Annotated in this window: 134 protein-coding genes and 2 tRNA genes (2 of these 136 cut by a window edge); 36 read left to right on the top strand and 100 right to left on the bottom strand. The window is 55.5% G+C overall.

Annotated elements, in window-relative coordinates; translation table 11 throughout:
* The 7 genes from QMG27_RS01190 to QMG27_RS01160 all read right to left on the bottom strand — a co-directional run.
* Positions 1-721 carry the 5' portion of an AMP-binding protein gene (locus tag QMG27_RS01190; RefSeq protein WP_281812321.1) on the bottom strand. The gene continues 524 nt to the left of window position 1, outside the view, so the window shows 721 of its 1,245 coding nt (coding positions 1-721); its start codon is at positions 719-721; its stop codon lies beyond the left edge, outside the window.
* A gap of 12 nt (positions 722-733) precedes the next feature.
* Entirely contained in the window at positions 734-1,543 is an 810-nt protein-coding gene (locus tag QMG27_RS01185) for an ABC transporter ATP-binding protein (protein ID WP_281812319.1), read from the bottom strand.
* A gap of 129 nt (positions 1,544-1,672) precedes the next feature.
* Positions 1,673-2,995 carry an ABC transporter substrate-binding protein gene (locus QMG27_RS01180; RefSeq protein ID WP_281812317.1) on the bottom strand — a complete coding sequence of 441 codons (1,323 nt, stop codon included), beginning with the start codon at positions 2,993-2,995 and terminating at the stop codon, positions 1,673-1,675.
* Positions 2,996-3,038: 43 nt separating this feature from the next.
* Entirely contained in the window at positions 3,039-4,115 is a 1,077-nt protein-coding gene (locus QMG27_RS01175; RefSeq protein ID WP_281812315.1) for a branched-chain amino acid ABC transporter permease, read from the bottom strand.
* Positions 4,116-4,126: 11 nt separating this feature from the next.
* Positions 4,127-5,056, bottom strand: coding sequence for a branched-chain amino acid ABC transporter permease (locus tag QMG27_RS01170; protein WP_281812313.1), 930 nt, complete (start codon positions 5,054-5,056; stop codon positions 4,127-4,129).
* A 10-nt stretch (positions 5,057-5,066) separates the two neighbouring features.
* Positions 5,067-5,849, bottom strand: a complete 783-nt coding sequence (locus tag QMG27_RS01165) for an ABC transporter ATP-binding protein (RefSeq protein ID WP_281812311.1) — start codon at positions 5,847-5,849, stop codon at positions 5,067-5,069.
* Positions 5,846-7,792 carry an AMP-binding protein gene (locus tag QMG27_RS01160; protein WP_281812309.1) on the bottom strand — a complete coding sequence of 649 codons (1,947 nt, stop codon included), beginning with the start codon at positions 7,790-7,792 and terminating at the stop codon, positions 5,846-5,848. The genes QMG27_RS01165 and QMG27_RS01160 overlap by 4 nt, the downstream gene beginning before the upstream one ends.
* Before the next feature lie 173 nt (positions 7,793-7,965).
* Between QMG27_RS01160 and QMG27_RS01155 the strand changes: the two genes are divergently transcribed.
* The 4 genes from QMG27_RS01155 (at position 7,966) to QMG27_RS01140 (ending at position 12,326) form a co-directional block, all read left to right on the top strand.
* On the top strand, positions 7,966-8,673 hold the full coding sequence (locus QMG27_RS01155) for a Crp/Fnr family transcriptional regulator (RefSeq protein WP_281812307.1): 708 nt from the start codon (positions 7,966-7,968) through the stop codon (positions 8,671-8,673).
* Positions 8,674-8,685: 12 nt separating this feature from the next.
* The gene (locus QMG27_RS01150; protein WP_281812305.1) at positions 8,686-9,543 is read left to right on the top strand and encodes a pseudouridine synthase; all 858 of its coding nucleotides are present in this window, start codon (positions 8,686-8,688) and stop codon (positions 9,541-9,543) included.
* A 70-nt stretch (positions 9,544-9,613) separates the two neighbouring features.
* Complete coding sequence (gene htpG, locus QMG27_RS01145; protein WP_281812303.1) at positions 9,614-11,575, top strand: molecular chaperone HtpG; 1,962 nt, start codon at positions 9,614-9,616, stop codon at positions 11,573-11,575.
* Positions 11,576-11,594: 19 nt separating this feature from the next.
* Entirely contained in the window at positions 11,595-12,326 is a 732-nt protein-coding gene (locus QMG27_RS01140; RefSeq protein WP_281812301.1) for a haloacid dehalogenase type II, read from the top strand.
* Here QMG27_RS01140 and QMG27_RS01135 read toward each other — a convergent pair.
* The 21 genes from QMG27_RS01135 to rplN all read right to left on the bottom strand — a co-directional run bounded on the left by QMG27_RS01135 (position 12,323) and on the right by rplN (position 23,385).
* Positions 12,323-13,327: a serine/threonine protein kinase gene (locus QMG27_RS01135; protein ID WP_281812298.1), complete on the bottom strand. Its 1,005-nt coding sequence runs from the start codon at positions 13,325-13,327 to the stop codon at positions 12,323-12,325. The two genes, QMG27_RS01140 and QMG27_RS01135, sit on opposite strands and share 4 nt — an antisense overlap.
* On the bottom strand, positions 13,320-13,655 hold the full coding sequence (locus QMG27_RS01130) for a DUF1840 domain-containing protein (RefSeq protein WP_281812296.1): 336 nt from the start codon (positions 13,653-13,655) through the stop codon (positions 13,320-13,322). The genes QMG27_RS01135 and QMG27_RS01130 overlap by 8 nt, the downstream gene beginning before the upstream one ends.
* A 4-nt stretch (positions 13,656-13,659) precedes the next feature.
* A complete protein-coding gene (locus QMG27_RS01125) occupies positions 13,660-14,526 on the bottom strand; it encodes an alpha/beta hydrolase (RefSeq protein WP_281812294.1) in 867 nt (288 codons plus the stop codon).
* 55 nt (positions 14,527-14,581) lie between these two features.
* A tRNA-Met gene (locus QMG27_RS01120) sits at positions 14,582-14,658 on the bottom strand.
* 22 nt (positions 14,659-14,680) lie between these two features.
* Positions 14,681-15,076 carry a 50S ribosomal protein L17 gene (gene rplQ / locus QMG27_RS01115; protein ID WP_281812292.1) on the bottom strand — a complete coding sequence of 132 codons (396 nt, stop codon included), beginning with the start codon at positions 15,074-15,076 and terminating at the stop codon, positions 14,681-14,683.
* Positions 15,077-15,151: 75 nt separating this feature from the next.
* Positions 15,152-16,141: a DNA-directed RNA polymerase subunit alpha gene (gene rpoA / locus QMG27_RS01110; RefSeq protein ID WP_281812290.1), complete on the bottom strand. Its 990-nt coding sequence runs from the start codon at positions 16,139-16,141 to the stop codon at positions 15,152-15,154.
* 112 nt (positions 16,142-16,253) lie between these two features.
* Complete coding sequence (gene rpsD / locus QMG27_RS01105) at positions 16,254-16,877, bottom strand: 30S ribosomal protein S4 (protein ID WP_281812288.1); 624 nt, start codon at positions 16,875-16,877, stop codon at positions 16,254-16,256.
* Between the two features lie 101 nt (positions 16,878-16,978).
* Entirely contained in the window at positions 16,979-17,380 is a 402-nt protein-coding gene (rpsK, locus tag QMG27_RS01100; protein WP_100133809.1) for a 30S ribosomal protein S11, read from the bottom strand.
* A gap of 12 nt (positions 17,381-17,392) precedes the next feature.
* Entirely contained in the window at positions 17,393-17,758 is a 366-nt protein-coding gene (gene rpsM / locus QMG27_RS01095) for a 30S ribosomal protein S13 (protein ID WP_281812286.1), read from the bottom strand.
* A 25-nt stretch (positions 17,759-17,783) separates the two neighbouring features.
* Entirely contained in the window at positions 17,784-17,897 is a 114-nt protein-coding gene (rpmJ, locus tag QMG27_RS01090; protein WP_011481465.1) for a 50S ribosomal protein L36, read from the bottom strand.
* 69 nt (positions 17,898-17,966) lie between these two features.
* Complete coding sequence (gene secY / locus QMG27_RS01085; RefSeq protein WP_281812284.1) at positions 17,967-19,280, bottom strand: preprotein translocase subunit SecY; 1,314 nt, start codon at positions 19,278-19,280, stop codon at positions 17,967-17,969.
* 28 nt (positions 19,281-19,308) lie between these two features.
* Positions 19,309-19,740 (bottom strand): 50S ribosomal protein L15, encoded by a 432-nt coding sequence (gene rplO, locus QMG27_RS01080; RefSeq protein ID WP_281812282.1) that lies wholly within the window; start codon positions 19,738-19,740, stop codon positions 19,309-19,311.
* Between the two features lie 9 nt (positions 19,741-19,749).
* A complete protein-coding gene (rpmD, locus tag QMG27_RS01075; RefSeq protein ID WP_281812280.1) occupies positions 19,750-19,932 on the bottom strand; it encodes a 50S ribosomal protein L30 in 183 nt (60 codons plus the stop codon).
* Positions 19,933-19,946: 14 nt separating this feature from the next.
* Entirely contained in the window at positions 19,947-20,465 is a 519-nt protein-coding gene (gene rpsE, locus QMG27_RS01070) for a 30S ribosomal protein S5 (RefSeq protein ID WP_108283425.1), read from the bottom strand.
* A gap of 18 nt (positions 20,466-20,483) precedes the next feature.
* Positions 20,484-20,849, bottom strand: coding sequence for a 50S ribosomal protein L18 (gene rplR, locus QMG27_RS01065; protein WP_281812277.1), 366 nt, complete (start codon positions 20,847-20,849; stop codon positions 20,484-20,486).
* A gap of 11 nt (positions 20,850-20,860) precedes the next feature.
* Positions 20,861-21,394: a 50S ribosomal protein L6 gene (gene rplF / locus QMG27_RS01060; RefSeq protein WP_281812275.1), complete on the bottom strand. Its 534-nt coding sequence runs from the start codon at positions 21,392-21,394 to the stop codon at positions 20,861-20,863.
* A gap of 24 nt (positions 21,395-21,418) precedes the next feature.
* A complete protein-coding gene (rpsH, locus tag QMG27_RS01055; RefSeq protein ID WP_281812273.1) occupies positions 21,419-21,814 on the bottom strand; it encodes a 30S ribosomal protein S8 in 396 nt (131 codons plus the stop codon).
* 17 nt (positions 21,815-21,831) lie between these two features.
* Positions 21,832-22,137, bottom strand: coding sequence for a 30S ribosomal protein S14 (gene rpsN / locus QMG27_RS01050; RefSeq protein WP_281812271.1), 306 nt, complete (start codon positions 22,135-22,137; stop codon positions 21,832-21,834).
* Positions 22,130-22,684, bottom strand: a complete 555-nt coding sequence (gene rplE / locus QMG27_RS01045) for a 50S ribosomal protein L5 (RefSeq protein ID WP_281812269.1) — start codon at positions 22,682-22,684, stop codon at positions 22,130-22,132. The genes rpsN and rplE overlap by 8 nt, the downstream gene beginning before the upstream one ends.
* A gap of 2 nt (positions 22,685-22,686) precedes the next feature.
* Positions 22,687-23,007 carry a 50S ribosomal protein L24 gene (rplX, locus tag QMG27_RS01040; protein ID WP_281812267.1) on the bottom strand — a complete coding sequence of 107 codons (321 nt, stop codon included), beginning with the start codon at positions 23,005-23,007 and terminating at the stop codon, positions 22,687-22,689.
* 9 nt (positions 23,008-23,016) lie between these two features.
* A complete protein-coding gene (gene rplN / locus QMG27_RS01035; RefSeq protein ID WP_281812265.1) occupies positions 23,017-23,385 on the bottom strand; it encodes a 50S ribosomal protein L14 in 369 nt (122 codons plus the stop codon).
* A gap of 219 nt (positions 23,386-23,604) precedes the next feature.
* On the opposite strand from rplN, the gene proC reads away from it, so the two are divergent.
* A complete protein-coding gene (proC, locus tag QMG27_RS01030; RefSeq protein WP_281812263.1) occupies positions 23,605-24,435 on the top strand; it encodes a pyrroline-5-carboxylate reductase in 831 nt (276 codons plus the stop codon).
* Between the two features lie 54 nt (positions 24,436-24,489).
* Positions 24,490-24,723, top strand: a complete 234-nt coding sequence (locus tag QMG27_RS01025) for a hypothetical protein (protein ID WP_281812261.1) — start codon at positions 24,490-24,492, stop codon at positions 24,721-24,723.
* 82 nt (positions 24,724-24,805) lie between these two features.
* On the opposite strand, the gene QMG27_RS01020 is transcribed toward QMG27_RS01025, so the two are convergent.
* From QMG27_RS01020 to recG, 3 genes are read right to left on the bottom strand one after another with little or no spacing between them, the layout of a single operon-like run.
* Positions 24,806-25,708, bottom strand: a complete 903-nt coding sequence (locus QMG27_RS01020; protein WP_281812259.1) for a UbiA family prenyltransferase — start codon at positions 25,706-25,708, stop codon at positions 24,806-24,808.
* Positions 25,709-25,719: 11 nt separating this feature from the next.
* Positions 25,720-26,685 (bottom strand): LysR substrate-binding domain-containing protein, encoded by a 966-nt coding sequence (locus tag QMG27_RS01015; RefSeq protein WP_281812257.1) that lies wholly within the window; start codon positions 26,683-26,685, stop codon positions 25,720-25,722.
* Between the two features lie 3 nt (positions 26,686-26,688).
* Entirely contained in the window at positions 26,689-28,869 is a 2,181-nt protein-coding gene (gene recG / locus QMG27_RS01010) for an ATP-dependent DNA helicase RecG (protein ID WP_281812255.1), read from the bottom strand.
* Between the two features lie 103 nt (positions 28,870-28,972).
* On the opposite strand from recG, the gene queA reads away from it, so the two are divergent.
* Together queA and tgt are read left to right on the top strand one after the other, a co-directional pair.
* Positions 28,973-30,058 (top strand): tRNA preQ1(34) S-adenosylmethionine ribosyltransferase-isomerase QueA, encoded by a 1,086-nt coding sequence (gene queA, locus QMG27_RS01005; RefSeq protein WP_281812253.1) that lies wholly within the window; start codon positions 28,973-28,975, stop codon positions 30,056-30,058.
* 11 nt (positions 30,059-30,069) lie between these two features.
* Positions 30,070-31,236, top strand: a complete 1,167-nt coding sequence (gene tgt, locus QMG27_RS01000; RefSeq protein WP_281812251.1) for a tRNA guanosine(34) transglycosylase Tgt — start codon at positions 30,070-30,072, stop codon at positions 31,234-31,236.
* Positions 31,237-31,253: 17 nt separating this feature from the next.
* Here the strand turns inward: tgt and QMG27_RS00995 are convergent, their stop codons facing one another.
* From QMG27_RS00995 to QMG27_RS00965, 7 genes are all read right to left on the bottom strand, one after another.
* Complete coding sequence (locus tag QMG27_RS00995) at positions 31,254-32,534, bottom strand: FIST N-terminal domain-containing protein (RefSeq protein ID WP_281812249.1); 1,281 nt, start codon at positions 32,532-32,534, stop codon at positions 31,254-31,256.
* Positions 32,531-33,193 carry a PhaM family polyhydroxyalkanoate granule multifunctional regulatory protein gene (locus QMG27_RS00990; RefSeq protein ID WP_281812247.1) on the bottom strand — a complete coding sequence of 221 codons (663 nt, stop codon included), beginning with the start codon at positions 33,191-33,193 and terminating at the stop codon, positions 32,531-32,533. Before QMG27_RS00990 ends, QMG27_RS00995 begins: the two co-directional genes overlap by 4 nt.
* 62 nt (positions 33,194-33,255) lie before the next feature.
* Complete coding sequence (locus QMG27_RS00985; protein WP_281812246.1) at positions 33,256-33,765, bottom strand: copper chaperone PCu(A)C; 510 nt, start codon at positions 33,763-33,765, stop codon at positions 33,256-33,258.
* 17 nt (positions 33,766-33,782) lie between these two features.
* Positions 33,783-34,328, bottom strand: coding sequence for a YcnI family protein (locus QMG27_RS00980; protein WP_281812244.1), 546 nt, complete (start codon positions 34,326-34,328; stop codon positions 33,783-33,785).
* Between the two features lie 23 nt (positions 34,329-34,351).
* Positions 34,352-36,499, bottom strand: coding sequence for a TonB-dependent receptor (locus QMG27_RS00975; RefSeq protein ID WP_281812242.1), 2,148 nt, complete (start codon positions 36,497-36,499; stop codon positions 34,352-34,354).
* Positions 36,500-36,522: 23 nt separating this feature from the next.
* Complete coding sequence (locus QMG27_RS00970; RefSeq protein WP_281812240.1) at positions 36,523-37,071, bottom strand: Crp/Fnr family transcriptional regulator; 549 nt, start codon at positions 37,069-37,071, stop codon at positions 36,523-36,525.
* Between the two features lie 109 nt (positions 37,072-37,180).
* On the bottom strand, positions 37,181-37,540 hold the full coding sequence (locus tag QMG27_RS00965; protein WP_281812238.1) for a DUF2946 family protein: 360 nt from the start codon (positions 37,538-37,540) through the stop codon (positions 37,181-37,183).
* 166 nt (positions 37,541-37,706) lie between these two features.
* Here QMG27_RS00965 and QMG27_RS00960 point away from each other — a divergent pair, with 166 nt between their 5' ends.
* Positions 37,707-38,072, top strand: a complete 366-nt coding sequence (locus QMG27_RS00960; RefSeq protein ID WP_281812236.1) for a TraR/DksA family transcriptional regulator — start codon at positions 37,707-37,709, stop codon at positions 38,070-38,072.
* 19 nt (positions 38,073-38,091) lie between these two features.
* Complete coding sequence (locus tag QMG27_RS00955) at positions 38,092-38,463, top strand: hypothetical protein (protein ID WP_281812234.1); 372 nt, start codon at positions 38,092-38,094, stop codon at positions 38,461-38,463.
* Positions 38,464-38,528: 65 nt separating this feature from the next.
* Here QMG27_RS00955 and QMG27_RS00950 read toward each other — a convergent pair whose 3' ends face one another.
* A complete protein-coding gene (locus QMG27_RS00950; protein WP_281812232.1) occupies positions 38,529-39,488 on the bottom strand; it encodes a fumarylacetoacetate hydrolase family protein in 960 nt (319 codons plus the stop codon).
* A gap of 11 nt (positions 39,489-39,499) precedes the next feature.
* Between QMG27_RS00950 and QMG27_RS00945 the strand changes: the two genes are divergently transcribed.
* The 5 genes from QMG27_RS00945 (at position 39,500) to QMG27_RS00925 (ending at position 44,298) form a co-directional block, all read left to right on the top strand.
* Positions 39,500-40,588: a DUF3108 domain-containing protein gene (locus QMG27_RS00945; protein ID WP_281812230.1), complete on the top strand. Its 1,089-nt coding sequence runs from the start codon at positions 39,500-39,502 to the stop codon at positions 40,586-40,588.
* Between the two features lie 59 nt (positions 40,589-40,647).
* Positions 40,648-40,926: a DUF3567 domain-containing protein gene (locus QMG27_RS00940; RefSeq protein ID WP_281814694.1), complete on the top strand. Its 279-nt coding sequence runs from the start codon at positions 40,648-40,650 to the stop codon at positions 40,924-40,926.
* 73 nt (positions 40,927-40,999) lie between these two features.
* Positions 41,000-41,845: a formyltetrahydrofolate deformylase gene (purU, locus tag QMG27_RS00935; protein ID WP_281812228.1), complete on the top strand. Its 846-nt coding sequence runs from the start codon at positions 41,000-41,002 to the stop codon at positions 41,843-41,845.
* A gap of 6 nt (positions 41,846-41,851) precedes the next feature.
* A complete protein-coding gene (locus QMG27_RS00930; RefSeq protein WP_281812226.1) occupies positions 41,852-42,727 on the top strand; it encodes a LysR substrate-binding domain-containing protein in 876 nt (291 codons plus the stop codon).
* A gap of 68 nt (positions 42,728-42,795) precedes the next feature.
* Entirely contained in the window at positions 42,796-44,298 is a 1,503-nt protein-coding gene (locus QMG27_RS00925; RefSeq protein ID WP_281812224.1) for an FAD-linked oxidase C-terminal domain-containing protein, read from the top strand.
* Here the strand turns inward: QMG27_RS00925 and QMG27_RS00920 are convergent.
* The 3 genes from QMG27_RS00920 to QMG27_RS00910 all read right to left on the bottom strand — a co-directional run bounded on the left by QMG27_RS00920 (position 44,295) and on the right by QMG27_RS00910 (position 46,080).
* A complete protein-coding gene (locus QMG27_RS00920) occupies positions 44,295-44,747 on the bottom strand; it encodes a nucleotidyltransferase (RefSeq protein WP_281812223.1) in 453 nt (150 codons plus the stop codon). The two genes, QMG27_RS00925 and QMG27_RS00920, sit on opposite strands and share 4 nt — an antisense overlap.
* 11 nt (positions 44,748-44,758) lie before the next feature.
* The gene (locus tag QMG27_RS00915; protein ID WP_281812221.1) at positions 44,759-45,274 is read right to left on the bottom strand and encodes a hypothetical protein; all 516 of its coding nucleotides are present in this window, start codon (positions 45,272-45,274) and stop codon (positions 44,759-44,761) included.
* 89 nt (positions 45,275-45,363) lie between these two features.
* Positions 45,364-46,080, bottom strand: coding sequence for a YggS family pyridoxal phosphate-dependent enzyme (locus QMG27_RS00910; protein WP_281812219.1), 717 nt, complete (start codon positions 46,078-46,080; stop codon positions 45,364-45,366).
* A 107-nt stretch (positions 46,081-46,187) separates the two neighbouring features.
* On the opposite strand from QMG27_RS00910, the gene QMG27_RS00905 reads away from it, so the two are divergent.
* Positions 46,188-47,102 carry an NAD(P)-dependent oxidoreductase gene (locus tag QMG27_RS00905; protein ID WP_281812217.1) on the top strand — a complete coding sequence of 305 codons (915 nt, stop codon included), beginning with the start codon at positions 46,188-46,190 and terminating at the stop codon, positions 47,100-47,102.
* Between the two features lie 57 nt (positions 47,103-47,159).
* Here QMG27_RS00905 and QMG27_RS00900 read toward each other — a convergent pair whose 3' ends face one another.
* Genes QMG27_RS00900 through QMG27_RS00890 form a run of 3 tightly spaced genes read right to left on the bottom strand, consistent with a single transcriptional unit; the run spans position 47,160 to position 48,866 of the window.
* Positions 47,160-47,855 carry a BON domain-containing protein gene (locus tag QMG27_RS00900; RefSeq protein WP_281812215.1) on the bottom strand — a complete coding sequence of 232 codons (696 nt, stop codon included), beginning with the start codon at positions 47,853-47,855 and terminating at the stop codon, positions 47,160-47,162.
* Positions 47,852-48,451 carry a phosphoheptose isomerase gene (locus QMG27_RS00895; RefSeq protein WP_281812213.1) on the bottom strand — a complete coding sequence of 200 codons (600 nt, stop codon included), beginning with the start codon at positions 48,449-48,451 and terminating at the stop codon, positions 47,852-47,854. Before QMG27_RS00895 ends, QMG27_RS00900 begins: the two co-directional genes overlap by 4 nt.
* Positions 48,452-48,491: 40 nt before the next feature.
* Positions 48,492-48,866, bottom strand: coding sequence for a YraN family protein (locus QMG27_RS00890; RefSeq protein WP_281812211.1), 375 nt, complete (start codon positions 48,864-48,866; stop codon positions 48,492-48,494).
* A gap of 39 nt (positions 48,867-48,905) precedes the next feature.
* On the opposite strand from QMG27_RS00890, the gene rsmI reads away from it, so the two are divergent.
* Complete coding sequence (rsmI, locus tag QMG27_RS00885; protein WP_281812209.1) at positions 48,906-49,823, top strand: 16S rRNA (cytidine(1402)-2'-O)-methyltransferase; 918 nt, start codon at positions 48,906-48,908, stop codon at positions 49,821-49,823.
* A gap of 6 nt (positions 49,824-49,829) precedes the next feature.
* On the opposite strand, the gene QMG27_RS00880 is transcribed toward rsmI, so the two are convergent.
* Positions 49,830-49,905: transfer RNA gene (locus QMG27_RS00880), tRNA-Arg, on the bottom strand.
* A 74-nt stretch (positions 49,906-49,979) separates the two neighbouring features.
* Between QMG27_RS00880 and QMG27_RS00875 the strand changes: the two genes are divergently transcribed.
* Positions 49,980-50,474 carry a c-type cytochrome gene (locus QMG27_RS00875; RefSeq protein ID WP_281812207.1) on the top strand — a complete coding sequence of 165 codons (495 nt, stop codon included), beginning with the start codon at positions 49,980-49,982 and terminating at the stop codon, positions 50,472-50,474.
* A gap of 47 nt (positions 50,475-50,521) precedes the next feature.
* Here QMG27_RS00875 and QMG27_RS00870 read toward each other — a convergent pair whose 3' ends face one another.
* The 12 genes from QMG27_RS00870 to QMG27_RS00815 all read right to left on the bottom strand — a co-directional run bounded on the left by QMG27_RS00870 (position 50,522) and on the right by QMG27_RS00815 (position 59,571).
* On the bottom strand, positions 50,522-51,049 hold the full coding sequence (locus tag QMG27_RS00870) for a DUF2946 family protein (RefSeq protein WP_281812205.1): 528 nt from the start codon (positions 51,047-51,049) through the stop codon (positions 50,522-50,524).
* Entirely contained in the window at positions 51,042-52,022 is a 981-nt protein-coding gene (locus QMG27_RS00865; RefSeq protein ID WP_281812203.1) for an alpha/beta fold hydrolase, read from the bottom strand. Before QMG27_RS00865 ends, QMG27_RS00870 begins: the two co-directional genes overlap by 8 nt.
* Positions 52,019-52,468 (bottom strand): nuclear transport factor 2 family protein, encoded by a 450-nt coding sequence (locus tag QMG27_RS00860; RefSeq protein ID WP_281812201.1) that lies wholly within the window; start codon positions 52,466-52,468, stop codon positions 52,019-52,021. The genes QMG27_RS00865 and QMG27_RS00860 overlap by 4 nt, the downstream gene beginning before the upstream one ends.
* An 83-nt stretch (positions 52,469-52,551) precedes the next feature.
* Positions 52,552-52,968: a F0F1 ATP synthase subunit epsilon gene (locus QMG27_RS00855; protein ID WP_281812198.1), complete on the bottom strand. Its 417-nt coding sequence runs from the start codon at positions 52,966-52,968 to the stop codon at positions 52,552-52,554.
* Between the two features lie 8 nt (positions 52,969-52,976).
* Positions 52,977-54,380 (bottom strand): F0F1 ATP synthase subunit beta, encoded by a 1,404-nt coding sequence (gene atpD / locus QMG27_RS00850; protein WP_281812196.1) that lies wholly within the window; start codon positions 54,378-54,380, stop codon positions 52,977-52,979.
* Between the two features lie 21 nt (positions 54,381-54,401).
* Positions 54,402-55,268 carry a F0F1 ATP synthase subunit gamma gene (atpG, locus tag QMG27_RS00845; RefSeq protein WP_281812194.1) on the bottom strand — a complete coding sequence of 289 codons (867 nt, stop codon included), beginning with the start codon at positions 55,266-55,268 and terminating at the stop codon, positions 54,402-54,404.
* Between the two features lie 26 nt (positions 55,269-55,294).
* Entirely contained in the window at positions 55,295-56,833 is a 1,539-nt protein-coding gene (atpA, locus tag QMG27_RS00840) for a F0F1 ATP synthase subunit alpha (protein WP_281812192.1), read from the bottom strand.
* Between the two features lie 36 nt (positions 56,834-56,869).
* Positions 56,870-57,400, bottom strand: a complete 531-nt coding sequence (locus QMG27_RS00835) for a F0F1 ATP synthase subunit delta (RefSeq protein WP_281812190.1) — start codon at positions 57,398-57,400, stop codon at positions 56,870-56,872.
* Between the two features lie 9 nt (positions 57,401-57,409).
* On the bottom strand, positions 57,410-57,880 hold the full coding sequence (locus QMG27_RS00830) for a F0F1 ATP synthase subunit B (RefSeq protein WP_281812188.1): 471 nt from the start codon (positions 57,878-57,880) through the stop codon (positions 57,410-57,412).
* A 31-nt stretch (positions 57,881-57,911) separates the two neighbouring features.
* Positions 57,912-58,160 carry a F0F1 ATP synthase subunit C gene (gene atpE, locus QMG27_RS00825; protein WP_281812186.1) on the bottom strand — a complete coding sequence of 83 codons (249 nt, stop codon included), beginning with the start codon at positions 58,158-58,160 and terminating at the stop codon, positions 57,912-57,914.
* A gap of 62 nt (positions 58,161-58,222) precedes the next feature.
* A complete protein-coding gene (gene atpB / locus QMG27_RS00820; protein WP_281812184.1) occupies positions 58,223-59,080 on the bottom strand; it encodes a F0F1 ATP synthase subunit A in 858 nt (285 codons plus the stop codon).
* 14 nt (positions 59,081-59,094) lie between these two features.
* The gene (locus tag QMG27_RS00815) at positions 59,095-59,571 is read right to left on the bottom strand and encodes an ATP synthase subunit I (protein ID WP_281812182.1); all 477 of its coding nucleotides are present in this window, start codon (positions 59,569-59,571) and stop codon (positions 59,095-59,097) included.
* Positions 59,572-59,681: 110 nt separating this feature from the next.
* Here QMG27_RS00815 and QMG27_RS00810 point away from each other — a divergent pair, with 110 nt between their 5' ends.
* From QMG27_RS00810 to lipA, 3 genes are read left to right on the top strand one after another with little or no spacing between them, the layout of a single operon-like run.
* Entirely contained in the window at positions 59,682-59,975 is a 294-nt protein-coding gene (locus QMG27_RS00810) for a DUF493 family protein (RefSeq protein ID WP_281812180.1), read from the top strand.
* A gap of 44 nt (positions 59,976-60,019) precedes the next feature.
* The gene (gene lipB / locus QMG27_RS00805) at positions 60,020-60,649 is read left to right on the top strand and encodes a lipoyl(octanoyl) transferase LipB (protein ID WP_281814691.1); all 630 of its coding nucleotides are present in this window, start codon (positions 60,020-60,022) and stop codon (positions 60,647-60,649) included.
* Positions 60,650-60,679: 30 nt separating this feature from the next.
* Positions 60,680-61,669, top strand: coding sequence for a lipoyl synthase (gene lipA, locus QMG27_RS00800; protein WP_281812178.1), 990 nt, complete (start codon positions 60,680-60,682; stop codon positions 61,667-61,669).
* Here lipA and ptsP read toward each other — a convergent pair.
* The 5 genes from ptsP to QMG27_RS00775 form a co-directional block, all read right to left on the bottom strand.
* Positions 61,659-63,425, bottom strand: a complete 1,767-nt coding sequence (ptsP, locus tag QMG27_RS00795; RefSeq protein WP_281812176.1) for a phosphoenolpyruvate--protein phosphotransferase — start codon at positions 63,423-63,425, stop codon at positions 61,659-61,661. The genes lipA and ptsP overlap by 11 nt on opposite strands.
* A gap of 6 nt (positions 63,426-63,431) precedes the next feature.
* Positions 63,432-63,701: an HPr family phosphocarrier protein gene (locus tag QMG27_RS00790; protein ID WP_281812174.1), complete on the bottom strand. Its 270-nt coding sequence runs from the start codon at positions 63,699-63,701 to the stop codon at positions 63,432-63,434.
* Entirely contained in the window at positions 63,670-64,116 is a 447-nt protein-coding gene (locus QMG27_RS00785) for a PTS fructose transporter subunit IIA (RefSeq protein ID WP_281812172.1), read from the bottom strand. Before QMG27_RS00785 ends, QMG27_RS00790 begins: the two co-directional genes overlap by 32 nt.
* Positions 64,117-64,142: 26 nt before the next feature.
* Positions 64,143-65,381, bottom strand: coding sequence for an MFS transporter (locus tag QMG27_RS00780; protein ID WP_281812170.1), 1,239 nt, complete (start codon positions 65,379-65,381; stop codon positions 64,143-64,145).
* Between the two features lie 122 nt (positions 65,382-65,503).
* Positions 65,504-65,956, bottom strand: coding sequence for a cytochrome c (locus tag QMG27_RS00775; protein WP_281812168.1), 453 nt, complete (start codon positions 65,954-65,956; stop codon positions 65,504-65,506).
* A gap of 92 nt (positions 65,957-66,048) precedes the next feature.
* Here QMG27_RS00775 and QMG27_RS00770 point away from each other — a divergent pair, with 92 nt between their 5' ends.
* A complete protein-coding gene (locus tag QMG27_RS00770; RefSeq protein ID WP_281812166.1) occupies positions 66,049-66,726 on the top strand; it encodes a cytochrome b/b6 domain-containing protein in 678 nt (225 codons plus the stop codon).
* Between the two features lie 59 nt (positions 66,727-66,785).
* Here QMG27_RS00770 and QMG27_RS00765 read toward each other — a convergent pair whose 3' ends face one another.
* The 21 genes from QMG27_RS00765 to QMG27_RS00665 form a co-directional block, all read right to left on the bottom strand.
* Positions 66,786-67,292: a peroxiredoxin gene (locus QMG27_RS00765; RefSeq protein WP_281812164.1), complete on the bottom strand. Its 507-nt coding sequence runs from the start codon at positions 67,290-67,292 to the stop codon at positions 66,786-66,788.
* 90 nt (positions 67,293-67,382) lie between these two features.
* A complete protein-coding gene (gene rpsQ / locus QMG27_RS00760) occupies positions 67,383-67,652 on the bottom strand; it encodes a 30S ribosomal protein S17 (RefSeq protein ID WP_281812161.1) in 270 nt (89 codons plus the stop codon).
* A 9-nt stretch (positions 67,653-67,661) separates the two neighbouring features.
* Positions 67,662-67,856 (bottom strand): 50S ribosomal protein L29, encoded by a 195-nt coding sequence (rpmC, locus tag QMG27_RS00755; protein WP_281812159.1) that lies wholly within the window; start codon positions 67,854-67,856, stop codon positions 67,662-67,664.
* 16 nt (positions 67,857-67,872) lie between these two features.
* A complete protein-coding gene (gene rplP / locus QMG27_RS00750) occupies positions 67,873-68,289 on the bottom strand; it encodes a 50S ribosomal protein L16 (RefSeq protein ID WP_281812157.1) in 417 nt (138 codons plus the stop codon).
* 2 nt (positions 68,290-68,291) lie between these two features.
* Positions 68,292-69,176, bottom strand: a complete 885-nt coding sequence (gene rpsC / locus QMG27_RS00745; protein WP_281812155.1) for a 30S ribosomal protein S3 — start codon at positions 69,174-69,176, stop codon at positions 68,292-68,294.
* 15 nt (positions 69,177-69,191) lie between these two features.
* Positions 69,192-69,521, bottom strand: a complete 330-nt coding sequence (rplV, locus tag QMG27_RS00740; protein WP_100133886.1) for a 50S ribosomal protein L22 — start codon at positions 69,519-69,521, stop codon at positions 69,192-69,194.
* Positions 69,522-69,530: 9 nt separating this feature from the next.
* Complete coding sequence (rpsS, locus tag QMG27_RS00735; RefSeq protein WP_108283480.1) at positions 69,531-69,809, bottom strand: 30S ribosomal protein S19; 279 nt, start codon at positions 69,807-69,809, stop codon at positions 69,531-69,533.
* Between the two features lie 10 nt (positions 69,810-69,819).
* Positions 69,820-70,644: a 50S ribosomal protein L2 gene (gene rplB / locus QMG27_RS00730; RefSeq protein WP_281812153.1), complete on the bottom strand. Its 825-nt coding sequence runs from the start codon at positions 70,642-70,644 to the stop codon at positions 69,820-69,822.
* A gap of 2 nt (positions 70,645-70,646) precedes the next feature.
* On the bottom strand, positions 70,647-70,961 hold the full coding sequence (gene rplW / locus QMG27_RS00725) for a 50S ribosomal protein L23 (RefSeq protein WP_281812151.1): 315 nt from the start codon (positions 70,959-70,961) through the stop codon (positions 70,647-70,649).
* Positions 70,958-71,578, bottom strand: a complete 621-nt coding sequence (gene rplD, locus QMG27_RS00720) for a 50S ribosomal protein L4 (RefSeq protein WP_281812149.1) — start codon at positions 71,576-71,578, stop codon at positions 70,958-70,960. The genes rplW and rplD overlap by 4 nt, the downstream gene beginning before the upstream one ends.
* Entirely contained in the window at positions 71,578-72,243 is a 666-nt protein-coding gene (rplC, locus tag QMG27_RS00715) for a 50S ribosomal protein L3 (RefSeq protein WP_281812147.1), read from the bottom strand. The genes rplD and rplC overlap by 1 nt, the downstream gene beginning before the upstream one ends.
* Before the next feature lie 193 nt (positions 72,244-72,436).
* On the bottom strand, positions 72,437-72,751 hold the full coding sequence (rpsJ, locus tag QMG27_RS00710; protein WP_191818402.1) for a 30S ribosomal protein S10: 315 nt from the start codon (positions 72,749-72,751) through the stop codon (positions 72,437-72,439).
* A 13-nt stretch (positions 72,752-72,764) separates the two neighbouring features.
* On the bottom strand, positions 72,765-73,955 hold the full coding sequence (gene tuf, locus QMG27_RS00705; protein WP_281811530.1) for an elongation factor Tu: 1,191 nt from the start codon (positions 73,953-73,955) through the stop codon (positions 72,765-72,767).
* A 171-nt stretch (positions 73,956-74,126) separates the two neighbouring features.
* A complete protein-coding gene (fusA, locus tag QMG27_RS00700) occupies positions 74,127-76,229 on the bottom strand; it encodes an elongation factor G (RefSeq protein ID WP_281812142.1) in 2,103 nt (700 codons plus the stop codon).
* Positions 76,230-76,244: 15 nt separating this feature from the next.
* Positions 76,245-76,715 (bottom strand): 30S ribosomal protein S7, encoded by a 471-nt coding sequence (gene rpsG / locus QMG27_RS00695; RefSeq protein ID WP_108283540.1) that lies wholly within the window; start codon positions 76,713-76,715, stop codon positions 76,245-76,247.
* 178 nt (positions 76,716-76,893) lie between these two features.
* Positions 76,894-77,271: a 30S ribosomal protein S12 gene (gene rpsL / locus QMG27_RS00690; RefSeq protein WP_057674148.1), complete on the bottom strand. Its 378-nt coding sequence runs from the start codon at positions 77,269-77,271 to the stop codon at positions 76,894-76,896.
* A 129-nt stretch (positions 77,272-77,400) separates the two neighbouring features.
* Complete coding sequence (locus QMG27_RS00685; RefSeq protein ID WP_281814689.1) at positions 77,401-78,528, bottom strand: D-alanyl-D-alanine carboxypeptidase family protein; 1,128 nt, start codon at positions 78,526-78,528, stop codon at positions 77,401-77,403.
* 91 nt (positions 78,529-78,619) lie between these two features.
* The gene (locus QMG27_RS00680; RefSeq protein ID WP_281812135.1) at positions 78,620-79,243 is read right to left on the bottom strand and encodes an alpha/beta fold hydrolase; all 624 of its coding nucleotides are present in this window, start codon (positions 79,241-79,243) and stop codon (positions 78,620-78,622) included.
* Positions 79,244-79,246: 3 nt separating this feature from the next.
* Entirely contained in the window at positions 79,247-79,582 is a 336-nt protein-coding gene (locus QMG27_RS00675; RefSeq protein WP_281812133.1) for a (2Fe-2S) ferredoxin domain-containing protein, read from the bottom strand.
* Between the two features lie 10 nt (positions 79,583-79,592).
* On the bottom strand, positions 79,593-80,690 hold the full coding sequence (locus QMG27_RS00670; protein WP_281812131.1) for a VanZ family protein: 1,098 nt from the start codon (positions 80,688-80,690) through the stop codon (positions 79,593-79,595).
* Between the two features lie 15 nt (positions 80,691-80,705).
* Positions 80,706-81,137 carry a CopD family protein gene (locus tag QMG27_RS00665; protein ID WP_281812129.1) on the bottom strand — a complete coding sequence of 144 codons (432 nt, stop codon included), beginning with the start codon at positions 81,135-81,137 and terminating at the stop codon, positions 80,706-80,708.
* 212 nt (positions 81,138-81,349) lie between these two features.
* Between QMG27_RS00665 and hemB the strand changes: the two genes are divergently transcribed.
* Positions 81,350-82,360 carry a porphobilinogen synthase gene (hemB, locus tag QMG27_RS00660; protein ID WP_281812127.1) on the top strand — a complete coding sequence of 337 codons (1,011 nt, stop codon included), beginning with the start codon at positions 81,350-81,352 and terminating at the stop codon, positions 82,358-82,360.
* Positions 82,360-82,935: a hypothetical protein gene (locus tag QMG27_RS00655; RefSeq protein ID WP_281812125.1), complete on the top strand. Its 576-nt coding sequence runs from the start codon at positions 82,360-82,362 to the stop codon at positions 82,933-82,935. The genes hemB and QMG27_RS00655 overlap by 1 nt, the downstream gene beginning before the upstream one ends.
* Positions 82,936-82,938: 3 nt before the next feature.
* Here the strand turns inward: QMG27_RS00655 and QMG27_RS00650 are convergent, their stop codons facing one another.
* Positions 82,939-83,622 carry a dienelactone hydrolase family protein gene (locus tag QMG27_RS00650; protein WP_281812123.1) on the bottom strand — a complete coding sequence of 228 codons (684 nt, stop codon included), beginning with the start codon at positions 83,620-83,622 and terminating at the stop codon, positions 82,939-82,941.
* A 115-nt stretch (positions 83,623-83,737) separates the two neighbouring features.
* On the opposite strand from QMG27_RS00650, the gene QMG27_RS00645 reads away from it, so the two are divergent.
* Positions 83,738-84,484, top strand: a complete 747-nt coding sequence (locus tag QMG27_RS00645) for an SDR family oxidoreductase (protein ID WP_281812121.1) — start codon at positions 83,738-83,740, stop codon at positions 84,482-84,484.
* A gap of 18 nt (positions 84,485-84,502) precedes the next feature.
* Here QMG27_RS00645 and QMG27_RS00640 read toward each other — a convergent pair whose 3' ends face one another.
* Complete coding sequence (locus QMG27_RS00640) at positions 84,503-85,441, bottom strand: LysR family transcriptional regulator (protein ID WP_281812119.1); 939 nt, start codon at positions 85,439-85,441, stop codon at positions 84,503-84,505.
* Between the two features lie 106 nt (positions 85,442-85,547).
* On the opposite strand from QMG27_RS00640, the gene QMG27_RS00635 reads away from it, so the two are divergent.
* The 3 genes from QMG27_RS00635 to QMG27_RS00625 all read left to right on the top strand — a co-directional run bounded on the left by QMG27_RS00635 (position 85,548) and on the right by QMG27_RS00625 (position 89,779).
* Complete coding sequence (locus tag QMG27_RS00635) at positions 85,548-87,056, top strand: CoA-acylating methylmalonate-semialdehyde dehydrogenase (protein ID WP_281812117.1); 1,509 nt, start codon at positions 85,548-85,550, stop codon at positions 87,054-87,056.
* An 18-nt stretch (positions 87,057-87,074) separates the two neighbouring features.
* Entirely contained in the window at positions 87,075-88,796 is a 1,722-nt protein-coding gene (locus QMG27_RS00630) for a GMC family oxidoreductase N-terminal domain-containing protein (RefSeq protein ID WP_281812115.1), read from the top strand.
* A 224-nt stretch (positions 88,797-89,020) separates the two neighbouring features.
* Positions 89,021-89,779, top strand: coding sequence for a TSUP family transporter (locus tag QMG27_RS00625; protein ID WP_281812113.1), 759 nt, complete (start codon positions 89,021-89,023; stop codon positions 89,777-89,779).
* On the opposite strand, the gene mrdA is transcribed toward QMG27_RS00625, so the two are convergent.
* From mrdA to QMG27_RS00605, 4 genes are read right to left on the bottom strand one after another with little or no spacing between them, the layout of a single operon-like run.
* On the bottom strand, positions 89,776-91,833 hold the full coding sequence (mrdA, locus tag QMG27_RS00620; protein WP_281812111.1) for a penicillin-binding protein 2: 2,058 nt from the start codon (positions 91,831-91,833) through the stop codon (positions 89,776-89,778). The genes QMG27_RS00625 and mrdA overlap by 4 nt on opposite strands.
* A complete protein-coding gene (mreD, locus tag QMG27_RS00615) occupies positions 91,830-92,360 on the bottom strand; it encodes a rod shape-determining protein MreD (RefSeq protein ID WP_281812109.1) in 531 nt (176 codons plus the stop codon). Before mreD ends, mrdA begins: the two co-directional genes overlap by 4 nt.
* Positions 92,357-93,277 carry a rod shape-determining protein MreC gene (gene mreC / locus QMG27_RS00610; RefSeq protein ID WP_281812107.1) on the bottom strand — a complete coding sequence of 307 codons (921 nt, stop codon included), beginning with the start codon at positions 93,275-93,277 and terminating at the stop codon, positions 92,357-92,359. Before mreC ends, mreD begins: the two co-directional genes overlap by 4 nt.
* A 4-nt stretch (positions 93,278-93,281) precedes the next feature.
* Positions 93,282-94,325, bottom strand: coding sequence for a rod shape-determining protein (locus QMG27_RS00605; protein WP_108283556.1), 1,044 nt, complete (start codon positions 94,323-94,325; stop codon positions 93,282-93,284).
* A 91-nt stretch (positions 94,326-94,416) separates the two neighbouring features.
* On the opposite strand from QMG27_RS00605, the gene gatC reads away from it, so the two are divergent.
* The 5 genes from gatC (at position 94,417) to QMG27_RS00580 (ending at position 99,606) form a co-directional block, all read left to right on the top strand.
* Positions 94,417-94,725, top strand: coding sequence for an Asp-tRNA(Asn)/Glu-tRNA(Gln) amidotransferase subunit GatC (gatC, locus tag QMG27_RS00600; protein WP_281812104.1), 309 nt, complete (start codon positions 94,417-94,419; stop codon positions 94,723-94,725).
* A gap of 10 nt (positions 94,726-94,735) precedes the next feature.
* On the top strand, positions 94,736-96,220 hold the full coding sequence (gene gatA / locus QMG27_RS00595; RefSeq protein ID WP_281812103.1) for an Asp-tRNA(Asn)/Glu-tRNA(Gln) amidotransferase subunit GatA: 1,485 nt from the start codon (positions 94,736-94,738) through the stop codon (positions 96,218-96,220).
* 1 nt (position 96,221) lies between these two features.
* Positions 96,222-97,676 (top strand): Asp-tRNA(Asn)/Glu-tRNA(Gln) amidotransferase subunit GatB, encoded by a 1,455-nt coding sequence (gatB, locus tag QMG27_RS00590; RefSeq protein ID WP_281812102.1) that lies wholly within the window; start codon positions 96,222-96,224, stop codon positions 97,674-97,676.
* Positions 97,677-97,724: 48 nt separating this feature from the next.
* Positions 97,725-98,300 (top strand): YitT family protein, encoded by a 576-nt coding sequence (locus QMG27_RS00585; RefSeq protein ID WP_281812101.1) that lies wholly within the window; start codon positions 97,725-97,727, stop codon positions 98,298-98,300.
* Positions 98,301-98,376: 76 nt separating this feature from the next.
* Positions 98,377-99,606 carry a serpin family protein gene (locus QMG27_RS00580; RefSeq protein WP_281812099.1) on the top strand — a complete coding sequence of 410 codons (1,230 nt, stop codon included), beginning with the start codon at positions 98,377-98,379 and terminating at the stop codon, positions 99,604-99,606.
* On the opposite strand, the gene QMG27_RS00575 is transcribed toward QMG27_RS00580, so the two are convergent.
* Both QMG27_RS00575 and pyrE read right to left on the bottom strand, forming a co-directional pair.
* Positions 99,603-100,943, bottom strand: a complete 1,341-nt coding sequence (locus QMG27_RS00575) for a hypothetical protein (RefSeq protein ID WP_281812097.1) — start codon at positions 100,941-100,943, stop codon at positions 99,603-99,605. The genes QMG27_RS00580 and QMG27_RS00575 overlap by 4 nt on opposite strands.
* A 74-nt stretch (positions 100,944-101,017) precedes the next feature.
* Positions 101,018-101,713 carry an orotate phosphoribosyltransferase gene (pyrE, locus tag QMG27_RS00570; protein WP_281812095.1) on the bottom strand — a complete coding sequence of 232 codons (696 nt, stop codon included), beginning with the start codon at positions 101,711-101,713 and terminating at the stop codon, positions 101,018-101,020.
* Positions 101,714-101,724: 11 nt separating this feature from the next.
* Here pyrE and QMG27_RS00565 point away from each other — a divergent pair, with 11 nt between their 5' ends.
* Entirely contained in the window at positions 101,725-102,525 is an 801-nt protein-coding gene (locus QMG27_RS00565) for an exodeoxyribonuclease III (RefSeq protein WP_281812093.1), read from the top strand.
* Positions 102,526-102,527: 2 nt separating this feature from the next.
* On the opposite strand, the gene QMG27_RS00560 is transcribed toward QMG27_RS00565, so the two are convergent.
* Genes QMG27_RS00560 through QMG27_RS00525 form a run of 8 tightly spaced genes read right to left on the bottom strand, consistent with a single transcriptional unit; the run spans position 102,528 to position 107,457 of the window.
* The gene (locus QMG27_RS00560; protein WP_281812091.1) at positions 102,528-102,923 is read right to left on the bottom strand and encodes an MAPEG family protein; all 396 of its coding nucleotides are present in this window, start codon (positions 102,921-102,923) and stop codon (positions 102,528-102,530) included.
* A 43-nt stretch (positions 102,924-102,966) separates the two neighbouring features.
* Positions 102,967-103,623 carry an urease accessory protein UreG gene (ureG, locus tag QMG27_RS00555; RefSeq protein ID WP_281812089.1) on the bottom strand — a complete coding sequence of 219 codons (657 nt, stop codon included), beginning with the start codon at positions 103,621-103,623 and terminating at the stop codon, positions 102,967-102,969.
* The gene (locus QMG27_RS00550; protein ID WP_281812087.1) at positions 103,620-104,327 is read right to left on the bottom strand and encodes an urease accessory protein UreF; all 708 of its coding nucleotides are present in this window, start codon (positions 104,325-104,327) and stop codon (positions 103,620-103,622) included. The genes ureG and QMG27_RS00550 overlap by 4 nt, the downstream gene beginning before the upstream one ends.
* The gene (gene ureE / locus QMG27_RS00545) at positions 104,317-104,883 is read right to left on the bottom strand and encodes an urease accessory protein UreE (RefSeq protein ID WP_281812085.1); all 567 of its coding nucleotides are present in this window, start codon (positions 104,881-104,883) and stop codon (positions 104,317-104,319) included. Before ureE ends, QMG27_RS00550 begins: the two co-directional genes overlap by 11 nt.
* 9 nt (positions 104,884-104,892) lie before the next feature.
* Entirely contained in the window at positions 104,893-106,635 is a 1,743-nt protein-coding gene (gene ureC, locus QMG27_RS00540; protein WP_281812083.1) for an urease subunit alpha, read from the bottom strand.
* Positions 106,635-106,955 (bottom strand): urease subunit beta, encoded by a 321-nt coding sequence (locus QMG27_RS00535; RefSeq protein WP_281812081.1) that lies wholly within the window; start codon positions 106,953-106,955, stop codon positions 106,635-106,637. The genes ureC and QMG27_RS00535 overlap by 1 nt, the downstream gene beginning before the upstream one ends.
* A gap of 12 nt (positions 106,956-106,967) precedes the next feature.
* Complete coding sequence (locus tag QMG27_RS00530) at positions 106,968-107,132, bottom strand: hypothetical protein (RefSeq protein ID WP_281812079.1); 165 nt, start codon at positions 107,130-107,132, stop codon at positions 106,968-106,970.
* Positions 107,133-107,154: 22 nt separating this feature from the next.
* The gene (locus tag QMG27_RS00525; protein WP_108283572.1) at positions 107,155-107,457 is read right to left on the bottom strand and encodes an urease subunit gamma; all 303 of its coding nucleotides are present in this window, start codon (positions 107,455-107,457) and stop codon (positions 107,155-107,157) included.
* A gap of 308 nt (positions 107,458-107,765) precedes the next feature.
* Here QMG27_RS00525 and urtA point away from each other — a divergent pair, with 308 nt between their 5' ends.
* Together urtA and urtB are read left to right on the top strand one after the other, a co-directional pair.
* Positions 107,766-109,037: an urea ABC transporter substrate-binding protein gene (urtA, locus tag QMG27_RS00520; RefSeq protein ID WP_281814688.1), complete on the top strand. Its 1,272-nt coding sequence runs from the start codon at positions 107,766-107,768 to the stop codon at positions 109,035-109,037.
* Between the two features lie 63 nt (positions 109,038-109,100).
* Positions 109,101-109,271: the 5' portion of an urea ABC transporter permease subunit UrtB gene (gene urtB / locus QMG27_RS00515; protein WP_281812076.1), read on the top strand. Its footprint extends 1,473 nt past the window's final position; 171 of the gene's 1,644 nt are visible here — the first part of the coding sequence; the start codon lies at positions 109,101-109,103; its stop codon lies beyond the right edge, outside the window.

The raw sequence follows: 109,271 nt of genomic DNA, 5'->3' as shown, positions 1-109,271 counted from the left end.
CAATCAAGCCAAGATCGGCGGTGGCATAGCACTGATATCCAGCAATGCCATGACCCGCCAGCCAATCGCGCAAGCTCGGCGGAAAGGCTTCGCCAGACACCAAGGCTTTGGTGACGCTGGGCAACTTCACCCCCATCTCGGCGGCTTTTTCCACAATGATTTTCAAAAAGCTCGGTGTGCCAATGTAGCCAGCAGGCTTGAGTTCTGCCATCGCACCGACTTGCTGTTCGGTCTGCCCCGTACCACCGGCAAACACGGTGCAGCCAATGGCGTGCGCACCGGTTTCCATCATCGAGCCGGCAGGCGTGAAGTGGTAGCTGAAGCAGTTGTGCGCGAGCTCGCCCGCACGGAAACCTGCGGCGTAAATGGCACGGGCCATGCGCCAGTAGTCGGCGCGTGCGCCTTCAGGCTCGTAAATGGTGCCAGGGCTGGCAAACACGCGGGGCATGGCCTTGCCAAACCCAATCGCGGCAAAGCCACCAAACACATTGGTGGCGCGTTGTTCTTGTTGCTGCGCCAACAACTCGTACTTACGAATCACGGGCAGCTTGGACAACGCCTCACGGTTGTTGATACTGGCTGCATTCACACCCGCCAATGACTTGGCAAATGCGGGCGAGTTTTTTTGCGCATGCGCAACTTGTGCAGGCAGTGCAGCCATGAGCGCTGCTTCGCGCTCAGCAGGGTTACGAGTTTCGAGCGCGTCGTAATGCTTAGACATACAACGCCCCTCTTAAGCCAACCAACGCTTGCGACGCTTGTAGCTCTTGACGTCTTTGAAGCTCTTGCGTTCGTTGCCACCCACGCCAAGGTAAAACTCTTTCACGTCAGCGTTGTTGGCCAAGTCGTTGGCAGCACCGTCCATCACGATGCGGCCCGACTCCATGATGTAGCCATAGTCGGCGTACTTCAAAGCCATGTTGGTGTTTTGCTCGGCGATGAGGAAGGTGACTTTTTCTTTCTCGTTCAAATCTTTGACGATGTTGAACACTTCTTCCACGATTTGCGGCGCCAAGCCCATCGAGGGTTCGTCGAGCAACACCATGTTGGGGTTGGCCATCAACGCGCGGCCAATCGCGCACATTTGTTGCTCACCACCGGATGTGTACGCAGCCTGCGAAGTGCGGCGAGTTTTCAAGCGTGGGAAGTAGTTGTAGACCTTCTCCAAGTTGGCATCAATCTCGCCCTTGCTGGTGCGGGTGTAGCTGCCAGTGAGCAGGTTCTCTTCGATGGTCAAGTGAGCAAAGCAGTGACGACCTTCCATCACTTGCACCACACCGCGTTTGACCAGCTCAGCGGGTGAGAGGTTTTCAATGCGTTCACCACGGAACTCAATACTGCCCTTGGTCACATCGCCACGCTCACCTTTGAGCAGGTTGGAGATGGCACGCAAGGTCGTTGTTTTACCTGCGCCGTTGCCACCCAGCAATGACACGATGCTGCCTTCTGGCACGCTGAGCGAAACGCCCTTGAGCACCAAGATGACGTGGTTGTAAATGACTTCAATGCCATTGACGTTGAGAACGATGTTGTTGGCGCTCATAACTTACCTTGCTAAAAAAACGTTGTTGGACTGGACCAAACCTCAAACCCATCGCGGTGTTGTGTCTGAGGTTTGGCGGCTCGTGAGAGCCGCCAAATCATCAGCCCCGAAGGACTGATGTGCATCAAATTAAGACTGGCAGTCTGCAGCTGTACGACGTGTGAGTTTTTTCTCAGCAGCGTACTTGTCTGCGTACTGCTTGACCAAAGGCTTGATGATGGATTCATCAGCTTCGATCCAGTCAGACGTGAAGTTCCACTTCTTGCCGTCCCAGGTGTGAACGCGTGCAGAACGCGAACCTTCGTGGTCCAAGCAAGATGTGCTGATGGGCTTCATCACAGTGCCCAAGCCCAACTTATCGAGAGCTTTTTGGTCAAGCGTCAAGTTTTCCAAACCCCAGCGGATCTGTTCACCTGTCATGACCTTGCCTTTGCCGTAACGGCTTTGCGCTTGACGCACACCTTCCACAGCCAACGCAGCGCTGACCATGCCGCGGTTGTAGAGGGTTGAACCCACTTCTTCCGCAGGGCCTGTGCCTTGTTTTTTGCCATGCACGTGTGTCTTGATGTCAGCAATGATCTTGCCGCCTTCACCCGTTACGACCAAACCGTTGTAGCCTTTGGCAGCTTCGCCCACGTCTTTGACATCTGGCTCAGCAGCCGACCACCACACGCCGTACATTTTTTCGCGTGGGTAGCCAGTGGCCACAGCTTCTTTCAAAGCGGCAGAGTTCATCACGCCCCAGCCCCACAACAACACGTAGTCAGGACGAGCTTGACGCACTTGCAACCAAGTGGCTTTTTGCTCCACGCCAGGCGCAGTCACAGGCAAGAGTTGCAGGTCGAAGCCTTGCATCTTGGCGCGTTCTTGCAAGAGTGGAATTGGCTCTTTGCCGTAGGGGCTGTCGTGGTAGACCAAAGCGATCTTCTTGCCCTTGATATTGCCACCTTCTTTTTTGGTGATGTGCTGCATGATGATGTCAGCGCCAGACCAGTAGGTGCCCATCAATGGGAAGTTCCACTTGAACACTTGACCATCGCTGGACTCTGAACGGCCATAGCCGCCAGTGATGAGCGAGTTTTTGTCGTTAGGTGCTTTTTCAGTCAAAGCGAATGTGATACCAGTCGACAACGGCTGGAAGATCGCGCCTTGTGCTTTGCCTTTCAGGCGCTCATAGCACTCCACACCGCGGTCAGTAGCGTAAGCGGTGTCGCATTCTTCAAAAGCGATCTTGACGCCGTTGATACCACCGTCGCGTGCATTGATGAGTTTCAAATAGTCAGCGTAGCCGTTAGCCCATGGCACACCGTTGGGTGCATAAGCGCCTGTGCGGTATGGCAACACAGGGAAGAACTGCTCTTTGGCTTGCGCCTGAGCGGATGTGGTGACCACAGCGCTGGTCAAACCAGTTGCTGCAACGGCCACGGCCATCATGAGGGAACGAATTTTCATTGAAGTCTCCTTAGAAAAATTATGCGAACACCAGAAAACCAACTCAGTGAGGGAAAGGCCACAAACGCAGCTTTTGCTTACCCACACTCCACAACTTGGCCAAGCCATGAGGCTCAACAATCAAGAACCATACGATCAAAGCACCGAAGATCATTTGCTCGGCGTGTGTCAAAGCCGCGGTGCTGACCTCGACGCCGACCAATGCACCCAGGGATGGCAACACCAAGTTAATGATGATTGGCAGCACCACAATGAACGCAGCACCAAAGAAGCTACCCATGATGGAGCCCATGCCGCCCAAGATGACCATGAACAACAGTTGGAACGAACGATCCACAGAGAACGCGGCTGGCTCCCATGAACCCAGATAAACGAATGCCCACAAAGCACCAGCCACACCCACAATGAACGAGCTCACAGCAAACGCGCTGAGCTTGGCGTACATGGGGCGAATACCGATCACAGCAGCCGCCACGTCCATGTCACGGATGGCCATCCACTCACGGCCAATGGCGCTGCGTACTAAGTTTTTGGCTAGCAAACCGAACACCACCAAGAACACCAAGCAGAAGGTGTATTTTTCGTAAGGTGTGTTGATGGACATGCCGAAAACTTGCAAGTCAGACACCGAGGCTGTGCCAGAGGCAGAGTCGTTGGTGAACCACTTGATGCGCAAGAACGCCCAATCGCAGAAGAACTGAGCCGCCAACGTGGCCACGGCCAAATACAGGCCTTTCACACGCAAGCTTGGGATGCCAAAGAACATACCGACCAAGGTGGCAAAGAAGCCGCCCATCAGCAAGCACACGATCAAAGGCATACCTTCAATGCGCACAAAGAAGTTGTATGCGGCATAAGCACCCACGGCCATGAAGGCTCCAGAGCCCAAAGAAATTTGACCGCAATAGCCCACCAAGATGTTCACGCCCAAAGCAGCGAGCGACAAGATGAGGAAAGGAATCAAAATCGCGCGCAACATGTACTCATCGGCAAGCGCTGGCACGCCAATGAATGCAAACGCGATGAGCAGCAAAACACCAATGCGGTCTTGCGTGATCGGGAAGATCTGTTGATCTTCCTTGTAAGTCGTTTTGAATTGACCGTTTTCTCTGTAAAACATGATTCTTTTCCTTACACGCGGTCGATGATCTTCTCGCCAAACAAGCCTTGTGGACGAACCAACAAGAAGCCCAAAGCCAGAACATACGCAAACCAAATTTCGATACCGCCGCCCACCGATGGGCCGAGGAACACTTCAGACAACTTCTCACCGACGCCGATGATCAAGCCGCCAATAATGGCGCCAGGCACAGAGGTCAGACCACCCAAAATCACCACAGGCAAAGCACGCAAAGCCACGGTGGAGAGTGAGAACTGCACGCCCAACTTAGAGCCCCAAATCATGCCGGCCACCAAGGCCACCACACCGGCCACGCACCAAACGATGACCCAGATGCGGTTCAAAGGAATACCAATCGACTGCGCCGCTTGATGGTCATCAGCCACTGCGCGCAAGGCACGACCCGTAGTGGTTTTTTGGAAGAACACGCTGAGCAAGGCCACCAAAGCTGCCGCGATCACCGCAGCCACCAAGTCTTCTTGGTTGATCATGATGCCGCCTTCAAACATCGACTCGAACAACATGAGCGGCTCTTTGGGCATGCCCACATCAATCTTGTAAATGTCGCTACCGAAGATGGATTGACCCAAACCATCGAGGAAGTAAGTGATGCCCAACGTGGCCATCAACAAGGTGGTGCCTTCTTGGTTAACCAAGTGACGCAACACCAAATACTCCACCACCCAAGCTACGATGAACATCACCGCCGCTGCGCCGGCGAAGGCGAGCAAGTTGACGAGGAAGAAGTTGTCGATGCCTGTGAGTGCAGGGATCCACTCGCCAAAGCGGGCCATAGCCAACGCGGCGAACAACACCATCGCACCTTGCGCAAAGTTGAACACGCCTGAGGCTTTGTAAATCAGCACGAAGCCCAAGGCCACCAGCGAATACAACATGCCGGCCATCAAGCCGCCAAAAAGGGTTTCAAGAAAAAATGCCATGTTCTTGTCCTTAGTGTGAAGTGCCGAGGTAAGCACTGATGACTTCCTCGTTGTTGCGCACCTCATCGGGGGTGCCGTCGCCGATCTTCTTGCCGTAGTCGAGCACGACCACGCGATCAGAAATGTCCATCACCACGCCCATGTCGTGTTCGATCAACACGATGGTGGTACCAAATTCGTCGTTCACGTCCAAGATGAAGCGACACATGTCTTGCTTCTCTTCCACGTTCATACCGGCCATAGGTTCGTCAAGCAACAAGACTTGTGGCTCGAGGGCCAATGCACGACCCAAGTCCACACGCTTTTGCAAACCGTAGGGCAATTGACCCACGGGTGTTTTGCGGAAGGCTTGGATTTCCAAAAAGTCGATGATGCGTTCAACCTTTTCGCGATGGCGAATTTCTTCTTGCTCAGCGGGTCCAATGCGCAAGGCTTGCATGAGGATGTTGCTCTTCATGCGCAGGTTGCGTCCGGTCATGATGTTGTCGAGCACGCTCATGCCTTTGAACAAGGCCAAGTTTTGGAAGGTGCGCGCAATACCCATGGTGGCCACTTGGTGGCTGTCCATGTGGTCAAACTTCTGCCCACGGAAGGTGATCGAACCTTCAGACGGCGTGTACACGCCGTTGATGCAGTTGAGCATCGAGCTCTTACCCGCACCGTTGGGGCCAATGATGGCGCGTACTTCGTGTTCTTTGACGTTGAAGGAAATATCGGTCAGCGCCTTGACGCCACCGAAACGCAAACTGATGTTTTTGACGTCGAGGATGACGTCACCGATTTTCTTGCTCATGCTGCTTTCCCCACGGGTGCGAAGGTTTTGGTGTCAGACAGTTTGAGCGTTGCACTGACGCTGCCTGTACGGCCATCTTCAAACTTCACTTGGGTTTCAATGAATTGCTCGGTCGCACCGTTGTACAGCGCGGTGACCAGAGGCTCGTACTTCTCGGCGATGAAGCCGCGACGCACTTTGTTGGTACGGGTGAGTTCGCCATCGTCCGCATCGAGTTCTTTGTGCAACACGAGGAAGCGGCTCACTTGGCTACCGGCCAACAACTCGTCTGCCGCCAAATCGGCGTTGACTTTTTCAACGCATTCTTTGATGAGTGAGTACACCTCTGGTTTTTGCGCCAAATCGGTGTAGCCCGCATAAGGCAAGTTGCGACGCTCAGCCCAGTTGCCCACGGCTTCGATGTCGATGTTGATCATCACGCACACTTTTTCGCGTTGGTCGCCATAGGCCACCACTTCTTTGATGTGCGGGAAGAACTTGAGTTTGTTCTCGACGTACTTGGGCGCGAACATGGCGCCATCGTTGGCACCACCTTTGATGCGGCCCACGTCTTTGACGCGGTCAATGATTTTCAAGTGGCCATGTGCATCAATGAAGCCTGCATCGCTGGTGTGGTACCAGCCGTCGGCAGTGAGCACTTCTTCGGTGGCCTTGTCATTCTTGTAATAGCCCTTGAGCAAGCCAGGCGACTTGACCAAGATTTCGCCGTTGTCGGCCACTTTGATTTCCACACCGGAGCAAGGCACACCCACCGTGTCGGCACGCGCTTCGTGGTCCGGCTGCAAGCAGACGAACACCGCTGTTTCGGTAGAACCGTAGAGCTGCTTCAAGTTCACGCCAATCGAGCGGTAGAAAGTGAAGAGGTCGGGACCAATCGCCTCACCCGCTGTGTAAGCCACACGCACACGGCTCATACCGAGGTTGTTGCGAAGTGGGCCGTACACAAAAAAGTTACCCAAGGTGTAGAGCAAGCTGCCGACCAAACCGACAGATTTGCCATCCATCTTTTTGGGGCCGTATTTGCGAGCCACGTCCATGAAGTAATGGAACATGCCGCGCTTGATCGCGCCCGCATCTTCCATGCGAATCATCACGCTGGTCAGCAAGCCTTCAAACACGCGGGGTGGCGCGAAGTAGTACGTGGGACCGACTTCTTTCAAGTCGATGGTGACGGTCGCGCCCGACTCGGGGCAATTCACCACATAGCCGCAGTACAACCACTGGGCGTAGCTGAAAATGTTTTGACCAATCCAAGCGGGTGGCAAGTAAGCCAACACATCTTCGTGTGAGGTGAGCTTGTCGAACAAGGCGCCCGCTTCAGCACGGTTGATCAAGGAGTTGTGTGTGTGCACCACGCCTTTGGGATTGCCCGTGGTACCCGAGGTGAAGAACATCGCACCCACGTCGTCATGGTGTGCTTTTTCCACTTCGTCCAAGAAGAAGTCTGGATGCTGCTTGGCAAACACCGCACCGCCTGCCAACAACTCTTCGAGCGAGGCCAAGCCTGGTTCGTCGTATTTGCGCAAACCGCGAGGATCGTCGTAGAAGATGTGGGCGATTTGTGGGCACTGCTCACGAATCTCCAACAACTTGTCCACCTGCTCTTGGTCTTCCACCACACAAAAACGCACTTCGGCGTTGTTGAGCGGGAACACGCACTCTGGCGCTGCCGCATCTTGGTACAGCGGAATTGGAATTGCGCCCAACGATTGGGCAGCCAACATGGTGGCGTACAAGCGGGGGCGGTTGGAGCCAATGACCACCAAATGCTCGCCGCGTGTCAAACCGGCTTGATGCAAGCCGCAGGCCATGTGTTGCACCATCTTGGCCATATCGGCCCAGGTGATGGTTTGCCAAATGCCGTATTCCTTCTCGCGCATGGCGGGCGCTTGCGGGCGATCGCTGGCATGCTTGAGTAACAGTCGTGGGAACGTGGTTTGCATTCCGAATCCTTGCTTTGTGTGTCGACAAAAAACCATGACGCATACGTGACGCGTTTCTGATGTTGGCGCGATCGTAGGCCCGCATTTGACGCCAAGTTGTCGTTTCGACGACAATCTAGGGTAGACACTGAGAAGTGATTACCCCAATAAAACTTTTGACTTGATCAGCATTTATGGCACAACCCCCAAGTGTTTACCAACGCCGACGCAGTGCAACGCCCACAGAGTTGGCGGCCATTCCATGGCTTGCTTTGTTAACGCCGAGCGAGCGCAAACGCATCGAGTCACAAGTGGTGGTGAGCGACCCCATGCCTGGCGACTATGTCTGTCGCATGGGCCGTCAAGCCACCTTTTGGTTTGGCGTGGTGGAAGGCTTGCTGAAGATGAGCACTGACAGCGCCAGCGGCCGCACAATCACCTTCACAGGCGTGCCCCCTGGCGGTTGGTTTGGCGAAGGCACTGCCATCAAGCGCGAGACTTATCGCTACAACATCATGGCGTTACGACACAGTGTGGTGGCGGGCATTCCTGTGGACACGTTTCATTGGCTGCTCGACAACTCGATTGGATTTAACCGTTTCGTGATGAACCAACTCAACGAACGCTTAGCGCAATTCATCGAAGCGCGTGAAATTGATCGCTCCACCGACCCCGATGTACGCGTGGCACGCAACTTGGCTACGCTGTTTAACCCCACGCTCTACCCTGGTGTCGGTGAGGTGTTGCGCATCACACAGCAAGAGCTGGCCTACCTGGTGGGCTTGTCGCGCCAGCGCGTGAATGTGGCGCTCAACCGCCTAGAGGAACAAGGCGCGATTCGCATTGAATACGGCGGCATGCGTGTGCTGAATTTGGCGGCCTTACGCGCCAGCGGCACTTAAAATTCACCCCTTATGTCAGACACCCCCTCAGAACTCATTCGCCTCAACAAACGCATGGCCGAACTCGGCCTGTGCTCACGCCGCGAGGCCGATGCGTGGATTGAGCAAGGTTGGGTGTTGGTCAATGGCCGCCCTGCCGAAATGGGCGTGAAGGTTGGCCCCAAAGACCGCGTAGAGGTAGACCCACGCGCCAAAGGCCACCAAGACACACAAGTCACTGTTCTGCTTCACAAGCCCATGGGCTATGTGAGCGGGCAAGCCGAAGACGGGCATGAGCCTGCCATCATGTTGATTAACCCACGCACACATTGGGCGGGTGACTCGTCAAAGCGACGCTTCTCGCCCACCCAGCTGCGCAGCCTCGCCCCATCGGGCCGACTCGACATCGACTCCACGGGCTTGTTGGTGTTGACGCAAGACGGTCGAGTGGCTCGCCAATTGATTGGCGAAGACTCGGAGATGGAAAAAGAATACTTGGTGCGCGTGACCTACACCGGCCACGAAAACACCGCCGCAGCCACTGCCGCATCGGCCACGTATGGCGGCAGAGCCAACCAACTCAGCGCCATCGGCGACCACGACCGCGTGACCAACAACGTGCAAGCCGTGTTTCCCAAAGCCCAACTCGAACGCTTGCGCCACGGATTGAGCCTAGACGGCAAACCCCTCAAGCGCGCACAAGTGGAATGGCAAAACCCAGAGCAACTCCGCTTTGTACTGACCGAAGGCAAAAAGCGCCAAATTCGCCGCATGTGCGAACAAGTGGGCCTTCAGGTGGTCGGCCTCAAGCGCATCCGTATTGGGCGCGTGCAGCTGGGTCAACTGCCTGCGGGGCAGTGGCGCTACCTTGGGGCACATGAACGTTTTTAACCCCTCTTGAAATCTAGGCCAACGCCCCACATCTCGGGGCGTTGTTTTTTGTAATTTAGTTTTTGAAACCATGACCAAACAAACCCACGCATTCCAAGCCGAAGTGTCCCAACTCTTGCACTTGGTGACGCATTCGCTGTATTCCAACAAAGAAATCTTTTTGCGCGAGCTGGTGTCCAACGCCTCGGACGCGTGCGACAAGCTGCGCTATGAAGGTCTGAACAACGATGCACTGTTTGAAGGCAATGCCGAACTCGAAGTGCGCGTGAGCTTTGACAAAGCAGCCCGCACCTTGACCATTGCCGACAACGGCATTGGCATGAGTCAAGAGGAAGCCATTGCCCACTTGGGCACCATCGCCAAGAGCGGCACACGCGAGTTCATGGGCAAGCTCAGCAGTGACGACAAAGCCAACGCCAAAGACCAAGGCGCTTTGATTGGCCAGTTTGGTGTGGGCTTTTACTCAGGCTACATCGTGGCAGACCGCATCACGGTGGAGTCACGCCGTGCAGGCCTCAAGGCCGAAGAGGGCGTGCGCTGGAGCAGCACAGGCACGGGCGACTTTGAGGTGGAAACCATCACCCAAGCCGAGCGCGGCACCAAGATCATCTTGCACTTGCGTGACGATGCCGAGGAATACCTGAGCGCTTGGAAACTCAAGGCCGTCATCAACAAATACTCAGACCACATTTCTTTGCCCATCCGCATGCGCAAAGAAGAATGGAAAGAAGGCGAAAACGACCAGCCGGGCGAGATGGTGCTGACTGACGAATGGGAAACCGTCAACCAAGCCAACGCTTTGTGGGCACGCCCCAAAAAAGATGTGACTGCAGAGCAGCACGCAGAGTTTTACAAGCACATTAGCCACGACTTTGAAGCACCCTTGGCTTGGAGCCACAACCGTGTGGAAGGCAGCACCGAATACACGCAGCTGCTTTACATCCCCGCTAAGGCTCCGATGGACTTGTTCAACCGCGACAAGAAAGCGGGCTTGAAGCTGTACGTGAAACGCGTGTTCATCATGGACGACGCAGAGGCCTTGATGCCCTCTTACCTGCGCTTCATCAAGGGCGTGGTGGACTCAGCCGACTTGCCACTGAACGTGAGCCGCGAGTTGCTGCAAGAAAGCCGCGACGTCAAAGCCATTCGCGAAGGCAACACACGCCGCGTGTTGGCCGTGCTCGAAGACTTAGCCAAGTACGACAAAGCGCCCGTAGCTGGCGACGATGGCGTGACGGACGTCTTGAGCGATGAAGACAAAGCCAAAGAAGGTAAGTACAGCCAGTTCTACGCTGAGTTCGGCGCAGTGCTCAAAGAAGGCTTGGGCGAAGACTTTGCCAACAAAGACAAGATTGCCAAGTTGCTGCGCTTTGCCAGCACCTCTACCGATGCCGTGAGCGTGTCATTCGCCGACTACAAAGCTCGCATGAAAGAAGGCCAAGAGGCCATTTACTACATCACCGCTGACACATTGGCTGCGGCCAAGAACAGCCCACAGCTCGAAGTGTTCCGCAAAAAGGGCATCGAGGTGTTGCTGATGACCGACCGCGTGGACGAGTGGGCATTGAACTTTGTGCACGAGTTTGATGGCACCCCATTGCAGTCTGTGGCCAAAGGCGCGGTGGACTTGGGCAAGTTGCAAGATGAGGCAGAGAAGAAAGCAGCCGAAGATGCGGCAGAAGCTTTCAAGCCTGTGTTGGCAAAACTCAAAGAAGCCCTGAAAGACAAAGCCGACGATGTGCGTGTGACCACCCGCTTGGTCGATTCCCCCGCTTGCTTGGTGGTGAAAGACCACGGCATGTCGATGCAACTTGCTCGCATGCTCAAACAAGCTGGCCAGCAAGCCCCCGAGATGAAGCCTATCTTGGAAGTGAATGCAGAGCACGCCTTGGTGAAGAAGCTCAGCGGCGACGCCAACCCCAATTTCAACGACTTGGCGCACATCTTGTTTGACCAAGCCTTGTTGGCTGAAGGTGGTTTGCCTGAAGACCCTGCCGCCTATGTGAAACGGGTGAACGCACTCTTGGTGTAAAACACGGTCCATGACACACATGGACACACCCCACCCCGCGTCTTTAGACGACTTGAAGGCCAGCACGCAGGTGTTGGCCTTTGACATTTTTGGCACCGTGGTTGATTGGCACGGCAGCATCGTGCGCGAGATACAAGCGTTGTATCCGTCGGTGGATGCCAATGCATTTGCCTTGGCTTGGCGTGCGGGCTATCAACCGGCCATGACTCGCGTGCGCTCTGGCGAATTGGGCTGGACACGCATTGACGATCTACACCGATTGATTCTGGAAGATTTGTTACCCAAATTTGGCTTGGCTCATTTATCCGAAGCTGAGCGCGTTCACCTCAATCGCGTGTGGCACCGCTTAGACGCTTGGCCAGACAGCGTGGCAGGCCTGTTGAGGCTAAAAAAGAAATTCACCATTTGTTCACTCTCAAACGGCAATATCGGTTTACTCACCAACATGGCCAAGCGAGCAGGTTTACCTTGGGACTGTGTGTTGTCCGCTGAGGTGTTCCGCGCCTACAAGCCTGACCCCGCGACCTATCTGGGTGTGGCTTCGACATTCGACTTGCAACCCCACCAAGTCATGCTGTGTGCAGCGCACCATGACGACTTGCAGGGCGCTCGCGCTTGCGGCTTGCGCACCGCCTACATTGAGCGCCCTTTCGAGTTTGGTGTGGCTCAGCCTAAAGATGTATCGCCTCAGCCTGGCAACGATTTGCATGCGCGTGACATGCACGCATTAGCCGATTTGCTCGGCTGTTAAATGTAGAGCGGTTCTTCTTGCATGGCTTCGCATTGCTCCACCAGCATGTGCGCTTGCCCCGCCCAATAGTCGCTGCTGCCAAACCATGAGAAGTGCTGCGCAAAGGCGGGGTCGTCTTTGCGTCTGGCCAGCCACGCGCTGTAGTGGATCAATCGCAACGTGCGCAAGGGCTCAATCAGTGCGAGTTCGCTGCGATTGAGCTCACGCATTTGCTCGTAGCCATCTAACAGCATGGAGAGTTGTTGCGTACGTTGCGCACGCTCGCCACTGAGCAGCATCCACAAGTCTTGAATGGCGGGCCCCATGCGAGCATCGTCAAGGTCGACAAAGTGTGGGCCACCGTTCGGCAGCTCTGTGGGGGTCCACAAAATATTGCCGGGATGACAGTCACCATGCAAGCGAATGTGCAGCGCAGGATGCGCGGCGAATTTTTCTTGTGCGATGTCAATGGCTTGATTGCACACGGCCAGCCATTCGGTTTGCTGATCCATGGGGATGATGCGCTGCTCGATCAGCCAGTCGCGCGAATCGATGGCAAATGTGTTCACATCCAGCGTCGGACGCGATTCAAATTTTTGCTGAGCTCCGACGTTATGAATACGCGCGATGAAGCGCCCAACCCACTCCAACACTTCTGCATCGTCTAGTTCTGGCATGCGCCCACCTCGACGCGGACTGACACTGAATGCAAATCCATGCGCGTGGTGCAAGGTGTTACCTTGTAAATTGAGGGGGCCCACCAAAGGCACTTCTTCAGCCATCAGCTCCGCCGCAAAACTATGCTCTTCCAAGATTTGCGCATCGCTCCAACGCTCTGGCCTGTAAAACTTGGCCACCACCGAGCTGTTGTCATCCAGCATCGCTTGATAAACACGGTTTTCGTAGGAGCTGAGTGCCGTGAGGCGACCATCGACCTCTAGCCCTAAATCGGAGAGCGCATCGAGCACCACATCGGGCGTCAGCGCTTCGTAGGCGTGAGGCTTGCCCGCGTTGTCAAACACCCCAGACAACCTCTTTGTCTTCGGCATGTGCGCGACGCAGCATGTCGATGAAGGGCACGACGCGTTGTTTCAAACTGATGGTGCGCGGACCATCAGTTGCTGGTGCACTAACTTCACCATCACTTTTGCTTGCCTCTTTCGCCGCTTGAATGGCCAGCTCTTCTTGTGCGACGGCCGCATTCAAGGCGTCAATGGCAGCCATCATTTCACTGGGCAAGATGATGCCTTTCGCGCCCGGCTCTTTGCCAATGAGTTGGAGGATGTGCTTTCCTTGAGGCTCCAGCATGATGAGGTCGCCCGTGGCTTTGGATTTGAATTTGTACAGCATGGCTTCATTCTCCTAGCAAAGGTTCAACAGCGGCATGGAAGGCTTGTGGGTTTTCAAACATCACCCAATGACCGGCGTTGGGCACGACGCTGAATGTTGTTAAGCGAGAAAGCACTTGTGGCACTTGCATCAAGTTGTCTTTGTACAAAGCATCCGACGCTGCCCACACGCCATGCACTGGGCACGCCCACCGCGTTTGGGCTTGGGCCAAGACATGGGTGCGCGCGATGCGTCGTCGGCGCAATCGATCGCGCGCCACATTCGCTTCTTGCAAATCGATCACTTCCTCTGTCACGCTCTCAGGATGAACAAACATCATGGTGTTCAGGTTGTGTCTGTGCACATCGCGCTGGGCGGCCTTATCCATGTTCGGTGTCATACCTCGCATAGGTAACTCTTTGCCAAACAGCCCCAAGCCTGGGGCGCCCACCAAAATGAGCTGGCGAATCAGCGCAGGGTATTCAGCAGCCACCAATCCTGCTGTCATGCCGCCAAAGGAGAAGCCCAGGACATCGACAGCTTGGCCATGAAATGATTGCGTGAGAATGTCTGCGAGGTAAGGCACCAAGCCATCCGCATCTGTCACGCCTGCTGGCAAACTGGAATCTCCGAAACCTGGAATGTCTAGTGCCCAGACTTCACGATGCTCGGCGAAATGCTCGACATTGCGCAGCCAATGCGTCCAGCTGCCGGAGCCGCCGTGCAACAGCACGAGCGGACGTTGCAAGGGCTGATGACCACCATTGGCCACATCGGCATTCGTAGGCGCTGCAGAGGCCTTCATCGAGCCCCACACATGCCAAACGGCATCACCCCATGCATAGCTTTGCACGATACGTTGCGACAAGGCCTCGACACGGCTGATTTCCATGTGTGAATTTTCCAAGAAAAACGCCCACTGAATAAATTCAGCGGGCGTTTTAAAGTGGTTGCGCGAGTAGGATTTGAACCTACGACCTTTGGGTTATGAGCCCAACGAGCTACCAGGCTGCTCCATCGCGCGTCAAGAGGATTAGTATAACCTATTAAGCGGCTGTTTCGGTAGAAGAAGCCTCAGAAACTTCTGGGCGGTCCACCAATTCAACATAAGCCATGGGTGCGTTGTCGCCAACGCGGAAACCCATTTTCAAGATGCGGGTGTAACCACCTGGACGTGTCTTGAAACGTGGACCCAATTCGTTGAACAATTTCACAACGCTGTCACGATCGCGCAAGCGGTCGAAGGCCAAGCGGCGGTTTGCAACGGTAGGCTCTTTGGCCAAAGTGATCATGGGCTCAATCACGCGGCGCAGTTCTTTGGCCTTTGGCAAAGTTGTTTTGATGGCTTCGTGCTCGATGAGCGAATTCATCATGTTGCGCAACATCGCCAAACGATGTGAGCTGGTGCGGTTGAGTTTGCGAAGTCCGAGACCGTGACGCATTTTGATTTCCTTTGATGTTTTGCCGGCCGCCGTATCAGGTACGGCCAGGGGACTTTAAAAGTCAGTGGTTTTGAATTAACGACGCTCTAAACCGGCAGGTGGCCAGCTTTCGAGTTTCATGCCCAAAGTCAAGCCGCGTGAAGCGAGCACTTCTTTGATTTCGTTGAGTGACTTTCGACCCAAGTTAGGGGTCTTGAGCAACTCGTTTTCAGTGCGCTGAATCAGGTCACCGATGTAGTAGATGTTTTCTGCTTTCAAGCAGTTGGCAGAGCGAACGGTCAATTCCAACTCGTCGACAGGGCGCAACAAGATGGGGTCGAAAGTTTGGCTGCTTGCCGTAGGTGCGCTCATCAAGCTGTTGATGGCGTCGCCTTCCAACTGAGCGAACACAGCCAGTTGCTCGACCAAAATCTTTGACGAAGCACGCACAGCGTCTTCAGCAGAAATCGCACCGTTGGTTTCGATTTCCATGACCAAACGGTCGAGGTCAGTACGTTGTTCAACACGTGCGTTTTCAACGCTGTAGCTCACGCGGCTCACAGGAGAGAACGCCGCGTCCAACACGATACGGCCGATGGACTTGCTTGGCTCTTCGCCATAACGACGCACAGTACCTGGCACATAGCCACGGCCTGTTTCAACTTTGAGTTGAATGTCGATCTTGCCACCTTGTGACAAGTTGGCAATCACGTGCTCAGGGTTGATGATTTCAACATCGTGAGGCACTTGGATGTCTGCAGCAGTCACAGCACCTTCGCCGTCTTTGCGCAAGCTCAGAGTAACTTCATCGCGGTTGTGCATCTTGAACACAACGCCTTTGAGGTTCAACAAAATGTTGACCACGTCTTCTTGCACGCCGTCGATCGACGAGTATTCGTGCACCACGCCAGCGATGGTGACTTCAGTCACAGCATAGCCAACCATGGATGACAACAAGACGCGACGCAGGGCATTACCCAGCGTGTGGCCATAGCCACGCTCAAACGGCTCCAAAGTCACTTTGGCGCGGTTGTGGCCCAATTGCTCGACGTGAATATTTTTTGGTTTCAGCAAGTTCGTTTGCATTCAGATTTCCTCTCAATACCCCCGGTTCGTTACACCGGTAAGGCTGGGTGTCTGGACCACGCTGCGCGAGCGGGCAGCGTGGGGTGCGTTAGGTTGAAAACTTCAACCAGGATTAACGCGAGTAAAGTTCGACGATCAGCGATTCGTTGATGTCTGCAGCGAATTCGTCGCGGTCTGGCGTCTTCTTGAACACGCCTTCAGCTTTGTCTGCATTGACTTCCACCCAAGCAGGCATGCCCACTTGTTTAGCCAATTCCAAAGCTTCTAAAACGCGGCCTTGCTTTTTAGACTTTTCACGCACAGCCACCACATCACCGGCTTTCACCAAGTAAGAAGCGATGTTGACTTGTTGACCGTTCACAGTGATGGCTTTGTGTGACACCAACTGACGTGCTTCAGCACGTGTAGAGCCGAAACCCATGCGGTACACAACGTTGTCCAAACGTGTTTCCAAGATGGTCAACAAGTTAGCGCCTGTATTGCCCTTTTGACGGTCAGCGGCTGCGAAGTAACGGCGGAACTGACGCTCCAACACACCGTACATGCGTTTGACTTTTTGTTTTTCGCGCAATTGCAAGCCGAAGTCAGACGTGCGCTGACCTGAAGTGCGGCCGTGTTGGCCTGGCTTGGTGTCGAATTTAGACTTGTCTGCGATCGAGCGGCGTGCGCTCTTCAAGAACAAGTCAGTGCCTTCACGGCGAGAGAGTTTGGCCTTGGGGCCGAGGTAACGTGCCACTTGAATTTCCTTTTTTATCAGCTACTCGCAAGAAGCGAGGAGCCGCTGGGGGTTAGCCAGCGGCGGTGGGCTTGTGGTTAACAGTAAAAAGCGAAAAACGCTTAGATACGACGACGCTTTTGTGGACGGCAGCCGTTGTGCGGCACGGGTGTCACGTCAGCGATCGAGTTGATGCGAATGCCCAATGCGGCCAAAGCGCGCACTGAAGATTCACGGCCAGGACCTGGGCCTTTGATTTCGACATCGAGGTTCTTGATGCCTTGATCAACGGCAGCGCGGCCAGCAACTTCCGAAGCCACTTGAGCTGCGAAAGGTGTGGACTTGCGTGAGCCCTTGAAACCTTGACCACCTGACGAAGCCCAAGACAATGCATTGCCTTGGCGGTCAGTGATGGTGATGATGGTGTTGTTGAACGACGCGTGCACGTGCGCGATGCCGTCAGCAATGTTCTTACGAACCTTTTTACGTACGCGTGAAGCTGCGCCGCTTGGAGATTTAGCCATTGTTCAGTCCTATTATTTCTTCAACGACTGGGCTGCTTTACGCGGACCCTTGCGTGTACGAGCGTTGGTACGCGTACGTTGGCCACGCATAGGCAGACCACGACGGTGACGGAAGCCGCGGTAGCAACCAATGTCCATCAAACGCTTGATGTTCATTGTTGTTTCGCGACGCAAGTCACCTTCAATCGTGAAGGCTGCGATCTCGTCACGGATTTTTTCCAAATCCGAGTCGGTCAGATCTTTGATCTTCTTTGCGTAATCAATGCCACATGCTTCGCAAATTTTGCGAGCGCGTGTGCGACCAATACCAAAAATCGATGTCAAACCGATTTCAGCGTGTTTGTGCGGCGGAATATTAATGCCAGCGATACGTGCCATGTGCGTCCTCTTTAAACCAGTTCAATCAACCTTGACGCTGTTTGTGGCGGGGATCTGTACAGATCACGCGAACCACACCCTTGCGACGGATGATTTTGCAGTTGCGGCAAATTTTTTTGACCGAAGCCGAAACTCTCATTTCACTCTCCTAAAACTCATTTCATTTCACGCCCTCATTGGCATGAAACACGACTACTGACTTGGCTCGTTAGAGCGTTGTTTTGAAACTTGCCTTTTTCAGCAACGATTCGTACTGCTGGCTCATCATGTAGTTTTGCACTTGGGCCATGAAGTCCATAGTAACCACCACAATGATCAGCAACGATGTACCACCGAAGTAGAAAGGCACGTTGTATTTCAAGATCAAGAACTCAGGCAACAAGCACACAAAGGTGATGTAGACAGCGCCCGCAAGCGTGAGTCGAACCAAAATTTTGTCGATGTATTTGGCGGTGTGATCACCGGGACGGATGCCGGGAACAAATGCACCGCTCTTCTTCAGATTATCCGCTGTTTCTCGGCTGTTGAAGACCAAGGCGGTGTAAAAGAAGCAGAAAAACACAATCGCAGCTGCATACAACATCACATAGACAGGCTGTCCGGGTGCAAGTGCTGCAGAAATATCCTTGAGCCAACGCATGCTGTCACCAGAGCTGAACCAGCTCACCACAGTTGCGGGCAAGAGAATGATGGACGAAGCGAAGATGGGAGGAATGACGCCAGCCATGTTCAACTTCAAGGGCAAGTGAGACGATTGACCGCCATACACCTTGTTACCCACTTGGCGACGCGCGTAGTTCACCAAGATTTTGCGTTGACCGCGCTCCACGAACACCACGAAGTAAGTGACCAAAGCCACAACGATCACGATGATGATGGCAGCCAAAATGCTCATCGCGCCAGTACGCACCAATTCAAGCAAACCACCGATAGAACCGGGCAAGCCTGCTGCGATACCAGCAAAAATCAGAATAGAGATACCGTTACCCAAACCACGCTCAGTGATTTGTTCACCTAACCACATCAGGAACATGGTGCCAGCGGTCAAGCTAACCATGGCTGTCATGCGGAAACCAAAGCCTGGCACATTGACCAAACCGGCTGATGCTTCCAACGCCAAGGCAATACCCATGGACTGGAACAAAGCCAAGCCCAACGTGCCAAAACGTGTGTATTGAGTGATCTTGCGACGACCTGCTTCGCCCTCTTTCTTGAGTTGCTCCAAGGAGGGCAACACATAGGTGAGCAGCTGCATGATGATCGATGCAGAGATGTAAGGCATGATGCCCAATGCGAACACCGTGAAGCGTGACAACGCGCCACCGGAGAACATATTGAACAAGCTCAAAATGCCGCCCTGCTGACCCTTGAACAATTGCTGCAATTGCTCAGGGTTGATGCCGGGCACTGGAATATGCGCACCCACGCGGTACACCACCAAGGCGAGCAGCAAGAAGACCAGACGGCGACGCAGGTCGCCGAACTTGTCGGTGTTGCCAATCGTTGTAGGTTTAGTAGCCACGGAGCGCTTTTCCTATTGAGACGATCGCTTAAGCGACAGAGCCGCCAGCGGCTTCGATCGCAGCTTTAGCGCCGGCAGTTGCGCCGATGCCATTGAGCTTGACAGCTTTTGTCAATTCGCCAGTCTTCACAACTTTGACCACGCGAGCGATAGATGCCACGAGGCCTGCGGCCTTCAATGTCAACATATCGACTTCGGGTGCGCCGAGTTGTTGCAAGTCAGCTAAGGTCACTTCGTCGTTGTACTTCAAAGCAGCAGACTTAAAGCCGCGCTTGGGCAAACGGCGTTGCAAAGGCATTTGACCGCCTTCGAAACCAACCTTGTGGTAGCCGCCAGAACGTGACTTTTGACCTTTGTGACCGCGACCAGCAGTCTTACCCAAGCCAGAGCCAATACCGCGACCAACGCGACGCTTGGCGTGTTTTGCGCCAGGTGCGTGGGTGATGTTATTGAGTTCCATGTTTAACCTTTACAGCACTTTGACCAGATAGCTGATCTTGTTAATCATGCCGCGCACTGCAGGCGTGTCTTGCAACTCGCTCACAGAATTCAGTTTGCGCAAGCCCAAGCCACGAACGGTGGCGCGGTGCGATTCTTTTGTGCCAATTGGGCTACGCACCAATTGGATCTTGACAGTTTGAGGGGTGCTCATCGAATGCTCCGGAATTAGGCGAAGATTTCTTCGATATTCTTGCCACGCTTAGCAGCAACTTCTGCAGGCGTAGTTGAATTGTTCAAAGCATCCAACGTTGCACGAACCATGTTGTAAGGGTTCGATGTGCCGTGGCTCTTGGCCACGATGTCTGTGATGCCCATCACTTCGAAAACAGCGCGCATAGGGCCGCCTGCGATGATGCCGGTACCCTTAGGTGCAGGAATCATCATGACGTTGGCAGCACCGTGACGACCGTGCACCGTGTGGTGAATCGTGCCGTTTTTCAAAGTAACTTTAGTCATGTTGCGACGGGCTTCTTCCATCGCTTTTTGAACAGCTGCTGGCACTTCTTTCGACTTGCCTTTGCCCATGCCCACGCGGCCATCGCCGTCACCCACCACAGTCAAAGCTGCGAAACCGAGAATACGGCCGCCCTTAACCACTTTGGTAACGCGGTTGACCGCGATCATTTTTTCGCGGAGTCCGTCTTCTGGACCGTCACCCTGCGCTTTAGCTTGAAATTTAGCCATGTGTAATTTCCAATCCGATTAGAACTGCAAGCCAGCTTCGCGGGCTGCGTCGGCCAAAGCCTTGACACGACCGTGGTATGCGAAACCTGAACGGTCAAACGCCACTTTTTCAACGCCAGCTTTTTTAGATTTCTCAGCAATCAACTTGCCGATCACTTGCGCTGCATTGACGTTGCCGCCTTTGCCAGTTGCGCCGAGTTGCTTGCGCACATCGGCTTCGGCTGTCGAAGCTGTAGCCACCACCTTGGTACCGCAAGCGGAAACCACAGTCGCGTAGATGTGCAAGTTGGTACGGTTGACCATCAAACGCGCCACGCCTTGGTTGGCAATGCGGATGCGAGTTTGACGTGCACGACGGAGACGCTGCTCTTTTTTGTTCAACATCTTGCAGCTCCTTATTTCTTCTTGGTCTCTTTGATCGTGATCTTCTCATCCGAATAACGGATGCCCTTGCCTTTGTAAGGCTCTGGGGGACGAATTGCACGAATCTCAGCGGCCACCTGACCCACACGTTGGCGGTCAGCACCTTTGATGATGATCTCAGTTGGAGCGGGTGTCTCAACCTTGATACCTTCAGGCATGTCTTTGTTGACGGGGTGAGAGAAACCCACTGCCAAGTTCAATTTAGAACCTTGTGCAGCAGCTTTGTAACCCACACCCACCAAAGTCAACTTCTTCTCGAAGCCTTTGGTCACACCGGTCACCATGTTGTTGACCAATTGACGCAAAGTACCGCTCATGGCGTTGGCTTCGCGAGAGTCATCCACTGGCGTGAAAGTCACTTGACCAGCTTCGTTGACAACCTTCACCAATGCATGGGCAGCCACCGACAGCGTACCGCCGGAACCTTTGACACTGATTTGGGCGCTATTGATAGACACGTCCACACCTTGGGGGACGGTCACAGGCGTTTTTCCTACTCGGGACATTTCAGTCTTTCCTTTAGGCTGCGGTTAAGCGACGTAGCACAACACTTCGCCACCGACACCGGTTGCGCGTGCTTTACGGTCAGTCATCACACCTTTGGGTGTGGTAACGATTGCCACGCCCATGCCATTCATGACTTGGGGGATAGCGCCGCAGCCTTTGTAAACGCGCAAGCCAGGACGGCTCACACGCTCAATGCGTTCGATCACTGGACGACCTGCGTAGTACTTGAGAGAAATCTCAAGCTCAGTCTTGCCAGCGTCTTTTTTAATTTGAAAACCGTCGATGTAGCCTTCGTCTTTCAACACTTGCGCAATGGCGATCTTCACTTTAGAAGAAGGCACCATCACAGTGGGCTTAGCCACCATTTGCGCATTGCGGATACGAGTCAGCAAGTCGGCGATTGGATCACTCATGCTCATATTGAATCTCCTGCCTATTACCAGCTGGCTTTGGTGATGCCGGGAATGTTGCCTTGGAAGGCGAGTTCACGGATCTTGGCGCGGCCAAGGCCGAATTGGCGGAACGTACCACGTGGACGACCAGTGATGGCACAACGGTTACGTTGACGTGTTGGGTTGGCGTTGCGTGGCAACTTTTGCAAACCCAAACGGGCGGCAGCGCGCTCTTCGTCGCTACGCTTGGCGTCGTTGGCAATTGCCTTCAACTCAGCGTGCTTCGCAGCGTACTTTGCAACCAAACGGTCACGCTTGAGCTCGCGCTCGATCAATGCTTGTTTAGCCACGTGCCACCTCTGTCTTGAATGGGAAACGGAAACCAGCCAAGAGTGCGCGGCACTCTTCGTCAGTCTTAGCCGTTGTGGTGATGCTGATGTTCAAGCCACGCAAAGCGTCAACCTTGTCGTACTCGATCTCAGGGAAAATGATTTGCTCTTTCACGCCGATGTTGTAGTTACCACGGCCATCGAAAGCGCGAGCAGAGATACCACGGAAGTCACGCACGCGAGGCAAAGCCACGGTCACGAAACGATCCAGGAATTCATACATCTGAACGCCACGCAAAGTCACCATGCAACCGATAGGCTGGCCTTCACGGATTTTGAAACCCGCGATCGCTTTTTTAGCCTTGGTCACCACAGGCTTCTGGCCTGCGATTTTGGTCAAGTCGTTCACGGCGTTGTCCATGACTTTTTTGTCAGCGACAGCTTCGCTCACACCCATGTTCAACGTGATTTTGGTCAAACGTGGAACTTGCATGGGCGATGTGTAACCGAACTTAGCGGTCAACTCAGGAGCCACTTTTTCACGGTAGTGTTGTTGCAGTCGTGCCATAGTTATGCCGCCTTGATTTCTTCGCCGCTGGACTTGAAGACGCGCACTTTGCTGCCGTCTGCCAGAACCTTGATGCCAACACGATCACCCTTACCAGTGGCAGCATTGAAAATGGCCACGTTGGACTGATGAATTGGCATTGCTTTTTCAACGATGCCACCTTGAGTACCAGCCATTGGGTTTGGCTTGGTGTGTTTTTTCACCAAGTTAATGCCATCGACCACCAAGTGGCTGTCATCCTTGCGCAGCGACACAACGCCACGCTTACCTTTGTCACGCCCAGTAAGGACGATGACTTGGTCGCCTTTGCGAATCTTGTTCATTGTGAGTCCTTACAGAACTTCAGGAGCCAATGACACGATCTTCATAAACTTCTCAGTGCGCAACTCGCGCGTCACTGGGCCGAAGATACGGGTGCCGATAGGCTCCAACTTTGCATTGAGCAACACAGCTGCGTTGCCATCGAATTTAACGAGCGAACCGTCGCCGCGGCGGATGCCTTTGGCAGTACGGACCACAACAGCGCTATACACCTCGCCTTTTTTGACGCGGCCGCGCGGAGCAGCTTCTTTCACGCTCACCTTGATGATGTCACCAACGCTTGCATAGCGACGCTTTGAACCGCCGAGCACCTTAATGCACAGAACGGACTTCGCGCCGGTGTTGTCAGCGACATCTAACCGAGATTCAGTTTGGATCATTTCAATATTCCCAACTTGCACCAGTCTTTGCACAACTCTCATTGCACGCAGAACCGATCAGTCTTGGGCCCGTCATCCACATCGCGAACCACTCGCAACGCTTCAACTTGGGGCAGATAAACCCCGCTTTTTTTAGCGGAGCCGCAGATTATGCCATAACTTTTTGGCCCGCGTCAAACTTTTTTTACAAATCTTTTGAGATTGCCCGACAATTCTTATATGTCTACACCCTCCAACACCCCTCAAACCCTTGCATTCATTGGCGGCGGCAATATGGCCAGCGCCATTATTGGTGGTCTGATCAAGCAAGGCACGCCCCCTAACCGCATCTTGGTAGTTGAGCCCTTTGAAGAAGCGCGTCAACGCCTTCAGGCCCAATTCGGCGTACGCGTACTGGCCGTAGCTGACCAGACCTTGTCTGAAGCTAGCTTGTGCATTTGGGCCGTCAAACCCCAAACATTCAAAGAAGCCGCAGACCAAACTCGCTCTTTTTGCGGTCACGCCCTGCACCTCAGCGTCGCAGCCGGCATCCGCAGTGACAGCATTGCCCAATGGTTGGGCACCGAGCGCGTGGTTCGAGCCATGCCCAACACACCCGCACTTGTTGGCTTGGGGCAAACAGGCCTGTTTGCCCGCGACGCTGTCACGGCTGCCGACAAGGCGTGGATTGAGCAAGTTATCACCACCACGGGCGCATTGCTGTGGGTCAGTGAGGAGCCCCTGCTTGATGCGGTAACCGCCATCTCCGGCTCAGGCCCTGCTTATGTGTTCTTTTTTATAGAAGCCATGGTTGAGGCTGGCGTCAAGATGGGGCTCACCGCCGAGCAAGCCACACAACTGGCGATTGGCACCTTTGAAGGCGCATCGCAACTGGCCAAGTCTGCCAACGAACCCCCGTCTGTGCTGCGCGAACGTGTGACCTCCAAGGGCGGCACCACCTATGCGGCCCTCACATCGATGCAAAACGCGAACATGGGCCCTCTGTTTCAAGTCGCCTTACAGGCCGCACAACAGCGCGCGCACGAGCTCGGCGATGAATTTGGTCGTTAATCCCCACAAGTAATGCGACAATACCGCCGTTGATTTTTTAAAACATTTGCATCCATGAACAAACTTTTGATTTCTTTGTTGTCCGCCGCAGCCTTGGGTTTGCCATTGGCTTCTACCGCCCAAGCGCCTGCCATGCCAACCGCCCCTGCAGCGCAACCTGAACAAGCGACTGCGCCCGCCGCACCTGCTTACACCAACACAGATTCAGCCGCTTCCAAAAAGGCAGCTAAAAAAGCGAAGAAGAAAAAACTGAAAAAGAAGAAGTCCAAAAAAGCCAAGGCTCACTAAGCCACACGTTTGACTCTTCTCAACAAAAAAGCGCTTGCGGCATTGGCCCAAGCGCTTTTTTCATGGTCACACAGCCGAGGTATCAGCGCAATGCGTAGCCCAAGGCAATACCCGCAAACACCGTGGCACCCAACCAATGGTTCAAGCGAAACGCCTTGAAACACCCTTCGCGCGAGCGATCCAAGATGAGCAGGAAATGCCACACCGCTTGCAAACCAGCCAAAGACAACGCCAAGTCCCAATGCCAACTCAAGCGTGCGGACTCTAGCAACCCATACCAGCCGCACAAATACACGGCATAAAACGCCATGATGGCCGAGATGTCGTGACGTCCCAAGGTAATGGCCGAAGTCTTCATGCCAATGCGCAGGTCGTCATCACGATCGACCATGGCGTACTCAGTGTCATAGGCCAACACCCAAAATAAATTGAACAGCATCAGACCCCAAGCTTGTAGCGGCACAGCATCGCTCAGCGTTTGGAGGTTGATGTCTTGCCACCCAAGGTCGGCACTGCCCACCGCCACAAACGCCAAGGGAATGCCAAAACTAAACGCCACGCCCAACACCGCTTGCGGCATCGACACATAGCGTTTCGCGTAGGGGTAGATCAAGGTCACGGCCAAGCCCGCAAACGACCACACGATGGTGGCGGGGTTGGTCGTGAGCACAAGGCCAAAAGCGGCCAGCGCCAGCAAGGCGCCCACCAGCAAAGCCTCGCGCACCGACACTGCACCACGCGTCACAGGGCGTTCAGCCGTGCGTTTGACGTGCCGGTCAAAGTCACGGTCGGCCACATCGTTGATGCAGCAACCGGCACTGCGCATGAGGATGGTGCCCAACACAAACACCGCCAGCAAATGCCAACCTGGCCAACCATTTGCCGCCACCCACAACGCCGAGAGCGAAGGCCACAGCAACAACAACCAGCCCGCGGGTCGGTTCCAACGAATCAAATCTAAATACAAAGCCAAGCGTTCACGCATCGACACACCTATCAAGACATACGGGTCACGCCCGGCAAGTCGCAAGCGTAAATGGCATTGCGCAACGCAGCAATCGCCTCGTAGCGCGTGAAACTACGACGCCACGCCAACACCACGCGACGCGTCGGCGGCTCGCCACCTTTGTCGTCCGCAATGGGTAAATAGCGCACGTACGTGTCTTCATTTTTTTTGCGTTTGGTCTGCGTGTCCAATGCTTCTTTGGGCACGCTCAAACGCGGCACTAACGTCACGCCCATGCCTGCCGCCACCATGTGCTTGATGGTCTCCAACGATGAACCTTCAAAGCTCTTTTGAATGCCCTCGGCATTGCTTGAGAAACGCGCGAACTCGGGACACACCTCCAACACATGGTCACGAAAGCAGTGGCCATTGCCCAGCAACAACATGGTTTCGTTCTTCAACGCGTTCGCACTGACTTGCTTCAACGTTGACAAAGCGTGATTGCTCGGCACGGCCGCCATGAACGGCTCGTCATACAAAGGCGCCGTGGCTAAGCCCGTGTCTGGAAAAGGTTCGGCCAAGATGGCGCAATCAATCTCACCCGTGCGCAACATTTCAAGCAAACGCACCGTGAAGTTTTCTTGCAGCATCAGCGGCATTTGTGGTGTTTTAGAAATCGCTTGACGCACCAGACTCGGCAGCAGATAAGGGCCAATGGTGTAAATCACGCCCAGCTTCAACGGTCCAGCCAGCGGGTCTTTGCCGCGCTTGGCAATTTCTTTGATATTGGCCGCTTGCTCCAACACGCTTTGCGCTTGACGGATGATTTCCTCACCCAGGGGTGTCACCGCCACTTCGTTAGCGCTGCGCTCAAACAACTTGACATCGAGCTCTTCTTCCAACTTTTTGATCGAAACCGACAGCGTGGGCTGCGACACAAAACAGGCATCCGCCGCACGGCCAAAGTGCTTTTCACGCGCAACGGCCACGATGTATTTGAGTTCAGTGAGGGTCATGTTTTAAGCCTTCAAGAAATCCGATTTTCCACCTAACCAGCGGCTCACATGTCGCTCAGCCAACTCAGGGTATTTATCCAACATCAGCGGGGCTAACTCTCTGGCCCATTGCAACAGTTCACCGTCCTCGGCCAAATCTGCAAAGCGCAGCAACGCCGCACCCGATTGGCGTGCGCCCAAAAACTCACCGGGGCCACGAATCTCTAAATCGCGTCGTGCGATTTCAAAACCATCATTGGTTTCAGCCATTGCACGCAAGCGCTCACGCGCTGTTTCGCTCACACGCCCGCCATCACCTGTGCTGTACATCAGCACACACGCTGAGGCGGCAGCACCGCGCCCTACCCGACCACGCAGCTGGTGCAACTGGCTCAAACCAAAGCGCTCAGCATGTTCAATCACCATCAGCGAGGCATTGGGCACATCCACGCCCACCTCAATCACGGTGGTGCTGACCAACACACCCATGGCGCCGCTTTCAAACTGAGCCATCACTGCCTTTTTCTCGGCAGGCGGCATGCGCGAATGCAACAAGCCCACAAGCACAGGCTTGCTCCCTGGCGGGTTCAGTGCTTCGGTCAGCAAGGCGTGCGTTTCGGTGGCGTTGGTTAAGTCGAGCGCTTCGCTCTCTTCAATCAACGGACACACCCAATACACCTGACGCCCTTCATCGAGCTGATGACGTATGCGCTCAATCAACTCATCGCGCCGCGCATCTGACACCACCTTGGTCACCACGGGTGTGCGACCGGGTGGCAGCTCATCCAGCGTCGAGACATCGAGATCGGCGTAATAGCTCATGGCCAAGGTGCGCGGGATGGGCGTGGCGCTCATCATCAGCATGTGCGGCTCTTGCACATCGGGGCTGAGCTGCGTTGATGCCGCGGCCTCAATCTCTGCGATGTGATGCATTTTTTCGCGAAGCGCTAAACGCTGCGCCACACCAAAGCGATGCTGCTCATCAATGATGGCGAGTGCCAAGTTTTTGAACTGCACCTGCTCTTGAATCACCGCATGCGTACCCACCACCAAGGCGGCTTCACCGCTGGCAATGAGGCCCAACATTTCGGTGCGTTCTTTTTTCTTTTGGCTGCCCGTGAGCCATGCCACGCGTTTGCCCAGCGGGGCGAGCAACGGCTCTAGCCAACTAATGAGCTTGCGGAAATGTTGCTCGGCCAGAATTTCGGTGGGTGCCATCAGCGCGCATTGCCAGCCGCCGTCCATCGCCACCGCAGCAGCCAGCGCGGCCACCACGGTTTTGCCCGAGCCCACATCACCTTGCAGCAAGCGGTGCATCGGCACTTGGCGCATCAAGTCTTGTGCAATTTCTTCGCCCACGCGGCGTTGTGCGCCGGTTAAGCCAAACGGCAACACGCCCAGCAACTGTTCGTGCAAACCACCTTTTTTCAGCACCAACGCAGGTGCACGCAGCTCATCACGCGCACGTTTGGACTGCAGCTGCGAGAGCTGCTGGGCAAGCAACTCTTCAGCCTTCAAACGTTGCCATGCTGGATGCGTGCGGTCTTCCAGCTGCGCCAGCGACACATCAGGCGTGGGGTGATGCAAAAAATGCAGCGCCTGCTCAAGGCTCCAAGCCTTTGCGCCAGCACTCATGGCCGAACGCGGCATGTGCTCAGGCGGAATGGTTTCCACAAATGCGCCATGACGCGCCGCATGCACCAGCCCACTGTGCACCGCCTTGCGCAAATACACCTGCGGCAAACCTGCCGACGTGGGATACACCGGCGTGAGCGCATGGGGCAACTCGCCACCGGCCATGTGAAAACTTGGGTGCATCATGGTGCGTCCCATGAAGCCACCCTTCACCTCGCCACGCAAACGCAGGCGGTTGCCAACAGCGAGGGCTTTTTGTTGTGAAGGATAGAAACTGAAGAAGCGCAACGTGCAGGTGTCAGACCCATCGTCCACCACCACCAGCAATTGGCGGCGCGGTTTGTACGCCACCTCACACGACACCACCGTGGCTTCAATTTGCGCCATGTCGCCCTCACGCGTGTCGGCCAAGCGCACGATGCGCGTCTCGTCTTCGTAGCGCAGCGGCAGATGCAAGGCCAAATCAATGTCGCGGTCCAGCCCGAGTTTGCGCAACGCTTTTTGCGGAGCGGACAAGGGTTTGGTTTCTGGCTTAGCCGTAGGCTTCGCGGGCGACTTGGAGGCGGGCATGGGTCAATTGTGCCCTCGCGAAGATCTATGCACTCTGCACAAAAGGTGATGCGACAATAGAGCCACTATTTTCTTGGAACGGGCCCGTCCGGCCCTCAAGCACATGACACACACCTACTGCCTGAGTGACTTTGATTTCGAACTACCCGAGTCGCTGATCGCCCAACACCCCGCCACCGAACGCAGCGCCTCGCGCTTGCTCGATGGCCGTAGCCTCCCCGCCCAAGACCGCATCTTCAAAGACCTGCCTTCGCTGCTCAAAGCGGGCGACTTATTGGTGTTCAACGACACGCAAGTGGTCAAAGCCCGCTTGTTCGGGGAGAAGACCACGGGCGGCAAAGTGGAGTTGCTGGTCGAGCGCGTGTTGACGAACCATGAAGTCGTGGCCCACATGAAGGTCAGCAAAAAGCCGCCCGTGGGTGGCGTGCTGCACATGGCGGGTGGGCCTGACCACGGCGGCTTCACCGCAACGCTGTTGGGCCGCTGGCCCAATGAAGACGGACAACTGTTTCGCTTTCAGTTCAGCGACGAGCCGCACACGCTCATGCAGCAGCATGGCCACATGCCGCTGCCGCCCTACATCGAGCGCCATCAAAACGAAGCCGATCCGCAGCATGAAACCGAGGCTGACAAAGCAGAGGACGAGCGCCGCTACCAAACCGTGTTTGCCAAGCACCCAGGCGCCGCCGCTGCGCCCACCGCCGCGCTGCACTTTGACCAAGGCGTGCTCGACGCCCTGAAAGCACAAGGCGTGCACACAGCCAGCGTCACGCTGCATGTAGGTGCAGGCACGTTTCAGCCCGTCAAGACAGAGAACTTGGCCGAGCACCGCATGCACAGCGAGTGGTACAACATCCCGCACGAAACCGTGCAAGCCATTGCCGACTGCCGCGCGCGCGGCGGCCGCGTGGTGGCCGTGGGTACGACCAGCGTGCGCACGCTAGAGAGCTGGGCGCAGAGCGGGCAGACACAAGGCGACACACAAATCTTCATCACGCCGGGCTTTGCGTTTCAAGTGGTCGATGTGCTCATCACCAACTTTCATTTACCCAAAAGCACGCTGCTCATGTTGGTCAGCGCGTTTGCAGGTTTTGAGCACATGCACGCGCTGTACCGCCACGCCATTGACCACCAATACCGTTTCTTCAGCTACGGCGACGCCATGCTGCTCGAGAAAAAATCTGTTTGAAAGAACCCACCATGTTGAAGTTTGACGTTCTCAAAAAAGACACCCCCAGCCACGCCCGTCGCGGCACGCTCACGCTCAACCACGGCGAGGTGCAAACCCCCATCTTCATGCCCGTGGGCACCTACGGCACGGTCAAAGGCGTGATGCCGCGCAGCCTCGAAGAAATGGGTGCGCAAATCATCTTGGGCAACACCTTTCATTTGTGGATGCGCCCGGGCCTCGACATCATGCAAAGCTTTGGCGGCTTGCACGGTTTTGAGCGCTGGAACAAACCCATCCTCACCGACAGCGGTGGTTTTCAGGTGTGGTCGCTTGGCGCCATGCGCAAAATCACCGAAGAAGGCGTGACGTTTGCCTCGCCCGTCAACGGCGACAAACTCTTCATGTCGCCCGAGGTGAGCATGCAGATTCAAACCATCCTCAACAGCGACATCGTCATGCAACTCGACGAATGCACGCCGTACGAAACCAACGGCCACCTCACCACCGAAGCCGAAGCCCGCAAGAGCATGGAGATGAGCCGCCGCTGGGCCCAACGCAGCAAAGACGAATTTGCCCGCCTTGAAAACCCCAACGCCCTCTTTGGCATCGTGCAAGGCGGCATGTTCACGAACCTACGCCAAGAGTCGCTTGACGCCTTGGTGGAGATGGACTTCCCCGGCTACGCCGTGGGCGGCGTGAGCGTGGGTGAGCCCAAAGACCAAATGCTGGAGATCATGGCGCACACACCACACCGTTTGCCCGAGCACAAGCCGCGCTATCTCATGGGCGTGGGCACGCCCGAAGACTTGGTGCAAGGCGTGGCCGATGGCGTGGACATGTTTGACTGCGTCATGCCCACACGCAATGCACGCAACGGCACCATCTTCACCCGCTATGGCGATTTGAAGTTACGCAACGCCCGCCACAAGTCAGACCACGGCCCGCTCGACCCCACGTGTACTTGCTACGCCTGCGCGGGCCACACGCGACCTGACGGCACAAGTAGCGGAGGCTTTAGCCGTGCGTACTTGCATCACCTCGACCGCTGCGGCGAAATGCTTGGCCCCATGCTCACCACCGTGCACAACCTGCACTACTACTTGAACCTCATGCGCGAAGTGCGCGAAGCGTTGGATGCTGGCAACTTTGCGGCATTCCGTGCCAAGTTCAAAGAAGACCGCGCGCGCGGGGTGTAAAGCCAACAGAGAGCGGGTTAAGCCTCGGTGGTGAACACCGTCAACACGCCGGTGTAACCGTGCAACTCTTGATGGGCAATTTCGCCACCAGCGAAAAAGCCGACCAGCGGCACATCGCCCAAGGCTCGGCGAACGATGTGCATCTCGGCACTCTCGCCACCAAAATGCGGGCCACCTCGCCCCGCACAACTCACATAAATCGCCCCAGCCATGCGCCGTGCAGGATGAGGAGTGATCTGAGCGTCATCGCTCAAGGCGCCCGCTAAATCGGCGGTCATTTCCTCGGGCTCTAGGGCTTCGCGAATTTCAGCGCAAATGCGCGTCAAATCGGCACGCGCTGCCGCCGCGTTGCGCTGGCAAAACGTGAGACGCATGCCCACGTCCACCGGTTGCGCCACGGCCACGGCTTCACGCGCAGGGTCTACGCCAATGATGTGGCGCACCAACACCGCATCGTCAAACTCGCCCGTGCGCTTGACGGCTGAATCCTGCGCTGCAGACAAACCGACCAGCGTAGCGCGCAGTTTGGCCACCGCAGGACGCATGTCCTTCATGTCAATCTGCAAATCACGCTCTAGCACTTGCAGCGCAGGTTCGCCATCGAGTGTGAGCACCACATGCTTGTCTGCACTGGTGATGGTGTGTGTTTTGGCGACCGGCAAACAACCTTGCGTCACGCGCGACACCATGGGCACTTGCGCATCAAAGGCGACACCACTCAGTCCTCCATGGAATACGCCGGTGGCACCGCCTTGCCCTGCCATCGCGCCATCGCCGTTGAAAGCAAACTGCACCACATCTGTTCGGCTGGCCGATAGGCCACCGAACACATAGCCACTGGCCGTGCGTTGCGCTAGCTCAGCAATCAGCTCAGGCACGTCGGGGGTTTGCGCATCCGCATGCAAGAGCGCGGTGTGTGGCACAAACTGACTGCCTCGCGCAGCCCCCATGCCCGCTTGCGTGAGCGGCGCAACACCGCTGAACACACGGTAGTGTTCGGGGGAAATGTCACACAGCATCACACTGAGCGCGGGCTCATCAAAGTACTCCACGTTGTTGGCCGTAATGCCCACACCCACGGTGCCCGCCCAATCGGTGACTTCGGGCAGTTCGTCACTCAGGTGCAGCAAGATGTCTTGCGCGTGGGCAGCGTAGTGGTCGGTGATGTAGAGCAGGCCGAGCTTGGGCGCTTCGGCGTACTCGGGCAGGGCCATGTGCGCACGCAGCTGCGCCAGCACCAAACCTGCGGCCATCTCCCACTTGGGGTGAGTGGCGTGACCGTAGGGAAAGAGTTTCATCGTTTCGACTTGGCGGCTGGTTTGCGTGCGGTTGTTTTGCGCGCCGTGGTTTTACGCGTTGCCGATGCGGTTTTCGGCGCAGCTTTTGTGGCGGCGGGCGCGGCCGTTGCAGCATGCGCCTGCGCGCGGTTGGCCATGTCGTGCATGGCGTTGGTGGCAATGTGTTGGAACTGATCAGTCAGTGCGCCCCACCAGTGAGAAGGGTCCACACCTGCAGCATGGCTTGCTTTTTTAGCGCGTGATTTGCCAGACGCTTTGGGCTTGGCTGCTTTGGTCACGGGTTCGGACTCAGGCTTGGCCGCTTCTTGGGTGAATGTGTACTTGGGCTTGCCCGAGTCCTGCGCCCCCTCGGGTTTGACCTTGAGCGATTCAGCCAAATCGGAGAAGCTCATGTTCATGCCCTTCAAGGTGTTCAGCGTCATGCGTTGCACCTCAAGGGCTTGAATCGTGGCTGCGACGGCCTTGGTGTTTTGCTCTAACCAAAATTGCACGGTCTTGAGCTCTTGAATGCGTTTATCCAGCTCTTCAGGGTCCAGCGTGGGCGCCACCCAACCAGGCGCAGCTGACGATGCAGCGCCACCACCTCCGGGTGTGAGATTTTTTAAAAAGTCAAAGCCTGGAACGAACTTGGTGAAATCAAAACCGGCGGGGTTGGTCATGGGTGTCTCCTGTTGGTATAGCTCGCATTAAACCAAAACCCAACCCCCACCTCACTGACAGCTCAGTGCTTGTGTTCGCCGTGTTGGTGTTCGCCATGGTTGTGCGTGCCGTGGTCATGGCTGGGCATGGCGGGCGGTTGCATGCCCACCAACACCTTGATCTCTTGCGTTGACTTGACGCCTTTGGCGTTTTGGAAAGTCAACGTCATCGGCAGAGTGGTGTCTTTGGCCAATGGCGCTTTGAGGTCCATCAACATGACGTGGTAGCCACCCGGCTTGAGCTCGACCGCTTTGCCGGCTGGTAAGTCTAGGCCGTTAGGCAACGCGGACATCTTCATCACATCCTTGTCCATCTTCATTTCATGGATCTCCACCACACCTGCTGCCGAGCTGTTGGCGGCGATAAGCTTGGTGTTTTCTTTGGCGGTGATTTTCATGAATGCGCCAGTGGCTTTTTGGCCCTGCACGGTGGCGCGCGCCCATGCATCGGTGACAGTCACGTTTTGGGCATACACGCTCAAGGTGCAGGCTGAGGCCAATGCGGCGGCGATGAAATGTTTAGACAATTGCATAGAAGTCTCCTTTGAATTCAGTGATGGTGTTCATGTGTGTGGGCGGGTTGCACATCAAGCAAAGCCGCAGGAAGTTTCAAACCACGCGTCGATGTGCCTTGGCTAGGAATTTCTGACCAATCATTTTGACCGTTCTCGCAGGTTTGCAACACCTTGATCCACAACGGGCCAGCAGCGTCGGGCACACGCCCCATGAAAGCGAATTCATCAAAGTGCTCATCCAGCAATGCGGCCTCTTTGCTGGTAGCCGTCCAACGCAGCTCGACCACATCTTCGGTCACAGTTTTACCGTGGCTGTTGTAGGGCTTAGCCAAGCGGGCCTTGCGCGTTGCAAGGCTCCAACCTGCTTTGGGTTGTGGTTTGGCCCCCTGAAAACCAGCGGGCACTTGCACCACAAGGCCGTTGGTAGAAGCACCATTGCAGCCATGACCCACGCGCAAAGTGGCTTTGTAGTAACTGCCGGCGATGGCTTGCGGCTCCGCCAAAACAATGTGCGCCCATGCAGGGTTGACCATTGCCAACCAACCTAGGGCACAAACGAGCGCAGAAAAAATAGGTTTCATCACTGGTTGCTCTCCTTTCTGAATTAATCAAACTTGGCTTCGAGGCCAACATAAACCGAACGACCATCACCTGGGTAGTAGCGACGTCCATCGCCTGGCGCCGTGGTGTAGTTGGCGGCGATGTTGGTGGTGGCAGCGTATTTCTTGTTGGTCAAGTTGCGCGCATCCATGAACCAAGACCATTTTTTGTCAATCGCTTGACCCGCCTTGAAGCCCAACAAGGCGTAGGCATCGTTGTAAACAGTATTGGCGTTGTCCATCGGCGCTTTGCGCGGCACCCATTCAAACTTCGGCCCCACATAGGTGTTGGGTTTGCCATTGACCTCGGGGCCAAAGCGGTACAACACCTCACCGCGCACGATGATCGGGGGGAATCCCGGCAGCGCGTTGTTACCCGTGGTGGGGTTGTTCACAAATTTGAAATCGCTGTAGAGCAATGCCAAACGCGTGTCTACCTTGCGGTCATACAAGTGGCTCAAACCCAGCTCAACACCTTGGTGCAATGACTTGGGGATATTGGTGGTGGTTGAGGATGTGCACGCATTGTTGGCACACACCGACAAGAACTCGTTTTCCAAACTGGCGTGGTAGTAGGTGGCATCCCATCCATATTGATGTGCACCATCTCGGACCTCGCCACGTGTACCAAACTCAACCGTGACACCCGTCTGTGCTTTATTGGCCGTGGTGGTGGAGCCTGTCAAACCAAAAATTGGTGCTTCAAAGTTGCGGCTCACGCTGGCAAACACCTGTTGCGATGCGCTCAAGTCGTGCGTCACGCCCACACGAGGGCTCCACTGACTGAAGGTGTAGTCGGAGTTGTTGGACGCCAGCACCACATCGCTTACCTTGCGGTTGGCACGGTCGTATTGCAAAGCAGCAGTCCATGTCGTGCGTTCGGACGATTTGTATTTGTCTTCAATGAAAAAGCTGTCGTTCTTAGACTGCTGGTCGTAGTTCGATTTCGCCGCACTTGTTGCTACGCCTTGGTTATTGGTGTCTTTGGCTGTGCCCCTGGTCGAACCAACGCTGGGCAAATACGCCAGACTGATTTGATGTGCATCCAACATGCGTGTGACCTTGAGATGGCCACCCAACGTTTTAGCGTTTTGCTCAATGATGCTGTCAATCGGATGCCACAAGCTGTAGTTCATGGCGTACGCAGCAAACTCGTAAACCGTATTGCCATCGCGCACGGTGGTTTTGTTGGCCACGCGTTGGGCATCGACATCGCGACGTCGGTTGGCATCGACACGATAGGCATAGACACCCGCCGCATTGCTGCCCGCCATACTCGCCGTTGAGGTCACCGCACTGACGTTGCTCGCAGCCATGGATGGATCTTTATCCAACTCACCCTTGGTGAGATACCCCGGTAGCTGTGTGCGACTGCGCACGGCAGCCACATAAAAACGCGACTCGATGTCCTTGCTCACCTTCACGCCAAAGTTACCCAAGACTTTTTGGTTATCCATTTCAGCGTGGTCACGAAAGCCATCTTGTTGCGTATGTGAACCTGCCACGTAGTAATCCCACACATTGCCACTGGTGACATCGGCCTTGCCAACGCCTGCGGTACTGCCAAACACTTTTTGGTAGCCAAAGCTACCGGCCTCAGCACGCACCACATTGCCCGCATTGCTGTAGCCTGTTGGAGCCACAAAGTTGATGGCACCACCCAAGGTGGTCGCGCCATAGGTGGTGGCGTTGGGGCCGCGCAGCACTTCAACATAGCGCGAGGCGTTGGGATCGACGGTTTGCATGTCAAAGAAACCATCGGCGTAGTTAATGGGCACACCGTCTTGCATGACCTTGGTGCCAAAGCTGTGATACGTGCGACTGAGCGCCGAGCCGCGAATGGAAATGCGCGCCTCCTCGGAGCCAAAACGATCTTGAATGAACACACCAGGTGCAAGCCCCAGGCTATCGCTCCAAGTCGATTGGCGGCCTTCCCGCACTTGGTTCAAGTCCACCACCGAGGCGCCGCCTGGAATGGCTTTGACTTTCTCTTGGGCGGCTTGTATTGAACTTTGAGTCATGGACTCAGCTTGGCCTATCACTTCAATGGTTGCCACTCTCGGCAATGCCGCGCTTTGCGCCCACGCACCGGTGGCACACATCAATGCAGCAGCTGTCATGATTGGAGATAACAAGAATTTTTTTTGCTTCATCTTTTTCTTTCTTTTGAACCACTTCAAACGGAAGTGGCCACATTCAAAAATTGCCGTGCCGATCGTGGATACACCCGGGCAGGCAAAAATGCATTGAGTTCACGGCACACAGTTTCAGGAGCCGTACCAATGATGTTGGCCACTTGCTTGTGTGTGGGCATGTCGCTTCGCTCTAGCGCTCGGGTAGAGCCATCGGCGTTACGCGATAAGAGTTTTAAAAAATACGCCAAGCGCTCATGAACCGAGCCTGTGCGCAACCGCATCATGTCGCGTGTGCGTTCTTGCTGTTGCATAAAGCCCTGGGCCACCGCCGAATAGCGGGCAAAGTCCGTGTCAACGGGCAATGCAACCAATTCGCAAGCCGTTAAGGCACTCAGGGTGTAAGCGTAGGCTTCGGCGCACACCGACTCCACGCCGACCAAATCGCCTGGGAAAGCAAGCTGAACCAAGATGGTGTCGTCATGGCTCACTTGCTCGACCCGCAACACACCCTCTTGGATGCGCCACAAGGCCCCCAACTCGCCCGCATGCGCGAGCAGTTTTCCTCGACTTAATTTGAGTGAGTTTTGCATCTCTCAACCTCTGAAACATCAAACCATGCGCCAGCTGCCAACGGCATGCGACACAAACAGTCCTTGCGCCAAGCAAGGGCGAACAGCCAAGGTCAAGCCTCAGCAGTGATTAACGAACGAAGGAAGGAGGCCCGCGAGAGGGCAGAGGTGGCGCAGTGGCCGAAGCGATGCGTGCAGCTTCTACAGGCTGCATCACATGCGAAAGGGGAGAAGGCTGGCTCAAATCTGTTTTGATCGCCACAGGCGGCGCACCAACAGCAGCACACAAGGGGCAATCGAGTAGGTGGCTAGAAGCCGAAGCGCTGTCGTCCTCGCCTTGCACCACGAGCTTGGCAGCGCCAGAGGCCGAGCAAACCAACTCCATGGTTTTGGGGTTGACGGCAGGCGAGGCCACAGCAACACCAATAGACAACACAAACCAGACCAGCATGAAGCGGGCGATTTGGACCGTGTTGCGTAGCGTTTGCATGTCTGAAATTCTATCGACGAAACCGCGCAGCAACTTGTTCGCGTAAACACTGACATAGCTCAATGTTTGTCACTGACGCTGCTTGATTGAACGCGAGGTTGACCCGTATCAAACAATGCATCTTCTAAGTAGCGCATGATTTATTCAACAGAACAAGGAGCACAACATGGACGCACAACATGCCACCGCCTTCAAGCAAAAGCTTGAAACACAACGCGCCAATTTGTTGGCACAAATTGCCGAGCAACGCGGCGGCAAAGCCAGTCGTGCCGAAGTGGCTGCTGAGCACTTTGCTCATAGTGAAGACTCAGATGCGCAGGTGAACACAGCCCGCGATTTGGAGTTCGCCATCAACGAGCACGAAACTGCCGAGTTGGCCGCCATCGACGAGGCCTTGGCCCGTTTGAGCGCGGGCACATACGGCCACTGCGTTGACTGCGATGCCACGATTCCCGAAGCACGCCTGAACGCAGCGCCCGAAGCAGCCCGTTGCATTGGCTGCCAAGAAAAGACCGAACACAACCACCACTAAGAGAGAAAGAGAAAAACAGATGAGCACTTTTCACGCCGTTGTTTGGATGGACCACCACGAAGCCCACGTGCTGATGTTTGACCGTGAGCATGTTGAAAGCCAACGCGTCAAATCACGCACACACCACAAGCACCAAGGCAAGCCCAACGAAACAGCGCATTTGTATGCGGACATTGCCAAAGCCTTAGAAGGCACGCATGAAGTGTTGGTGACTGGACCAGGTAAAGCACGCGACGAGTTTCGCGACTGGTGCAAACAACACCACGCCCATGTGAACGTGGTCGACAGCGTGGCCAGCGACCACCCCACTGATGCACAAGTGGTGGCCATGGCCCGCCAGTACTTCAAGAAGTTTGATGCCATGGGCGCAGACCCCTCGCATTTGAAATAAGCGTCGACCAACGCCTACGAAAAAGCCCGCTGTTCAAGCGGGCTTTTTGTTTGAGCGTGCAGCGTTTAAGCGCTTAAAGGCGCCAGCTCTTGCTCAATCGCACCAAACACGCTTTGGCCATCTTTGCCCTTGGCTTCGATGCGCACGGTGTCGGCGAACCTCATGTACTCGGTGCTAGCTTGACCGTCACGCGCAGTTTCCATGGCGCGTTTTTCGGCAATACAGCTGTAGCCCTTGGGCCATTCGGTTTGGCCGTTTTTCTCAAAGCCTGCATTGCTGATGGTGCCGCTGCTCACCAGGGTGCCAGCGCGCAAAGCGCGGGTTTTGCAGGCGTGTGACAAGAGCTGACCAAAGGTGTAGGTCATGTCAGTGCCCGCATCGCACATGCCCACCTTGCGACCATTCCACGCCACTTGCACGGTGAGGTGCACGGTGCCGTTGTCCCATGCGTCTCCCAGTTCGTCTAAGGTGACGGCCACGGGGCTAAAGGCCACGGCAGGCTGGTTTTGCACATCCGCAGCCACTTGGCGCAGGGTGGTGGCATTGGACAGCATGACCAAACGCACTTCTTCCAAAGCCGCATCAGCCGAAGCGCCAGCAGGCACGTCATCGGTGATGACCACCATTTCAGCGGAGAAATCAACGCCTAAATTTTCATTGGCACACACCACATGGTCATGCGCCCCCAGCAAATGATCGCTGGACGCTTGGTGCACGACCAAGCCACCTTCGGCATCGCCCAACAACGTCGCATGGTTGGCATAGGCAGCGCCCGTTAAACGCTGGTAGGCACGGGGCAACGGTGCCATGCACAGAGCAGGATCAAACGGAAAAGCGTGGCGTGCTTTGCCGTTGTTGAGGGTTTCATACAAGTCTTGCAGCTGAGGGGCAATGAAGCCCCAGTCATCCAACGCTTGCTGCATGCGAGTCGCAATGCCCGTCGCATAATGCGCGGTGCTCAAGTCGCGCGACACGACCACCAGTTGTCCATCGCGTGTACCGTCTTTGTATGTGGCTAATTTCATGCCACGATTCTATGAAAGAACGCCAACCCGCCATGCGCGCCACTGCCTTGCCTGCCCAACTGCCCCATTTGCAACGCAAACACGCGGTGCTGTTGGTGGTGGGCGTGTTGATGCTGCATGTGTGGGTGCTGTCGGGCATGCCGCTGTGGTTCTCACCCGATGCGGGCAAGCCTTTGCGCACGCAAGCGCTCATCACGCGTCAGATTGAAGTGGCAGCACCTCGTGCGCCGCAAGTGCCAGCGCCTGTTCAACCAGCCCCGGCAAAGCCTAAACCAACACCTGCGCCCACCGCCGAAGCCAGTGCAGACCCGAGCGACAGCGCCAAGCCATTGAAGTTTGATGACTTTGGCCATGACCTTGCAGCCCCCATCGGCCTGCCCGCACGCAGCGCCTCGGGCGTGGACTTGCCGCCCTACAAACGCGCAGGCAGCGAAGGCTTGACCGATGTGTCCGCCTTCAAAGCTCCTGAGTCAGCCAAGCTGAAATACCAAGTCAACGGGCAAGCCAAAGGGCTGAACTACTGGGCGTCTGCCGAGCTGAACTGGCAACAAGACGGCAAAGACTACGAAGCTCGCTTAGAGGTCAGTGCATTTTTATTGGGCTCGCGTGTGCAAGTGAGCAAAGGCACGCTCGGGGCCGAAGGCATCATGCCTACGCGTTTTGGTGACAAAACGCGCAGCGAACTGGCCGCGCACTTTCAACGCGACAAGGGCATCATCAGCTTCAGCGCCAACTCACCCGACGCCACACTGCTCAAAGGCGCACAAGACCGATTGAGCGTGGTGCTTCAACTCAGCAGTTTGCTGGCTGCCGACCCCACCCGTTTTCCGGCGGGCACCATGCTGTCTTTTCAAACGGTGTCCCAGCGCGAGGCCGAAGTGTGGCAATTTTTGGTGGAAAAAGAAGAATTGCTGCAGTTGCCGTTTGGTGACATCAACGCCATCAAACTCAACCGCAAACCCCGCCGCGAGTTTGATCAGCAAATTGAGCTGTGGTTCGCCCCGACTTTGGGCTATTTGCCCGTGCGTTTACGCATCACCAATGCCAACGGCGACTTTGTGGACCAACTTTTAAGCAAAGCCGAAAAACCCGCCCCTTGAATTTGGGCTTTTGAATCCGATATGCTTAGATGCAATTCGTTTTCCGCCGAAAGATCCCCATGGACATGCTCTACAACTCCGACACGTTCTCGGTCATGCACCTGCAGGTGGATGATGCCGTCACGCCAGTCCGCCCCGACGTGCCCGCCTTGGCCCGCCACGGCTTTGAGATCGTGGACAAGCGTTCAGGTAAAGAGATTTACCTGGAAGGCTCATGGGCCGAGCAGTTCCAAGCCCATTTGCGCGCTTGGCAAGAAAACGCCCCCACCCAAGAAGAAGTGGAAGACACCTTGGCAGGCTACGCCGAGCTGGCTCAAAACCCAGTCGTGGTGCACTGAACCTGCTCCCCACACGACACCAGGGCGCGTCAAGCGCCCTTTTTCATGCCCACACCTACCTACAATTGCGCCCATGACTGCATACATCCTGAATTTGTCTTGCCCTGACCGCCAGGGCATCGTGCACGCCGTGTCTGGCTTTTTGCTGGAACGCAAAGGCAACATCGAAGAAGCCGCCCAGTACAACGACCACGACACCGGTCTGTTCTTCATGCGCGTGCAGTTTGCCTGCGACGCTGTGCAACAAGACGAGTTACGCACACAGCTCAGCGCCTTTGCAGCGGACTTTGACATGAAATGGTCGTTGCACGACACCACCCAGCCCATGCGCACCGTGTTGATGGTGAGCAAAGAAGGCCACTGCCTGAACGACTTGCTATTCCGCTGGAAAAGCGGCCTGCTACCCGTGGACATTCGTGCCATCGTGAGCAACCACCGCGAGTTCTACCAACTGGCCGCCAGCTACAACGTGCCGTTCCATCACATTCCCGTCACTGCAGCGACCAAGGCACAAGCCGAAGCCAAAGCCTATGAAGTGATCGAAGCCGAAGGCGCCGAGCTGGTGGTGTTGGCCCGCTATATGCAAATCTTGAGCGACGACTTGTGCAAAAAATTGTCTGGACGCGCCATCAACATTCACCACAGCTTTTTGCCCAGCTTTAAGGGTGCAAAGCCGTATTACCAAGCGCATGACCGTGGCGTGAAACTGATTGGCGCTACCGCCCACTACGTGACTGCCGATTTGGACGAAGGCCCAATCATTGAGCAAGACGTGGCCCGTGTGGACCACAGCAAAACCGTGGAAGACCTGACCGCTCAAGGTCGCGACACCGAAAGCCAAGTGCTGGCCCGCGCCGTCAAGTGGCACAGCGAACACCGCGTGCTGCTGAACGGCCACAAGACCGTCATCTTCAAATAACAACGCATGACCAGCCGCATCCCGCCCATTCAGTGCTTGCTCACGTTTGAGGCGTTGGCGCGGTTGCGCTCGGTCACCCAAGCTGCTGAAGAGCAATGCGTGACCCCCAGCGCGGTGAGCCACCGCGTCAAGCAGCTTGAACAGTTGCTGGGCGTCAAGCTCTTTGGTCGTGCCGATTTTTCGCTCACCACCGAAGGCAGCGAGTACTTGGCCCACGTACGCGAGGGCTTGGCCATTTTGGAGCGCTTCCCCGGCAAAGACGGCAGCGCTACGCCAGGCAAACGCAAACTGCGCTTGGCCGTGACACCCACCTTTGCACGCTCCATCCTGATGCCGCGTTTGCGCCAGTTTGCCGATGCGTACCCCGAGATTGACATCACGCTACAAGTGAGCATTCCACTCTTGGATGTGGTGGCAGAAGACGCCGACCTGACCATCCGCTTTGGCACAGGCCGCTATGCCGACGTGGAACACGTGTGCATCATGAAAGACGACGTGACGCCGCTGGCCTCACCCGCCTACATCCGGGAGCACGGCCCGTTTGAAACCCCCGACGACTTGGCAGATGCCACTTTGTTGCGCAGCCCCTTGGAGCCCTGGCGCACTTGGTTTGCCGCGCACGACCAAGACTGGCCCGAGCCGATTGATGGCAGCAGCTTCAACGACATCGGCCTGATGTGCGACGCCGCAGCGCAGGGCTTGGGCGTGGGCTTGGTGCGTTTGAAGCTAGGCGCACCGTGGCTAGAAAACGGCACGCTGGTGCGCATCTTCCCGCGCCAAGTGCCTAGCCCGCATGGGCATTACCTGTGTTGGCGCACGGGAGCGATGGACCGCTGGGAATGTGCGGCGTTTGCGGATTGGCTAAAAAAAGCCGTCCCTTAAATTGGCTTCACGCGCGGGTGTAACTTTCTTCACACGTCTATCTTGCGTTTTGCCTTAAAGTGAGGCGCATGAACGCACCACTCACCTCCGACCAGCAAACCACCTTGGCTCGCGCCGAGCGCCAAGCGCAAGTCGTGCAAGCCCTGCTGCAAGTGCTGCCCCAGCACGCCCTGCTCTACACCACCGAGGACACCGTGCCTTACGAGTGCGACGGCCTCACCGCTTACCGCGCTCGCCCCATGTGCGTGGCATTGCCCGAGACCGTGGACCAAGTGCAAGCCGTGCTCAAGACCTGTTACGCACTCGATGTGCCCGTGGTCGCACGAGGCGCAGGCACGGGCTTGTCGGGTGGCGCGATGCCGCACACCATGGGCGTGACGCTGTCATTGGCCAAGTTCAACCAAATCCTCAACATCGACCCCGTCGCCCGAACTGCGGTGGTGCAGTGCGGTGTGCGCAACCTCGCCATCAGCGAAGCGGTGTCGCAATACGGGCTGTACTACGCACCAGATCCATCCAGCCAAATTGCTTGCACCATCGGTGGCAACGTGGCCGAGAACTCGGGTGGCGTGCATTGTTTGAAATACGGCCTCACCGTGCACAACGTGCTCAAGGTGAAGGGCTTCACCATCGAAGGCGAGCCGATTGAGTTTGGCAGCGATGCACTCGACACACCGGGCCTCGACCTATTGCCCGTGGTGGTGGGCAGCGAAGGCATGTTGGCCGTGACGACCGAAGTGACCGTCAAGCTCGTACCCAAGCCACAACTGGCACGCTGCATCATGGCCAGCTTTGACGATGTGCGCAAAGCGGGTGATGCCGTGGCAGCGGTGATTGCCGCAGGCATCATCCCGGCCGGCTTAGAAATGATGGATGGCCCCATGACCGCCGCCGTGGAAGACTTTGTGCACGCCGACTACGACCTGAGCGCCGCCGCAATTTTGCTGTGCGAGAGCGACGGCACGCCCGAAGAAGTGGAAGAAGAAATTGGCCGCATGAGCGAAGTGCTGCGCGGCTGCGGCGCAACCGCCATCACCGTGAGCCGTGACGAAGCGCAACGCATGAAGTTTTGGAGCGGCCGCAAAAACGCGTTCCCCGCTTCGGGCCGCATCAGCCCCGACTACATGTGCATGGACAGCACCATCCCGCGCAAGCGTTTGGCCGACATTTTGCAAGCCATTCAAGAGATGGAAAAGAAATACCAGCTGCGCTGCTTGAACGTGTTCCACGCAGGCGATGGCAACTTGCACCCACTGATTCTGTTTGATGCAAACGACCCCGACCAAATGCACCGCTGCGAACAGTTTGGCGCAGACATTTTGGAAACCAGCGTGGCCATGGGCGGCACGGTCACGGGCGAGCACGGCGTGGGCATCGAGAAGGTGAACAGCATGTGCGTGCAGTTCAGCGCCGAAGAAAACGAACAGATGTTTGGCGTGAAGCGCGCCTTTGACAGCAAGGGGCTACTCAACCCCGGCAAGGTCATCCCCACCCTGCACCGCTGCGCCGAATACGGCAAGATGTTGGTGCGTGCGGGGCAGATTAAGCATCCGGATTTGCCGAGGTTTTAAGCTCGGTTTATTTCTAGAAGAGTCTTGACGTCTTCTAGATCTCTTTCACGATTGGCCGCTCTCTTTGACTCCAGCAAGTGCGGAAAAGAAATCATAGGTATTTTCATGCCCTCTTTCATAAGAAAGAGAGCCTTGCTGTATGCCTCACTGAATGAAATGCCGTCTATAGAAGTCAGCAACTCGATGCGAAACGAATGAATTGGAATGATTGCCTTCGGAGCGCCCATTCGTTTGACTTGCTTGTCATCAAGCTCAATGCCCATAGCAGCGAATGCGAGACGTAATTGATGGATATTTCTGCTGCTAGTATCAATCAGAAGATCTAAGTCTTTAGTGACGCGAACATGTCCGTAATAAATCACAGCATGCCCACCAACTATCAAAAATCGGACGTTATGTTTGAGCAAGTCCTTAATGAAATATAACTCAACAGCATTTAAACAAAGCATCTCCAGTGCTTTTACTTAACTCTCTCTGCCAGAGCAGTTGCAATTTCAGCGGCCGCCTCAGCTAGCCCTTTTCGCATAAGCCTGTCTGCAGGTGAACCTGCAGCACCACCAAAGCCGTTTTGCCAAGTTACGCCTGCTAAGACTTGTCCATTGTGCGTGCTGTTCATTCTGGCGCTAGCACTTTGCGGCAATTCGTCATAACCTCCACCTCCACGCACAGTCAAAATTGCATCGATACCTTGGTTTTTAAATTTAGCCAAGCCTTCTGGACGTGCAATTTCGATTTCATTCAAATTAAGGCGAACCATCATGCTTGATGTCGTTGAGGCATCAATGACGGTAAAACCACGGTTCGACAACTCAACGCCAACGGAGTCTGCTAACAGGCCTCCACCCGGAGCAAAGGCAATTACTTTTACCGTGTGCTTTGCTTGATTTGAAACCGGAAGAGATGAGACTTTTGAAGAAGCACATCCCGTTAGAAACAAAGCTATTGAGACAAAGAAAAGTGAAACCGCTTTACCCATATAAAACTCCAATAAATTTATTGTCGGCAGCTATGTTTGCCTGTGGAACAACACTGAACAAACCTTATTTTTACATACAAAAGAATTCACTATTTGCTGTAATTGCGCCCACCAAATATCGCCGTCCCCACCCGCACCATCGTGCTGCCCGCCTTCACGGCGGCTTCTAGGTCGCCCGTCATGCCCATCGACAGAGTGTCGAACTGGGGCAAGTTCAATGCGGCTTTCACCTTGTCAAACAAGGCGCGTGCTTTGGCATGCACCGCCACTTGCGCCTCAAAGCCTTCCACGGGGTCGGGGATGGTCATCAGGCCCCGCAACACCAAGCGAGGCAGCTTGGCTACTTCGGTGGCCAGCACCAACACATCCGTAGGGGCAATGCCTGATTTGGTTTCGCCACCGTCGATGTTGACTTGCAGGCACACGTTGAGCGGCGCTAGGTGTGCGGGGCGTTGGTCGCTCAACCGCTGCGCAATCTTCAAACGGTCCACCGTGTGCGCCCAGTCAAAGTGCTCGGCCACCAGTTTGGTTTTGTTGCTTTGGATGGGGCCAATGCAGTGCCAGACCAATGCGGGCTGAACAGCTTGCAAGGCGGTGATTTTGTCCACGCCTTCTTGGATGTAGTTTTCGCCAAAGTCACGTTGACCGCAGGCGGCGACTTGGCGTACATCGTCTGCACCGAAGGTTTTGGACACGGCTAACAACTGCACGCTGTCAGCCCCGCGGCCACTGGCTGCGCAAGCTGCTGTGATGCGCGCTTGAACCGTGTGAAGGTTGTCACGTAAGACGTGGTCTGAATTGCTCATGTTGGGGCTACTTTAACAAGGCGCGCACGGGTTACCTGTGTGACATGTGTGGGCGTTGGTCTACCCCTATGATGCAGCGCAGTTCAACCCTCTACTGGTACACACACATGTCTAGCATCAACGCCAAAACCTACGAACCCGCCGCTTCTGCCCACGTTGCCTTCATCGGCATGGGCGTGATGGGCTACCCCATGGCCGGCCACTTGGCCATCGCAGGCCATGCGGTGACGGTGTACAACCGCTCCCCCGCCAAGGCCGAAGCTTGGGTGAAAGAGTTTGCCAACAGCAAAGCCCCCAAGAGCGCACTGACCCCACGCGAAGCCGCCAAAGGCGCCAGCATTGTGTTTTGCTGCGTGGGCAATGACGACGATTTGCGCTCGGTGGTGTTTGGTGCTGACGGCATGCTGGCAGGCATGGAACCAGGCACGGTGTTGGTGGACCACACCACGGCCTCTGCTGATGTGGCCCGAGAGATCTACACAGCGGCTAAAAACCTCGGCATTCATTTCATCGACGCCCCCGTGTCAGGCGGTCAAGGTGGCGCACAAAACGGCATGCTCACTGTGATGTGCGGTGGCGATGCGCTCGTATTCGAACGCGTCAAACCTGTCGCCATGGCTTTCTCTCGCGCCTTCACCTTGATGGGCGAGCCAGGCGCTGGTCAGCTAACCAAGATGGTGAACCAAATCTGTATCGCTGGCTTGGTGCAAGGCCTGAGCGAAGCAATTGCCTTCGGCCAAAAAGCAGGCCTCGACATGAACCTTGTGCTCGACGTGATTGGCAAAGGCGCCGCGCAAAGCTGGCAAATGGACAACCGTGGCAAGACCATGGTGGCCGACAAATTTGACTTTGGCTTTGCCGTGGACTGGATGCGCAAAGATTTGGGCCTCGTCTTTGACGAAGCCAAGCGCAACGGCGCCGTACTGCCCGTGACACAAATGGTTGATCAGTTCTACGGTGACGTGCAAAAGATGGGCGGCAACCGTTGGGACACATCTAGCCTGATCAAGCGTTTACGCTAAGCAAGCGCGCAGCAAAAAGCCCCGCATGCGGGGCTTTTTTTATGACCGTCGTACCGCTTATTTGATGGGCGTGACAACGGGTTGTTGCGAGGTCGTTGGTTTGGGCGCATTGAGATCGACCGACTGTGAAGTGCTGCTGCGTTTGGGTTGCATGGCGCGCAATTCATCTTCTGTGATGTATTCAAACACGCGCACCACACGCTTGACACCGCTCACACCTCGCACGACGTCTGTCGCGCGCTGTGACTCACGTTGTGTGACTCGCCCCATCAGGTAAATCGTGCCGCGCTCACCCACCACTTTGAAGATGTTGGCAAAGACATCTTCCGTGTCCACCATGGAGGCTTTCACTTTGGCGACCAGTAAGGCATCGCTCGCGCGATCACCAGCAGTTGAGGCTGGACCAATGGTCAACTCATTCACCACGGCGCGTACGTTTTCTACACGGCCGATCAATGATTCAACTTGGCGACGCACCGTGTCGTTCGACACTTGACCTGTGATCAACACCTGACGGTTGTAGCTGGTGATGCTGACATGCTCTTTGCTGCCAAAGTTTTCGCGAATGGCCGTCGCGCTGCGTTGCTCAATGCCTTCGTCTTCGACTTGGATGCCTGTCGAGCGACGGTCGCTAGCCACCATGGCTCCACCGATAACGCCACCAAACATCAAAGGTGCGGCGCACGAGGCAAGGCCTAAACACATGACCAATGTGGACAACAACGATGCAGTTGATTTGTTCAACAATTTCATTCTTTACCCTCTGTGTCACCCAACAATTGCGCATCGACACCATCGCAAATGCAATGGATGGCGAGCAAGTGGACTTCTTGAATTCGTGCGGTACGGTCGTGCGGCACGCAAATATGAACATCGGTTTCGCGCAAGGCTTGGTTCATCTTGCCGCCGCCTTTGCCGGTGAGAGCCACCACGGTCATGTCACGTTCATGGGCCGCTTGAATTGCTGCCAACACATTGGGAGAGCTGCCGCTGGTGGTGATGGCCAACAGCACATCGCCCGACTGCCCCAAAGCGCGGACTTGTTTGGCAAAAATTTGTTCGTAGCTGTAATCGTTGGCCACAGCCGTGAGGATGGAGCTATCCGTGGTGAGTGCAATGGCGCCCAGCTCTGGACGTTCACGCTCAAATCGCCCCACAAACTCAGCGGCAAAGTGTTGTGCATCGGCGGCAGAGCCCCCATTGCCACACGCCAGCACTTTGCCACCACTGGTGACGCTGGCGAGCACCGCTGACACGGCCGCCGCGATGGGTTTGGACAGGACTTGCGCGGCCTGATATTTCAGGTCGGCTGAGTCGATGAAGTGTTGTTCAATACGTTGCTCAAGCATGGCTCAATGATACCTTTTGTGACTGCGTGATGCGCTTTGCTCAATCTGCGTCAAATGCGGCTTTGAGCCACTCTAGCCCTTCACCTTGGAGCGCCACGACATCAAACCGACATGGGGGTATGTGTCGCAGTTTCAACAGGTAGTGGCGAGCTGCAAACACGATTCGCCGTCGCTTGGACTGTGTCACGCTGGCTACGGCTCCGCCGTGCTCGCTGCTGGCGCGTTTCCTGACTTCGACGAACACCAAGGTGCCATCGCTGGCTTGCATGATCAAATCTATCTCTCCACCGCCCCGACCAGGCGTCCGATAATTGCGTTGTACGAGTTTCAAACCTTGGGTTTGTAAATAGTGCAACGCGCGGTCTTCGGCTGCATCCCCCTTTTGCTTGGTGGTAATTAGCAATTGCGTATGCATTTGCTTATGGCCATCGGGTTTGTTCACAGCACCTCCTTGATGAACACCAACTTTGACACTGCTTTGTCGGCCGCACACGCCGCCACAGCCGCCCAGAACCATCCCACAGGTACGCTTTATGTGGTGGCCACGCCTATTGGCAATTTGGCCGACATCAGCTTGCGTGCGCTGCATGTGCTGAGTCTTTGCGACACACTGGCTTGCGAGGACACGCGCCACTCACAAACTTTGCTGCGCGCCTACGGCATCGACAAACAAGCTTCTCACTGGCTGGCTGTGCACCAGCACAACGAAGCAGAGGCGGCGCAAGAGGTGATTCGTCGTTTGCATGCAGGGCAGCGCGTGGCTTACGTGAGCGATGCTGGCACCCCCGCCGTGAGTGACCCGGGCGCACGTTTAGCCTGGCAAGTTCAAAGCGCCGGTTTGCGGGTGATTCCTTTGCCTGGCGCCAGCAGCGTGACATCACTGCTGAGTGCTTCTGGCACGCCAGCCCCAGACTCGTCGGGCTTTGTGTTTGTTGGCTTCTTGCCATCAAAGGCCACTGAGCGCAGCCATGCTGTTGAAGTAGTGAGTCAAGAGCCACGCACGCAAGTGCTACTTGAGGCCCCACACCGCATTGAGGCCCTCGCCACTGCGCTGGGGGCTTTGGGTGCGCGGCACGTCACGATTGGGCGTGAGCTAACAAAGCAGTTTGAAGAAATTGCCACAGTTGCCGCACAAGACCTGAGCACTTGGTTACAGGGCCATCCTCAGCGTACGCGCGGCGAATTTGCTTTGGTGGTACACGCGCAACCTCAAGTGCTTGCAGCAGGATCTGACAACGACCGTTTGCTGAAAATTTTGATGCAAGAGTTGCCACTCAAGACCGCAGTGAAGGTCGCGGCTGAAATCAGCGGTGAGGCAAAAAATGCACTGTATGACCGTGCGCTGGCGTTAAAGCAAGCAACTTCTGATTGACACATGTGGTGCGGCTGGCGGGGATCGAACCCACGACCCTTGGCTTCGGAGGCCAATACTCTATCCACTGAGCTACAGCCGCACTTTGTCAGCTGTTGATTGTAGGGGCGCCGCTATAATTTCCGCAGTTTTAGAGATAGTCCACAGGATTTAAAAATGAGCCACGACAACCACGATCAATCGCACTCAACTTCACAAGTTTTCTCGTCCACGATGAAGACATTTGTCTTGCCCGTGTTGGTAGTTGTTGGCTTGGTTGCTTACATTGCCGCCTCTTTCCGTCCTCAAGTCGTCACCACCTCAAACCCCAACGAAGCTGTTGAGGCTCGTATTCAAAAGGTGGGCGCAGTTGAAATTAAGGATGCCAACCGTGCTGCACGTTCTGGCGAAGAAGTGTTCAAAGCTCAATGCTCGACTTGCCATGCCACGGGAGCTGCAGGCTCTCCTAAATTTGGCGATGCGGCTGCTTGGGGTCCACGCATTGCGAAAGGCTTTGATGCGTTGATGACTTCTGCACTCAAGGGCAAAGGCAATATGGGCCCACAGGGCGGCGGCAACTTTGAAGACTACGAAGTGGGCCGCGGTGTTGCCTATATGGCGAACGCTGCCGGTGCTAAGTTTGCTGAACCGAAAAAGCCCGAAGCGAAATAAGCACAGTTGTATTTCAAAAAGCCGCTCCATGAGCGGCTTTTTTGTTTTCACCCATTGCGTGCTTGCTGTGGGCTTCTTACATAGCCGAACCGCTGTGGTAACGCTCTTGTTTCTAGTTCTTGCGGCACCCACAGCCCAGCCTCGATGAGCTCTGCCGCTTGCAACATGTCTTGGGTATGTACCAAGCCAAAGCCTTGCTCTGTGTCGAGGTACACGCGTCCATGGTCATCCATGATGCAGCGTTGCATTCGCGCGGACACACCTGTGTGTGATTGAATCGATCCGTCTGGTTGCAATCGCCAGACCCAAGGCGTTGCTTCTAGCTCAACATAAACACGCTGTGGACCATTTTGAAAATACCATTGCCCCTGCGCGTCACTCGCATAGTTTCGCCCAATGAAGGCGACTAGCTTTTCGTGTGTGAGCCTCGACCCTTTGCTTTGTACAAAGCTACCTTTTGCTTGAGTTTGGTCATCACGCATGTACCAATCACCGCGCGCGTCCAAGCCCAACCAACCGTAGCAGTCGGGCACATTTGGCCATTTGGCCATGGCTTGCTTGACGAGATCATCCATGTTGTGTCATCCACTCCATCACGGCCCAAGGCATTTCTTGCAAATCGGCAGGAAAGCGGCCAGACGCAAAACCAACGTGCCCACCTTGGTCAGGTTGCCAGAGTGTGACATGGTCACTCACTTGGTCTTGCGTAGGCAAGCAACTAGCGGGGACAAACGGATCGTTACGGGCATTCAACACCAAAGCCGGCACCTGAATGCGTGACAAACCTGGCTTTGCACTTGCCCTGTCCCAATAATCATCTGTACCTCTAAACCCATGCAAGGGCGCTGTAAAGACATCATCAAATGCGTACAGGGTGTCTGCCGCCATTAATTCTTGGGGATCAAATAAGTTCGGGTACTGCTGTAGCTTTTGCATGGCGCGTGGCTTCATCGTGGCCAAGAACATGCGGGCATAGACCGCCTTGTTGAATCCTGTATCAATAGCGTTGCCGCTTGCTGTCAAGTCGATTGGCGAACAGATGGATGTCACCCCGTTGACGACTTGTGTGGCGGCTTGGCCCATTTCGCCTGCCCAACGCATGAGTGCGTTCCCGCCAAGGGAAACACCTGCGGCAAAGATAGCCCCCGCGTGTTCTGCATGAAAACGCTTGAGCATCCAGTCCACTTCTTCGAAATCACCCGAGTGATAGGCCCTGGGTGCCCAATTGATTTCACCGCTGCAACCTCTGAAATGAGGCACAGCCATGTGCCAACCCCGGAGCTGTGCTTCTTGTGCAAAAGCTTGCGCGTAGTGGCTACTCGATGACCCTTCCAGCCCATGAAAAAGCACCAATAAGGGGGCGTCATCAGGCAGATCAACAGTAGACAAGTGCCAATCGACATCGACAAAGTCGCCATCTGGCGTGTCCCAGCGCTCACGAGCCCAACGGGGCTTGGGGCCAACATAGCGTCGGGCGAGTTTTGCCGAGTAAATGGTTTGCGCATTACCCCCTGGCAACCACCAAGGGGATTTGTAATCCCAAATCAATGCAGAACCTGTGGCGCGGCGTGGGCTTCTGCGTGTGTGGGCGCGGTTCCTGGGCTGGCATGGTGTGCCACCATCCGCCAACCTTGCGCTGTGCGCTGATACACATTGGTGGCAACCACCGCAGCTTCTTGTGTGCCGTCCGTGGTGAGCAAGGCGATGCGCTCAATCACGTTGTGCATGGCGCTGGTGAGTGACTCGACTTTGCAAATGTGCTCTGGCCGCGCCGCGATGGTGCCATTGGCAAACATCGCTTCAAATGCAGCACGAATACTGGCACTGCCAACAAGTCGCGGGCCACCTGGATGTACGCAGACAATATCGTCTTCGTCCGCCCAGCAGCTCATGAGTTTTTCAATGTCGCCGGTTTGCAAGGCTTCATAGAACTGGGCTTCAATGGCGTCTGCTGTACCGCCCACAGTGGCAGCTCGGAGTTTGGCTTTAGGCATGGGCAAATTGTCCACTCATTTTGGGGCAATAAAAAAGCCCCAACCGTGAGGGAGGGGCTTTTGAACGCTGACGCGCACAGCAATTACTTGTGGGCGCGGTAGCGGCGCAAGGCCGACAATTCAGCGGCCAAGATGGCCAACTCAGAGCGAGCACGGGCCAAATCAACTTCTGATTTTGCGTTCTTCACGGCTTCTTCAGCTGCAAGTTTGGCTGCGTTTGCTTTTTCTTCGTCCATGTCTTTGCCGCGCACAGCGGTGTCAGACATGACGGTGACGCAGTCAGGTTGCACTTCAAGAATGCCGCCTGCTACGAAAACAAACTCTTCCCCACCATCAGCTGTGTGGATGCGCACCGAACCTGGACGGATGCGTGAAATCAGCGGCGTGTGGCGCGGATAGATACCGAGCTCGCCCGCTTCGCCTGGCAAAGCCACAAAAGTGGCTTCGCCCGAGAAGATGGACTCTTCTGCGCTGACAACATCTACGTGGATGGTACTCATAGGATCTCTCAGATCTTCTTAGCTTTTTCGAACGCTTCGTCGATGGTACCGACCATGTAGAAGGCTTGTTCTGGCAAGTGATCGCACTCACCGTTCACAATCATCTTGAAGCCACGGATGGTTTCAGCCAAGGTCACGTATTTACCGGGAGAACCAGTGAACACTTCAGCAACGTGGAAAGGCTGAGACAAGAAACGTTGGATCTTACGAGCGCGGGCCACAGCCAGCTTGTCTTCGGGAGCCAATTCGTCCATGCCCAAAATCGCGATGATGTCACGCAATTCTTTGTAGCGTTGCAGCGTACCTTGCACAGCGCGAGCTGTGGAGTAGTGCTCTTCGCCCACAACCAATGGGTCCAATTGACGGCTAGTGGAATCCAGTGGGTCAACCGCAGGGTAGATACCCAAAGCGGCGATGTCACGAGACAACACAACGGTCGAGTCCAAGTGAGCGAAGGTGGTCGCTGGAGATGGGTCGGTCAAGTCGTCAGCTGGCACGTAAACGGCTTGGATCGAAGTGATCGAACCCACTTTGGTAGAGGTAATACGCTCTTGCAAGCGGCCCATTTCTTCGGCCAGTGTAGGTTGGTAACCCACAGCAGAAGGCATACGGCCCAACAAAGCGGACACTTCAGTACCGGCCAAGGTGTAACGGTAGATGTTGTCCACGAAGAACAACACGTCACGACCTTCGTCACGGAAAGATTCAGCGATGGTCAAACCTGTCAAGGCCACGCGCAAACGGTTGCCAGGAGGCTCGTTCATCTGACCGTAAACCATGGCCACTTTGGACTCGCCCAAGTTCTCCAAGTTCACAACGCCAGAGTCGGCCATCTCGTGATAGAAGTCGTTACCTTCACGGGTACGCTCACCCACACCAGCGAACACAGACAAACCGCTGTGTGCTTTCGCGATGTTGTTGATGAGTTCCATCATGTTCACGGTTTTACCCACACCCGCACCACCGAACAAGCCAACCTTACCGCCTTTGGCGAAAGGACAGACCAAGTCGATCACCTTGATGCCGGTCTCGAGCAATTCTTGCGAAGGGCTGAGTTCGTCATAGGCAGGGGCCTTACGGTGGATAGAAGCGGTTTGGGCTTGGTCAACAGGACCACGTTCGTCGATGGGGTTACCCAACACGTCCATGATGCGGCCGAGAGTGGCTTTACCCACTGGCACGGTGATACCGGCAGCAGTGTTAGTCACCATCAAACCACGACGCAGACCGTCAGAAGAACCCAACGCGATGGTACGGACGATGCCGTCACCCAGCTGCTGCTGAACTTCCAGAGTCAGTGAAGTGCCTTCGAGCTTGAGCGCGTCGTAGACCTTGGGCATTTGGTCGCGTGGGAACTCGACGTCCACCACCGCGCCAATACATTGAACAATTTTGCCTTGGGCTTGAGCCATTTTTTGCTCCAAAAATTAAAATCAGACAGCAGCCGCACCTGCAACGATTTCCGAAAGTTCTTTCGTAATCGCCGCTTGACGCGTCTTGTTGTAAACCAGTTTGAGTTCGTTGATCACGTTCCCAGCGTTGTCGGTCGCAGACTTCATCGCAACCATACGGGCCGATTGCTCGGACGCCATACTTTCAGCCACGGCTTGATACACCATAGCTTCCACGTAGCGGAGCAACAATTCGTCGATGACGGTTTGTGCGTCCGGTTCGTAGATGTAGTCCCAAGTGCTGTGCACTTCGTGCGTTTTCAGCACTTCAGCCGACAAGGGCAGAAGTTGCTCAACCACAGCTTCTTGCTTCATGGTATTGATGAAACGCGTGTAGCACAGCTGGACCGAATTGATCTCACCGTTGACATACGCATCCAACAACACCTTGACTGGGCCAATGAGTTTGTCCAAATGGGGGGTGTCACCCAATTGGGTAGCTTGCGCCACAACCTTGACGCCAGAGCGATTCAAGAAACCCAAACCCTTGTTACCAATAGCCACAGCTTGCGCTTTGTGACCAGTGGTTTGCAAGTCGCGCAACTTGTTGGACACCATACGCAACACGTTGGTGTTCAAACCGCCGCACAAGCCTTTGTCTGTGGTCACCACGATAAAACCTTCATCCTTGGCGTGATTCACTTCCATGAAGGGGTGAACATACTCAGGATTGGCCTTGCCGAGGTTAGCCGCAACGTGACGAATCTTCTCGCTGTAAGGGCGAGCCGCACGCATGCGATCTTGCGCCTTACGCATCTTAGACGCGGCGACCATTTCCATGGCTTTGGTGATCTTCTTGGTGTTTTCCACCGATTTGATCTTGCCGCGAATTTCCTTACCTGCTGCCATTTGAGGCTCCTTGTGTCAGGTACGGATTAAGCGAAGGTTTTCTTGAACGCAGTCAATGCTGCGGTCAGTTCGGCCTCGGCATCTTTGTCCATGGCTTTGTCGGCTTCGAGTTTGGCCAACAGAGCAGCGTGCTTGTCTTTGAGGTAAGCATGCATTTCATATTCAAAGTGCAGAACTTGTTTGACTTCGATGTCGTCCATGTAGCCTTTGTTCACCGCAAACAGGGTTGCACCCATGATGCTGATGGACTGTGGGCTGTACTGAGCTTGCTTGAGCAATTCAGTCACGCGAGCACCGCGATCGAGTTGTTTACGTGTGGCTTCGTCGAGGTCAGACGCGAACTGAGCAAACGCTGCCAATTCACGGTACTGCGCCAAGTCGGTACGGATACCACCGGACAAGTTCTTGACCAATTTCGTTTGCGCTGCACCACCCACGCGAGACACTGAAATACCAGCGTTAATCGCGGGACGGATACCGGCGTTGAACAACGAAGTTTCCAAGAAGATTTGACCATCCGTGATCGAAATCACGTTGGTTGGCACGAATGCAGACACGTCACCAGCTTGGGTTTCAATGATTGGCAAAGCAGTCAGTGAACCAGTCTTGCCTTTGACAGCGCCTTTGGTGAAGGCTTCAACGTAGTCGGCGTTCACGCGAGCGGCACGCTCCAACAAACGGCTGTGGAGATAGAACACGTCGCCAGGGTAAGCTTCGCGGCCTGGTGGGCGACGCAACAGCAAAGACACTTGGCGGTAAGCCACAGCTTGCTTAGACAAATCGTCATACACGATCAAGGCGTCTTCGCCACGGTCGCGGAAGTATTCGCCCATCGTGCAACCTGAGTAGGCTGACACGTATTGCATCGCTGCAGATTCAGAGGCAGAAGCGGCCACCACAATGGTGTATTCCATCGCACCAGCTTGCTCCAAAGCACGCACCACGTTTTTGATCGACGAGGCTTTTTGGCCAATCGCGACGTAAACGCAAGTCATGTTTTGACCTTTTTGGTTGATGATGGCGTCGATCGCAACAGCGGTTTTACCTGTTTGACGGTCACCAATGATCAACTCACGTTGACCACGGCCGACGGGCACCATGGAGTCAACAGACTTCAAACCCGTTTGCATGGGTTGGCTCACAGATTCGCGAGCGATAACGCCAGGCGCAACCTTTTCGATCACGTCGGTCATCTTGGCGTTGATTGGGCCTTTGCCGTCGATAGGCTGACCCAACGCGTTCACCACGCGGCCAATGAGTTCAGGGCCGACTGGCACTTCCAAAATGCGACCTGTACATTTGACGATGTCGCCTTCAGAGATGTGCTCGTACTCACCCAAGATCACAGCACCGACCGAGTCACGCTCGAGGTTCAGGGCCAGACCGAATGTGTTGTTGGGGAATTCCAACATTTCGCCTTGCATCACGTCAGACAGACCGTGCACGCGAACGATACCGTCAGTCACCGACAAAACGGTGCCTTGGTTACGAACGTTGGCGTCATTAGCCAAACCTTCGATACGGCTCTTAATCAGCTCAGAGATTTCTGCTGGATTGAGTTGCATGACTCTTTCCTTCTTTCTTGTTAGGGCTGACAGGCATTAAGCCGTCAGCGCAACTTTCATTTGATCTAAACGGGCTTTGACAGAAGTGTCGAGCACTTCGTCACCCACCACCACGCGAATACCGCCAATCAGCTCAGGCTGCAAGGCCACAGAGACGTTGAGTTTGCGAGCAAAACGCTTTTCGAGAGCAGCCTTCACATCAGCCAAGGCTGCTGCGTCGATGTCGAAAGCGCTGTACACAACAGCGTCTGCCGTACCGCTTTGCGCGTTGACATGGGCACGGAATTGCGCAGCCACTTCAGGCAATGCGCTCAGGCGACCGTTGTCAATCACGGTGTGCAAAAAGTTTTGCGCAGCGGTTGGCAATTTGGATTTGGCGACACCCGAAATCAAATCAAACACTTGGCTTGATGTAACTTTGGGGCTATCCGCAAATTGCAGCAATTGGGCGTTCCCAGCGATCGCTGCGAGCTCATCGAGCCATGCAGCGGTACCACTCAGGTCTGCGGCCGAAGCCTTGAACAGAGCTTCTGCGTAAGGGCGGGCAATGGTGGCGAGTTCGGCCATGTTGTCCTCTTACAGCTCAGTCTTCAGACGACCCAACAAGTCGGCGTGAACGCTGGCGTTGACTTCCTTGCGGAGAATCTGCTCTGCGCCTTTGACAGCCAATGCAGCCACTTGCTCACGCAGGGCTTCACGTGCTTTCACGACTTCTTGCGCAGCTTCTGCATGAGCAGCAGCCACAATCTTTTTCGCTTCTTCCGAGGCATGCGCCTTGGCTTCGTCGATCAAGTGCTGGGCGCGACGCTCGGCGTCAGCCAACAAAGCGGTAGATTCGTTGCGGGTCTCAGCCAGCTTCAATTCCACTTCTTTGTGCGCGTTGGACAGTTCAATCTTGGCATGTTCGGCCGCAGCCAAACCATGGGCAATTTTTTCTGAACGTTCGTCAAGAGCGCTTGCGATGGGAGGCCACACAAATTTCATTGTGAACCACACCAAGATCGCAAAAACGATCATCTGGACGAACAGGGTTGCGTTGATACTCACGGCAACACCTTTCTTTTGGTAGTTGCGAGAATTACTTCAGAACGAAGGGGTTTGCGAAAGCAAACATCATGGCGATACCAACGCCGATCAAGAACGCAGCGTCGATCAAACCAGCCAACAAGAACATCTTGGTTTGCAATTCGTTCATCAATTCTGGTTGACGTGCAGCAGCTTCGAGGTACTTGCTACCCATGATGCCGATACCGATACATGCACCGATAGCGCCCAAACCAATGATGAGGCCAGCTGCGAGTGCGACGTAACCGAGGATGTGTTCCATTTTGTTGCTCCTAAAGAATGGATGAGAGAGAAAAGTTAAGAAAAAACCGAAATCAGTGCGCCTTAGTGGGCGTCATGCGCTTGACCCACATACACGAGCGTCAACATCATGAAGATGAAGGCTTGCAATGTGATGATCATGATGTGGAAGATGGCCCAAATCGAACCAGCAATGATGTGACCGATCGGCAACAAGATGCCCGGCAATGAAGTGGCAGCAGCGCCACCCATCAAGGCGATCAACATGAACACCAATTCGCCAGCGTACATGTTGCCAAAGAGTCGCATGCCATGCGACACGGTCTTGGCCGCGAATTCAATCATCTGCATGATGAAGTTCACAGGCCACAAGAGGGGATGTGCACCAAAGGGAGCGCAGAACAATTCGTGGATCCAGCCGCCTACGCCCTTGATCTTCATGTTGTAAAACACGCAGACCAACAACACAGAAGTCGACAAACCCAAAGTTGTTGACAAATCAGCCGAAGGCACCACGCGCATGTAAGCGTGATGCGCATCACCACCGTTCGCACCGTAGATGATTTCCCAAATTTTGGGGAACAAATCAACAGGGAACAAGTCCATGGCGTTCATCAAGAAAATCCAAACGAACACCGTCAAAGCCAGAGGCGCAACCAACTTACGGCTCTCGGCGTTGTGAATGATGCCCTTAGCTTGGCTGTCCACCATTTCAACCAAGATTTCCACAGCAGCCTGGAAGCGGCCGGGCGCGTGAGCAGTCGCACCGCGCGCAGCACGCCACAAGAAGAAACTAGCCACCACACCCAACAACACAGACCAAAAAATAGAGTCCAAGTTGTAAACGGAAAAGTCAATGACGCCGGCCATTGGCTTGTTTTGCAGATGCGTCAGGTGGTGAACGATGTATTCACCAGCGGTCGGACCATGTTCAACAGACATTCGTTCGCTCTTTTTTAAGTTGGTTTGACTGGGTAAAACACTTTGCGAAAGCCTAGCGCCACCCAATACACCTTCATTGTCACCACCAGACCCGCCAACATGGCAGGCCAGCTCAAATCATTCACCAAACGCGGCGCCGCAAATAGCATTGCCACCGTCAGGCCTATCTTGACCATCTCCCAAAGGAAAAAGCCAAACACCGCAGCGCCAGCATTGACCGAGGCAACCCGACTGGTCAAACCTCGCGCAAACAACGCCGCAGGGACAATCACAGCCAGCGCGCCGTAAAGTGCTGAATAAACCGCAGCTATACGCCCTGACACAAGCCACACAAGACCTGCCACCAAGAGCCCTAGCATCGCCTGGACTCCCACCACCCGCCATACCGACAGAAGGGGCTGATGTTTGCGCAACTCAGCAGCCTGTTCGGCAGTAAGTGGCTCAAACGTTTCTTGTACGTCTTCCTGATCTTCGGGGTGTATTCTGGTCATGTTTGTTTACGCCCAGGTTACATCCGTCATGTCTCTATAGAACCAAGAATTGTACGTGATAACCCATACGCTTTTGAGTCTATCGCACCAAGAAGAGGATAATTTGAGCCATGACAAGCCCCAGCACACCCCAAGAAAACCCTCGCGCAGACTCACTGATCGAGTACCCAAGCCTTTTCCCCATCAAAGTCATGGGCGAGCGGGTTGACGGTTTTGTGCATGCCGTCACTTACATTGCAGAGCAATTCGACCCCGCATTTGACGCCAGCACCATCGAACTGCGTGAAAGCAAGGGCGGTAAGTATTTAGGCGTCACTATCACCGTGACAGCTACCAGCCGCGAGCAGCTGGACGAGCTTTACCGCACCCTCACCTCTCACCCTTTGGTGAAAGTAGTGCTGTGATCAAACACCTTGGCCGCGTGCCCTACCTGCCCACCTATCAGGCCATGCAGGATTTCACAGCGACACGCACGCCTGAGACACCTGATGAACTCTGGGTTTGCGAACACCCCCCCGTGTTCACGCAAGGCCTTGCTGGACACGAAGACCATTTGCTAGCCCCGGGGGACATTCCTGTGGTGGCTACTAACCGCGGCGGACAAGTCACATTCCACGGCCCTGGGCAAGTGGTGGCATACCCCTTGATCGACCTCCAACGCGCAGGCTACTACGTCAAGGAATACGTGTACCGCATTGAAGAGGCAGTGATTCGCACACTCGACCACTTTGGCATCACTGGCCATCGCGTGTCTGGCGCACCCGGCATTTACGTACGCTTAGACAACCCGAGCAGCCACGCCATGCTGGCACAGCGTCCGCAAAAAAATGCCAGCAAAGACCCAAACTTTGCCGGGCTCGGCAAAATTGCTGCGCTTGGCATCAAGGTCAGCCGCCATTGCACGTACCACGGCGTCGCCCTGAACGTGGCCATGGACTTATCCCCCTACCAGCGCATCAACCCTTGTGGCTATCAAGGCCTGCAAACGGTTGATCTTTCTACAATCGGCGTATCGGTCAGTTGGCAAGAGGCCGCTGACGTTTTGAGCCAAAAGCTCGTCACCCATTTGGCGCCCTGATACAGGGCCATTCACACAGGCTTTATCGCGATGTCCACCCCAGAAAACCAAGTCGTGCGCGAAGCGCAAACCGTCGAAAACTACAACGCTTCTGCCAAGCAAAAAGCCGCCGCCAAACTCTCACGCATCCCCGTGAAAGTGGAACAAAGCGAAGTGCTGAAAAAGCCTGATTGGATTCGCGTCAAAGCCGGCTCGCCCTCGACACGTTTTTACGAAATCAAAGACGTGCTGCGCGCCAACAAATTGGTGACCGTGTGCGAAGAAGCCAGCTGCCCCAACATTGGCGAATGCTTTGGCAAAGGCACGGCCACCTTCATGATCATGGGCGACAAGTGCACACGCCGCTGCCCCTTCTGCGATGTGGGTCACGGTCGCCCTGATCCACTCGACGTGAACGAGCCAGAAAACTTAGCCAAAACCATTGCGGACTTGAAGCTGAAATACGTGGTGATTACTAGTGTCGATCGCGATGACTTGCGCGATGGCGGCAGCCAACATTTTGTAGATTGCATTCGACGCACACGCGAGCTGTCACCCCAAACGCAAATTGAAATTTTGGTCCCCGACTTCCGAGGCCGTGATGACCGCGCCTTGGAGATTCTCAAAGCCGCACCGCCTGATGTGATGAACCACAATTTAGAGACCGTGCCGCGCCTCTACAAAGAAGCACGCCCCGGCAGCGACTACGCGTTCAGCCTGAACTTACTCAAGAAGTTCAAGGCCTTGTTTCCCAACGTCCCCACCAAGAGCGGCTTGATGGTGGGCCTTGGCGAAACAGACGAAGAAATTTTGCAGGTGATGCAAGACATGCGCGATCACAACATCGACATGCTCACCATCGGTCAATACTTAGCACCCAGCACCAGCCACATCCCTGTGCGCCGCTATGTGCACCCAGACACGTTCAAGATGTTTGAAGAAAAAGCCTACGAGATGGGCTTCACACACGCAGCCGTCGGTGCCATGGTGCGATCGTCATACCACGCAGACCAGCAGGCTCACGCCGCGCTTAACCCTTAAGCCCCATCAACTCGGCAGGCTCATCGCTGGCGAGTACCTCTTGTGCCCACGCTTCCAAGCGTGCGGCATCGGCGCGAATCACCTCTTGCTTCACCGCCAAGATTTGCGTGGGATGCATCGAGAAGCTGCGCAAGCCCAAGCCCAACAACAAACGGGTCATGGCTGGATCGCCAGCCATTTCGCCACACACACTCACGCTCTTGCCTTGGATTCGGCTCTCGGCAATCGTGTCTGCCAACAATCGCAAAACCGCTGGGTGCAATGGGTCATACAAATGCGCAACCAGTTCGTCCGCACGGTCAATCGCCAAGGTGTATTGAATCAGGTCGTTGGTTCCCACAGACAAAAAGTCGAAGTGCTGCAAGAACATCTTCACGCTCAATGCCGCAGCAGGAACTTCAATCATGGCACCCACTTTGACAGGGCCAAACACTTCTCCACGGGCGTCTAATTGCTGACGCGCTTTGTCAATGAGTGACAGCGTTTGTTTGATTTCTCTCGCGTGGGCCAGCATTGGAATTAACAGATGCACTTGCCCGTGAGCGGCCGCTCGCAAAATAGCACGCAACTGCGTCAAGAACATGGCCGGATCGGCCAAGCTCCAGCGAATGGCTCGCAGACCCAAGGCTGGATTCAAATGTGTTTCATCTTTGACCGTGCGATCCAAGGGCTTGTCTGCACCAATATCCACCGTTCGAATGGTGACGGGCAGCCCCTTCATGCCGTCCACGGCACGCCTATAGGCAAGGTACTGCTCTTGTTCATCAGGCAGCGCGCCTGCGCGGCCCATGAACAAAAATTCACTACGGAACAAACCAACGCCGACAGCGCCTACATCCAATGCTGCAGGCGAGTCCTCTGGCATTTCAATATTGGCCAACAAATCCACGCGTTGCCCATCCAACGTCACGGCTGGCGTATGACGCAAGCGCAAGAGACGTTCGCGCTCTAAATCGGCTTGACGCTGTTTGAATCCGTACTCGGCCAAGATGATGGGCGAGGGGTTGACGATGACAACGCCGGCATCACCATCGATGATGATCCAATCGTCTTGGCGCACCAGCTGGCTGGCTGTTCGCGCCCCCACCACCGCAGGAATATCCAAACTGCGCGCCACGATGGCGGTATGCGATGTCTTGCCGCCCACATCGGTCACAAAACCCGTGAACACGCTTTGCTTGAATTGCAGCATGTCTGCGGGTGACAAGTCATGAGCCACCAAAACCAACGGCACGTCCATGTCGTCATCCAGCTGCAAATCTTGCTGGCGAGCTTGGTTGCTGCGTTTAACAGCGGGGTGGGGCATGACCTGCGTCACGCCTTTCATGTGTCGCAGCATGCGCTCGACCACTTGCTCTAAATCACCTTTGCGCTCGCGCAAATAGGGATCATCCATTTCGTCGAATTGACGCGCCACCACATCTAACTGCGAGGTCAAAGCCCACTCAGCGTTATACAAACGCTCTTTGATCCAGCTCGTGACGCCTTCTTCCAACATGCTGTCTTGGAGCAGCATCAGATGGACTTCCAAGATGGCGGACAACTCGGGCGGCGAGTCCTTGGGCAAGTTGTCATGCAGATGATTCAACTCAGCCAGCACAGCCTCACGCGCTTGTCCTAAACGCCGAAGCTCCGAACTCACCTGCTCATGCGCGATGAAGTAATGCGCCACATCGACACGGCTAGAAGCGACCAACACGGCTCGCCCAATGGCGATACCGCGTGCAACTGCCAGACCGTGAACTGAAAACGTCATCTCGAATTACTCACCTTCACCAAATTTATCGGCCATCAGTGCCAGCAATGCATCCATGGCCTCTTGCTCTTGAGCGCCATCGGTTTCGAGCTCGACCTCGCTGCCGATACCGGCGGCCAGCATCATGACGCCCATGATGCTTTTTGCATTGACACGGCGCTCGCCTTTGCTGATCCAGACCTCACAAGGAAAACTGCCCGCCAATTTGGTGAGCTTGGCTGAAGCGCGGGCATGCAAGCCCAACTTATTGCTGATGGTGGTGGTTGTTTTGATCATGGGTTCTACGATTTTGATTCTGGGGAGCGGTGATAGCCACTTGCATCACGCCTTGCGTGCCGCCTGTGAGCGCACGCGCCACCAATGCGTCCAGTGATTCATGGCGATAGCACACCACACGGTACAGCATCGGCAAATTCACGCCCGCAATGAGTTTGGCATTGCTACCCGCCACGAGCTTTTGAGCCACGTTAGCCGGTGTTGCGCCAAAAATATCGGTCAGCACTAGCAAGCCCGTATCCAGCGCAGAACCCGCCGCATCTAGTGCTTGTGACAATGTGTCTTCAGGCTGAGCATCGGGCTGCACATCGATGGCAATGACGTCTGCCGAGCATTCGTCATACACGTGCATGGCACAGTCACGTAGCGCCTGCGCTAGGGGCGCGTGGGCAATGATGAGGATGCGATTGCTCATAAATTTATTCAGAACGTTGCTGCTGATTATCGGCTGTCTGATTTGTGCTTTAAAAAATAGCCATAAGACGCCAAACAGCACATGAAATACACAGCCATAGCACCTTGAAAAGCGACAGGCTCCATCCATCCTTGCGCTTTGAAGCCATCAATCATGAGCCCCATGCTCCACTGAACCACAAACACACCCAAGAACAGCACCAGGTTATACGCAGACAAGGCCTTGCCTGCGACCGCTGCGGGAAATGCCATGCCCACGGCGGGCTGCGCCAATGCGACAAACGAACTGCTAATACAGAACAAGGCCCAATGCAAGGCACCTGCATCCGCCCCCGCCAAGATGATGTAGGTCTGCACACAAAAATTCAGCGGCACGCCATAGGTCATTAATTTGTCAGCGCTGTAGCCGCGCTTGGTCAACGCTGGTGTGTACAAGCCCCACAACCAAAACGTGATCAACATGCAGACGTTCACCCAGAATAGGCCGGTGGCTGCCTCCAACGGTGTGTAGCCTGCCACCTTGACCATCCAAGGCCCTGCCCACAAGGTTTGCATGGCCACAAAGCCGCCGTAGTTGAAAAAACCCATTGGCGTGAGACTTCGGAAATAGGGGTGCGCCCACACTTGTTTGTAGCTGGCCAAAATACCCACGCGTTTGCTTGGCTCGGTTTCGGCCACAAGCTCTGGGAGACGCCACTTTGGCACTTGCCATGTCATCAAGACCATCGACATCACGATCAGAAACGCAAGCCCCACAAAAATCCAACGCCACCCCACAACTGGCAACAACCATTGCACAGGCAGCGTTGAGGCCAACATGCCAAAGGCGCCGGTCATGAGCATCCACGAATTAGCACGTTGCTGGTTTTCTAAAGCAAGCCATCGGCGATAGCCTGTGAGTGGCGCCATCAAGCATGCGCTGACGCCCACACCAATCATGACTCGAGCCATCAGCAAACCGTAAAAATCGGATGCCCATGAAAATGCCAAACACCCTAAAACGGCGACCCCTAAAAAGCTCAACACCACTTTCTTAGGGCCATGTTGATCCAGCCAATGCCCCATGGGTAATTGCGTCAGTGAAAAACCAAAGAAATAGCCGCCAGCAAGCAAGCCCAAATCACGCGCGTGCAAACCGAAGTCCAAGGTCAACATCGGCGACAAAGTAGCTGTGATCGCACGCAGCAGGGTTGATAAAAAATAGGCCGAGGCGAAAGCCACGAACACCCATATTGCTGCTTTACGTGGCAGTACATCGTGGCTCATGAGGTTGTGCTTTCTCTTAAATTTTTCATGCCTCAATTATCAAGACAAACGGGGCAAGACCAAATGGCCCTTGCCCCGCTGGAGACACAAACTCTTACAGGTTTGTGCGTGTCTTTCAGACTTTATTTGTTTTTGAAGTCGTCGTGGCAAGACTTGCATGTGCCTGCCGTTGCAGTGAATGCCGCTTTGAATGCATCTTCTTTGCCTGTCTTAGTGGCAGCAACCAACTTGACGGATTCGGACTGTAGTTTGTCAGCCGCTTCTTTGAACTTAGCGCTCTGCTTCCAAACCTCTGGCTTGGCTTTAGTCTCTGCTGTTTCTGTACCTTCACCAAAGGCATGCCATGGCAATTTGGCCATGCTTGCCACGATCTCGGCGTTCTCTGTGGCGATCTTGGCATCGAAAGGCGCCTTACCTTGGGCCATGGCACCTAGGCGGCCAAAGTGTGCGGCTGTCACACTGAACGCTGCTTTACGGTATTTCACCGCATCTTCTGGTTTTGCAAACTGCGCTGCAGCTGAAAAGCTCATTGCAGCAGCACAAAGCGCAATCGACGACAAGATGATCTTTTTCATTGGGTAGGTCCTTTAGGGTTGAAAATAGGATGTGTTGGTGCGCTGAGTTTACGAACTTTGTTGCACGCTGTCTTTTTATCATTCTTTACCGCATGCCACACACACATTCATTGCATCGCATTCGTATTTGGGATCTTCCCACGCGAGGATTTCATGTTCTTTTGGCGCTCTGCGTTGCGGGGCTCATAGCCACTGGCGAAATGGGCCTCATGCCGATTCATTTCTGGCTAGGCTACACCGTGTTGACCTTGGTTCTTTTCCGTTTGGTCTGGGGCTTTGTGGGCGGCCACTGGTCTAGATTCAGCAATTTTGTGCCTACACCGGCCAAATTGCGCGCTTACCTGCAAGCCGTGCGTGAACAACAAACACCTCAGAGCATTGGCCATAACCCTTTGGGGGCTCTGTCTGTCATCGGTATGTTGAGCCTAGTTTTGCTACAAGTGTTCAGCGGTTTTCTCAGCGATGATGAAATTGCTAACGCAGGCCCTTGGACCGCCTTTGTACCTGCAGACTGGGTTGAGCTTGCCACTGAATACCACAGCGACATTGGTAAAGTTCTTTTGATTGTGCTGATCGCTTTGCATGTGGGCACTGTGCTTTATTACAAACGCATCAAGCACGAGGACTTAATCACCCCCATGCTCACGGGCGACAAAGTGTTCACCGCCGAAGTTCACGCGTCTCGTGACACACGCACGTCTCGCTTGTTTGCACTTGGTATTTTTGTAGGGTGCGCCTATGTGGTTTACCGCTTAGTGACCCTTGCCTAACCATTTGTAACGCCCATAAAAAAGCCGCGCAGTGCGCGGCTTTTTGTTGCATCGAAGTTTTACGCTTTGACTTGAGCCAGCAAGGTCTCGGCATTGCTCACTTCAAACTTACCCGGCGCTTCTGCATTCAGCGTCACCACCTTGCCGTCCTTGACCAACATTGAATAACGATCGCTGCGAACGCCCATACCGCGAGCAGTCAAATCCAATACCAAACCTGTGGCTTTGGCAAATTCTGCACTACCGTCGCCCAACATGCGCACTTTGCCATTTGTGTTTTGGTCACGCGCCCAGGCACCCATGACAAATGCATCATTGACACTGACACACCAGATTTCATCCACGCCAGCTGCTTTGAACTCATCGTGCAAGGCCACGTAGCCAGGCACATGCCTCGCAGAGCAAGTGGGCGTAAACGCGCCTGGCAAGGCAAACAAAGCAATGGTTTTACCTGCAGTCGCTTTGGCCACATCCACAGCGTTCGGGCCAATGCTGCAGCCTTCACCTTCGACCTCTGAATATTCCATCAGGGTGGTGTGTGGCAGGGTGTCTCCAACTTTAATCATGCTGTCTCCAAAAAATGACGTTACAAAACAAAAACGACCCACATTGTGGGTCGTTTTCTTTAGCCTTGCAGAGCCGAAGCCCTTTGGTATTTAAACCGCAGCAGCTTTCTCAACCAAACGGGTCACGACCCAGTTTTTGGTTTTCGAAATTGGCTTGCTCTCAGTGATCTCGATCACGTCGCCCAGGTGGTATGCACCTGTTTCGTCGTGAGCGTGATACTTCGAGGACTTAGCCACGATCTTGCCGTAGAGGGCGTGCTTCACACGACGCTCCACGAGCACAGTCACAGTTTTAGCGCGCTTGTCGCTCACCACCTTGCCAATCAAGGTGCGCTTGAGGGATTTCTTAGCTTCCGTCATGTTCACTCCTTACTTGGCGGCTTGCTTTTCAGCAAGAATGGTTTTCGCACGAGCGATGCTGCGACGTGTAGAACGCAGTTGTGCCGTGTTGTTGAGTTGTTGCGTACCTTTTTGCATGCGCAAGCCAAAGTGAGCTTTTTGCAACTCTTTGACTTCAGCCTCGAGGCCGGCAACGTCTTTTTGGCGCAGTTCAGCAGCTTTCATTTCTTATTTCTCCTGATTACTGGCCGATCATGCGTGCCACGAATGTGGTGCGCAAGGGCAGCTTTGCAGCGGCCAGACGGAATGCTTCACGGGCCAACTCTTCAGGGACGCCTACGATTTCGTAGAGGACCTTGCCGGGTTGGATCTCAGCCACGTAGTACTCGGGGTTACCTTTACCGTTACCCATACGCACTTCAGCAGGCTTATTGGAAATCGGCTTGTCAGGGAACACACGAATCCAGATACGGCCGCCACGTTTGACGTGACGAGAGATCGCACGACGTGCGGACTCGATCTGGCGGGCCGTCAAACGGCCGCGATCGGTGGATTTCAGACCGAAGTCACCGAACGCCACAGTGTTGCCACGTGTTGCGATGCCGGTGTTGCGGCCTTTTTGCTCTTTGCGGTATTTACGGCGTGCTGGTTGCAGCATGCTTATTCTCCTGTTCCGTCCGCAGCCGTGCCAGTGGCTGCGGGCGCGGCAACCTTGCGGACGCGCTTGACGGCAGTTTTAGGGGCATCAGCGGCTTCAGCGGGTTTATCGCTGCCATCCGTTGGTGCGGCATTGGTACCCGCTGGGCGACGTGCACCGCGAGCTGGGCGATCGCCAGCTGGGCGTGCGTCACGGCGAGGACCGCGAGGACGACGCTCTTCTTCAGCACGTGGTTCAACGGCGGCCGGCAGGTCGTTACGACCCAAGGTATCGCCTTTGTAAACCCACACTTTGACACCGATGATGCCGTAAGTGGTTTTAGCTTCAGAAGTTGCGTAATCGATGTCTGCACGCAGGGTGTGAAGTGGCACGCGACCTTCACGATACCACTCGGTACGTGCGATCTCGATGCCGTTCAAACGACCTGCCGACATGATCTTGATGCCTTGAGCACCCAGACGCATGGCGTTTTGCATAGCGCGCTTCATGGCGCGGCGGAACATGATGCGTTTTTCGAGCTGTTGAGTGATGCTGTCAGCGATCAATTGCGCATCGATTTCAGGCTTGCGCACTTCTTCGATGTTGACGGCGACTGGCACGCCCAAACGGGCTGCGAGTTCTTTTTTCAAGTTCTCGATGTCTTCGCCTTTTTTGCCGATCACCACGCCTGGACGAGCCGAGAAGATGGTGATGCGTGCGCTTTTAGCGGGACGCTCGATGAGAACGCGAGAAACAGAAGCGTTTTTCAGCTTGCCTTTGAGGTACTCGCGCACTTTGATGTCTTCAGCCAGCATGCCAGCGAAGTCATTGTTGCTTGCGTACCAACGGCTAGCCCAGTTGCGGCTCACTGCAAGGCGAAAGCCTGTGGGGTGGATTTTTTGTCCCATATCTTCCTATACCTTTCAGTTACCGACTGTCACGTAAACGTGGCAGGTGGGCTTGCTGATACTGTTACCGCGGCCTTTGGCGCGGGCCGTGAAACGCTTGAGCGTGGCGCCTTTTTCGACGTAGATGGTTTTCACCTTCAACTCGTCGATGTCTGCACCGTCGTTGTGTTCAGCGTTAGCAATCGCAGATTCCAAAACTTTCTTGACGATGCCAGCAGCTTTTTTCTGCGTGAATGTCAGGATGTTCAGAGCCTGGTCAACTTTTTTGCCGCGGATCATGTCCGCGACCAAACGGCCTTTGTCGACCGACAAACGGACGCCCCTAAGGACTGCACGTGTTTCCATGGTCTTTCCTTATTTCTTCTGGACTTTTTTGTCCGCGGGGTGACCTTTGAAGGTACGAGTCAGAGCGAATTCGCCCAACTTGTGACCCACCATTTGGTCAGTGATATACACGGGCACGTGTTGCTTGCCGTTGTGCACAGCGATGGTCAAGCCGATGAAATCGGGCAAGATCATGGAACGACGTGACCAAGTTTTCACTGGCTTTTTATCTTTGGTAGCAATGGCCTTGTCGACCTTGGCCACCAAATGATGGTCAACAAACGGACCCTTTTTGAGAGAGCGAGTCATTTGTTACCCCTTACTTTTTACGACGCGACACAATCATGACTTGTGTGCGCTTGTTGTTACGGGTACGGTAGCCTTTTGTCAGGTTACCCCATGGGTCAACTGCATGACGGCCTTCACCGGTGCGACCCTCGCCACCACCGTGTGGGTGATCCACTGGGTTCATCGCGACGCCACGCACGGTTGGGCGAATACCCATCCAGCGCTTGACACCAGCTTTACCCAATTGGCGGAGGCTGTGTTCTTCGTTTGCAACTTCACCGATGGTGGCGCGGCATTCGATGTGGATCTTGCGAACTTCACCAGAGCGCATACGCACTTGAGCGTAAGTGCCTTCACGAGCCAACAAAGTGGCCGATGTACCAGCTGAACGCGCGATTTGTGCACCAGCACCTGGCTTCAACTCGATACAGTGAATGGTTGAACCCACTGGAATGTTGCGGATTGGCAAGGTGTTACCTGCACGGATCGGGGCTTCCGAACCGCTGAGCAACGACGCGCCAACTTCCAGACCACGTGGGGCAATGATGTAACGACGCTCGCCGTCCGCGTAACACACCAAAGCGATGTGCGCTGTACGGTTTGGATCGTATTCAATGCGTTCCACTTTTGCGGGGATAGCGTCTTTGTTACGCTTGAAATCCACCACGCGGTAGTGATGCTTGTGACCACCGCCCTTATGACGGGTAGTGATGTGACCGTTGTTGTTACGACCCGATTTTTGGTGCTGGGGTTCCAGCAACGGAGCGTAAGCGTCACCTTTGTAGAGGTGATCACGGGTAACTTTGACGACGCCACGTTGACCGGGCGACGTAGGTTTCATCTTGATGACTGCCATGATTATGCGGCCTCCCCAGAGATGTTCAGCTCTTGACCAGCTTTCAGGGTCACATAAGCTTTGCGAACGTTGTCGCGACGGCCAATGGACTTACCAAAACGCTTGGTTTTGCCTTTGGTGTTCACCACATTAACGCCTTGAACTTCAACCTTGAACATCAATTCCACAGCGGCCTTGATTTCTGGTTTAGTAGCGTTTTGCAGCACTTTGAATGTGACGACATTGTTTTTCTCTGCAACCATGGTGGCCTTTTCGGACACGACGGGAGCAACCAACAATTGCATCAAACGACCTTCGTCAAACTTGTGTGCGCTCATGCGAACATCTCCTTAAGTTTGTCCATGGCGCCCTTGGTCACGAGCACTTTACGGTAGTGCACCAATGACAATGGATCGGCATAGCGAGGCTCAACCACCAACACGTTTGGCAAGTTGCGTGAAGCCAAGTACAAGTTGTCATCAACTTCATCAGCGATCACCAACACAGACTCAAGGTTCATCGCCTTGAATTTGGCAGCCAACAATTTGGTTTTAGGAGCGTCAACCTTGAGAGACTCAACCACAGCCAAACGGCCTTCGCGGACCAGCTGAGAGAAGATCGAAGCCATACCAGCGCGGTACATCTTCTTGTTGATCTTCTGTGTGAAGTTCTCGTTAGGCATGTTCGGGAAAATGCGACCGCCGCCACGCCACAGAGGCGAAGACGTCATACCCGCGCGAGCGCGGCCGGTGCCTTTTTGCTTGAACGGCTTCTTGGTGGTGTGCTTAACTTGCTCACGGTCTTTTTGGGCACGAGTGCCTTGACGTGCGTTAGCTTGGTAAGCGACCACGATCTGGTGAACCAGATCTTCGTTGTATTCACGACCGAAAACGGTTTCAGGCGCGTCGTACTTAGACGCGGCTTGACCTTGGTCATTCAGGAGTTCGACTTGCATCAGTTCGCTCCTTTAGCTTTGACGGCGGGACGCACAGTCACGAAGCCACCGGCTGAACCAGGCACAGCGCCTTTGATCAACAACAGTTGGCGAGCTTCGTCGATGCGAATCACGTCGAGGTTTTGTGTTGTCACGATGTCGTCGCCGAGGTGGCCAGACATACGCTTACCGGGGAACACGCGACCTGGGTCTTGTGCCATACCGATAGAACCAGGCACATTGTGCGAACGGCTGTTACCGTGAGAAGCACGTTGTGAACTGAAGTGGTGACGCTTGATGGTGCCAGCAAAGCCTTTACCGATGGTTGTGCCTTGCACGTCCACCTTTTGGCCCACAGCAAACACATCAGCCACAGGCACAGTAGCGCCAGCGGCGTACTTAGCTGCAACGTCAGGCGTCACGTGGAATTCTTTGATGATTTCACCAGCTTCCACGCCTGCTTTCGCAAGGTGGCCAGCCATTGGCTTGGTCACGCGAGATGCTTTACGCGCGCCGAATGTGACCTGCAAGGCCACATAGCCGTCGTTTTCCTGGGTTTTCACTTGGGTCACGCGGTTGTTGGACACATCCAACACCGTGACAGGGATCGCATCCCCATCATCAGTGAACAGACGCATCATGCCCACTTTGCGGCCCAGCAATCCCAAACGGATGCTTTGACTCATTGTTTTCTCCAAAACTCTCACCGCAACCACTTCAATTGGCAGTTACGTTTTTGTGTGAAAGACGGGTTGATAAATCCCCGCACAAAATGTGCGGAGCCCGCGAGTATATCGCGAAAACCGCGCCAAGAGCAACTACTCGTTGGCGCGGGGCTTGGAATGAGCTTTTGGCCCACTCCAAAGTTGCACTAAAGTTTTATTGCAACTTGATTTCGACGTCCACGCCCGCTGGCAGATCGAGTTTCATCAAGGCGTCAACTGTTTTGTCAGTTGGGTCCACGATGTCCATCAAACGCTGGTGGGTACGGATTTCGAGCTGGTCACGGCTAGATTTGTTGACGTGCGGTGAACGCAAGATGTCAAAACGCTTCATGCGTGTTGGCAAAGGCACGGGGCCTTTGACAATCGCGCCAGTGCGCTTGGCAGTGTCAACGATCTCAGCAGCAGACTGGTCGATCAATTTGTAGTCAAACGCCTTGAGGCGGATGCGGATCTTTTGCTTCGAGGACATTTAAATTCCTCGATTAGGCGATGATCTTGGCAACCACACCAGCGCCAACAGTCTTACCGCCTTCGCGGATAGCGAAGCGCAAACCTTCTTCCATCGCAATGGGGTGGATCAACTTCACAGTGATCGACACGTTGTCACCAGGCATCACCATCTCTTTGCCTTCTGGCAACTCGATAGCACCTGTCACGTCAGTCGTACGGAAGTAGAACTGAGGACGGTAGTTGTTGAAGAATGGGGTGTGACGGCCGCCTTCGTCTTTGCTCAACACATAGATCTCAGCTGTGAAGTGAGTGTGTGGCTTGACTGAACCTGGCTTGCACAACACTTGACCGCGTTGCACGTCTTCGCGCTTTGTACCGCGCAACAAGATACCGACGTTGTCGCCAGCTTGACCTTGATCCAACAACTTGCGGAACATCTCAACGCCAGTACAGGTGGTCTTGACGGTGTCAACGATACCCACGATTTCGATTTCTTCGCCGACTTTGATCACACCGCGCTCAACGCGACCGGTCACCACAGTACCGCGGCCAGAGATGGAGAACACGTCTTCCACTGGCATCAAGAAGTTGCCGTCCACAGCGCGCTCAGGCGTAGGGATGTAGCTATCCAAAGCAGCAGCCAACTTCAAAATGGCTTCTTCGCCCAATGGGCCTTTGTCGCCTTCGAGGGCCAGCTTGGCTGAACCTTGAACGATTGGCGTGTCGTCGCCTGGGAAGTCGTACTTAGACAGGAGTTCGCGAACTTCCATCTCAACCAATTCCAACAACTCAGCGTCGTCCACCATGTCGCACTTGTTCAAGAACACGATGATGTAAGGCACGCCCACTTGACGAGCCAACAAGATGTGCTCGCGAGTTTGTGGCATGGGGCCGTCAGCAGCAGAACACACCAAGATAGCGCCGTCCATTTGAGCCGCGCCAGTGATCATGTTTTTCACATAGTCAGCGTGACCAGGGCAGTCCACGTGCGCATAGTGACGTGTTTCTGTTTCGTATTCAACGTGAGCGGTGTTGATGGTAATACCGCGTGCTTTTTCTTCAGGAGCCGCGTCGATTTGGTCGTAAGCCTTAGCTTCGCCGCCAAACTTGGTCGACAGGATCGTGGTGATCGCAGCTGTCAATGTTGTCTTGCCATGGTCCACGTGACCAATCGTGCCAACGTTGACGTGCGGTTTGGTACGTTCAAACTTACCTTTTGCCATTTGTATATCTCCAAAAAGAGCAATGCCCGTGATTCGGTTTTACGTCTGCACACAACTGCTGTTTCGCTTAGCACGGGACAACTAGGCGGCGCTGCATCGCAGACGGCGTCTCAAATGAAACGCGATGAAAAGAAAACAGGACAAGCCCCGAAAGGCTTGCCCATTCACACCTTACTTAGCGCGCGAAGCCACGATGGCTTCAGACACGTTACGTGGTGCTTCGGAGTAGTGCTTGAACTCCATGGTGTAGGTCGCACGGCCTTGCGTCATCGAACGCAAAGTGGTCGAGTAACCAAACATTTCAGACAATGGCACTTCAGCTTTAATTGCCTTACCGCCACCGACCATGTCGTCCATACCTTGCACCATGCCGCGACGTGAGGACAAGTCGCCCATCACGCTACCAGCGTAGTCTTCAGGTGTTTCAACTTCCACAGCCATCATGGGTTCCAAAATGACTGGCTGAGCTTTACGGCAGCCTTCTTTGAAACCAAAGATTGCAGCCATCTTGAACGCCATTTCGTTCGAGTCCACATCGTGGTACGAACCGAAGTGCAAAGTGACCTTGACGTCAACGACTGGGTAACCAGCCAATACGCCTTGACCCAAAGCTTCTTCAACACCTTTTTGCACCGCAGGGATGTATTCGCGAGGAACCACACCGCCCTTGATGGCGTCAACGAACTCAAAGCCTTTGCCAGCCTCTTGTGGCTCAACCTTCAGCACCACGTGACCGTACTGACCTTTACCGCCAGATTGACGCACGAACTTGCCTTCGGCTTCTTCCACAGTCTTGCGAATGGTTTCGCGGTAGGCCACTTGTGGCTTACCCACGTTGGCTTCCACGCCAAATTCGCGCTTCATACGGTCAACAATAATTTCCAAGTGCAATTCGCCCATACCACCGATGATGGTTTGGCCGGATTCTTCGTCGGTTTGCACACGGAAAGAAGGATCTTCCGCTGCCAAACGTGACAAAGCGATGCCCATTTTTTCTTGGTCAGCTTTGGACTTGGGTTCAACAGCCTGACGAATCACAGGCTCAGGGAACACCATGCGCTCGAGCGTCACAACTGCCGCTGGATCACACAAAGTCTCACCCGTGGTGACGTCTTTCAAGCCCACGCAAGCAGCGATGTCGCCAGCGCGGATTTCGTCGACTTCTTCACGGTTGTTGGCGTGCATCTGCACGATACGACCGATACGTTCTTTTTTGCCGCGCACCGCGTTGTACACGGTGTCGCCCTTTTTCAGAACGCCAGAGTAAACGCGCACGAAAGTCAACTGGCCAACAAAGGGGTCGGTCATCAACTTGAATGCCAAAGCAGAGAACTTTTCGTTGTCGTCAGCTTTGCGAGTCACTTCTTGCTCGTCTTCGTCGTAACCAGTGATGGCTTTCACGTCAACGGGAGAAGGCAACAACTCAACCACAGCGTCCAACATACGTTGCACGCCTTTGTTCTTGAACGCTGTACCGCACAACATGGGTTGGATTTCAGTAGCCAATGTACGAGCACGCAAGCCAGCAGTGATGTCATCTTCAGACAAATCACCTTCTTCGAGGTACTTGTTCATCAACTCTTCAGAGGCTTCAGCGGCAGCTTCCACCATCTTCTCGCGCCACTCTTTGGCTGTCTCGACGAGGTCAGCTGGAATGTCTTCGAAAGTGAACTTCATGCCTTGAGATGCTTCATCCCAAATGATGGCTTTCATCTTGCGCAAGTCAACCACGCCGGTGAAGTTGTCTTCAGCGCCGATTGGGATCACGATTGGCACAGGATTGGCCTTCAAGCGCAATTTCATCTGGTCAACGACCTTGAAGAAGTTAGCACCTGTACGGTCCATCTTGTTCACAAAGGCCAAACGTGGCACTTTGTACTTGTTGGCTTGACGCCACACGGTTTCGGATTGGGGCTGAACGCCACCCACCGCGCAGTAAACCATGCAAGCACCGTCGAGCACGCGCATGGAACGCTCAACTTCAATCGTGAAGTCAACGTGGCCAGGGGTGTCGATGATGTTGAAACGGTGCTCAGGGAAGGAATTGTCCATGCCTTTCCAGAAGCAAGTGGTGGCAGCAGAAGTGATCGTGATACCACGCTCTTGCTCTTGCTCCATCCAGTCCATGGTGGCAGCGCCATCATGCACTTCACCGATTTTGTGGTTCACACCGGTGTAATAAAGAATACGCTCTGTCGTCGTGGTTTTACCAGCGTCAATGTGCGCTGAAATACCAATGTTGCGATAGCGCTCAATGGGGGTATTGCGGGCCATGTTTTACCTTTGAATTTAGAAGCGGAAGTGGCTGAATGCCTTGTTGGCTTCGGCCATGCGGTGAACTTCGTCACGCTTTTTCATGGCACCGCCACGACCTTCAGACGCTTCCAACAATTCGTTGGCCAAGCGCAAAGCCATGGACTTTTCACCGCGCTTGCGAGCGGCTTCTTTCAACCAGCGCATGGACAAAGCCAAGCGACGAACTGGACGCACTTCAACGGGCACTTGGTAGTTAGCACCACCCACGCGGCGGGACTTAACTTCCACCATGGGCTTGACGTTGTTGATGGCCACAGTGAACAACTCGAGCGGATCTTTGCCCGACTTTTGTTCGATTTGCTCCAAGGCACCATAAATGATGCGCTCGGCAACAGCTTTTTTGCCGCCTTCCATGATCACGTTCATGAATTTGGACAGCTCAACATTACCGAATTTTGGATCCGGCAAGATTTCACGTTTAGGGACTTCGCGACGACGTGGCATTGTTTCACCTCATATTGCTTCAGTTGGCATCCTTTCGGACACCGCGAAAGTCATCATGACTTCCACTTACTCGACCCACACCCAACATGGATGCTTGGGGTCACTTCGTTTTGCGCCGTCTGCCTGACGACCAAAACACCGATTTGACGAATTAAGCCTCGCTAAGGCTGGCAGCCAATTAGGCCTTCTTTGGACGCTTAGCGCCGTACTTAGAGCGCGATTGCTTGCGGTCTTTCACGCCTTGCAAATCGAGCGAACCGCGCACGATGTGGTAACGCACACCTGGCAAGTCTTTGACACGACCACCGCGCACGAGCACAACGCTGTGCTCTTGCAAGTTGTGGCCTTCACCGCCGATGTACGAAATGACTTCGAAACCGTTGGTCAAGCGAACTTTGGCAACTTTACGCAGCGCAGAGTTTGGCTTCTTAGGCGTCGTGGTGTACACACGGGTGCAAACGCCACGACGTTGTGGAGAGTTTTGCATCGCAGGGCTTTTGGACTTGATCGTTTCGACCTCGCGCCCCTGACGCACCAATTGATTGATGGTTGGCATTGTTAATAACGTCCCTAAACGTTGAAATAAAAAGAAAACGTGAATCCCTTCGGAAATTCCGAAAAGCCTTCTAGTGTATCAGCATCGAGAGGAAGGGGCAAATCTAGTTCGAAATGCCTCAAATAGGGTTTATTTCACCCACAAACGCACGGTATCCCAGGCGCGCCCCACAAAGCCCGCTTGCTCCACAGTGTCGAGCACCAGCAAAGGCACGTCCACCAGCGGCTTTTGGTCCAGCGTGACCTTCAAGGCGCCCACCGCTTGGCCGCGATTGAGTGGCGCCAACAAGGGCTCGGGGCGAGCCACTTGGGTTTGGATGCGACCAGCCGCACCAGCGGGCACGGCCACGACAATAGGCGCAAAACGGCCCAATTTGACTTGGTTGCCGCGACCTTTCCATACATTTGGCGTTACCACGGCTTGGTTGGCATCAAACAACTTGATGGCATCAAACGCGGTGTAACCCCAGTTCAACAGCTTTTGAGACTCGGTGGCACGCGCGTTTTCGCTGGACGCCCCCAAAACAATGGACAACAAGCGACGCTGCCCCACGCCCGGCGCTTCACGCTTAGCCGTCGCGATCAAACAAAAACCAGCAGCATCGGTGTGGCCCGTTTTCAGACCGTCCACGCTTGGGTCGCGGAACAACAGCAAGTTGCGGTTGTTTTCATTAGCAGCGGGCGTGCCGGGGTAACGGTATTTTTTGATCGCGTAGTAACCCACGTAATCGGGAAAGTCTTGCATCAAGCGGCTAGCCAAGATACTCAGATCACGCGCCGTCGTGGTGTGGCCGGGCTCGGTCAGGCCCTCTGGGTTTTTGTAGCCAGTGGACTTCATGCCCAACAACTTCGCCTGCGCATTCATCATTTGCACAAAATGCTCGACCGTGCCACCCACACCCTCGGCCAGCGCCATGGTGGCATCGTTGCCAGACTGAACAATCATGCCTTTGATCAGGTCTTCGACTGGCACCTTCATCTTGGGGTCGATGAACATGCGCGAGCCTGGCATCTTCCAAGCACGTTCGCTCACGCCGAAGGTTTGTTGCAAGGTGATTTTTTTGGCCTTGAGCGCATCAAACACGATGTACGCCGTCATCAACTTCGTCAGCGATGCGGGCTCAATGGGCTTATCTGCATCCAGTTCAGCCAAGGTTTGTTGCGCGGTGACATCCACCAACAAGTAAGCGCGCGCCGCAATCTCAGGCGGCTGCGGCACCACTTGGGCTTGGACGTGCAACACGCCCAACAAACCCATCAAAAACCCAATGCAAGTGGTGCGCAAAAATCGTGTCATGGCGGCCTAGGAGTGAAAAACGAGCAAAAGAATTGAGCGCGTCACGCAAAGCTTAGCCCTGCAAATGACGGACCACCAAATTCTTCAGAAGCGGCAATTGTCCATGAAAGAAATGACCGCCACCTGGCACCACCGTCACAGGCAGGCTTTGCGGACGCGCCCAATCCATAACCGAGGCCAATGACACGGTGTCATCTTGCTCGCCGTGCACCACCAAGGTTTTGTCGTGCAGCTCGGGGGCAATCGGTGCCACGGTGAACCGCTGTGCTGCCGTGCCGATAAACGCCACTTTTTCAATCGTTCGATGCGCTTGCAACTCAGCCAACGCATGACTCGCGACAAACGAACCAAACGAAAAGCCTGCAATGGCCAAAGGCCCACTGGGAGCCACTTGCTCGACCACACGCAAAAAGTCACGCGCTTCACCCGCGCCTGCGTCGTGCTCGCCAGCAGATGCGCCTACGCCACGAAAGTTAAAACGCACCACGGTCCAACCGCACTGCACAAAAGCGCGCGCCAAGGTTTGCACCACTTTGTTGTCCATCGTGCCGCCAAACAGCGGATGCGGATGCGCCACGATGGCCACACCGCGCGATGCACCTTCAGGCTCGTCACGCAATGCTTCGATCACACCTGCTTCACCTTGCAAGGTGATTTTTTGAGTTTGTGAATTCATGGTTTAGCGCCCCACGTTGGCTGGCACCAACAATCGCTCCACGACTTGGCCATTTTTCAAATGGCTTTGCACAATCTCATCCACATCGGCGTTGTCCATCACGGTGTACCAAACACCTTCTGGGTACACCACGGCCACGGGGCCGCCTGCGCAGCGGTCTAAACATCCGGCCTTGTTTACACGCACGCCGCCTACGCCGGCGAGACCTGCCGCTTTGACTTGCGATTTGCAATGCTCAAACGCTTCTTGCGCACCGTGATTGGCACAGCAATCTTGGCCGTTGTCGCGCTGGTTGAGGCAGAAAAAAATGTGGTGTTTGTAATACGAGGTTTGGGTCATACAAAGGATTTTAGTTTTGCGTGCTGCGCTCACGCGACAGGCGCACCAGCGCCAGCATCAACACCGCATAGGGCCAAAGCCAACCCAGCCATTGCACCAAGCCATGGAAACGGATGAACCGCCCTTGCTCCCACGTTTGCAAAGTCTGCGCAAAGTAGGCGCTTTCAGGCGATTGATTGAGCACACTCTGCTGCACCAACACGGCCAGCAATAAAAACGCCCATGCCGCGCGCGCCGACAAAGGCAAAAACACCAACGCCACAACGCAACCAAAAACCAGCCCTAAGGTCACGGGCAGGTCCAACCAAGTCCAAGCATGCGCGGGGCCATAACTCAGCGCTGCCGACAAGGCACTCATTCCCATCGCCATCGCCAAGATCACCAAGAGATAAACAAAGCGCTGCCCTGCCTGACGGATCACTCCAAAGCCCAGCAAGCACGGCACGAGCAATCCCAACATCACGCACAACAACTCAGCGCCGGGCAGCAAAGGCTCAAGCTCAAAGGCACGCAACGGAATCCAGTCTTCAAATGGCGTGGCTTCAAATGCGCTGGTCAGCGCATCTTCCACACGCTCCCACACTTGCCCAAGCCCTAACGGCACAGCGACGGGAAACAACAGTGCTGCAGGCCACACCGCCATCAACACCAACGCCATATACGCGTCGCGTACAAACCATCGCTCACGGAATTGGCTCCAGCGACGCAACAACCCCAAATGCTCAAGTGAATTTGCTAGAACCGCACCGATGAAAGCGCCCAAGGTGTTGAGCAAAAAATCTGGCAGCGAGGGCACGCGCGCAGGCAAGTAGCTTTGTAAACCTTCCATGGTCAACGACAGCACCGCCGCCGCCAACGTAGAGAGCAAAACCTCACGCGTTTGCCAGCCCATGCGCATGGCACTCAGCGTCAAAAAGAAGCCCAGCGGGGCGTAGCCCAACACATTGGCCACCACATCAAAACCCAACCAATATTTAGGCCATGGCGCGGTCAAAAATGACCATGTCCAAATGCCTTGATCGCGCCAATGGTCAAACGGATACAAGCTGGCGTAGACGATCAACGCCACGCACATCTGCGAGAGGGGCCAAGCGGAAGTTTTGCGCATGGTCCGGTCGCTCGCTTAGAAAGGTTTCACCACAACCAGAATCACCGCCAAGGTGAGCAACACCACGGGAACCTCGTTGAACCAGCGAAACCACACATGCCCGCGTGTGTTGGCGCGTGCTTCAAACTTGCGAAGCAAGCGACCACAGGCGTGGTGGTAACCCAGCACCAGCAAAACGATGGTCAGCTTGGCATGCATCCAGCCATTGCCCACACCCAACAAACCGATGCCGTAATACAACCACAGCACCAGCCCTAAAGCCACGGCCGGCACCATCAGCAAGGTGGTGAACCGCATCAGCTTGCGCGCCATCAACAGCAAACGCGCCTCTTCAGCCTCAGACCCTTCTGACACCATCGCTAAATTCACAAAAATGCGAGGCAAGTAAAACAAGCCCGCAAACCAGCTGGCCACAAAGATGATGTGAAAAGATTTGATCCAAAGCATGTGGCCAGTTTAGCCGCGCACAAAAAAAGCCCGACACAAGGTCGGGCCAAGTCGCTTCAGCGTTTTGACGCGCCAAGCGCCCGCCTAGGGAGGAAAAGCGGGGAGCAGCAAGCTGCCCGAAAGCAATCTAACAAACACTGCCCATCTGCTCATTGGGGCTAACACTCCCCTCTGCACCTAGGTGACACCCGCAAACAGGCACAATTTCACCCATGCAACACCCTTTTGCCTCCTTCCCCGCCAACCGCCCACGCCGCCTGCGCCGTGACGACTTCACCCGCCGCTTGGTGCGCGAACACGCCTTGAGCGTGAACGATTTGATTTACCCAGTCTTCGTGCTCGAAGGCGACAAGCGCCGCGAAGCCGTGGCCTCCATGCCCGGCGTCGAGCGCTTGAGCTTGGACTTGCTGCTGCCTGTGGCCGAAGAGTGCGTGAAGTTGGGCATTCCCGTCATGGCCCTGTTCCCCGTCATCAGCAGCCACCTCAAAACCCCCGACGGTGTAGAAGCCACCAACCCCGATGGTTTGGTGCCTCATGTGGTGCGCGAACTTAAAAAACACTTTCCTGAATTGGGCGTGATGACCGATGTGGCCCTTGACCCCTTCACCAGCCACGGCCAAGACGGCTTGCTCGACGACACCGGCTACATCCTCAACGACGAAACCACTGCCATGCTCGTCAAGCAAGCGCTGACCCAGGCCGATGCGGGCGTGGACATCGTGGCACCCAGCGACATGATGGACGGCAGGATTGGCGCCATTCGCCAAGCGCTCGAAGCACGCGGCCACATTCACACCCGCATCATGGCCTACAGCGCCAAATACGCCAGCGCGTTTTACGGCCCTTTCCGCGACGCCGTCGGCTCCGCCGCGAATTTGGGCAAGGCCGACAAGAAGGTTTACCAAATGGACCCCGGCAACACCGACGAAGCTTTGCGTGAAGTCGCACTCGACATCGCCGAAGGCGCAGACATGGTGATGGTCAAACCCGGCATGCCCTACCTCGACGTGGTGCGCCGTGTGAAAGACGAATTCAAAGTGCCAACCTTCGCCTATCAGGTAAGCGGCGAATACGCCATGCTCAAAGCTGCCGCACAAAACGGCTGGCTCGGTCACGACGCCGTGATGATGGAAAGCCTGCTGGCCTTCAAACGCGCAGGCGCAGATGGCATCTTGACTTACTTCGCGATTGACGTTGCCAAAAAGCTGCACGGATTGTCTTGATGTCCATCCCCGAGGTTCGCTGGTCGCACATCGCCACTGCCGTGGCTTCGGGTCTTTTGTTCAGTTTGTCATTTCGACTGAACCAATACTTTGACGAGCAATTCGTTTACGCCGCCGGCATCAGCTTGCTGTTCTTGCCAGCTGGGGTGAAGTTGCTTGCGGTGCTGGTCGGCCGTTTACCCGCGATTTTGGGTCTGCTGGTGGTTGGGATTTACCTGGGTTTTGGCATCTGGCCTGACAAACCCATGTCTTCTGTCATCTACTTTGCGGTGGTGAGTTTGATGACCTATCCCATCGCTGCGTTTGGCTTGATGCATGTGCTGCACATCGAGCGCGACTTGAGCAATCTTCGCTACCACCACATCGTGTGGCTATCACTTGCAGCCAGCGCGCTCAACGGCGTGGTGCACAACTGGCTTTACTGGACGCAAGGCATCACCAGCAGCGAAGAGCTTTGGCAAAAAAGTGCAGCCATGGCATTGGGCGACTTCATGGGCTGCTTTGTCGTGGTGGCCTTGTTTCACACCACCATGAGCGTGTTGCGCAGCTTGCGCAACACGACATCGATGCGCTGAACCTTAGCCCACATGCTTAGCGAAGAACGCCAAGGTGCGTTTTAAAGCAAGCTTGGCCGACTCTTCTTGATACGCCCCACGATGGTCGCAATTGAAACCGTGATGGGCTGGATACAAGTGCACCTCCACCTCTAGATGGGCTTGCTTAAATTTATCCACCGTTTCCAGCGGAATCCAGTGGTCCTCTTCGGCGTAATGGGCCAACACGGGGCAGTTGGCATGACGCGCAATTTCTTCATCTGTGGTTGATCCACCGCCGTAGTACGGCACCGCCGCGCTCAAGCCCTTCACCAATGCCGCCGCACGCCAAGTGAGCAAACCGCCCCAGCAATACCCAACAAGGCCCACCTTGCCGCCACTGGTTTTAGCGGCATAGTCCACCGCGGCTTGCACATCGGCCATCACGCCAGGCGCGGGCAAGGCTTCAATCGCAGACTTCAACACCATGCCCGCTTGCATATCGTCGGGCGTGTAGCCCAACTCCACGCCATGTTTGGCCCGATGGAATGTGGCTGGCGCAACCGCCAAATAACCTTGGGCCGCATAACCATCCACTACTTCGCGAATGTGGGCATTGACTCCAAAAATTTCTTGCAGCACCACGATGGCTCCTTTAGGTGTGCCTTTAGGTTGTGCCACATAAGCGGGAAATTCAAAGCCATCGGCGGCGTGGAGTCGAACGGTCATAAAAGCCTCTCTCAAAGTTTTTTAAAGTCAATATCAAACAGGTTACTCGTTTTTCAAACTCATCGGTGTATCGTGCCGTTCATAGGCACGTCACGCACGCACACAGGAGACACACATGAAGCCCATCCTATTGATCACAGGCGCTAGCCGTGGCATTGGCGCTGCTACCGCCTTGCTGGCCGCTCAACAAGGTTGGGCCGTGGCTGTGAATTACGCCAACAATTCGACGGCTGCTGAGCGCGTGGTTCAGCAAATTCAAGACACCGGCGGCACCGCCATCGCTGTACAAGCGGATGTGGGCGACGAAGTGCAAGTCTTACGCATGTTTGCGGAGGTAGACCGCCAGTTGGGGCGTATTTCAGGCCTCGTCAACAACGCTGGCGTGGTGGATGTCACCGCCAAGGTGGAGGCGCAAAGTTGGGCCAGGTGGGAGCGCATGATGCGCATCAACGTGTTGGGCTCATTTGCCTGCGCCCGCGAAGCCGTCAAGCGCATGAGCACGGCACACGGCGGCTCGGGCGGCAGCATCGTCAACGTGTCGAGCGCTGCAGCACGCTTGGGCGCACCCGGCCAATACGTGGATTACGCCGCAGCGAAGAGCGCCATCGACGCCTTCACCATTGGCCTGGCCAAAGAAGTGGCTAACGAGGGCATTCGCGTGAACGCGGTACGCCCCGGCTTGATTGACACAGACATCCACGCCTCAGGCGGCTTGCCCAATCGTGTGCGCGACTTGGCGCACTTGGTGCCTATGCAACGCGGGGGCACCTCTGAAGAAGTGGCACAAGCCATCGTGTGGTTGCTCAGCGATGCATCCAGCTACACCACGATGAGCTTGATGGAAATTTCGGGCGGGCGTTAGCGCCTCGCCACCGTGCAATTAAGCGGCAAAGCCCTCGGCCAAGGACTTGCGCAGATAGTCAACAAACGCCGCCACCGCACGCGGCACATGGGGCGAATAGGGTCGAATGGCATACAGCTGCTCTGCAAACGCGCCCACCGGCTGCCAATCGGGCAACACCTGAACCAACTTTCCTTGCTGTAAGGCTGCTTGCGCGCTGAAGTCGGGCAGCAGCGCAATGCCCAGGCCTGTCAACGCAGCCTCGCGCAAAGCCTCGCTGTTGTTGGCAGCGAGCTGTCCCGTCACGGGCACGGTGACGCGTTCTTCTTTGGCTTTTCCCTTGACGCGCGCCAAGGTCCAAGTGGGCGTGTCTTGCGCGCGCAGGTAATGCAGGCAGTTGTGCGCGTGCAAATCAGCGGGGGTTTGCGGCATGCCCGCACGGCGCAAATAGGTTTTGCTGGCCACCAGCACCGAGTGCGTTTTGCACAAGGTCCACGCCACATGCGTGTCGGGCGGGCGAGCGGTGTGACGAATGGCCAAGTCAAAGCCCTCGGTGGCCAAGCTGCTGAGTCGGTCGGACATATCGAGCTCTAGCCGCACGTCTGGGTATTCGCGCAAAAAATCGGCCAAACGCGGGGCAAGTTGTTGACGGGCAAAGGCCACGGGGGCCGTGACGCGCAACAAGCCGCTGGGCACACCAGCCAAGTCACGCACTTGCGCAAAGCTGTGTTCGATTTGTTCAAAGGACGCGCGCGTGTCGTCCACCAAGCGCTGCCCAGCTTCCGTCAAGCGCACGCTGCGGGTGGTGCGCTGCACCAAGGGCACGCGCGCCGCGCGTTCGAGTTCGGCAATGCGTTGACTCATGGCCGCTTTGCTCACGCCTAGGCGTGCAGCCGCAGCGGTATAGCTACCTTGTTGCGCCAACACACTCAGCCAATGCAAGTGATGCCAAAGCTCGCTGATTTTTTGTTCATTCATGGTTTGATTGTTCACTATTTTGAACAATCAATTCAGACTTTCTGTCTTGTTCGCGTCCTGAGCCCTGCCTACACTGCGTTCCATCATTGACAAACAAGGCCTCGCCATGACACACACCATCGCCCATTACGTTCAAGGCGCCGCATTTGCCGGCAGCAGCACCCGCCACCAAGCCGTGACCAACCCCGCCACCGGTGCGCTCACTGGCCAAGTGAGCTTGGCCAATGTGGCCGACGTCAACGCCGCCGTGGCATCGGCCCAAGCCGCCTTCCCCGCTTGGGCCGACACCTCGCCCCTGCGCCGCGCCCGCATCATGTTCAAGTTCTTGGAGCTGCTCAACGCCCACAAAGACACCTTGGCCCACATGATCACCGCCGAACACGGCAAGGTGTTCACCGACGCCCAAGGCGAAGTAACCCGTGGCATTGAGATTGTGGAATTCGCCACCGGCATTCCTCAGCTTCTCAAAGGCGACTACACCGAACAAGTCTCCACTGGCATCGACAACTGGACCCTACGCCAGCCCCTGGGCGTGGTCGCTGGCATCACGCCCTTCAACTTCCCCGTCATGGTGCCCATGTGGATGTTCCCGGTGGCCATTGCCACGGGCAACACCTTTGTGTTGAAGCCAAGCCCCTTGGACCCATCGCCGTCGCTCTTCATTGCCGAATTACTCAAGCAAGCCGGTTTGCCCGACGGCGTGTTCAACGTGGTGCAAGGCGACAAAGAAGCGGTGGACGCCTTGTTGGTTCACCCCGATGTCAAAGCCATCAGCTTTGTGGGCTCCACGCCCATTGCCAACTACATCTACGAAACCGGTGCACACCACGGCAAGCGTGTGCAAGCCTTGGGCGGCGCGAAAAACCACATGGTGGTCATGCCCGACGCCGACATTGACCAAGCGGTAGACGCCTTGATCGGCGCCGCTTACGGCTCCGCAGGAGAACGCTGCATGGCCATCAGCGTGGCGGTGTTGGTGGGCGATGTGGCCGAGCGTTTGATGCCCAAGCTCACCGAGCGTACCAAGGCCCTCAAAGTCTTGGACGGTGAAAACCTCGCTGCCGAAATGGGCCCCATCGTGACCGACGCTGCACGCCAACGCATCACCGGCTACATCGATGCAGGCGTGGCCGAGGGCGCTCAGCTGTTGGTTGATGGCCGCCACTTCGACGGCGCGAAAGCCGGCAAGGGTTGCGACCACGGCTTTTGGCTGGGCGGCACCTTGTTCGACCATGTGACCACCGACATGAAGATTTACAAAGAAGAAATCTTTGGCCCTGTGCTGTCATGCGTACGCGTGCCCGACTTTGCCAAAGCCGTGCAAATCATCAACGACCACGAGTTTGGCAACGGCGTGAGCTGCTTCACCCGCGACGGCAACGTGGCCCGCGAATTCAGCCGTCGCATTCAAGCGGGCATGGTGGGCATCAACGTGCCGATTCCTGTGCCCATGGCTTGGCATGGCTTTGGTGGCTGGAAGCGTTCGCTCTTTGGTGATATGCATGCGTATGGCGAAGAGGGTGTGCGCTTCTACACTAAGCAAAAGTCCATCATGCAACGCTGGCCCGAAAGTATTGGCAAAGGCGCAGAGTTTGTGATGCCCACATCGAAGTAACACCCACGAGACAAGCCCATGAGCGACACGCAGTTTGACTACATCATCGTCGGCGCAGGCACTGCGGGTTGCTTATTGGCCAACCGCCTGAGCGCCAACGCCAGCAAACGCGTGTTGCTCATTGAGGCGGGTCGCAAGGATGATTACCACTGGGTACACATTCCCGTGGGCTACCTCTACTGCATTGGCAACCCGCGCACCGATTGGCTGTACAACACGGCACCCGATGCGGGCTTGAATGGTCGCAGCTTGCGCTACCCGCGCGGCAAAGTGTTGGGCGGTTGCTCCAGCATCAACGGCATGATTTACATGCGCGGACAAGCGCGTGATTACGACCAATGGGCCGATATCACGGGCGACGCCCGCTGGCGTTGGGATAACGCTTTGCCCTACTTCAAGCTGCACGAAGACCACTACCTCGGTGCCAACGCCTTGCACGGCGCCAAAGGCGAACGCAGCGATGTGCTGATGGCGGATACCACGGTCTATGGCGAAACCTTGCGCCACCATAACGCGGGTGGTGAATGGCGCATTGAAAAACAACGCCTGCGCTGGGATGTGTTGGACGCCTTTGCGAAAGCTGCCGTACAAGCGGGCATTCCCGCCACCGATGATTTCAACCGTGGCAGCAACGAAGGCGTAGGCTACTTTGAGGTCAACCAAAAGAGCGGTTGGCGTTGGAACACGGCCAAAGCGTTTGTGCGTCCCACCTGTTACCCACGCCCCAACTTTGAGCTGTGGTCATCCGCGCAAGTGGCCAAGCTCGTCATGCAGACCGAGGCCGATGGCACACAACGCTGCACAGGCGTGGAAGTGTGGACAGGGCATGGCTACGTCACCGTCACCGCCAAACAATCTGTCGTGCTGAGTGCAGGGGCCATTGGCACGCCACAAATCTTGCAGCTCTCGGGCCTTGGCCCAGCCGATTTACTCAAGCAACACGGCATCGAACCGGTCATTGACTTGCCAGGCGTGGGCGCCAATTTGCAAGACCATTTGCAAATTCGCTCAGTCTTCAAAGTGCAAGGCGTCGCGACACTCAACACCCTGGCCAATAGCTGGTGGGGCAAAGCCAAGATCGGTTTGGAATACGCCTTCAAACGCAGCGGCCCCATGAGCATGGCGCCCTCACAACTCGGCGCCTTCACCCGCAGCAGCCCTGACCAGCCCTATCCCAACATTGAGTACCACGTGCAGCCCTTGAGCTTGGATGCGTTTGGCGAGCCGCTGCACAACTTCCCCGCCTTCACGGCCAGCGTGTGCAACTTGAACCCCACCAGCCGCGGCAAGGTCCACATCACCAGCCCTAAATTTGCTGATGCACCCAAGATCGCGCCCAATTACCTGAGCACTGAAGCCGACCGAAAAGTCGCCGCCGACTCGCTGCGCGTGACACGCCGCATTGCCGCGCAACCTGCTCTCGCCAAATACAAGCCCGAGGAGCACAAACCCGGCGTGCAATACCAAACCGATGAAGACTTGGCGCGCTTGGCTGGCGACATCGCCACCACCATCTTTCACCCTGTGGGCACCGCGCGCATGGGCCGCATGGACGACCCAATGGCCGTGGTCGACCCTGAATTGCGTGTGCGCGATGGACGCGGCGGCGTGGTGCGCGGCTTGCGCGTGGTCGACGCCAGCGTGATGCCCACCATCACCAGCGGCAACACCAACAGCCCCACCTTGATGATGGCCGAAAAGGCCGCGCAGTGGTTGGCACATGAAGCCGAAGCTGGCTAACCTGCTACGCCTAGGGTTAGCCCTCAAGGGAATGTCCTAGGCAATTCCAATGGTCATTGCAATTACATTCTTATCACTCGAAACAGCGCCAGCGCTGTGACTACGAGGGTCTGAGGAGACATAAACAACAGACGCTTCCACAGGAACGTCACCCCGAAAAGGCACCGGTCACCCCGGTGCCTTTTGCTTTGTGGCGCCGCCACAACTCACGCCACAATCCCTGCATGGAACTTTTCTTCACCACCTTTGCCTCAGCGTTTGCAGGCTTTGTGGACTCCATCGTTGGCGGTGGCGGACTCATCTTGCTACCCGCCTTGTTTGCGGCTTACCCCTCCACCACACCCGCTACTTTGTTTGGCACCAACAAAAGCGCATCCGTCTGGGGCACCGCATTTGCCACTTGGCAATACAGCCGCCGCATCCATGTGCGCTGGTCATCCTTACTACCCGCCGCCGCCGCCACCATGTTGGCGTCCTTTGCGGGTGCTTGGTTGGTCACGCTGGTTTCGCCAGAATTTTTACGCCGCCTGCTTCCTGTCGTACTGGTGGTGGTGCTGATCTATACCCTCATGCGCAAAGACATGGGTCGCCACCATGCACCGCGATTTAGTGGGCGAACAGAACTATGGGCCACCTCCACCATCGGTCTGACGATCGGTTTTTACGATGGTTTCTTTGGGCCGGGCACAGGCAGCTTCTTTGTGTTTTTGCTGGTGCGGTGGCTGGGCTACGATTTTCTGAATGCCTCGGTGGCCGCCAAACTGCTTAACCTCTCTAGCAATATCGCTGCACTGACTTTATTCACCATGAAAGGCCACGTCTGGTGGCACATGGCGCTGCCCTTGGCCATGGCCAATGTGGCGGGTAGTTTATTGGGCACACGGATGGCTTTACAACATGGCGCAGGCTTTGTGCGCGGCATGTTCATCGCCGTGGTGAGTGCGCTGATTTGCAAAACCAGCTACGACGCGTTTTTACGTTAGCGCGCACCGCTGGCTGCAGGCTTCACAGCAGCAGCCGCGCTCGCCGCAGAAGCGGCTCTTTCTGCGGCAGAGGCAGCCACCACAGGCTCTTCAACCGCCAACTCTGCTGCCTTAGGCGGCCAAGGCACGCTCGCAACGGCGCGAGGCTTACCGATCGGACGGGTGGCTTGCCCCTTTTGCACAGCCTCAATGTCTTCTTGTGAGGGGTACTGTCCCATGATCACGAAGTCAAAAACACGGCGGGCAATCGGGGCTGCATTTTGCGCACCAAAACCGGCGTTTTCCACCACCATGGCCAACGCCACCTTGGGGTCATCCGCAGGTGCAAATGCAACAAACAAGGCGTGATCGCGCATGCGCTCGTCAATTGTCGAGGCGTTGTATTTTTCGTTTTGTTTGACCGTGAAGACCTGCGCAGTCCCAGTCTTGCCGGCGCTCACATACTGCGCCCCAATGAAGCTGCTGGCAGAGGTTCCTTCAATGTTCACGCCGATCATGCCCTTTTTGATCACTTCTAAGTTCTCGGGCGACAAGGGCAATTGCGCGACGGGCTCTTTGGCCACCAAGGTCGATGCTTTGGTTTCGACGTCCACCACTTCACGCACCAAGTGAGGCTTCATCTTCAAACCGTTGTTCGCCACCGTGCCCATGGCATGCGCAATTTGCAGCATGGTGAAGTTGTTGTAGCCCTGACCAATGCCCAGCGAAATGGTTTCACCTGAGTACCAACGTTGTTGCTCGGGCTTTTTGTAGGTGGTGCGCTTCCACTCTGTGGAGGGCAACACGCCTCGGGACTCACCCAAAATGTCAATGCCTGTGATCTGACCAAAACCCAAAGGCTTCATTTGGTCATGCATCAAGTCCACGCCCATGTCTCGCGCCAGCGTGTAGTAATAGGTGTCGCAAGACTCAACGATCGACTTATACATATCGACCGAGCCATGCCCGCCTTCTTTGTCGTCACGGAATCGGTGATTGCCGAACATGAAAAAACCCGGATCAGAAATGATGGTTTTTTCCGCGCGCTTGCCCGTTTGCAAAGCCGCCAAAGCCATGAATGGCTTGTAGGTAGAGCCTGGAGGATACGTGCCGCGCAATGCACGGTTGAGCAACGGTTTGTCGATGGATTCGTTCAGCGCCGCCCAGTTTTCCGAATCAATGCCGTCCACAAACAAGTTCGGATCAAACGTGGGCTTGCTCACGAAGGCCAGCACTTCGCCTGTTTTTGGATCTAATGCCACCAAGGCGCCGCGGCGCTTGCCATACAGGTCTTCCACCAGTTTTTGCAACTTGATGTCGATGGACAACACCACGCTGTTACCAGGAATCGCTTGACTGCTGTTGAGGCGACGCACGGCGCGGCCTCCCGCAGACGTTTCCATTTCTTGCACACCCGTGGTCCCGTGCAATTGCTTTTCGTAGCTTTGCTCAACGCCGAGTTTGCCGATGTAGTCGGTGCCACGATAGTTGCCTGCGTCTTCAGACTCTTCGATCTTGCCTTTTTCGGCTTGGTTGATACGCCCGATGTAGCCAATCACGTGACTGGCTAACTGGTTGTACGGGTAGTTTCGGAACAACCGCGCACGAATCTCAACGCCGGGGAATCGGTAGCGTTGTGCCGCAAAACGTGCCACCTCTTCGTCTGTCAGGCGGTTGCGAATAGGCACCGATTCAAAGCTCTTCGATTCACTCAGTTGCTTTTTAAAACGGCGTTTGTCACGCGGTTGAATGTCAATGACGCTTGAGAGTTGCTCAATCACCTCTTCCAGCGGCGCCGTCACTTTGGAAGCCGTGATCTCCAAGGTGTAGGCGGAGTAGTTGGTAGCCAAGACAATGCCGTTGCGATCCATGATGACACCGCGGTTGGGCACGATGGGCACGATGGCTGTACGGTTGTTTTCGGCTTGCGCATTCAACTCGTCGTAGCGCACCACTTGCAGATAAAACAAACGCAGGGCTAACAAGGCAAACAACACCAAGATCGCGCCCGTCACGACCACCATGCGCGACCTGAACCGTCGCAGATCGGACTCGATGTCGCGAATTACCCTCATAGCGGTCGGTTCAAATCAGGGTTGGGTGCACGGCGCTGAGGCGCCAACAACAACACGCTCACCAAGGGCCACAGCAAGGCCTCTAGCAAGGGCGCCAACATAAGACTCCAACCGGGAAAGAGCGCGCCCGACATCATGCGCACCATCAGCTCTAAAGCATGCGCCACAAGAAACAACGGCAAAACTTGCATGGCCTGCGAAGGCACCGTGAACCACAAGAGCCGACGATGCACCATCACCGCCATGAAGCCCAACGCTGTGTAGCTCAAAGCATGCTGTCCAAGCAACGCCGCTTGGTGCACATCGGTGGCAACGCCAAAGAAAAAGGCGATGCCAATGCCCACCAAGCGCGTCTGGTGCACACACCAAAAGACCAGCACCAAGGCCAAGAAGTCAGGCATCCATGCCGCGTTGCCGACTAGGCTGATGTTCACCACCATGTTGGCAAACAACGCCGCCAGCAGCGTGAACAAAATAAACAAAGGATTGGCAGGCAACAACAATTGTTGGCCACGCGGCATGATCATTTGCGACCTCCTTTGTGCGTGGCCACCGGTTGCGGCTTTTCAATTTGCGGGCGCGGTGGCAATTGATCTGACAAAGGCTCAAGCACCATCACATGCCGCGCACCTTGAACTCGGCCCACGGGCTCACACAAAATGCGCGCAAAAGCTGTTTCGGCACGGCGCTCGACTTTGGTGACTTTGCCCACCAAAACGCCCGCAGGGTAAATGCCATCCACACCGCTGGTGGACAACATGTCGCCCACTTCAATGTCAGCGTTGGTGGCCATGAAGCGCAGCTCTAGCAACGGTGCGCCGCCTGATTCGCCATAGGCCACGCCGCGCGCACCGGTACGGGTGTTGAGCACAGGAATCGAGTGTTCGCGGTCCGTCACCAAGGTCACCTCGCTCACGAGCGGCAACACATGCGTGACTTGCCCCAAAATGCCATGCTCGTCCATCACAGGCGAGCTGGCCTTGATGCCATTGGCCATGCCTTTGTCAATGATGAGCTTTCGGGTGTAGGGATCGGCTGCGTCGTACAACACCTCGGCCGCAATGCCTTTGGTCTCCAAGCGCTTGCTCAGGCTGAGCAATTCACGCAGCTGTTTGTTTTCCAGCGCCAGCTGTTCGACTTGCCCTGAGCGACGGGCTTGCACCAACAGCTGTTGACGCGCCTCGCGCTCAGACGCTTGCGCCACATCACGCGCTTCAAAATATTCTGTGGAGTATTCAGCCAGCGCCTGTGGACGCATGGCCAGCCATTGAACGGGATACAACGCCACAGACAAAGCTGCGCGCAAAGGTTGGGTCACCCCAAAACGCACATCGGCCACCATCAACAGCACCGATAAGGCGCTGAAGAAAAGTAATTTGGAGACGGCTGAAGGGCCTTGCTTGAAGAAGGCCGGTGGGGTGCGGTCGAGGGTGCCCAGTGGCACTTAATTATTCGCTTGTGAAGATGGAGCCCAAACGCTCCATGCGCTCGAGGGCCAAGCCGCAACCACGCACCACGCAGGTCAGTGGGTCTTCGGCCACCAACACTGGCAAGCCAGTTTCTTCGGCCAACAAGCGGTCCAAGTCACGCAACAACGCGCCACCGCCGGTGAGCATCATGCCGCGTTCGGCAATGTCTGCGCCCAATTCGGGAGGTGTTTGCTCCAATGCGTTTTTGACAGCAGACACGATGTTGTTCAGAGGGTCTGTCAACGCTTCCAAGATTTCGTTGGAAGAGATGGTGAAAGAACGTGGCACGCCCTCAGAGAGATTGCGACCCTTGACTTCCATTTCCTTGACTTCAGAGCCAGGGAATGCAGAACCGATTTCTTTCTTGATGGCTTCAGCGGTTGGCTCGCCAATCAACATGCCGTAGTTGCGACGGATGTAGTTGATGATGGCTTCGTCAAACTTATCGCCACCCACGCGCACGCTACCTTTGTAGACCATGCCACCCAAAGAGATCACGCCGACTTCGGTGGTACCGCCACCGATGTCAACCACCATCGAACCAGACGCTTCCGACACAGGCAAACCTGCACCGATGGCTGCGGCCATGGGCTCTTCAATGAGGTACACCTCTGAGGCGCCAGCGCCCAAAGCAGATTCGCGAATCGCACGACGCTCCACTTGGGTTGAGCCGCAAGGCACGCAAATGATGATGCGAGGGCTGGGCTTCAACACCGAGCGGGGGTGCACCATCTTGATGAACTGCTTGAGCATTTGCTCAGTCACGGTGAAGTCGGCGATCACGCCGTCTTTCATGGGACGAATGGCTTCGATGTTGCCGGGCACTTTGCCCAACATAGCCTTGGCTTCATGGCCAACGGCTTGAATGGTCTTCTTGCCTTGGGGTCCGCCTTCGTGGCGAATGGACACCACAGAAGGCTCGTCCAACACGATGCCTTTGTCGCGCACGTAAATCAGGGTGTTGGCGGTACCCAAGTCAATCGCCAAATCGGTCGAGAAATATCGACGGAAAGATCCAAACATGTCTGTCCTCTAAGCTTGCCCGCGGGCGCGGACACAAAGGCGAGATAATACCGCATCGCCCATAAACCTTGGGTTTTTCCCTTACTAAAGTATGTCCCTCAACGACCAAGACATTCAGCGCATTGCCAATTTGGCGCGCCTAGAGCTTCAACCGGACGAACAAGCCCGCATGCTCAGCAAAATCAACGGTTTTTTTGACATCGTCGAGCAAATCCGCGCTGTGAATACCGATGGCATCGTGCCCATGGCACACCCCGTGGACGCCATGCGCGACCACCCCGAAATGGCCCTGCGCCTGCGCCCGGACGTGGCCAGCGAACCCAACAACCGTGACGCCAACCAACAAAGCGCCCCCGCCGTGGAGCGTGGCTTGTTCTTGGTTCCCAAAGTGATTGAGTGAGGCCACGCACATGACCCAAGCATTGCATGACCAAAGCGTCACCCAACTCGCCGCCGCACTGGCGCACAAACAAGTCAGCGCCACCGAAGTGGCCCAACACTTCTTGGCCCGCGCCAAGGCCGACACCACCGGCTCGTTTTTGGCCTTGAACGAAGAAGCCACACTGACCCAAGCCAAAGCCGCTGACGCCCGCATTGCCGCTGGCACAGCGGGCCTGCTCGAAGGCGTGCCACTGGCGCACAAAGACGTGTTTGTCACCCAAGACTTCCCCACCACCGCGGGCTCCAAAATTTTGCAGAGCTATCGCTCGCCGTTTGACGCCACCGTGGTGGCCAAACTCGGCACAGGCGTGAACGGCCAAGGCGGCGCAGGCATGGTGACTTTGGGCAAGGTCAATTGCGACGAATTCGCCATGGGCTCGAGCAACGAAAACTCGGCCTACGGCGCGGTCAAAAACCCTTGGAACACTTCGCATGTACCTGGCGGCTCATCGGGCGGCAGCGCAGCCGCCGTGGCCGCTCGTTTGGCCCCCGCTGCCACCGGCACCGATACCGGCGGCTCGATTCGTCAACCCGCCAGCTTTTGCGGCATCACCGGCATCAAGCCCACCTATGGCCGCGCCAGTCGCTACGGCATGATTGCCTACGCCTCCAGCCTCGACCAAGCCGGCCCCATGGCCCGCAGCGCCGAAGACTGCGCCTTGCTGCTCTCGGCCATGTGCGGCCCCGACTTGGACCGCGATTCCACCTCGCTCGACGTCCCCGCTGAAAACTTCTCCGCCAAGTTGAACGACAGCTTGGCTGGTTTGCGCATTGGCATTCCCAAAGAGTTTTTTGGCGACGGTTTGTCTGCCGATGTGCGCACCGCGATTGACGCTGCACTCAAAACACTCGAAGCCCAAGGCGCCAAGCTCGTGCCCATCACGCTGCCGCGCACCGAGTTGGCCATTCCCGTGTACTACATCATCGCGCCCGCCGAAGCCAGCTCGAACCTGAGCCGCTTTGATGGTGTGAAGTTTGGCCACCGCGCCAAAGACTACACCGACCTCGTGGACATGTACAAAAAGACTCGCGCTGAAGGCTTTGGCGAAGAGGTCAAGCGTCGCATCATGACCGGCGCATATGTGCTGAGCCACGGCTACTACGACGCGTACTACCTGCAAGCGCAAAAAATTCGCCGCATGATTGCGGACGACTTCCAACGCGCCTTTGCCGAGTGCGATGTGATCGCTGGCCCCGTCGCCCCCACCGTGGCGTGGAAGCTGGGCAACAACGCGGCCGACCCGCTGGCCGACTACTTGGCCGACATCTTCACCCTGCCCGCGTCGCTCGCGGGCCTGCCAGGCATGAGCCTGCCTGTGGGTTTTGGCGAAGGCGGAATGCCTGTGGGCATGCAGCTCATTGGCAACTACTTGCAAGAAGCCAAGCTGCTCAACGTGGCACACCAGTTCCAACTGAACACCGATTTCCACCTCCAAAAACCGGAGGGCATTTGAAATGACCGCTAAATTAGTTCAAGGCTACGAAGTCGTCATCGGCTTTGAAACCCACGCCCAGCTTTCCACACAAAGCAAAATTTTCAGCCGCGCGCCGACTGCGTTTGGCGCCGAAGCCAACACCCAAGCTTGCGCCGTGGACATGGCCCTGCCCGGCACGCTGCCCGTGATGAACGTGGGCGCTGTTGAACGCGCCATTGAGTTCGGCTTGGCCGTCAACTCGCACATCGCCGAGCGCAGCATCTTTGCCCGTAAAAACTACTTCTACCCCGACCTGCCCAAGGGCTATCAAATCAGCCAATTTGAAATTCCGGTGGTGCAAGGCGGCGAGGTGTCGTTCTTCTTAGAAGAAGGCAAAGAGACCGTGCACAAAACCGTGCGCTTGGTGCGCGCCCACCTCGAAGAAGACGCGGGCAAATCGTTGCACGAAGACTTCATTGGTCAATCCGGCATCGATTTGAACCGCGCTGGCACCCCGCTCTTGGAAATCGTGACCGAGCCCGACATTCGCTCCAGCGAAGAAGCCGTGGCCTACGCCAAAGAGTTGCACAAAATCGTGACGTGGATTGGCATTTGCGACGGCAATATGCAAGAGGGCTCTTTCCGCTGCGACGCCAACGTGTCGGTGCGCAAGCCAGGCGAGCCCTTGGGCACGCGCCGCGAAATCAAAAACTTGAACAGCTTCAAGTTCATGCAACAAGCCATCGACTTTGAAGTGCGCTGGCAAATCGAACAAATCGAAGACGGCCACGCCATCGAACAAGCCACCGTGCTGTTTGACCCCGACACAGGCGAGACCCGCGCCATGCGCACCAAAGAAGACGCCGCCGACTATCGCTACTTCCCCGACCCTGACCTGCCCCCGCTGGTCATTGGCCGCGATTGGGTGGAGCGTGTGAAGGGCGACATGGCCGAGCTGCCGCGCGTGATGGCTGAGCGCTTCGTCAAAGACTACGCGCTGCCTGAATACGACGCGACCTTACTCACACAAAGCAAAGCCACCGCGGCCTACTTTGAAGCGGCGGCCAAAGCCTGCGGTCAACCCAAACTGGCCAGCAACTGGATCATGGGCGAAGTCTCACGCCGTTTGAACAGTGGCGAAGTGACGTTTGACAACATCCCCGTCAGCGCTGCACAACTGGGCGCGATGATTGCGCGCATCCAAGACGGCACGATCAACAACAACTCGGCCAAGCAAGTGTTTGAGGCGTTGTGGAACGGCGAGGGCGAAGTCGACGCCATCATCGAAGCCAAAGGCTTGAAGCAGATGAACGATACCGGTGAGTTGGAAAAAATCATCGACGAGGTGTTGGCCGCCAACCCCAAGAACGTCGAAGAGTTCAAAGCGGGCAACGCCAAAGCCTTGAACGGCTTGGTCGGCCCCATCATGAAGGCCAGCAAGGGCAAAGCCAACCCCGCCCAAGTCAACGCACTGCTGATGAAGAAACTGGGATAAGCCATTTCCTCAGAAGCCACACCACCCACCCCAGCGCCGCACAGTGCGTTGGAAGATCTGCAAGGTTTGCTCACGGGCTGCTTGTTTGTCGCGTTGGGGGTGTGCTTGTTTCGTGAAGCTTCCCTGTTCACCGGCGGCACCACAGGTGTGGCGTTCTTGCTGCATTACTTAGCAGAGCTGCCATTGGGCGCGGTGTTGTTCACCATCAATCTGCCGTTTTACGTGTTTGGCTGGCAGCGACTCGGCCATGCGTTCACTTTCAAAACATTTGCAGCTGTTGGCCTACTCTCCATCTACGTCGAGCTGCTGCCTCAATGGATTGGGTTTTCGCATTTAGAACCCACCTTCGCCGCCGTCATGGCTGGCCTGCTGGTCGGGACTGGCATTTTGATTTTGATTCGCCACGGCGCCAGCTTAGGCGGCGTCACCATCATGGCGGTGTATTTGCAAAAGACTCGCGGCTGGCGTGCAGGCCATGTGCAAATGGCCATTGACGCCTGCATCTTGCTCACCGTCTTTGCGCTAACCGATGCACACAAAGCACTGCTGTCACTGCTCGGTGCCTTTGCTTTGAATTTGGTGATTGCCGTAAATCACCGCGCTGACCGTTATTACGGCGCCTAATTAAAAAAATAATTCATCAGCTGTCCTCTCACACGGGAAATGGCGCGTTAGATGTAACTATTTTCTTAATTTTTACATGATGCATTTGAACAAACGCGAATTTCTTCAGCAGATTGCGGCCAGCTTTGGCACCTACGCCTTGGCAAACACAGCCGGTGCCGAAGCCCCCGCAGTAGCAACGGACGTTTGGGCGTCTAGCACCCAAAAAATGGCCGCCACTTTGCTGTCACCTCAGGCCAACGGCGTGATCTCACCTTTGAGCATCTGGTCCGCGTTGGCCATGGTCCATGCAGGTGCACAAGGCGAGACGGCCAAAGAAATCACTCAAGCACTGCAAATGCCAAACGACCCTTTGGCATTTACCCAAAACCAGCAAGTGATTCAACAGCTTCAGCATCGAATCAACAAAAGCCCTGTCAAGTTACACACTGGCAACCGCGTTTGGCTCAACAAAACCCGTGAAGTTTTGCCGTCTTATTTGCAACGCCTACGTCTCAACCATCAGGCCAACCCAGGCTTGGTCGATTTCGTCCATCAACCCAAGGCTTCTAGGGAGCGCATCAACGATTGGATCAGTCAACAAACCCAAGGCCTAGTTCCTGAGTTGCTGGGCACCGACAGCATCACATCGATGACCCGCTTGGTGCTGACCCAAGCCATGTATTTGAAAGCGCCCTGGGCGCACGCATTTGACCCAAGACGGACCCACGATGCACCATTCACACTGACGTCTGGTCATCAAGTGGCTGTGTCAATGATGCATCAAGCGGGCGATTGGTTAGCGGGTGAAATCAAGCAAGGCAGCACACAGATCAAAGTTGTAGAACTGCCTTACTCACACGATGATTTGCGCATGGTGCTGTTCGTGCCTTCCTCTGGACGCGGCTTGGCAGATGCTTTGACATTGCTGCAAAAAAATTGGGCGTCAAAACTCAGCCCTCAAGCTGTGCTGCTTTCTATGCCCCGATGGAAAGCACGTCAATCCCAATCTCTGACAGCCTCTTTGCAGCAGCTGGGTATGCGCCTCGCCTTCACACAAGGGCGTGCAGATTTTTCTGGAATCAGTGCAGAACAAGACCTCTACATCAGCGCCATGCAGCATGAGGCATACGTGGAAGTCTCGGAACAAGGTACAGAAGCAGCGGCAGCAACAGCGGCGGTCATGACCATGCGGGCCGCCGCCCCCATCAAACCACCGTTAGAAGTACGAGCAGATCGTCCATTTGCATGGGCTGTCGTTGACAGCACACAACGGGGTGTCTTGTTTGCAGGCGTGGTGCATGATCCACGCTTGGCCGATCGCTAAGGGTGCAACGCCGTTTTACGCAAAAACTTTTGCGCCACGCGGCGTGATTCCAACGACCACTGAACATCTACAGGTTCGCGAATCGGTTCAACAGGCTTCACACCCAAGTTACCCGTTGGCTGACTTGGCATCGCTTGTGGGCGATGCCCGATGGAGGATTCGGCCAGTGTTTTGAGATAAGCCCGCGCTTGCGGCTGCTGACTTTGCGCCAAAGCGCCGATGGCCAAACGGGCCAAACGTGCGCAAGCTTTTTGGTCACCCCCTAGGACAGCTACAGAACACCAGAAAGCTGGACTCGTTGCCTGGATCACAAAACGTGTAGCGCGCGCTAAGACCTCGGGGTTTTCATTTTTTGCCAAAGCAATAAGACCTGCCTCTTTGACCTCTCGCTGTGTCTGAGGTGGCCCTTGCGTTAAATACGCCACCACTGCATTTAGCGAAAGATCACCGCCGAGTTGACCCAATGCAGCCAATGCATTGGCTTGCGCACTCAACGACTCAGAGGTGTTGAGCAATGATGTCAACGGTAAGAGCTGCGCATCGGTCATGCTTTTCAATGGCGTGAGGTCGAGTCCGTGCAAGCCTGCCTGACGCACATGTGCCACAACATTCACCTCTGCAGGCGGTACGTCAGCAGACATGGGCTTAGGGGCGGCCACCGCCGCATGGACAACCTGTGCACGCAGCTGCTCACCCAGGCTACCGTACTGGCGAACTTCATAGCGCTCTAACTGCGTGGAATCGGGTTGAGGCGCTGGCGTCATCACCCGCTTCCAGCTGTCGGCATGGCCCAGCTGCACGGAATGACCCATTTCATGCAACCACAAAATCACATCCGTGGTGCCGTAGTTGCTTGAGGATCCGTCCACCATTCCCTGCACCACAACCACGGGGCTACCCACTGGCGTGCAACCCAAAATCACTGTTGTCTCATAAGAGTTGTTGCCACAACTCCAAATTTTGTTCGTGATGATGATGCGCAGTTTCTTGTCAGGGTCAACGCGAAACCGACCACTCAAATGCAAGATGTCCTGAGAGTACAAATCTTCAAAAGACTCATCGATCTCAATGCTCGGTTGAATCTCAAACGACACAGCCATGCCGCGTGTTCGCAACGTTTGCTCAACTTCGCCCAGTGTTTGCTGAATTTGTGCGTCATCGTAATGACTGATTGCATCATCAGCCGCGCGATACACCTGCACTTTGACTGTGTGTTGAACCACGGGCTCTTGGCTGGTGATCAAAGGCTCGGTGGTGGCGACACAACCGGTCAACCACAGCGGTAGGGACAACGCAAGGGCGATGCGTACACCCTGTTGAAATACAGCAACCCACATCGTGGCCTCCATTGCGATTCAAAGCGTCTATTAAAAAATAGACGCTCACGCAAAAGCGCATGTGGCGCTTCAGATCACACGCCGTAACGCTCGCGATACGCCTGCGTGCGCGCCAAGTGCTCGCCCATCGCATTACCCGGCTGCTTGCCCAAGTAAGCCAACAAGTCTTCCAACTTGGCGATGGTGCACACACTCATGCCCAGTTGCTCGCGCACGTATTGCACGGCGCTGTAGGGCACATCTTGGGTGGTGCCATCGGCCTGTTTTTCAGTGGCCATTTCTTGGCGGTCCAGCGCAATCGCCACGGCATGCGGCGTGGCACCGGCGGCTTTGATGAGCGCGATGGACTCGCGTGCAGCCGTGCCTGCGCTCATCACATCGTCCACGATCAGCACGCGGCCTTTGAGGGGCGCACCCACCAAGCTGCCACCTTCGCCGTGGTCTTTGGCTTCTTTGCGGTTGTAGGCAAAGGGCACGTTTTTGCCCAAACGTGCCAGCTCGATGGACACCGCCGCACCCAGAGGAATACCTTTATAGGCAGGACCAAAAATCATGTCGAATTCGATGCCGCTGTTGACAATGCACTGCGCGTAAAAACCAGCGAGCTTGCCCAGCTTGGCGCCGTCGTCAAACAAACCGGCGTTGAAAAAGTAAGGGCTCATGCGGCCCGCCTTGGTTTTGAACTCGCCAAATTTCAACACGCCGCAATCCAGCGAAAATTGCACAAATTCTTGGGCCAACACGTCGTTGGTCGCGGCACTGTTACTCATGGGGAAAATCCTTGTTCAAACTCACCAGCCTCAACCTCAATGGCATCCGATCTGCAGCCCGTAAGGGCGTGGAGGCGTGGATCGACAAATCGAGCCCTGATTGTATTTGCGTCCAAGAAATCAAAGCCCAGGCCGCAGACATCGAAGGGACGTTTGATACCTTGGCGGGCCTAAAAGGCCACTTTCAATACGCCGAGAAAAAAGGCTACTCGGGCGTGGGCATCTACACCCGCCATGAGCCGAGCGATGTGATCATCGGTTTTGATGGTGGCGAGTTCGATGCCGAAGGCCGCTATGTGGAGTTGCGCTTTGACACGCCACAACGCAAGCTCTCCATCATCAGCAGCTACTTTCCCAGCGGCTCATCGGGCCCCGAACGCCAAGAAGCGAAGTACCGGTTTTTAGATGCCATCTACCCGCATCTGCAAACGCTCAAGGCTGAGCGCGAGTTTGTGCTGTGCGGCGACATCAACATCGCGCACAAAGAAGCGGACCTGAAAAACTGGAAAGGCAATTTGAAAAACAGCGGCTTCTTGCCCGAAGAACGCGCGTGGATGACCAAACTCACGAGCGAGGGCGGCGTAGTAGATGTGTACCGCCAGTTAGAGCCAGACACCACCGACGCTTGCTACACCTGGTGGAGCAACCGAGGCCAAGCCTACGCCAACAACGTGGGTTGGCGTTTGGACTACCACTTGGCCACGCCTGGAGTGGCGGCCAAGGCGCGCACCGAGTCGATTTACAAAGGTGAGAAGTTTTCAGACCACGCGCCCATCACCATTGCATACGATGGCCTGCTCAATGCATCGTGACGTTAGATCGATGTCACAACCAAATAGCCAACCCAAGCGAGATTGGCCGAGGCCGACAAACCGAGTGCAGCGAACGTCAGCTTCATGCCTCGAACGCGGTTGGTGAATTCAGGGGGTGGTTCATTGATGCCTTTGGCATGGAAGTAGCGTCCTAGCACCAACAAGCCCCCCAAAAGAGCCACCAGTGTTAACGGCGCCCCATTGAGCTCCAAAGCTCCCATCAGAAACAGACCCAAGGGCACATACTCTGCAAAGTTGCCATGCGCGCGCATCGCCCTTTCTAGTTCGTCAACGCCTCCGGCACCCAAAGACACCTTGTTCTTGCGACGAAACCGAATGACATTGAACGAGAGTTTGATGAACATCAACGCCAAGATACTGGCGAAAACAGCGGTCATGACTAGCATCGCACCTCCTATGGAATAGGTCGTGATGATATTCCTAGCCCACCAACATCCCTTTGGTCTCAATGAACTTGACCACGTCTTGCAAACCATCGAGGGTGCGCAAGTTGGTCATCACAAACGGCTTGAGGCCATTGGCTGTGGTGCGCATGCGAATGGTGTCGGCTTTCATCACGTCCAAATTGGCACCCACATGAGGTGCTAAGTCGGTTTTGTTGATCACAAACAAATCGCTCTTGGTGATGCCAGGGCCACCTTTGCGTGGGATTTTTTCGCCCGCTGCCACATCAATCACATAGATCGTCAAGTCGCTCAACTCGGGGCTGAAGGTGGCCGCCAAGTTGTCGCCACCGCTCTCAATGAACACCACATCGGCATCGGGAAAGTCCACCAACATGCGGTCGATGGCTTCGAGGTTGATCGATGCATCTTCACGAATCGCGGTGTGCGGACAGCCACCGGTTTCCACGCCCATGATGCGCTCGGCGGGCAACGCACCGCTGATGGTGAGCAATCGTTGGTCTTCTTTGGTGTAGATGTCGTTGGTGATGGCCACGAGGTCGTAGGTGTCGCGCATGGCCTTGCACAACATTTCGAGCAAGGTGGTTTTGCCAGAGCCAACAGGCCCGCCAATGCCCACGCGCAGAGGTGGCAATTTTTTGGTGCGATGTGCGATGTTGTGTAAGTGCTTCATGATCTGAACAGTCGTGAGTATTGGGTTTCGTGTTGGGCCGAGAGAATGGCCAGCATGGGAGAAAAGGCTTGCCGTGTGTCGTCCGTCACTCGCAGCGCATGTCTGACAGCAGACGCGATGTGTTGGGCCAATTGGGTCAAGATGCGCTGGCCTGAGTTTTGACCCAGTGGCACGGCTTTGATGGCGGCTTGCACCATGTTCTCGGACCAGCCAAAGGCGTAAGCCTGCAAGCAGTGTTCAATCGGTGCGCCTGTGCGCGACAACGCCAAAGCAAACATCAGCGGATACGTGGGCACCCAACGGTTGCACATCGCCAAGGTGTCGGCATCCAATGCATCTTGATTGCGCAACCACTCCAACATGGAGCGCCCCATTTGCTCGCTTTGCAAACGCAGTTCCGCACTTTCACGGGTGGCATGTACCCATTGGCTCAAAGTTTCTAAGCGTGCCTGATCTTGCGCTTGCCAGGCCGCGATCATCTGCCCGAGCACGGCCATGTCGCCGCGGGATTGTGTGAGATGGAGCTGGTCGATCAACCATTCAGCTGCGCTGTGTTCGTCATGCACCATCCCTTGGTCAATCGCAGCTTCTAGACCTTCGGAGTACGAAAAGCCACCAATGGGCAACGCAGGCGATGCGAGCCAGATGAGTTGGATCAGCGCCGGTGTGGAAGACGGCGCTGCAGTGGCAGCGTCAGTGGTCATGCTTGCAGTTGGGTCCGTGCACGTGGCCGTGAGAGCGATCTGTGTGATCATGGCTATGGCTATGGCTGTGTTCGCCGTGACTATGCCCATGTGAGTGCCCATGGCTGCTGTACGCACCACCTTCAGGCTCAAACGCTTCATGCACCGTCACCACCGTCATGTGCATGGCGCGCAGCATATCGGCCAACACATGGTCTGGTTCAATCTTCAAGTGATCGGGTTGCAACTCGATGGGCACATGGCGGTTGCCGAGGTGGTAAGCCGCACGCGTCAAGTCAAACGCGGTGCCGTGCTGCGCACAGGCAGTGATGCGCAACACCTCTTGCGGTGCCGCCACCACACGGATGAGCGAGCCGTCTTCAGCCACCAACACATCGCCGCCGCGCACCAAAGTGCCGCGCGTCAAAAACACACCCAAGCTGCGGCCTGTGCTGTCAGTCGCATCAAAGCGGCTTTTTTGGCGTACGTCCCAATCGAGCTCCACCGTGGGCGCACGCTTGAGCAAAGCAGTCGCCAAACCTTGGCCGCCAGAAATCAATTTAGAACAAATGAGCATCAGAAAAATTTAGAACAAGAAGTAACGTTGTGTCATGGGCAAGCTCAGCGCAGGTTCGCAGGTGAGCAGATTGCCATCCGCCCGCACCGCATAGGTTTGGGCATCCACTTCCATGCGTGGCGCATAGTCGTTGTGAATCATGTCACGTTTGCCCACGCTTCTGATGTTCTTCACGGCACTCAAGGTTTTATTCAAACCAAACTTCTGTCCGATGCCCGCTGCCATGCCCGCTTGCGACACAAACGTGAGCGAACCACGGTGCAACGCGCCGCCATACGCTCCAAACATGGGGCGGTAGTGCACGGGCTGCGGTGTAGGAATGGACGCGTTGGGGTCGCCCATCGCCGCCATGGCGATGAAGCCACCTTTCAAAATGATGCTGGGCTTGATGCCAAAGAATGCGGGCTTCCACACCACCAAGTCGGCCCACTTGCCCACTTCTACACTGCCGACTTCGTGGCTGATGCCGTGGGCAATCGATGGATTGATGGTGTACTTGGCGATGTAGCGTTTGACACGCGCGTTGTCATGACGATCCGTGTCGCCTGGTAGCGCACCGCGTTGCGCTTTCATCTTGTGCGCGGTTTGCCATGTGCGAATGATCACCTCACCCACACGGCCCATGGCTTGGCTGTCGCTGCTCATCATGCTGATGGCACCGAGGTCATGCAAGATGTCTTCGGCGGCAATCGTCTCGCGGCGAATGCGGCTTTCGGCAAAGGCCAAGTCTTCGGCAATGGCGGGGTCGAGGTGGTGACACACCATGAGCATGTCCACATGCTCGTCGAGCGTGTTCACGGTGTACGGACGCGTCGGGTTTGTCGAGCTGGGCAACACATTGGCCTCGCCCACCACTTTCAAAATATCGGGCGCATGGCCACCGCCTGCACCTTCGGTGTGAAAGGTGTGGATGGTGCGACCTTTGAAGGCGGCCACCGTGTCTTCCACAAAACCCGATTCGTTGAGCGTGTCGGTGTGGATGGCCACCTGCGTGTCGGTGGCCTCGGCCACGCTCAAGCAGTTGTCAATCGCGGCGGGCGTGGTCCCCCAGTCTTCGTGCAGCTTTAGGCCAATCGCGCCTGCGTTGATCTGCTCGTGCAGCGAATCGGGCAGAGCGGCATTGCCTTTGCCCAAGAAGCCGAGGTTCATCGGAAATGCATCCGCCGCTTGCAACATGCGTTCGATATTCCAAGCGCCAGGTGTGCAAGTGGTGGCAAAGGTGCCAGTAGCTGGGCCTGTGCCGCCACCAAGCATAGTGGTCACACCGCTCGTCAACGCTTCTTCAATTTGCTGCGGTGCGATGAAATGGATGTGCGTGTCCACACCCCCCGCAGTGACGATGTTGCCTTCGCAGCTGATCACCTCGGTGCCTGGGCCAATGACGATGTCCACGCCCGGTTGTGTATCGGGGTTGCCCGCTTTGCCAATGGCCACGATGCGACCGCCCTTCAAGCCAATGTCGGCTTTGACAATGCCCCAGTGGTCAATGATGAGGGCATTGGTCATCACGGTGTCCACCGCGCCGCCCGCTTGTGGCCCTGTGCCTGCGCCGTCACGTGTGCGCTGCGATTGCGCCATGCCATCGCGGATGGTTTTGCCGCCGCCGAACTTCACCTCTTCACCGTAGCCGCCCGCTTTGAGTGTGAAATCTTGTTCGACTTCCACCACCAAGTTGGTATCTGCCAAGCGCAGGCGGTCGCCCACGGTGGGGCCAAACATCTCTGCGTAAGCGCGTTTGCCGATGGTTGCCATCACTTGCTTCCTTTGTCCACAGGACCGTTCACCAAACCGCGAAAGCCAAACACCTGACGATCGCCGCTCAAGTCGACCAACTCGACCGTGCGTTGTTGGCCGGGTTCAAAGCGAACCGCAGTGCCAGAGGCAATGTTCAAACGCATGCCGTGTGCAGCCACACGATCAAAGCGCAAGCCTGCATTGGTTTCTGCAAAGTGGTAGTGCGAGCCCACTTGGATCGGGCGGTCACTGGCGTTTTGCACCACCAACGTGTGCGTGCGTCGGCCGGGGTTGAGGGTGTGTTCGCCCTCGTCAATCAAGAGTTCGCCGGGTGTCATGCGTGCCTCGCCTTACTTGTTGCGACCCATCCACCACATGGCGGCGCCGACCGCCAACGCGATCACAAAGCCCCACACATCGGTAGCGTGGTAGTGCGAAGCACCCTCGATGCCGTGGCCTTCGTGGGCCATGGCCCAAGCGGGCATGAGCGAAATAAGAGAAATTAAACGTTGCATGGTGTACGTCCGAAAAGTGAAATCAAACAATGGGCTGATGCACGGTCACGAGCTTGGTGCCGTCTGGAAACGTAGCCTCGACTTGGATGTCGGGAATCATCTCGGCCACGCCATCCATCACGTCGGCACGGGTGAGCACATTGCGGCCATCGCTCATCAATTGCGCCACGGTCTTGCCGTCGCGCGCACCTTCCATCACGGCAGCGCTAATGAGGGCAACAGCCTCGGGGTAGTTGAGCTTCAGACCACGAGCTTGGCGGCGCTCGGCCAACAAAGCAGCAGTAAAGATCAACAGCTTGTCTTTTTCGCGGGGTGTGAGTTCCATAGTGATTTGAAGTATGCAACATGCGTGCCCTCTTCAACATCGCCCTAAGCCCCTGAATCATTGGCTTTGGTGCGCCACCCCGTCTTGGTGCGCACAACTTTGCGAATCGACACGCATCAGGCTGGTGCATTTTTATTTTTTTGACCTCAAATGGTGCCACTCAATCACGCTTACTTTGCCTATATATAGGCAGTCATCGTTGGTCTAGGGGATACACAAATTGGCACAGGGTTTGCGATAGGTCTCGCGAAGCGCACCGCTACAGCGAGCGCCGAACAACCCTTAATTTTTTGGAGTGAACCCCCATGATGAATCGTCGAGGAAATTTGAAAGCATTGGCCGCCGCAGCTGCGCTGTCTGTCGGCTCATTGGTCTTAGCGCCACAAGCGTTGGCCGCAGACACCATCAAAGTGGGCGTGCTGCACAGCTTGTCTGGCACCATGGCCATTTCTGAGACTGTGTTGAAAGACACCGTGCTCATGGCCATCGACGAAATCAACGCCAAGGGCGGCGTGCTGGGCAAGAAGCTTGAGCCCGTGGTGGTCGACCCCGCTTCCAACTGGCCCTTGTTCGCTGAGAAAACCAAACAGCTCATCGGCCAAGACAAGGTGTCTGTGATCTTTGGTTGCTGGACTTCGGTGTCTCGTAAATCGGTGTTGCCCGTCGTAGAAGAAATGAACGGCTTGCTCTTTTACCCCGTGCAATACGAAGGTGAAGAGCTCAGCAAAAACGTGTTCTACACCGGCGCTGCACCTAACCAACAAGCCATTCCTGCGGTGGACTATTTGATGAGCAAAGACGGCGGCGCTGCCAAGCGTTGGGTCTTGTTGGGCACCGACTATGTGTACCCACGCACCACCAACAAAATTTTGCGTGCTTACCTCAAGAGCAAAGGCGTGAAAGAGTCGGACATCGACGAGAAGTACACACCGTTTGGTCACAGCGACTACCAAACCATCGTGGCGGACATCAAGAAATTTTCTGCTGGCGGCAAGACAGCCGTGGTCTCCACCATCAACGGCGACTCCAACGTGCCCTTCTACAAAGAACTGGGCAATGCTGGCTTGAAAGCCAAAGACGTCCCCGTTGTTGCGTTCTCTGTCGGTGAAGAAGAGTTGCGCGGCGTGGACACCAAGCCCTTGGTGGGTCACTTGGCCGCATGGAACTACTTCATGTCCATCAAGAACCCTGCCAACGATGAGTTCATCAAGAAGTGGGCGGCTTATGCCAAGGCCAAGAACATCGCCGGTCACAAAGACAAGCCTTTGACCAACGACCCCATGGAAGCCACTTACATCGGCATCAACATGTGGAAGCAAGCGGTTGAGAAAGCCAAGTCCACCGAGACCGACAAAGTCATCGCTGCCATGGCAGGTCAAACCTTCAAAGCACCCAGCGGCATTGTGAGCAAGATGGATGAGAAGAACCACCACTTGCACAAGTCGGTGTTCATTGGCGAGATCAAGGCGGACGGTCAGTTCAACGTGGTTTGGAAAACACCAGGCCCTGTGAAAGCCAAGCCATGGAGCCCCTTCATCGAAGGCAATGCTTCTAAGCCCGATGAGCCTGTGAAGAAGTAAACCTTTCTCCGAGGGATTGACTTGGGGGAGGGCACTGCCCTCCCCTTTTTTATGGAAATCTTGATGCACCACTTTTCTATGTCATCGCTCACGCACACGCTGCAAAGGCACATCGCATGTCAGCGCCACTGGGTGCACCGCATCGCTTGTGGATTGGCCATTGTTGTATGGAGCCAAACCAGCGCACTGGCACTCACGGCAGACCAAGCCCGCGCCCTCACCTTGGGCGACACC

The sequence above is a fragment of the Limnohabitans sp. MORI2 genome, assembly GCF_027925025.1.
Classification (GTDB): Bacteria; Pseudomonadota; Gammaproteobacteria; order Burkholderiales; family Burkholderiaceae_C; genus Limnohabitans.
The sequence above is the reverse complement of the archived record's forward strand: the minus strand, read 5'-3'. Positions and strand labels throughout refer to the sequence as shown.

Bases quoted from the DNA above. Each gene is read 5' to 3' on its own strand.
- QMG27_RS01185 (WP_281812319.1), bottom strand. From the start codon at position 1,543: ATGAGCGCCAACAACATCGTTCTCAACGTCAATGGCATTGAAGTCATT.
- QMG27_RS01180 (WP_281812317.1), bottom strand. From the start codon at position 2,995: ATGAAAATTCGTTCCCTCATGATGGCCGTGGCCGTTGCAGCAACTGGT.
- QMG27_RS01175 (WP_281812315.1), bottom strand. From the start codon at position 4,115: ATGTTTTACAGAGAAAACGGTCAATTCAAAACGACTTACAAGGAAGAT.
- QMG27_RS01170 (WP_281812313.1), bottom strand. From the start codon at position 5,056: ATGGCATTTTTTCTTGAAACCCTTTTTGGCGGCTTGATGGCCGGCATG.
- QMG27_RS01165 (WP_281812311.1), bottom strand. From the start codon at position 5,849: ATGAGCAAGAAAATCGGTGACGTCATCCTCGACGTCAAAAACATCAGT.
- QMG27_RS01160 (WP_281812309.1), bottom strand. From the start codon at position 7,792: ATGCAAACCACGTTCCCACGACTGTTACTCAAGCATGCCAGCGATCGC.
- QMG27_RS01155 (WP_281812307.1), top strand. From the start codon at position 7,966: ATGGCACAACCCCCAAGTGTTTACCAACGCCGACGCAGTGCAACGCCC.
- QMG27_RS01150 (WP_281812305.1), top strand. From the start codon at position 8,686: ATGTCAGACACCCCCTCAGAACTCATTCGCCTCAACAAACGCATGGCC.
- htpG (WP_281812303.1), top strand. From the start codon at position 9,614: ATGACCAAACAAACCCACGCATTCCAAGCCGAAGTGTCCCAACTCTTG.
- QMG27_RS01140 (WP_281812301.1), top strand. From the start codon at position 11,595: ATGGACACACCCCACCCCGCGTCTTTAGACGACTTGAAGGCCAGCACG.
- QMG27_RS01130 (WP_281812296.1), bottom strand. From the start codon at position 13,655: ATGCTGTACAAATTCAAATCCAAAGCCACGGGCGACCTCATCATGCTG.
- QMG27_RS01125 (WP_281812294.1), bottom strand. From the start codon at position 14,526: ATGGAAATCAGCCGTGTCGAGGCCTTGTCGCAACGTATCGTGCAAAGC.
- rplQ (WP_281812292.1), bottom strand. From the start codon at position 15,076: ATGCGTCACGGTCTCGGACTTCGCAAACTCAACCGCACCAGCTCACAT.
- rpoA (WP_281812290.1), bottom strand. From the start codon at position 16,141: ATGCAAACGAACTTGCTGAAACCAAAAAATATTCACGTCGAGCAATTG.
- rpsK (WP_100133809.1), bottom strand. From the start codon at position 17,380: ATGGCTAAATCTCCAAGCGGCGCAGCTTCACGCGTACGTAAAAAGGTT.
- rpsM (WP_281812286.1), bottom strand. From the start codon at position 17,758: ATGGCACGTATCGCTGGCATTAATATTCCGCCGCACAAACACGCTGAA.
- rpmJ (WP_011481465.1), bottom strand. From the start codon at position 17,897: ATGAGAGTTTCGGCTTCGGTCAAAAAAATTTGCCGCAACTGCAAAATC.
- rplO (WP_281812282.1), bottom strand. From the start codon at position 19,740: ATGGAACTCAATAACATCACCCACGCACCTGGCGCAAAACACGCCAAG.
- rpmD (WP_281812280.1), bottom strand. From the start codon at position 19,932: ATGAGCACCCCTCAAACTGTCAAGATCCAATTGGTGCGTAGCCCAATT.
- rpsE (WP_108283425.1), bottom strand. From the start codon at position 20,465: ATGGCTAAATTTCAAGCTAAAGCGCAGGGTGACGGTCCAGAAGACGGA.
- rplR (WP_281812277.1), bottom strand. From the start codon at position 20,849: ATGTTGAACAAAAAAGAGCAGCGTCTCCGTCGTGCACGTCAAACTCGC.
- rplF (WP_281812275.1), bottom strand. From the start codon at position 21,394: ATGTCCCGAGTAGGAAAAACGCCTGTGACCGTCCCCCAAGGTGTGGAC.
- rpsH (WP_281812273.1), bottom strand. From the start codon at position 21,814: ATGAGCATGAGTGATCCAATCGCCGACTTGCTGACTCGTATCCGCAAT.
- rplE (WP_281812269.1), bottom strand. From the start codon at position 22,684: ATGGCACGACTGCAACAACACTACCGTGAAAAAGTGGCTCCTGAGTTG.
- rplX (WP_281812267.1), bottom strand. From the start codon at position 23,007: ATGAACAAGATTCGCAAAGGCGACCAAGTCATCGTCCTTACTGGGCGT.
- rplN (WP_281812265.1), bottom strand. From the start codon at position 23,385: ATGATCCAAACTGAATCTCGGTTAGATGTCGCTGACAACACCGGCGCG.
- proC (WP_281812263.1), top strand. From the start codon at position 23,605: ATGTCTACACCCTCCAACACCCCTCAAACCCTTGCATTCATTGGCGGC.
- QMG27_RS01025 (WP_281812261.1), top strand. From the start codon at position 24,490: ATGAACAAACTTTTGATTTCTTTGTTGTCCGCCGCAGCCTTGGGTTTG.
- QMG27_RS01020 (WP_281812259.1), bottom strand. From the start codon at position 25,708: ATGCGTGAACGCTTGGCTTTGTATTTAGATTTGATTCGTTGGAACCGA.
- QMG27_RS01015 (WP_281812257.1), bottom strand. From the start codon at position 26,685: ATGACCCTCACTGAACTCAAATACATCGTGGCCGTTGCGCGTGAAAAG.
- recG (WP_281812255.1), bottom strand. From the start codon at position 28,869: ATGCCCGCCTCCAAGTCGCCCGCGAAGCCTACGGCTAAGCCAGAAACC.
- queA (WP_281812253.1), top strand. From the start codon at position 28,973: ATGACACACACCTACTGCCTGAGTGACTTTGATTTCGAACTACCCGAG.
- tgt (WP_281812251.1), top strand. From the start codon at position 30,070: ATGTTGAAGTTTGACGTTCTCAAAAAAGACACCCCCAGCCACGCCCGT.
- QMG27_RS00995 (WP_281812249.1), bottom strand. From the start codon at position 32,534: ATGAAACTCTTTCCCTACGGTCACGCCACTCACCCCAAGTGGGAGATG.
- QMG27_RS00990 (WP_281812247.1), bottom strand. From the start codon at position 33,193: ATGACCAACCCCGCCGGTTTTGATTTCACCAAGTTCGTTCCAGGCTTT.
- QMG27_RS00985 (WP_281812246.1), bottom strand. From the start codon at position 33,765: ATGCAATTGTCTAAACATTTCATCGCCGCCGCATTGGCCTCAGCCTGC.
- QMG27_RS00980 (WP_281812244.1), bottom strand. From the start codon at position 34,328: ATGAAACCTATTTTTTCTGCGCTCGTTTGTGCCCTAGGTTGGTTGGCA.
- QMG27_RS00975 (WP_281812242.1), bottom strand. From the start codon at position 36,499: ATGAAGCAAAAAAAATTCTTGTTATCTCCAATCATGACAGCTGCTGCA.
- QMG27_RS00970 (WP_281812240.1), bottom strand. From the start codon at position 37,071: ATGCAAAACTCACTCAAATTAAGTCGAGGAAAACTGCTCGCGCATGCG.
- QMG27_RS00965 (WP_281812238.1), bottom strand. From the start codon at position 37,540: ATGCAAACGCTACGCAACACGGTCCAAATCGCCCGCTTCATGCTGGTC.
- QMG27_RS00960 (WP_281812236.1), top strand. From the start codon at position 37,707: ATGGACGCACAACATGCCACCGCCTTCAAGCAAAAGCTTGAAACACAA.
- QMG27_RS00955 (WP_281812234.1), top strand. From the start codon at position 38,092: ATGAGCACTTTTCACGCCGTTGTTTGGATGGACCACCACGAAGCCCAC.
- QMG27_RS00950 (WP_281812232.1), bottom strand. From the start codon at position 39,488: ATGAAATTAGCCACATACAAAGACGGTACACGCGATGGACAACTGGTG.
- QMG27_RS00945 (WP_281812230.1), top strand. From the start codon at position 39,500: ATGAAAGAACGCCAACCCGCCATGCGCGCCACTGCCTTGCCTGCCCAA.
- QMG27_RS00940 (WP_281814694.1), top strand. From the start codon at position 40,648: ATGGACATGCTCTACAACTCCGACACGTTCTCGGTCATGCACCTGCAG.
- purU (WP_281812228.1), top strand. From the start codon at position 41,000: ATGACTGCATACATCCTGAATTTGTCTTGCCCTGACCGCCAGGGCATC.
- QMG27_RS00930 (WP_281812226.1), top strand. From the start codon at position 41,852: ATGACCAGCCGCATCCCGCCCATTCAGTGCTTGCTCACGTTTGAGGCG.
- QMG27_RS00925 (WP_281812224.1), top strand. From the start codon at position 42,796: ATGAACGCACCACTCACCTCCGACCAGCAAACCACCTTGGCTCGCGCC.
- QMG27_RS00920 (WP_281812223.1), bottom strand. From the start codon at position 44,747: ATGCTTTGTTTAAATGCTGTTGAGTTATATTTCATTAAGGACTTGCTC.
- QMG27_RS00915 (WP_281812221.1), bottom strand. From the start codon at position 45,274: ATGGGTAAAGCGGTTTCACTTTTCTTTGTCTCAATAGCTTTGTTTCTA.
- QMG27_RS00910 (WP_281812219.1), bottom strand. From the start codon at position 46,080: ATGAGCAATTCAGACCACGTCTTACGTGACAACCTTCACACGGTTCAA.
- QMG27_RS00905 (WP_281812217.1), top strand. From the start codon at position 46,188: ATGTCTAGCATCAACGCCAAAACCTACGAACCCGCCGCTTCTGCCCAC.
- QMG27_RS00900 (WP_281812215.1), bottom strand. From the start codon at position 47,855: ATGAAATTGTTGAACAAATCAACTGCATCGTTGTTGTCCACATTGGTC.
- QMG27_RS00895 (WP_281812213.1), bottom strand. From the start codon at position 48,451: ATGCTTGAGCAACGTATTGAACAACACTTCATCGACTCAGCCGACCTG.
- QMG27_RS00890 (WP_281812211.1), bottom strand. From the start codon at position 48,866: ATGCATACGCAATTGCTAATTACCACCAAGCAAAAGGGGGATGCAGCC.
- rsmI (WP_281812209.1), top strand. From the start codon at position 48,906: ATGAACACCAACTTTGACACTGCTTTGTCGGCCGCACACGCCGCCACA.
- QMG27_RS00875 (WP_281812207.1), top strand. From the start codon at position 49,980: ATGAGCCACGACAACCACGATCAATCGCACTCAACTTCACAAGTTTTC.
- QMG27_RS00870 (WP_281812205.1), bottom strand. From the start codon at position 51,049: ATGGATGATCTCGTCAAGCAAGCCATGGCCAAATGGCCAAATGTGCCC.
- QMG27_RS00860 (WP_281812201.1), bottom strand. From the start codon at position 52,468: ATGCCTAAAGCCAAACTCCGAGCTGCCACTGTGGGCGGTACAGCAGAC.
- QMG27_RS00855 (WP_281812198.1), bottom strand. From the start codon at position 52,968: ATGAGTACCATCCACGTAGATGTTGTCAGCGCAGAAGAGTCCATCTTC.
- atpD (WP_281812196.1), bottom strand. From the start codon at position 54,380: ATGGCTCAAGCCCAAGGCAAAATTGTTCAATGTATTGGCGCGGTGGTG.
- atpG (WP_281812194.1), bottom strand. From the start codon at position 55,268: ATGGCAGCAGGTAAGGAAATTCGCGGCAAGATCAAATCGGTGGAAAAC.
- atpA (WP_281812192.1), bottom strand. From the start codon at position 56,833: ATGCAACTCAATCCAGCAGAAATCTCTGAGCTGATTAAGAGCCGTATC.
- QMG27_RS00835 (WP_281812190.1), bottom strand. From the start codon at position 57,400: ATGGCCGAACTCGCCACCATTGCCCGCCCTTACGCAGAAGCTCTGTTC.
- atpE (WP_281812186.1), bottom strand. From the start codon at position 58,160: ATGGAACACATCCTCGGTTACGTCGCACTCGCAGCTGGCCTCATCATT.
- atpB (WP_281812184.1), bottom strand. From the start codon at position 59,080: ATGTCTGTTGAACATGGTCCGACCGCTGGTGAATACATCGTTCACCAC.
- QMG27_RS00815 (WP_281812182.1), bottom strand. From the start codon at position 59,571: ATGACCAGAATACACCCCGAAGATCAGGAAGACGTACAAGAAACGTTT.
- QMG27_RS00810 (WP_281812180.1), top strand. From the start codon at position 59,682: ATGACAAGCCCCAGCACACCCCAAGAAAACCCTCGCGCAGACTCACTG.
- lipB (WP_281814691.1), top strand. From the start codon at position 60,020: ATGCAGGATTTCACAGCGACACGCACGCCTGAGACACCTGATGAACTC.
- lipA (WP_281812178.1), top strand. From the start codon at position 60,680: ATGTCCACCCCAGAAAACCAAGTCGTGCGCGAAGCGCAAACCGTCGAA.
- ptsP (WP_281812176.1), bottom strand. From the start codon at position 63,425: ATGACGTTTTCAGTTCACGGTCTGGCAGTTGCACGCGGTATCGCCATT.
- QMG27_RS00790 (WP_281812174.1), bottom strand. From the start codon at position 63,701: ATGATCAAAACAACCACCACCATCAGCAATAAGTTGGGCTTGCATGCC.
- QMG27_RS00785 (WP_281812172.1), bottom strand. From the start codon at position 64,116: ATGAGCAATCGCATCCTCATCATTGCCCACGCGCCCCTAGCGCAGGCG.
- QMG27_RS00780 (WP_281812170.1), bottom strand. From the start codon at position 65,381: ATGAGCCACGATGTACTGCCACGTAAAGCAGCAATATGGGTGTTCGTG.
- QMG27_RS00775 (WP_281812168.1), bottom strand. From the start codon at position 65,956: ATGAAAAAGATCATCTTGTCGTCGATTGCGCTTTGTGCTGCTGCAATG.
- QMG27_RS00770 (WP_281812166.1), top strand. From the start codon at position 66,049: ATGCCACACACACATTCATTGCATCGCATTCGTATTTGGGATCTTCCC.
- QMG27_RS00765 (WP_281812164.1), bottom strand. From the start codon at position 67,292: ATGATTAAAGTTGGAGACACCCTGCCACACACCACCCTGATGGAATAT.
- rpsQ (WP_281812161.1), bottom strand. From the start codon at position 67,652: ATGACGGAAGCTAAGAAATCCCTCAAGCGCACCTTGATTGGCAAGGTG.
- rpmC (WP_281812159.1), bottom strand. From the start codon at position 67,856: ATGAAAGCTGCTGAACTGCGCCAAAAAGACGTTGCCGGCCTCGAGGCT.
- rplP (WP_281812157.1), bottom strand. From the start codon at position 68,289: ATGCTGCAACCAGCACGCCGTAAATACCGCAAAGAGCAAAAAGGCCGC.
- rpsC (WP_281812155.1), bottom strand. From the start codon at position 69,176: ATGGGACAAAAAATCCACCCCACAGGCTTTCGCCTTGCAGTGAGCCGC.
- rplV (WP_100133886.1), bottom strand. From the start codon at position 69,521: ATGGAAACACGTGCAGTCCTTAGGGGCGTCCGTTTGTCGGTCGACAAA.
- rpsS (WP_108283480.1), bottom strand. From the start codon at position 69,809: ATGACTCGCTCTCTCAAAAAGGGTCCGTTTGTTGACCATCATTTGGTG.
- rplB (WP_281812153.1), bottom strand. From the start codon at position 70,644: ATGGCAGTCATCAAGATGAAACCTACGTCGCCCGGTCAACGTGGCGTC.
- rplW (WP_281812151.1), bottom strand. From the start codon at position 70,961: ATGAGCGCACACAAGTTTGACGAAGGTCGTTTGATGCAATTGTTGGTT.
- rplD (WP_281812149.1), bottom strand. From the start codon at position 71,578: ATGCAAGTCGAACTCCTGAATGACCAAGGTCAAGCCGCGTCTAAGTAC.
- rplC (WP_281812147.1), bottom strand. From the start codon at position 72,243: ATGAGTCAAAGCATCCGTTTGGGATTGCTGGGCCGCAAAGTGGGCATG.
- rpsJ (WP_191818402.1), bottom strand. From the start codon at position 72,751: ATGTCCTCGAAGCAAAAGATCCGCATCCGCCTCAAGGCGTTTGACTAC.
- tuf (WP_281811530.1), bottom strand. From the start codon at position 73,955: ATGGCAAAAGGTAAGTTTGAACGTACCAAACCGCACGTCAACGTTGGC.
- fusA (WP_281812142.1), bottom strand. From the start codon at position 76,229: ATGGCCCGCAATACCCCCATTGAGCGCTATCGCAACATTGGTATTTCA.
- rpsG (WP_108283540.1), bottom strand. From the start codon at position 76,715: ATGCCACGTCGTCGCGAAGTCCCTAAACGTGAAATCTTGCCGGATCCA.
- rpsL (WP_057674148.1), bottom strand. From the start codon at position 77,271: ATGCCAACCATCAATCAATTGGTGCGTCAGGGGCGCGAGGTCGAAACG.
- QMG27_RS00685 (WP_281814689.1), bottom strand. From the start codon at position 78,528: ATGGGTTTGTTGGGCGTGTTGCACGTCCAAGCCCAAGTGGTGCCGCAG.
- QMG27_RS00680 (WP_281812135.1), bottom strand. From the start codon at position 79,243: ATGAATTCACAAACTCAAAAAATCACCTTGCAAGGTGAAGCAGGTGTG.
- QMG27_RS00675 (WP_281812133.1), bottom strand. From the start codon at position 79,582: ATGACCCAAACCTCGTATTACAAACACCACATTTTTTTCTGCCTCAAC.
- QMG27_RS00670 (WP_281812131.1), bottom strand. From the start codon at position 80,690: ATGCGCAAAACTTCCGCTTGGCCCCTCTCGCAGATGTGCGTGGCGTTG.
- QMG27_RS00665 (WP_281812129.1), bottom strand. From the start codon at position 81,137: ATGCTTTGGATCAAATCTTTTCACATCATCTTTGTGGCCAGCTGGTTT.
- hemB (WP_281812127.1), top strand. From the start codon at position 81,350: ATGCAACACCCTTTTGCCTCCTTCCCCGCCAACCGCCCACGCCGCCTG.
- QMG27_RS00655 (WP_281812125.1), top strand. From the start codon at position 82,360: ATGTCCATCCCCGAGGTTCGCTGGTCGCACATCGCCACTGCCGTGGCT.
- QMG27_RS00650 (WP_281812123.1), bottom strand. From the start codon at position 83,622: ATGACCGTTCGACTCCACGCCGCCGATGGCTTTGAATTTCCCGCTTAT.
- QMG27_RS00645 (WP_281812121.1), top strand. From the start codon at position 83,738: ATGAAGCCCATCCTATTGATCACAGGCGCTAGCCGTGGCATTGGCGCT.
- QMG27_RS00640 (WP_281812119.1), bottom strand. From the start codon at position 85,441: ATGAATGAACAAAAAATCAGCGAGCTTTGGCATCACTTGCATTGGCTG.
- QMG27_RS00635 (WP_281812117.1), top strand. From the start codon at position 85,548: ATGACACACACCATCGCCCATTACGTTCAAGGCGCCGCATTTGCCGGC.
- QMG27_RS00630 (WP_281812115.1), top strand. From the start codon at position 87,075: ATGAGCGACACGCAGTTTGACTACATCATCGTCGGCGCAGGCACTGCG.
- QMG27_RS00625 (WP_281812113.1), top strand. From the start codon at position 89,021: ATGGAACTTTTCTTCACCACCTTTGCCTCAGCGTTTGCAGGCTTTGTG.
- mrdA (WP_281812111.1), bottom strand. From the start codon at position 91,833: ATGAGGGTAATTCGCGACATCGAGTCCGATCTGCGACGGTTCAGGTCG.
- mreD (WP_281812109.1), bottom strand. From the start codon at position 92,360: ATGATCATGCCGCGTGGCCAACAATTGTTGTTGCCTGCCAATCCTTTG.
- QMG27_RS00605 (WP_108283556.1), bottom strand. From the start codon at position 94,325: ATGTTTGGATCTTTCCGTCGATATTTCTCGACCGATTTGGCGATTGAC.
- gatC (WP_281812104.1), top strand. From the start codon at position 94,417: ATGTCCCTCAACGACCAAGACATTCAGCGCATTGCCAATTTGGCGCGC.
- gatA (WP_281812103.1), top strand. From the start codon at position 94,736: ATGACCCAAGCATTGCATGACCAAAGCGTCACCCAACTCGCCGCCGCA.
- gatB (WP_281812102.1), top strand. From the start codon at position 96,222: ATGACCGCTAAATTAGTTCAAGGCTACGAAGTCGTCATCGGCTTTGAA.
- QMG27_RS00580 (WP_281812099.1), top strand. From the start codon at position 98,377: ATGATGCATTTGAACAAACGCGAATTTCTTCAGCAGATTGCGGCCAGC.
- QMG27_RS00575 (WP_281812097.1), bottom strand. From the start codon at position 100,943: ATGTGGGTTGCTGTATTTCAACAGGGTGTACGCATCGCCCTTGCGTTG.
- pyrE (WP_281812095.1), bottom strand. From the start codon at position 101,713: ATGAGTAACAGTGCCGCGACCAACGACGTGTTGGCCCAAGAATTTGTG.
- QMG27_RS00560 (WP_281812091.1), bottom strand. From the start codon at position 102,923: ATGACCGCTGTTTTCGCCAGTATCTTGGCGTTGATGTTCATCAAACTC.
- ureG (WP_281812089.1), bottom strand. From the start codon at position 103,623: ATGAAGCACTTACACAACATCGCACATCGCACCAAAAAATTGCCACCT.
- QMG27_RS00550 (WP_281812087.1), bottom strand. From the start codon at position 104,327: ATGACCACTGACGCTGCCACTGCAGCGCCGTCTTCCACACCGGCGCTG.
- ureE (WP_281812085.1), bottom strand. From the start codon at position 104,883: ATGCTCATTTGTTCTAAATTGATTTCTGGCGGCCAAGGTTTGGCGACT.
- ureC (WP_281812083.1), bottom strand. From the start codon at position 106,635: ATGGCAACCATCGGCAAACGCGCTTACGCAGAGATGTTTGGCCCCACC.
- QMG27_RS00535 (WP_281812081.1), bottom strand. From the start codon at position 106,955: ATGACACCCGGCGAACTCTTGATTGACGAGGGCGAACACACCCTCAAC.
- QMG27_RS00530 (WP_281812079.1), bottom strand. From the start codon at position 107,132: ATGCAACGTTTAATTTCTCTTATTTCGCTCATGCCCGCTTGGGCCATG.
- QMG27_RS00525 (WP_108283572.1), bottom strand. From the start codon at position 107,457: ATGGAACTCACACCCCGCGAAAAAGACAAGCTGTTGATCTTTACTGCT.
- urtA (WP_281814688.1), top strand. From the start codon at position 107,766: ATGAATCGTCGAGGAAATTTGAAAGCATTGGCCGCCGCAGCTGCGCTG.